The following is a 115,343-nucleotide window of genomic DNA, read 5'->3' on the forward strand; positions in this document are numbered from 1 at the left end:
CGAGATCGCTGCGCTCGACGTCGCCGGCATCGTCATCGCGCAGCAGTATCACCGCGCGCACGCCGTGGTGACCGAGCGCCTCGAGCAGCGCGGGAGTGCGCCCGATCGGCACGCAGGCCACCGCGAGCTCGATCTCGTCGGAGACCGCGGCAAGCTCGGTCAGCATCGTCACGCCGCTCGCGTCCACGCGTCCCGGACGCACATCGAGGGCATAGAGGATGCCCGGGAAGCCGCCCTCGAGGAGGTTGTCGAGCACCACTGAAGCGAGCCCATCATCGTTCGTACTTCCCACCAGTAGCAGCGAGGCGGGAGAAAAGAAGCGGCGCAGGAAGCGTGTACCGAGAGAGGGACGAGACGCACTGATCAAGGGGCGGGACGGACTGGCCAAGAGACACCTCTTCGAACCGGGCGATGGCGCTCGGCCATCTGGAGGACACCGCGCGCGTGGTGACATCCCCTAGTCTATAGCGCAACATGGAGTCACGCACGATCGCATGCGCGACACCCGGCCGCGACGCCCATCCAGACAGGACAAGCGGATGATCACCGCCCTCATCAGCCACCCCGCCTTCCACCATCACAATGACCAGCACCCGGAGAATCCGCTGCGTCTCAAGGCGCTGGAAACCCGGCTCGCCGCCCGTGGACTCAATCGCCAGCTGCATCAGTTCGATGCCCGCCCGGCCACCGACGAGCAGCTTCTCGCGGTGCACGCCGAGCACTACCTCGCCCGTCTCCAGCGCTTGGCGAACCGAGCGGACGCCGAGCATCGCGCGCTGGAAGCCGCCCCCGACACGCCGATCGACGCCGCCCGCCTCACCGCCGCCCGCCTCGCCGCGGGCGGCGTCGCGCGCGCGGTCGACCTGGTGATGCGCGAGCAGTGCGACAACGCCTTCTGCGCGATACGCCCACCGGGTCATCATGCCGAGCGCGACAGCGCGATGGGCTTTTGCCTCTACAACAACGTAGCGGTTGGCATCGCCCAGGCCCGTCTTCGCTACGGCGTCGAGCGCATCGCACTGATCGATTTCGATCTGCACCAGTGCAACGGCAGTATCGACATCTTCGCCGACGATCCGGGTGTGCTGATCTGCTCGAGCTTCCAGCGCGACCTGTTCCCCTGGCGCTACCAACGCGAAGCGCCGGCCAATGTGGTCAATGCGGCCCTCGCCCCCGGTGAGGGCGCGGAGCGCCTGCGCGAACTGATCGATCACGACTGGCTCCCCCGGCTCGAGGCCCACCGTCCCCAGCTGGTTTTCCTCTCCGCCGGCTTCGACGCCCATCGAGAGGATCCGCTCGGCGAGCTGTGTTTCGAGGACGCCGACTTCGTCGAGCTGACCCATTTCGCCCTCGGGGTCGCCGAGCGCCACGCGCAGCGTCGGCTGGTCTCGGTGCTGGAAGGCGGCTACGCGCCCAAGACACTGTCGCGATGCGTAGCACTCCACCTCGACGCGCTCGCGGGCCTCGGCGTGCGCGAAACGCCGAGCGAGCTGCCGGGCTGAGCCGCTGTTCGGCCACGCTGTGCTAGGATGGCCGAATCACAGCTCCCCGACGCGACCGTTCACCGATGACCGACTCCCTCGACCAGGACGCCGCCCTGCGCATCGCCGCCGGACGCAAGCCCTTCATCGAACCGCTGCGCCTTGGCGAACGCCTGAAGGCCTTCCGGCTGGCGCGCCAATGGACCCTCGAAGAGGTCAGCCAGCGCACCGGGCTTGCTCGCTCGACGCTGTCGAAGATCGAGAACGACCAGACCTCGCCGACCTTCGCAGTGGTGCAGAAGCTCGCCAACGGCCTGGGCCTCGACCTGCCACAGCTGCTCAAGCGCCCGGGCGGGGTACAGCGCACCGCCGGGCGCCGCGACCTGACCCGGCGCAACGAAGGCAAGCCCCACCCTACCCCGACCTACGAGCATGAACTGCTCTCCTGGCAGCTCGCGCACAAACGAATGGTGCCGTTCAAGACCATCGTCCATGCGCGTAGCATCGATGACTTCTCCGATTGGGTGCGCCACGGGGGCGAGGAGTTCTTGATGGTGCTGGAAGGGTCGATCCTGCTCTACAGCGAGTTCTACGAGCCGCTGCGCCTCGATGCCGGCGACAGCCTCTACTTCGACAGCGACATGGGGCATGCCAAGGTATCGATCAGCGAGCAGGACGCGGTGGTGCTGTCGGTCTGCACCTATATCGAAGACGCGCTCTGATTCAGTCTACCGGCTCATCGTGGAGATCATCCCCGTCAGCCCTCTCAATCCTTCGCCGAGGAGAACCGAGATGCAAGGCATCGACACCGCCACCCGCACTGAGCTCGAGGCCAGCGCCTTTCGCCGCCTGCTCGCCCATCTGGACGAGCACAAGGAAGTCCAGAACATCGAACTGATGATCCTCGCCGACTTCTGCCGCAACTGCCTGTCGAAATGGCTGGTCGAGGCGGCCCGGCAAAAGGGCCTGGAGCTCGACTACGAAACCGCTCGCGAACATGTCTACGGCATGCCCTACGACGAGTGGAAGAACCAATTCCAGGCACCCGCCACCGCGTCGCAGCTCGCGGCGCTGGCCGCGCGCCAGGCCGCCAAGGAGCAGCAGCAGTGAGCGCGGAGATCGCCTTCACCGCACTGTCGGTCGCGGTACTGACGATTTCCGACAGCCGTGACGAACACACCGACGGCTCGGGTCGGACCCTGGTCGAGCGGCTCGAGTCCGCCGGCCATCGCCTCCACACCAAGCGCATCGTGCCCGACGACAAGTACCTGATTCGCGCCGAGGTCGCGGCCTGGATCGCCGACCCGGCGGTGCAGGTGGTACTGACCACCGGCGGCACTGGCTTCACCGGCAGGGACTCCACCCCCGAAGCCGTCGGCGTGCTGTTCGACAGCCACATCGACGGCTTCGGCGAACTGTTCCGTCAGCTCTCCTACGCCGAGATCGGCAGCTCGACGATCCAGAGCCGGGCGCTGGCCGGCTTCGCCAATGCCACCGTGGTGTTCTGCCTGCCCGGCTCGACCGGCGCCTGCCGCACCGCCTGGGATCGTATCCTGCTCGAGCAGCTCGACTGCCGTCACCGCCCGTGCAACTTCGCCAGTCTCGTTCTGCACGGAAACCACGGCCATGGCTGAGTTGCACACCCTGGCGCAGGCCCTCGAGACCCTGCTCGAGGGTGTCTCGCCGGTCGAGCGTGAAACCGTCGCCCTCGAGTCGGCCTGCGGCCGCGTGCTCGCCGAGCCGATCGTGGCGCTGCGCGATGCCCCGCCTTTCGATGCCAGCGCGATGGATGGCTATGCCCTGCGCGCGGCCGACGCCGGGCGCCGGCTGCCGGTCGCCCAGCGCATCGCCGCGGGTGCCGCCCCAGCGCCCCTCGCCCCCGGCAGCTGCGCGCGGATCTTCACCGGCGCGCCGCTGCCACCCGGTGCCGACTGCGTGGTGATGCAAGAGCAGGTGAAGGTGGCCGATGGATCGGCCGAGATACCGGCGGGCCTGGAGACGGGCGCCAACGTTCGCCGCCGCGGCCGCGAGCTCGCCGCGGGCGAAACCCTGCTCCAGGCGGGTCATTGGCTCGACGCCGCCGCGGTCGGGATGATCGCCTCCCAGGGCCATGCCCGGGTCGCGGTGCGCCGCCGCCCCAGGGTCGCGCTGCTGGCCACCGGAGACGAGTTGACCGCCCCCGGCGAGCCGCTCGCGCAGGGGCGAATCTACGACTCCAATCGCTACATGCTCGGCGCCCTGCTGCCACGCTTCGGCTTCGAGGTGATCCATAGCCAGCGGGTCGCCGACCGGTTCGAGGCCACCGCCGATGCGCTCGGTGCTGCGGCGCAGCACACCGATGTGGTGGTCACCAGTGGCGGGGTCTCGGTCGGTGAGGAGGACCACGTGCGCGCCGCGGTCGAGAGCCGTGGCCGGCTGAGCCTTTGGCGCCTCGACATCCGCCCCGGCAAACCGCTGGCGCTGGGGCGGCTGCCGCGCGAGGCTGGGGGCGAGGCTTGCTTCGTCGGTCTGGCCGGTAACCCGGTGTCGAGCTTCGTCGGCGCCTGGCTGTTCCTGCGCCCGCTCGCCGCCGCCTTGCTCGGCGCCCCCGCCCTCGCCGCCCTGCCCCGGCTGCGTGCGTGCGCGCAGTTCAGCGAACGCACCAGCGGGCGCTGGCACTACATGCGGGTGAAGCTCGACCACCAGCGCCAGGACGGCGTCGCCTGCGCCTTCTCCTACCCCGACCAGGACTCGTCGCTGCTGCGCTCATGCATCGATGCCGATGCCCTGGCGGTGATCCCGCCCAATGCCGAGATCCATCCCGGCGCGATGATCGACTGCCTGCTGCTGCGCTAGGGCGTGGTAGCACGCTTTGGACCGGCGTTCAGGCGCTCGAAAGCCGGCGTTCGAGATCGGGCCATAGCCGCGCGAAGGTGCCCTGGAGCAGCGGGTAGTGCTCTGAAAGCCACGGGTTCAGCGCGGCAAGGCGATTGGGGCCGCTCAGCCGCCGGCCGACGCCTTCGATCGCACCGAGGGTGAAATCGAAATCCGCGTATCGCTCGAGCCAGCGACCGGCGACCAGCGCCTCGAGCAGCGCCGCCTGGCGCACGGGCAGTGCGCGGCTCGAGAGCAGCCGGTAGCAGCGCGCGGCGAGCCCCGGGTCGAGGCGGTCGCGGGCGAGGAAATGATCCCAGACGATATCCAGTGCGACGCCGGCGACCCGACGCTCGGGAATGATCTCGAGCAGCGCACGGACCTCGGGATGATGATCGATCGTGGCGTCGACCCGGCGGTGCATGCGCACTCCACGCTCCACCTCGGCGGGCAGATGCCCGAGGTCGGCCCCTTTGATACCGTCCGCGACCAGGTTGCCGAAGAGGAAATCATCGCTGCCGGAGGCGGCGAGCAAGGCGTGACCGATGAAATTCATCGTCAGTGACAGTTGGTGGGCTTGGGCAGCCCGGCAAGGCGGGCGGCGATGCGCGCGGGGCTCTCCTGCGCGCCACCTTCGGGAAACAGGGCGAGCAGATAGAGCGAACTGCCTTTCTCGTCACCAAGCGATGCGCGTACCGCCTTGATCAGCGGGCGCATCGCCGGTGAGAGTTCGAAGCGCGCATAGAACTCGCGCAGAAGCTCGAGGATCTCCCAGTGCCGGGCATCGAGCTCGCGCCCTTCGCGCGCAGCGAGCGCCACCGCCACCTCAGGCGTCCACTGCGCCAGTTCGACCAGGTAGCCCTCGGGATCGAGCGCGACCGATCGCCCGTCGATCTCAAGCCGTGCGCCCTCTGATCGGATATCGCTCATCTACGCTCCTTTTACTGGTTCGCTGTCGGGACTAATACCAACTGATCGTCTTCGCGTACTTCGCGCTCAACTCGACGAATCCGCCAACGTCGATGACTTCGATACCCGCCGCCACCCGCGATGAGAGCCCTCGCGCGTCGAGATCCTCGCGCAGCGCATAGAGCTTCGCGGGCGTGCCTGACAATCGCGCGGCGCCAGGCGCGAGGGCGCCGTTGACGCCATCCTCGATCAGCAGCAGCGCGTCACCTTCGCCAAGCGTCGCCGCAAGCCTTGCGATGAGTGACTCGGCCTCGAACGGTGAGCGGTTGAGCAGGTGGAGAATCATCCTGGCTCCAATCAGAAAGTGAAGACTCGGTCGTACTCGCGAACCAGCTCGGCCAGCTCGGCGAATTCGACCTCATGGGCCAGCGCCTCGGTATCGAGCCCTCGCTCGCTCAGCGAGGCCTCATCGACGTAGAGCCGCTCGATATCGTAGAGCGCGAGCACGTCGAGCGTCGGCGCGGTGCCCTTCTGGCCCAGGGCGCCCGCCCCCTGCCCCTCGACCAGCGCCATGACACCCTCGTCGCAGAAATGAAGCGCCACCTCGCAGCCGAACGTCGCCCCGACCAGGGCGAGATCGAGCGCTTCGCGCAGCCAGCTGGTGCCGTGAGGCGCATGGCGAACGACGATCAACAAGGAGACGGGCGTATCGGGCATTTAACGATCCAATGAGTCGGCGAAGAAGGTACGGGTCAGGCGAAGGTCAAGGTACGATCGGTGATCGCGGTGGCATGAACCAATTGCCCGAGCCCGGCCAGCTCGAAACCCGGCGCGAGGCTATCCCCCTGCACCCCGTGACGCTCGGCCTCGCGGGCGTCGAGCAGACCGCGCTTCAGCGCCGAGGCGACGCAGACCATCAGCCGCGCGCCGCTCGCATCGGCAAGCGCCTGCCAGCGCGATGCGAGCCTGGGCTCATCCTGTGGCGGCGTCATCATCCGCGCCGCGTTGTAGACCCCGTCATGGTAGAAGAACACCCCTTCGAGCCGATGGTTCGAGGCAAGCAGTGCCTCGCCGAAGCGCAGCGCCGAGTGCGAGGCCTGGCGGCTGTAGGGGGTGCCCATGACCAGCAGGGTGTAGCGCAAGCCGTCGTTCATCGATGAGCCCAGACTGATCAGACAAGGCGCCATTCTAGCATTCATGCCCCGCACGGTGCCGAAACCGGCACGCCGGGCGAACGCCGCTTCGCCAAGAGGGTGCGCTAACGGGGCGGTGAGGTGCTGCCCCGAACCACCAGTTCATAGGGCAGCACCACGCGCGGCGCGGGAGTCGTTCCCCTGCCCTCTAGCAGATCGATCAGCATGGTCACGGCTTGCGTGCCGAAGGCCTCGGCGGGTTGGGCAATGGTAGTCAACGGCGGGTCGCTGTAGGAGGAGAACGCGATGTCGTCGAACCCTGCCACCGAGACGTCTCCCGGCACGCTGAGCCCGAGACGCTTGATCCGCTGCATGGCGCCGATCGCCATCTCGTCGCTTTCGCAGAAGATCGCCGTCGGAGGACGGCCTCGCGCCATCAGGCTGCCCGCCGCCTCGAAACCGGCATCCAGGGTGAAATCCCCAGGGTGGACGAGTCGATCATCGAAGGCGATCCCGGCCGCCTCCAGCGCATCGCGATATCCCGCCACCCGATCACGGGTCAACGGACTTCGGCGCGGCCCCTGGATCATCGCGATACGCCGATGGCCGAGTCCGATCAAATGCTCGGTGAGCGTGCGTGCCGCCGCACGGTTGTCCAGCTTGACGCTCGGGCATGGCGCATCGTCGAGCACCTCGCAGGCGTTGACCATCGGCAGCACTGTGCCTGCGGGAAATACATGGGCCCCGAACGGATTGGAGGCGCGCAGTTGGATCAGCCCATCGGCCTTGCGGGTGGTCACCATGCCGGCATAGCGCTCCTCCGTCTCCTCGTCACCGAGGGTGTTGCACAGCAGCACGCCATAGCCTTGCTGCTGCGCGGCCGCCTGGATGCCACTGATGACCCGGGCGAAGAACACATTGGCGATCGCCGGCACCAGCACGACGAGATTGTGGGTGCGCTGGGAACGAAACTGCACCGCCATGAGATTGGGCCTGTAGCCCGCGGCCGATACTGCCTCCAGCACCTTGGCGCGAGTCGAGGGCGCAACGATCTCTGGAGACTTCAAGGTCCGCGAGACGGTCGCGACAGAAACGCCCGCCAATTCAGCGACCTTGCGTATGTTGGTCATCCCAATCCATCCTTCTGCGTCGATCTGGCCGATTCACCGCGCGGTAGCCGCGACGGGGCAACGGCCAGCCAGCCTAACCGAATCTTCCCACCGCGTCCGCTCAGCATATGCCTGGCCCCGCAGGCCGCGGCACGAGGCCTTGGTGCAATGGACCCTCACTCATTGGGAGGTTAATCTGGATGAAAATGTAACCGGCTTCATTTTCATCATGTGTCCGGCATCCATCTCTTTCACCATGATCGGAGTACACAATGGCAGCTTCCCCAGCGCATCGGGTTCGCATCGGCATGATCGGCGGCGGCGAGGGCGCGTTCATCGGCGAAGTGCATCGCCTGGCCGCCGCTCTGGACGGCGCAGTCGAACTCGTCTGCGGCAGCTTCAGCCGTACCGCCGACAACAACCAGCGTACCGGAGCCCGGCTCGGCCTGGCGGCCGAGCGCATCCACGTCGATTGGCAGACCCTGCTCGAGGACGAGCGCCAGCGCCCGAGCGAGGAGCGTATGGAAGCAGTGGTGATCGTCACGCCCAACCACCTCCACGTTCCCATCGCCATCGCGGCTCTGCGGGCGGGCTTCCACGTGCTGTCGGAAAAGCCGGCGGCGCTTTCGCTGGCGCAGGCCCGGGAACTGGAGCAGGCCATCGAATCCAGCCAGCGGCTCTATGGCCTGGCCCATATCTATCTGTGCTATCCCATGGTCTGGCAGGCGCGCGAAATGGTCCGCGAAGGCCGGCTCGGCGCACTGCGCAAGATCCACGTCACCTACTCCCAGGGCTGGCTGGGTGATGGCGCCGCCACAGAAGGCAACAAGCAGGCGGCCTGGCGCACCGACCCGGCCCTTGCAGGCGTCAGCGGCTGCATGGCCGATATCGGTACCCATGCCTTCGGCCTTGCCGAATTCGTCTCGGGGCACACCGTCAACGCCCTTTGCGCGGCGCTGGGCACCCATGTGGAGGGCCGACGCCTCGACGATGACGGCGATGTCCTGCTGCGCACGGCCGAGGGTGCCACCGGCGTGCTCACCGCCAGCCAGATAAGCACCGGCGAGGAGAATTCGCTCGAGATCCGGATCCACGGCGAGCTGGGCGCTCTGGAGTGGCGCCAGATGGAACCCAACAGCCTGATCCATCGCGAGCTCAACGCGCCGCTGCGGGTACTGCGCGCCGGCATCGACCAACCCGGCCTGTGCGCCGAGGCCAAACGGCGATCGCGCCTGCCAGGCGGACATCCGGAGGGGTACCTGGAGGCGTTGGCCAATCTCTATCGCGACTTCGCCGCAGCCGTCCGTCGAGGCGACAGCGGAGCCGCGGAAGGCGTGCCGGGCATCCTCCAGGGGCTGCGCGGCATGGCCTTCATCGAGGCGGTCATCGCCAGCCAGAAAAGCGAACTCAAGTGGACGCCGCTGGCGGCCGATAGTCAGGCATAAGGAGCGCTTCGATGACTACGAAAAACACCGGCACGATGCGGGGCCCGGCCATCTTCCTTTCCCAGTTCATCGGCGACGAGCCGCCGTTCGACAACCTGGACAACATCGCACGCTGGGCTGCCTCCCTGGGCTACCAAGGCATCCAGCTGCCCACCACCGATCCACGCTTCATCGATCTCGCCACCGCGGCGCAAAGCCAGACCTACTGCGATGAGCTCAAGGGCCGCTGCGCGGCCGCGGGCGTCGAGATCAGCGAGCTTTCCACCCACCTGCAAGGACAGCTGGTGGCGGTGCACCCGGCCTTCGACTCGCTGTTCGACGATTTCGCCCCCACCGAGCGGCGAGGCAATCCCGCCGCCCGCACCGAGTGGGCGGTCGAGCAGCTGAAGCTCGCGGCCAAGGCGAGCCGCCGACTGGGGCTGAGCGCCCACGCGACCTTCTCCGGTGCGCTGATGTGGCCGTTTTTCTATCCGTGGCCGCAGCGCCCGCCCGGCTTGATCGAGGAAGGGTTCGCCGAACTCGCCCGGCGCTGGCGTCCGATACTCGACGCCTTCGACGAAGCCGACGTAGATCTCTGCTTCGAGATCCATCCCGGGGAGGATCTCCACGACGGGGCCTCGTTCGAGCGCTTCCTCGACGCGGTGGACCACCACCCCCGCGCCCACATCCTCTATGACCCCAGCCACCTGCTGCTCCAGCAGCTCGACTACCTAGCGTTCATCGACTGCTATCACGAACGTATCCGCATGTTCCACGCCAAGGACGCCGAGTTCCAGCCCAACGGGCGCAGCGGCGTGTATGGCGGCTACCAGGCATGGATCGACCGCCCGGGCCGGTTCCGCTCACTGGGAGACGGGCAGATCGATTTCCACGCCATCTTCAGCAGGCTGACCCAGTACGGCTACGGCGGTTGGGCGGTGCTCGAATGGGAGTGCTGCCTGAAGGATGCAGGCCAAGGGGCGGCGGAAGGCGCCGGCTTCATCAAGGAGCGGATCATCCAGCGTGCGCAGCATGCTTTCGATGACTTCGCGAGCGTCGCCCCCATCCCCGGGCGCAACCGAGCGATCCTCGGTCTGGACAGCAAACACTAACGCCTTGTGTAAAGGCCTCCCCAGCGAACCAAGAGGTGTTGCATGGTTACGATACGCATGCGCCTGAGCATCATGATGTTCCTGCAGTTCTTCATCTGGGGAGGCTGGTTCGTCACCCTCGGCACCTTCCTGGCACGCGATCTCGAGGCTACCGGCAGCCAGATAGGCATGGCATTCTCCACCCAGTCCTGGGGCGCGATCATCGCACCGTTCATCATCGGGCTGATCGCCGATCGCTACTTCAACGCCGAGCGCATCCTCGGCGTGCTGCACCTGGGCGGCGCCGCGCTGATGTATGCGCTGTACCTGGCGGACGACTTCTCGACCTTCTATCCGCTGGTGCTGGCCTACATGATTCTCTACATGCCGACGCTGGCGCTGGTCAATTCAGTCTCGTTTCGCCAGCTCGACGATCCCTCGAGCGAGTTCGCCAGGATCCGGGTATGGGGCACGATCGGCTGGATCATAGCGGGGCTTACGATCAGCTACGTGTTTTCCTGGGACTCGTCCCAGGCGATCGGTGCGGGCCTTCTGCGCAATACCTTCCTGATGTGCGCGATCGCAGCGCTCATCCTGGGGCTCTACAGCTTCACCCTGCCGCGGACACCGCCGAAGGCGACGAGCGGCGGTAGCAAGAAAGAGGGTGTGAAGGAGGTCTTGGGGATCGACGCACTCAGGCTGCTCAAGGACAGAAACTACGCGATCTTCTTCATCGCCTCCGTACTGATCTGCATTCCGCTCGCCTTCTACTATCAGAATGCGAACCCCTTCCTGGCCGAGATCGGCGTCGCCAATCCTACTGGTACGATGACGCTGGGGCAGATTTCCGAGGTGGTCTTCATGCTGATGCTGCCGGTGTTCATCCACCGCTTCGGCATCAAGGCGACATTGCTTATCGGTATGCTGGCCTGGGCGCTGCGCTATGCGCTGTTCGCCTTCGGCGACAGTGAAGGCTTGATGTTCATGCTGATCATCGGTATCGCGCTGCACGGCGTCTGCTATGACTTCTTCTTCGTTTCCGGTCAGATCTATACCGATGCCAAAGCAGGCGAACGCTTCAAGAATTCCGCCCAGGGGATGATCACTCTGGCGACCTATGGCGTGGGAATGCTGATCGGCTTCTGGGTCGCAGGCCATATCACCGAGTACTTCGCGACCAATGGAACCCATGCCTGGCAGGGCATATGGCTCTTCCCTGCGATGTTCGCGCTGATCGTCCTGGTGCTCTTCTTCCTCGCCTTCCGCGACAAGCACCACATCGAAGCACCGGCTCGAAAGCCACGGGATTGAGCGTGGCCCCGTGGCCCGGACCGACGAAGCCAGCCCAAGTGCCCCACCACCTGTACCTATCCACGTCCAAGATTACGAACGCATCGAGATGAAACTGAAAGGCCTGGGCCCCGTGAACAACGGAGCCCAGGCCTCACAGACCAGCTGAACCAACCGCCCGACCCCACCGATGCCATTCAGGATGGCGGAGTCGAGGTTTCAAGCAGGTCGAGCGTCAATCGTCGCCGCCGCCCCCCATACCCAGCAGGCTGAGCAGACTGAGGAACAGGTTGTAGATCGCGACGTACAGGGAAATGGTCGCGAGGATGTAGTTGTCCTGCCCACCGTGAATGATCTGGCTGGTTTCATACAGGATCATCGCCGAGGAGAGCAGCACGAAGCCCGCGGAGATCGCAAGCATCATGCCCGGCAGCTGGAACAGCCACGCCCCGAGCATCGACAGCAGCAGCACGATCACGCCGACGAAGATGAAATTGGCGAGAAAGCCGAAGTCCTTGCGGGTCACCAGCACCACCGCGGAAAGAGCGACGAAGGTCGCGCCAGTCATGCCCAGCGCGGTCATCACCAGCTGAGGACCACCGCTCATCGACAGATAGGCGCTGAGAATCGGTCCGAGCGAGAAACCCATGAAGCCGGTGAAGGCGAAGGTGGAAAGCAGCCCCGCAGCGGAGTTGGCGGTGCGGTGCACGAGGAACATCAGTCCGTAGGCACCGACCAGGAACAGCAGGATGTTCATCCGCTGCACCCCGAGGCCCACTGCCGCCGCCGCGGTGACCGCCGAGAACAGCAGCGTCATCGCGAGCAGCATATAGGTATTGCGAAGAACTTTATGGGCGATTATCGAGCGCTCGCCGGTGCGCTGACCGATGCCGTAGCTACGGTTTTCCATCTGGCGTCTCCTGGAAGATGGGCGTTGCCACCAATCTAACCAAAAGCAGCCGCGCTGTATCGTCCCGCGACCCGCTTCTCAGTCTGAGTTAAGCGCTTTTTCGCTTGATCAAGAAGCACTTGCGCGGCGCGATCGCCAGGACACCAGCTCAGGCGTACCTCATCTCTCGGGCGGACCACTTAGCAGGCATCGAGGCCGCTCACGCTCGAAGTCCTTGAGCGGTCCGCTCCGGGCACGGCCAGGTCAGACTGGATCCTGGCACTCGTACCATTCGTTCTGCATCGCCCAGACATTCTCGGGGAAGCCATTTTGAGTCATGCTCGGCTGGCCCTTGAGCTGGACCCGATCGAGATCGACCTTCATCAGGTAGTCCTCGCCGATGGCATCGACCTTACCGACCATGATGAACTCACCCCACAGCTTGCTGGGCAGCGACTTGCACACCTGCTGGCCGATCTGTTTGGGGTCGCTCTGCGCCGCCTGCTCGGGAGACGGCCGGGAGGGAATCACCTGCAAGGCCTGCTGCGGGGTTTCAGCCGGCTCATCCGCGCGATTGAATGGCCAGATAGAAGAGCAGCCGGCGAGCATCACAGTGGCAAGGGTCACACCGACGAGCCTGGAAGCGCCGGACCAGCGCTTTCCAACGGAAGGAATAGATAGGACACGCAAGGACATAGTACCTCCATCTGACGGAGCCGCCAGTTTAAGCAGTTTTTCCACCGGCTGCCTATGTCCCAAGTGCTGGAAATCGCCGTCGATCACAACTATTTCGTCAAACGGCGCGGCGGCGCCATCAGCGCCCTCTGCGCACCGTTCATTCGAGGCTGAATATCACCGCCAGGATCACCGGCAGATAGAACAGCGACAGCAGGGTGGAGCTGAACACCAGCCCCGCCACCAGTTCGGGCGAACGCCCCGCGCGCTGGGCGAACATGTAGTTGTAGACCGCCACCGGCATGCACAGCTGGAGTAACAGTTGGGCCGTGTTGGCGGCGCTGAGCCCGAATATCCAGCCGGCGGCGAGGCATACCGGGATCACCAGCAGCGTACGCACCGCCCCGAACACCAGCCCACCGGCCAGGTTGCCTACCCGGATACTGGCCAGCGAGACACCGAGGGTGATCAGCATCAGCGGGATGGTGAACCCGGCCAGCAGGTGGGTGACGTTGAAGAGCCAGGAGGGAAGCCTGAGATCGAACACCATCAGCAACAATGAAATCGCGATCGCGTAGATCGTCGGCGTTCGTGACAGTGCGCGCAGCGGACGGTCGGAGCCGATCGAGACGCTGAACACGAACTGGATCAGCGAGACCACCACCAGGATCGAAACCGCGTAGCCGAAACCGACCTGGCCGAAGGCGTAGAGCGAGATCGGCAGCCCCATGTTGCCGGTATTGGGAAAGATCATCGCCGGCACGAAGACCTTCCAATCGAGCTCTCTCACCCGGCACATCACCAAGCCGAGCATCGCCAAGGTGAAAAGCGCGAGCAGCGTGGCCCCGGCGATGACACTGAAGGTGGCGAAATCCACCCGGGTCTCGGCCAGGGAGGAGACGATCAGGCACGGCGTACCGATGTTGAGCGTGAGTTTGGAGACGAAATCGGTGGGATAGGCCTGCTTGGCGCGTACCCACAGATAGCCCACCCCGGCACCCGCCAGCACCGGTGCCATGACGGCGAACAGCTGCGCGAACATAGGACTCCACGTCGGCTTGTAAAATGATAGGGGGCGGCGACGAGCGTAAGCCGCCACCGCAAAGGATAGGCTAGGCGCAAGCCCGGTCGATGCCAGTTGGCATTCATCTCGCCCCGGAAACGCTCACCTCGGAGAGCCGCCTGCCCGCCTCGCTGAGCACCTCGACCAGCATCGCCAGTCGTTGGTCGTCGATATCGTTGCCTACGGTGAAGCAGATCGTCGCCTTGACCTTGCCCTGCAGATCGCGAATCGGCACCGCGATGCAGCAGGCGAAGCCATCGACCAACCCGCGGGTGACCGCATACCCCTGGGACGCGGCGCGGGAAATGTCGGCGGCAAAATCCGCAAGCCGGATTCGCTCACCGTTCGGCAGGATGAAATCCTGTTCGGGGACGAAAGCATGCAGCTGCGCCGCATCATACCCCTCGAGCAGCACGCGTCCAGAGGCGGTCCAGGGAATAGGCGTCGCCATGCCGACCTCGGAGCTGATCGCAAAGGGCCGGGTCGGCATCTCGGAGAGCGCCACCACGTACTTGTCGCCCTCCAGCATGCACAGCTGACTGGTCTCGGCGTGCTCGGCGGTGAGCTCTACCAGCACCCGGCGGGCGCGGGCGATGAAATCGTCATGGCGCAGGTAGTCGGCGCCGAAGTAATGCATCTTGCGCCCGAAGAACAAAAGGCCATCGGTGCGCTCCTCCAGCCACCCCGCCTCGAGCAGCGTCGCGACCTGCTCATAGACGCTCGAGCGCGGCGCCTGGGTCAGCTCGACCAGTTCGCGCACGCTGACCGGCCGGCCCACCCGGTGCAGGCAGTCGCATAGCCCGATGATCCGATCGATACCCCGAGCCCGCCCCTTCCCTGTGACTGCTTCGCTCATCGCTCCCTCTCCTCACGTCTCGTTTCCCCGGCACCACGCTTGCGCGGTCCGCTGAAGCCAATTATTCTTTTTCTCGTCCGATAAACAAGACTTGTGTCCGAAATACCAGACAATCACAACAAAGACTCGAGGATCATCATGAACACTTCCCACCGCGTACTCGCGCTGGCGAGTACCTGCCTGGCGCTCTCTTCGCTCTCCTCCCAGGCCTACGCCGACAAGCTCGGCGAGGTGCTGGAGCGCGGCGAAATCGTGATCGGAACGGGCACCGCCAACCCGCCCTGGCATTTCACCCAGAACGGCGAGACCGTCGGCTTCGACGCCGACATCGGCCACCTGCTGGCCAAGGGGTTGTTCAACGACCCCTCCAAGGTTCGCTTCGTCAATCAGTCATCCGATGCGCGCATCCCCAACCTGCTGACCGGCAACGTCGACCTCTCCTGCCAAGCGATGACGGTGACCGCGGCGCGTGCCCAGCAGGTCGAGTTCACCATCCCCTACTACCGTGAAGGCGTCGGCCTGCTGCTGCGCGCCGGCGGCGACTACGGCGACTTCGATGCGCTGACGCAGGCGGGGACCGAGGTGACCGTGGCGGTGCTGCAAAACGTCTACGCCGAAGAGATGGTGCACAAGGCACTGCCCGAGGCGAAGGTCGACCAGTACCAGAGCCAGGACATGATCTACCAGGCGCTCAACTCGCGCCGGGCCGACGCAGTGGCGACCGACCTGTCGACGCTACGCTGGTACCTGCAGCAGAACCCCGATCGCTACGTCGACGCAGGCTACGCCTGGATGCCGCAGTCCTATAGCTGCGCGGTGGCCCCGGGAGACCAGCGCTGGCTGAACTTCCTCAACACCACCCTGTTCGAGGCCATGCATGGGGTCGAATTCGACGCCTATGCACAGGCGTACGAGAAGTGGTTCGGCGAAACGCCGCCCGCCCCTCGGCCTGGCTTCCCTTCGCCCTGAAGAATCGCGCCTGTGCGGTCCGTCCCTGACGGGCGGCACAGGCGAGCCGACGCGATAATCACCGTCTCCAGGTCATCTTTGCGCATGAACTACACCTTCAACTTCACCCCCGTATGGCAGAACTGGCCGCTGCTGCTCGAAGGGCTGGCCCTGGGCCTGGGTCTCGCCACGCTTTCGATCGCGATCGGCAGCGTCGCCGGGCTGGTACTCGCCTTCTGTGCCACGGGCAAGCACCCGGCGCTGCGGGCGCTGGCCTTCGGCTACGTCTCGATCGTGCGCAACCTGCCGATCCTGGTGATCGTGCTGTTCATCTTCTTCGGCCTGCCGCAGCTCGGCCTCGCCTTCGACAAGAGCACGAGCTTCATTCTCGCGCTGTCGCTCTACGCCGCGGCCTACATGACCGAGGTATTCCGCGCGGGGCTGCTCGGCGTGCCGCCGGGTATCAGCGAGGCGGGCCAAGCGATCGGCCTGACTCCGCTTTCGATCAAGTACTACGTGGTGCTGCCGGTGATGCTGCGCAACGCCATGCCTGCCTTCGCCAACAATTTCGTCTCGCTGTTCAAGGACACCTCGCTGGCGGCAGCGATCGCAGTGCCCGAATTGACCTTCTATGCCCAGAAGGTCAACTCGGAAAGCTTTCGCGTGCTCGAAGTCTGGAGCGTCACCGCAGCGCTCTACATCGCCACCTGCTACCTGATCAGCCTGCTGCTCAGGGGGCTCGAATCCCGCTTGCGGCTGTGAGGCCAACGCCATGGACCTGGAACTCAGCTACTTCTTGAGCGAGATCGTCGCCAATCGCAGCATGTTGCTCCAAGGCGCCTGGACCACCGTCAGCGTCTCTGCACTGGCGATCGCCTCCGGCACCCTGCTCGGCATCCTGATCGGTCTGGCGCTGGCCTACGGCACCGCGCCGCTGCGCTGGCCCGCCCGGCTCTACGTCGATCTGATCCGTGGCACTCCTGTGCTGGTGCTGGTGCTCGCCACCTACTACATGTCGACTCCGCTCGGCCTGCCCCTCACGCCCTTCCAGGCCGGTGCGGTGGCGCTTTGCCTGTTCTGCGCCTCCCACGTCGCCGAAATCTGGCGCGGCGCGCTGCAGGCGCTGCCGATCGGCCAGCTCGAGGCCGGCCGGGCGATCGGCCTGACCTTTCCGAGGATCTGCCTGTATGTGCTGTTCCCGCAGGCGATGCGCCTGGCAATGCCGACCTGGGTCACCGCGGCGGCGGAGATGGTCAAGGCGTCGACGCTCTTGTCGGTGATCGGTGTGGCCGAGCTGCTGCTCACCAGCCAGCAGATCATCAGCAACAATTTCCTCAACCTGCAGTTCTACTTCCTCGCCGGCGCGATCTACTTCGCGATCAACTTCTGCATCGATATGCTCGGCAAGTACCTCTCCCGGCACCTCGAAGGGGCCGGCAAGCCCAGGAGGCCAGTATGACCGTGCTGATCGACATCCAGGACCTGCACAAAAGCTACGATACCCTCGAGGTGCTCAAGGGAGTGAACTTGAGCGTCAAGGTTGGCGAAGTGGTCTCGATCATAGGCTCGAGCGGCTCGGGCAAGACCACCCTGCTGCGCTGCATCAACCTGCTCGAGGCCTTCCAGGGCGGCCGTATCCTGGTCGATGGCCAGCCGATCGGCTATCGCGAGCGCGACGGCAAACGTGTCCGCGACAGCGAGCGCAGGATCGCCCAGCAGCGCGCGATGACCGGGATGGTGTTCCAGCAATTCAATCTGTTTCCCCATCTCAGCGCGCTCGACAATATCACCCTTGGGCTGACCAAGGTGCGCGGGCTGTCCCGCGCCGAGGCCGTCGAGCAGGCCGAAGGCTGGCTCGAGCGAGTGGGCATGCTGGCCCACCTGCACCATCGCCCCTCGCAGCTCTCCGGCGGCCAGCAGCAGCGCGTGGCGATCGCCCGCGCGGTGGCGATGAAGCCCAAGGTGATGCTGTTCGACGAAGCGACCTCGGCGCTCGATCCCGAGCGCGTCGCCGAGGTACTCGACACCATCCGAGGCCTTGCCCAAGACGGCATGACCATGGTGCTGGTCACCCACGAAATGCGCTTCGCCCGCGAGGTCTCCGATCAGGTGGTGTTCATGAACGCCGGGCGGATCGAGGAACAGGGACCGCCGCAGCGGCTGTTCGGCTTCCCGCAGAGCACCCGGCTTCGCGACTTCCTTGCCCGCTCGGGGATCTGAGACGCGCTCGACGCATGACGTCCGGGCGACAGCCACCCAGTCGATGGCCAACCATGCACTACATCCACGCGCTGGATCCACGCGCTAAATTCACGCAATACATCCACGTACCAGAAGGACGATAGACAATGAGCGACATCCAACGCTACGGCGCCGAAGGCGGTCACGGCACCGGCGGCCAGCGGCTGCCCTTCTCCCGCGCGGTCGAGGCGGACGGCTGGCTCTACGTCTCCGGCCAGACCCCGATGACCGATGGAGAAGTGGTCGAGGGTGGAATCGTCGAGCAGTCACGGCTCGCGATCGATAACTGCCTGGCGATCATGAAGGAAGCCGATTATGGTCTCCAGCATGTGGTCCATGTGACCGTAGTGCTCACCGACGCGCGCTATTTCAGCTCGTTCAACAAGGTGTTCGAGCAGACGTTCGGCGATCATCCACCAGCGCGCATCTGCAGCGTCCAGGACCTGGTCGTCGACTGCAAGGTCGAGGTCGGGCTGGTCTGCTTCGACGCTTCGCGCAAGCGCTGAACCCGGCGCATTCCAAGACGAGGAGATCCGATGCGACTCACCGAACTCGACACGCCCTGCGTGGTCATCGACGAAGACAAGGTCGAGGCCAATCTGGCGGGATTCCAGCGCCACTGCGACACCCTCGGCGTCGCGCTGCGTCCGCACATCAAGACCCACAAGCTGCCCGAGCTGGCGCGCCGCCAGCTCGAGCTCGGCGCCAAGGGGATCACCTGCCAGAAGATCGGCGAAGCGGAAGTGTTCGCCGCCGCGGGCTTCGACGACATCCTGATCACCTTCAACATCGTCGGTCCAGCCAAGCTCGAGCGGCTCGCCGCCCTCGCCGCCCGGGTCGAACGACTTTGCGTGGTCGCCGACTCCGCTACCGTGGTCGAAGGGCTCGCTGGATGCTTCGACCGCCCCGAGCGTCCGCTCGGCGTGATGGTCGAATGCGACACCGGCGCCGGGCGCTGCGGCGTGCAGTCCGCCGAAGCCGCGCTGGAGCTGGCCCGCCGGATCGAAGCCGCGCCAGGCCTTCGCTTCGCCGGCCTCATGACCTATCCGAAAGCGTTCAACGAGGCCCAGGTGCAGGCGTGGTTCAGCCGCGCCCAGGCGCTGTTCGACCAGGCCGGCATCGCGATCCCGACGTTCAGCAGCGGCGGCACGCCGAGCATGTGGAAGCTCGCCGAGGCACCGATCGTCACCGAGTACCGCATCGGCACCTATGCCTACCAGGACCGCTCCCAGGTCGCCGCTGGCGCCTGCCGGCTCGACGACTGCGCGCTGGCGGTGATGACCACGGTGGTCAGCTGCCCGACACCCGACCGGGTAGTGGTCGACGCCGGCTCCAAGGCGCTGACCTCGGACCTGCTCGGCCTCGAGGGCTACGGCTGCGTGCTCGGCCATCCCGAGGCGCGAGTGGTGGGGCTGAGCGAAGAGCATGGCACCCTCGACTTCAGCGCCTGCGCCGAGCGCCCCGCCGTCGGCGACCTGCTCTCGATCGTGCCCAACCACGCCTGCCCGGTGTCGAACCTGTTCGATCAGGTCCATTTCCATCGCGCAGGCCTTCTCACCCGCAGCCTGCCGGTCGCGGCGCGCGGCAAGGTGGGCTGAGCGGGCACCATCAATGATGCGCCGTGCGCTGATGCATAGCGGACGGCGCCGGTTTCATCCCGCCTTCATACCACCGCGATGCTCGCATCGGTACGCGGTTCGGTACCGCCGCAGAGCACTCCGGTAACTGGATCACGCAGGATCACCTGGCCGCGGCCAAAGCTGGTCGAGTCGAAGGCCGACTCGATCTGGTGCCCGCAGGCCTGCAGCTCGCGCAGCAGGTGCCGAGGGTAGCCATGCTCGATCGCCACCCGCTTGCCGCCGAGCCATTGCCAGCGCGGAGCATCGAGCGCGGCCTGGGGGTTGAGCCGGAAGTCGATCAGATTCATCGCCACCTGCATATGGCCCTGGGGCTGCATGAAGCCGCCCATCACGCCGAACGGGCCGAACGCCTGGTCACCGCGGGTGATGAATCCAGGAATGATGGTGTGGAACGGCTTCTTGCCCGGCGCCAGGGCGTTGGGATGGTTGGGGTCGAGCACGAAACCGTGGCCGCGGTTGTGCAGCGCAATTCCGGTACCCGGCACCACCACCCCTGAGCCGAAGCCGTGGTAGTTGCTCTGGATGAACGAGACCATCATGCCCTCGCGATCGGCGGTGGCGAGATAGACGGTGCCTCCTGCGCGCGGCTCCCCCGGCGTCGGGTCGATCGCCTGGTCCTGGATCAGCGCACGCCGTTCCAAGGCGTACTCCTCGGACAGCAGCGCCTCGACCGCGACCCTCATATCGCGCGGATCGGCGATATGGGCGAAGCCGTCGGCATAGGCGAGTTTGAGCGCCTCGATCTGGCGGTGCAGCAGGGTCAGGTCCTCTCGGGCCGGACGCTCGGCAAAGCCGTCGATGATCCGCAGCGCCATCAGCGCGATCATGCCCTGGCCATTGGGCGGGATCTCCCAGATCTTGTGGCCGCGATAGTCGACCCCGACCGGCTCGACCCACTCAGGCGCGAAAGCGGCGAGATCCGAACCGCGCAGATAGCCGTCGGTGGCGCGCGCAAAAGCATCGATCCGTTCGGCCAGCTCGCCACGATAGAAGCTTTCCGCCCCGCTCGCCGCGATCGACTCAAGCGTCTTCGCCTGGGCCTCGTTGCGGTAGATCTCTCCGGCCTTCGGCGCTCGCCCGCCCGGGGTGAAGCAGTCGAACCAGCCGCGGGTGGCCTGGTCATCGAGCAGCGGACGAAACTTGCGCTCGGCGCGAGCCCACATCTCGGCGACCATCGGCGAGAGCGGAAAACCCTCGCGAGCGAGCCTGATCGCCGGCGCCAACGAAGCGCTGAGAGGCAGCCGCCCGAAGCGCCGGGCCAGCTCCGCCCAGGCGCCCGGCGCGCCTGGAACGGTCACCGGTGTCCAGCCATACAGCGGCATCGATTCGTGCCCCGCCGCGCGCACCGCTTCAAGCGAAAGCGCAGCGGGTGCCGCACCGCTGGCGTTGAGCCCGTGCAGGCGCCCGGTACTGCCTTCGGGAACCCAGACCAGCGCGAAGGCGTCACCGCCGATGCCATTGGCGGTCGGCTCGGTGACGGTCAGCGCCGCGGCGGTGGCGATCGCGGCATCGACCGCATTGCCGCCGCGCGCAAGCATTTCGCGCCCGGCCTGGGCCGCCTGCGGCTGGGAGGCGGCGACCATGCCCGTGGTCGAGAAGGTCGCCGAGCGCTGGGAGGGATAAGGCGCATGATGGGAAAAGTCGAACATCTGGTCTCTCTCGCATGGGAACCGGACCCCGCCCGGGGCGCGGTGGTTTCAGATATCGCACGGACCGGGGGCATCGCGCGGCCCACCGCCTTCGCTTGGTCATTACCCTTCGGGCAACCGAGCCTACCGGATCGAATCGGCGCCTGGAGCTTGCCCCACCGGCGCCTCGCCATTTCCATTCACCCTGATGCGAACTTGAGAAGCTGCGGGTTTAGGACTTGACACTCGCTTTCCGGTGACGGCTTACTGAACCAATATCACATTGGTTCGAGATGAATCCACCTAAACAAGCGTCTACCCATGCAAGAGAACTCCAATTTCGCGCTCGAAAGGATTCACGGCCTGCTGAAAGCGGGCCAGGTGGATGCCGACGGCAAACTACCCACCGAGCGCGCCCTGTCGGAAATGTTCGGCGTCAGCCGTCGAGCCGTGCGCCGTGCACTCGAAGTGCTCGAGGCGGAGGGTGAGATCTGGCGCCGGCAGGGGTCGGGCACCTATGTCGGACGCAAGCCCGATGGTTGGACCGAGCAGGTCGAGAACCTCGTCGCCGATACCAATTTCATGGAAGTCATGGAGGTCCGGCTCAGGATCGAGCCGCAGCTGGCACAGCTGGCCGCCCTGCGGGCGAAGAGCGAGGACGTCGCCTCGATGCGCCGGTTTGCCGAGAAGACCTTCGAGGCCGAGGACTCCGATGCCCGCGAACTGTGGGACGGCGCGCTGCACCGGCAGCTCGCACAGAGCGCCGGCAACAGCCTGTTCCTGTCGCTGTTCGAGGTGATCAATCGCGTCCGCCAGGACGAAGCCTGGCGGGCCATCCGCAGGCGCGCCAGGCTCCCCGGGGACACCCGGCCGCGCTCCTACTCCGAGCACCTCGCGATCATCACCGCCATCGAAGCGCGGGACCCCGCCCGCGCGGGCGAGGCGATGCGCCGGCATCTTCTCAGGCTGCAGGAAGACGTCATCCGCCAGACATCGATGGTCCAAGTCGACATGGATGAGATCGAAAGCTCAGCGGCGTCGATCGAGGCGCCTGAACAGAGGCTCTGAGGGAAAGAGAAACGCTCGGGGAATGCTTTGAGGGAATGCTTTTGGCGAATAGAGCCACGCTGAACGAAGAAAACTCAGAAAATCCAGCAGCACGTCATGCAGCCGAACGGCAGGCGCCCAACAACAAATCCGTCATGACAGGTGAACAACATGAGAATCATAAACCGCGCCAGCGGCGCAGTGCTCCTGGCGAGCGCCCTCTTCGCCCTTCCCGTTTCGGCGGCCGAGCTGCGAATCGGGCTGCAGGATGATCCGGACGTCCTCGACCCCCATCAGTCGCGTACCATCGCCGGGCGCATCGTCTATGCCGGCCTCTGCGACAAGCTCGTCGACATTACCCCGGAGCTCGAGATCGTGCCCCAGCTCGCCACCGACTGGACATGGTCGGAAGACGCTTCGCAGCTGGTGATGAACCTGCGCCAGGACGTGGTGTTCCACGACGGCACGCCGTTCAACGCCCAGGCAGTGGTCGCCAATATCGAGCGCGCGATGACCATGCCGGAGTCGCGTCGCAGAAGCGAGCTCGCCTCGGTCGACACCATCGAGGCGACAGGCGACTACCAAGTCACCTTCACCATGACCGGTCCCGACGCTTCTCTGCTGGCCCAGCTCACCGACCGGGCCGGGATGATGCTCTCACCCACGGCCTTCGCCGATACGGGGGCGAACTTCGGCTCCAACCCGGTCTGCTCTGGCCCGTTCCGCTTCGTCGAACGCGTGCAGCAGGACCGGATCGTGCTGGAGAAGTTCGACGACTATTGGAACGCCGAGAACATCTTCATCGACCGCGTGACCTATCTGCCGATTCCCGATGCCACGGTGCGCCTGGCCAACCTGCGCTCCGGCGACATCAACATGTTGGAGCGTCTGGCCGCCTCCGACGCCCAGACGGTCAAGAACGATGCCAATCTCACCTATGCCGAGACCGTCGGCCTCGGCTACCAGGCGCTCTACGTCAACGTCGACAACGGCCCGCGCGCCGACAGTCCGATGGGCAACGACAAGCGTGTGCGCCAGGCCTTCTCACTGGCCATCGACCGCGAGGCGATCAGCCAGATCGTCTTCGAGGGCACCCAGCCGGCCGGCAACCAGCCATTCCCGCCGAGCAGCCCCTGGTACAACGCCGAACTCCCGGTGCCCGAACGCGATGTAGCGGCGGCTCGAGCGCTGCTCGACGAAGCCGGCCTCGACCGGGTCGCGGTCGAGCTGCAGGTCGGCAACATCCCCGTGCAGATGCAGATGGCCCAGGTCATCCAGGCGATGGTCACGGAGGCCGGTTTCGACCTGCGCCTGCGGGCGACCGAATACGCCACGCTCTTGTCAGAGCAGACCGCCGGCAACTTCCAGCTCAGCCGCTCCGACTGGTCCGGGCGCATCGACCCCGACGGCAACCTCCACCAGTTCGTCACCTGCGAGGGCGGCATCAACGACGTCCACTACTGCAACCCCGAGGTCGATGCGCTGCTCAACGAGGCGCGCACCTTCACCGATACCCCAGCGCGCAAGGAGCGCTACGACGCGGCGACGAGGATCCTCCAGGACGACATGCCGATCATCTATCTCGGCCACCAGTCCTACATATGGGCGATGGACGACGACGTGACCGGCTTCTTGCCTTCACCGGACGGGCTGATCCGGCTCACCGGAGTGCGGGTCGCAGACTAACCGCCTCCTCGCCGTGGGACGCGGGACCGTTGGTACCGCGCCCCTTTTCAGCCTCCCGTACCCGGTCGATGCCCTATGTACACTTATGTCGCCAAGCGTCTGCTCATCGCGATCCCGACGCTTTTGATCATCTCGCTGTTCGTTTTCATGCTCCAGAAGCTGCTGCCGGGCGATCCGATCCTGGCGATGGCGGGCGAGGAGCGCGACCCGGTGCTGATCGCCCAGCTCAGGGAGCAGTACCGGCTCAATGACCCGGTGGTCTATCAGTACCTCTATTGGCTCGGCGACGTGCTGCGTGGCGATCTCGGCACTTCGCTGCGGACCAACCAGCCGGTGACGGAGCTGATTCTGCAAAAGCTGCCGGTCACCATCCAGCTCGCGGTGATGGCGATGATCTTCGCGGTGCTGATCGGCATTCCGGCCGGCATCATCGCCGCGGTGCGCAAGAACACCCTGCTCGACTATCTCGCCAACCTGGTCGCGCTCTCGGGCCTGTCGATCCCCAACTTCTGGCTCGGCATCATGCTGATCCTGCTGGTCTCGGTCTATCTGGGCTGGCTTCCCGCCTCGGGCTACTACCCGTTCTTCGCCGACCCGTTGAGGTCGCTCGAGACCATGATCATGCCGGCCTTCGTGCTCTCGACGCCGCTCGCCGCGATGCTGATGCGCCATACGCGCTCCTCGATGCTCGGCGTGCTGCGCGCCGACTACATCCGTACCGCGCGGGCGAAGGGGCTCTCCGAGCGCACGGTGGTGATGGAGCATGGCCTGCGCAATGGGCTGCTGCCGGTGATCACGCTGTCGGCGCTGCTGTTCGGCGACCTGCTCGCCGGCGCGGTCCTGACCGAGCAGGTGTTCACCATTCCGGGCTTCGGCAAGCTGATCGTCGACGCCGTGTTCAACCGCGACTATGCGGTGGTGCAAGGCGTAGTCCTGTGCACCGCGGTCGCCTTCATCCTGATGAACCTGATCGCCGACATCCTCTATGTCCTGCTCAATCCGCGCATGAGGGCCACACTATGACGACACTCGCAAACGCGGCGATCGCACCGGCACGCGAGGAGACTCCTGGCCGGCGTGCCTGGCGCAAGTTCAAGGCCAACAAGGCCGCACTGGCCGGGCTCTGCATCATCGTGTTCTTCGCCCTGCTCGCCCTCGCCGCACCGATCCTGCCGATCGCTGATCCGACCGCGACCAGCTGGTCGGCGATCCGCCAGCCTCCCTCCGCCGCCCACTGGCTGGGTACCGATGAGATCGGCCGCGATCTGCTCTCGCGCCTGATCTGGGGGTCCCAGGCCTCGCTCGCAGCGGGGATCGTATCCGTCGCGATCGCGGTCGTGATCGGCGTACCGATAGGTCTGGTCTCCGGCTACTTCGGCGGCTGGATCGATATGCTGATCTCCCGAGTGACGGAAGCCTTCCTCGCGATGCCGTTTCTGATCACCGCCATCGCGCTGGCGGCGTTCCTCGGGCCGAGCCTCTCCAACGCGATGATCGCCATCGGGCTCTCGGCGATGCCGATCTTCGTGCGGCTGACGCGCGGCCAGGTACTGGCGGTCAAGACCGAGGACTACGTGGAGGGTGCGCGCTCGATCGGACTCGGCAACCTGATGATCCTCAAGCGTTACATCGCGCCGAACGTCTTTCCGCCGATCCTGGTCCAGGCGACGCTGACCGTGGCCACGGCGATCATCGCCGAGGCAAGCCTCTCCTTCCTCGGGCTCGGCCAGCAGCCGCCCGACCCGAGCTGGGGCTCGATGCTCAACGTGGCCAAGAACTTCATGTCGCAGGCACCTTGGATGGCGATATGGCCGGGTGCGGCGATCTTCCTCGTGGTGATTGGATTCAATCTGGTCGGCGACGGGCTGGGCGATGCGCTCGATCCACGCGAGCCCTGAGCAGTCCCTCATGGCGCCATTCGTCCCGACCATTCGACATCCCAAGGCAAACAACATGATCGACCCAGCGATGCCCGAGCAACCCCGACCACACCCCGCCGCGGAGCCGGTGCTGTCGGTGCGCGACCTCGCGGTCTCCTTCCGCACCGCAGATGCATGGCGACCAGTGGTCAACAACGTCTCCTTCGACATCGGCCCGCGTGAGACGGTCGCGATCGTCGGTGAATCGGGCTCGGGCAAGAGCGTGACTTCGCTTGCGATCATGCGCCTGCTGGCGAAGGGATCGGCCCGTATCGAGGGCGAAGTGCTGCTCAATGGACGCAACCTGCTCGCCCTGTCGGAGGAGCGCATGCGCGACGTGCGCGGCAACGACATCGCGATGATCTTCCAGGAGCCGATGACCAGCCTCAACCCGACCTTCACCATCGGCCGGCAGATTGCCGAGACGCTGCTGCGCCATCGGCGGATGTCGGCGACGCAGGCGAAGGCCGAATCGATCGAACTGCTAGAGAAGGTGCGCATCCCCAACGCCCGCGGACGGATAAAGGACTACCCCCACCAGTTCTCCGGCGGTATGCGCCAGCGGGTGATGATCGCCATGGCGCTGGCATCGAAGCCGCAGCTATTGATCGCCGACGAGCCGACCACCGCGCTCGACGTGACGATCCAGGGGCAGATCCTCGACCTGATCAAGACCCTGCAGGAAGAGGAAGACATGTCGGTGCTCTTCATCACCCATGACATGGGCGTGGTAGCGGAGATCGCCGAACGTACCCTGGTGATGTATCGAGGCGATGTGGTGGAAAGCGGGCCAACCGAGGATATCTTCCATCGCGGCAGGCAGCCCTATACCCGGGCGCTGATCGAGGCGGTACCGCGGCTCGGTTCGATGAGCGGCCACGATTGGCCGCTGCGTTTTCCGATCGTCGACATCGAGACGGGACAAGTCAGCGCGCCAACCGAGGTAGCCGGCACCCTCGATGCCGCCGGGACCCCGATTCTCTCGGTGCGCAACCTCGTCACCCGCTTCGACATCCGCTCCGGCTTCTTCCAGCGCAAGACCGAGGCGGTCCATGCGGTCGAGAACGTCTCCTTCGATCTTGCCCAGGGCGAAACCCTGGCGCTGGTCGGCGAATCGGGCTGTGGCAAATCGACCACCGGGCGCTCAATCATGCGGCTGGTGGAACCATGCGGCGGTGAGGTGCAACTCGACGGCTACGACGTGCTGAAGCTCGGCCCGGGGGACCTGCGCCGTATGCGACGCAGCGTGCAGATGATCTTCCAGGATCCGTTCGCCAGCCTCAATCCGCGAATGAGCGTGGGCCAGGCCATCTCCGAGCCCTTTCTCGCCCACCGCCTCGGCACTCGGTCACAGGCACGTGAGCGTACCGCCGACCTGCTCGAGCGTGTCGGCCTGAGTGCCGAGATGATGCGCCGCTACCCGCACGAGTTCTCCGGCGGGCAGCGCCAGCGGATCAGCATCGCGCGTGCGCTCGCCCTCGAGCCCAAGGTGATCGTCGCCGATGAGTCCGTCTCGGCACTCGATGTCTCGATCAAGGCACAGGTCTGCAACCTGCTCCTCGATCTCCAGGAAAGCCTCGGCATCTCCTTTCTGTTCATCTCCCACGACATGGCGGTGGTGGAGCGTGTCAGCCATCGGGTCGCGGTGATGTATCTTGGCGAGATCGTCGAAATCGGCCCTCGCGCGGCGGTGTTCGGTAATCCGCAGCACGCCTATACCAAGAAACTGATTGCCGCGGTACCGGTGCCCGATCCAGCCCGCCGGGGGATCAAGCGCAACCTCGCCGTCGACGAGCTGAAAAACCCGATCCGCCCGCGCGGCTACCAGCCGCCCAAACGCCGCTATCGCGAGGTCGCCCCGGGGCATTTCGTCCAGGAGGGATGAACCCGGAGCGCCCATCCAGCGCCACTCCACGCCACCACCGATTGGCGGCGTGGGGTGCCCGCAAGCTCAGCCACCGCGGTTGTCGAAAGCCTCTTCCTTGCTACCATCATCAGCGCCCGCCTGCATCGTTGCGTCCTCGAGGCGGCGCTTGAGACCTGCGATCGCCTCGGGCGACCAATCGTCGACGCCGGTAACGGCCATCCACGCATCGACATAGTGCTGCGGTGCGTAGACGTGGCCGTAACCCATCGGCGTGGAGCTCGCCATCGCCATGTCGAGCGCCAGCTGGAGCATGCTCACCACCGGATACCAACGCAGCGCCGTCGACACGTCGGGCCCGAGCGGCGACTCCATCCACGCCGGGCGGCGGTAGAAATCGCGGTAGTCGAAGAAGGTCACCGGGTCGCTGGCATATTGCAGGTAGACGATCCGCATCGGTCCCCATGGCGCCTCCATCGGCACGGTCGAACCATCCTGGTTGATGAAGCGGACGAAACTGCCGTCCCTGAACCGAGGCAGCCATGCGGGCGAGTCCTCGTTGCGTCCATCGGTGAGCGAACGCCAAATACGGCTCTTGAACGGAGGGCCGCTCCACAGCGCGCCCTGGATCGGATCGTGGATCATCTCGAACAGCTCGGCCGAGCGCTCGGAATTCATCGCGCCGAGGCTCAGGCCATGCAGATAGAGCCTCGGCCGCCGGTCCGGCGGCAAGGTCGTCCAATAGGCGTAGACCTCGGAGAACAGGGCGCGCGCGGTCTCTGCTCCATATTCAGGCTGGACCAGCAGCGACAGCGGACTCGACAGATAGGAGTACTGCAGCGCGACGCTTGCGATGTCGCCGTGCTGCAGGTACTCGACCGAGTCCATCGCCGAAGGATCGATCCATCCGGTGCCCGTGGCGGTGACGATCACCAGCACCGAGCGGTCGAACGCCCCCACCCGCTGCAACTCCTCCAGCGCCAGCCGCGCGCGGTCAGCGGGGGTATCGGCCCCGCGCAGCCCGGCATAGACCCTGATCGGCTCGAGCGCCGGCCGCCCGGTGAGCGTTTCGATCTGCAAAGCCGAAGGCCCCGATGCGACGAACTCCCGACCCGCGCGCCCGAGCTCGTTCCAGGCGATCAGCGAGGCGGCACTGCCGGTCTTGATCGGGTCTAAAGGTTGCGGGCGCTCAGGCTCGAGCAGGGAGTCGTACTCCCGGTACGAAGAATCGAGCAGGTTGATCACCGCGCGGAAGAACACGTCGTTGGCCAGCGACCAGAACAGCAGGACACCGACGCTGGCGCCGACCACGTTGGCGACCTTTCTCGGCAACAGCCGGCCCGAGCGGCGCGCAACCACACGAACGACGAGGCCGAACAGCCTACCGAGCGCCAGCAGCACAGCGAAGGCGGCCAACGCCGTGGCGCTGACCTTGAACGGATGCGCGCTCTCGACCGGAGCCATCTCCATCAGCAGACGGATCGAGTTCTGCCACTCGGCCGCGTACCAAAGGCAGATCAGCGCGATCGAAAGGCATATGAGCGCGATCAGCGCATTGGTGGCACGGCGCATACGCTCCGGGGGTTCCGGCAGCTCCATGTAGGCCCAGAGCCAGCGCCAAAACAGCCCGAGCCCGTAGCCGGCGGCGAAGCATGCCCCCGCCAGGATCCCCTGGGTGAGATAAGTGCGGGGGACGAGCGTCGGCGTCAATGCGGCGGCGAAGAAGAGCGTACCGAGTGCGAGTCCGATACCTGAAAGCGACTGCGCCTGCCGATGAAAGAGGCCCGCCAAGCCTCGGAGCACCCCGGCCGCGAAGGACCCTTGCCGACTGTTCACAACGTTCTGGTATCTCGCCATGGCAAAGCCGCCCAATGCCCGTCGATCAGGTCGAAAAGCGTATGAAAGACATCACCCAAGCGGGTGGGCTACACGACAGGCCCTAGTGCGAACCGGACTACACCAAACGCTCGAGCTGAGACCAGCGATCATGAGCGCAGTGTTCGCCATCGCGCTCATACTTCCGTGCGCAGCGGCCCGTAGGTCTGCCGGTATCGTTTCGGACCGACGACCGGCATCAGCAGGTTGCGCACTAGCACCGGCAGCTTCGCTGCCTTCGACATCGCATCGGTCATCTTCTGGACATGGTCGACCCGCGCGCGGCGGCGGGCCTCGAAGACGGCCAGCGCAGCGGCATCGTCGCTCGACGAGGAAAGGCAAGCGGCGAGCACGATAGCGTCCTCGAGCGCAAGCGCCACCCCTTGTGCCCAGACCGGTGCCGTCGCGTGCGCTGCGTCGCCGACGAGTACCGCGCGCCCCCGGCTCCAGGCGGGCAGACGTACCTCTTCGAGCGGCGAATGGAGGATCGCGCCCGGCTCCACCGCCGCAGCGGCCACTGCCTGCCGCACGCGTGTCGGGAAGCTTTCGGACAAGGCGACGAGGGCGTCGGTCGAGGCCGTCGCACCGTCACGCGTCGCACTCGCCCAGCCATAGACCTCGCCCCCTTCCAGCGGCATCAGCAGGATCACGCCACGCGCCCCCGCCCATACGGTCCAGCAGTCGATGCCGGGATTGGGGGCGACGAAGCGCCAACTGGACTTCGAGATGATCGAATGCCGCACGCCGGCATCGTCGCCGAACAGGCACTTGCGCACGCCCGAGCCGACGCCGTCCGCTGCGACGACGAGCCGCGCGGTAAGCGTCTCGCCATCGACGAGCGCCACTTTCGCCTGATCGTCATCGACCGAAAGCGATCGTACATCGGCGCCATAGCGAACAACGTCGCCTCCGAGGCAGCCGCGAAGCATATCGACAAGCGTCGCGCGGCGGATACTGCGCGGCCTTGCAGCTTCACCCCAAAAGGCGTCTTCATCGACGGAGAAGAGCAAGCGGTCCGAGTCCGTGCGGTATTCCCGACGGCGAAGCGGATGGCCCCAACGCTCGATGGCATCGCCAAGCCCCAGGGACGCAAGTGCCTTCACCGCGTTGCCCGGCAGGTTCACCGCGAACCCCTCGGACGATGAATCCGAACGCCTCTCCAGCACGCGCACGGCTATATCGTGGTTCAGCATCGCACGTGCGGTGGCGAGTCCAGCAATGCCTCCACCTACGACCACTACTGGCGTTGCGTCTTTCACGTCATGCTCCGTTGCCATCGGCTTGGACTACGACCTTGGATACGGCACCGATCGAGCGCCGCCATCGAAACCAACCCATGCTTTTTGCGGCGCGAAACGCCATCCCGGCCGGAGCCGCTACGCATGACCGCGAGGAAATAGCGAACATCTACCATTCGATCACCGCCGATTACAGCACTGGATCGTCTGGCTTGGCTCGCCGGTTCATCTGGAAAAAACGAGTCTACATGGCCGGTGCGTATTGGCACCACCGGTGAGCGACGTCCACCACTCCAAACCTGCCGATGAGAAGCTGACATTCAGCCCCGGTTTCGGGTACCTTTCGCCACCTCTCGCAGGCGCTTGACCACGCCCTTGAAGCTGACCGCGACATGGCTTTAACAGAACGCATCGTTGGATTTCGCGATCGGCGCTGGCACTAAAGCTGCGATTTGAAATGACGACACCACCGGCTCGAGCTGCCAAGACGGCGACGAGGCCTGTGTGAAATGGTGTGTGAAATGGTCTGTGTGGAATACCGGCGCAATAGGCTTGCGACCCGACTAATGGCTCATGCTATCGATGGGCGTGAAGAACTCATTCGTCGAGAACGCTGGTCGCGGCGCTGAGGGAGGAAATCGGCAGCGGTCAGCGTGCCTAATGACTAGAGGAGTGACCAGCAAGGGTAAAGAAGTGGCGGAAGGCGTAGGATTCGAACCTACGGGGCTGTTACACCCGCTTGTTTTCGAAACAAGTGCATTCGGCCGCTCTGCCAGCCTTCCGCAATGCTATCAACGGCACTGATGGCCGGGAAGCGAGGCATAATCTATCAACGCCCTGATCCCAGGTCAATACTTCACCACTCTTTTCCGCGATCGCGCCTCAACCTCTCAACCGAGGTCAAAACAATGAAACAAGGCTGTAGAAAAGAGGACCAAATCGGTATTCAATGCGCAGAAGGCATTGATGCGCGCCTCACCACCGCGTGAACAGGCATTGCAAGCTACTCAAGCTACTACGGCGCGAATCAGCGGCACATCCAGCCGCAGCGACAAGGGGACTCTTCTCCTCTCCACTACCTCAACCGGGGACCGTTCAAATGGCCCGCCAGCTCATTGACGTCAAAGACATCTATCAAGCCAGCCGTGGTATTCGCCAATGCTCGCTGGATCCCTCGATTCGTTGCCTCGCCGAACTGCGCACCTGCCAGCTCAACGGCTGCGAGGGCTGTAGCCACTCTTCGCTGGCCGAAGCCGAAGCGCTCGGCATCTCCAAGGACAAAGTCGAGCAGTTGGCCCACTGGGCCACGTCGAACAGTTTCAGCGCCCGCGAGCGCGCGGCGCTGGCATGGTGCGACAACTTCATTCGCGAGCATTCCACCAATTCGGATATCCGCCGCCAGGCGATCGAAACCTTCAGCGGTAGCGAACTCGCGGACTTGACCCTGACCATCCAGCTCACCAGCACGCTCAACCGAGTGAGCCGCAAGTACGCCAACTGAAGCCACCACCCCACCGACGCAGGGCTGCACCGGATCGGACCATCCACAAGCCCTGCGCGGCCGTACGACTCACTTTGACCGGATGCTGATCACCGACCATGATCAGAGTTCCTCGTCACCCGTCAGAGCACCGAACACTCGACCAAGGAGCCGTACATGTCCAGAAAGGCCAAGCTGCTGACCACGCTGATCGGCTTCGGAATCAAGTACCTCAGCAAGCCGCAGAACAGGCAGAAGATAAAGTCGACGATCTCGCAACTGCGAAACCGCTCGACCCAGCGCCCACGCTAAGGCAAACACCCGCGCAAGCGCCCCCTACTCCAGGTCATCCCAGCGATAAGCTGCTGATCGATAAACATATCCATTGACCTGAACAGCGACGATGGTAAGATCCCCAACCGTGTCAGGAGGGATGGCAGAGCGGTTGAATGCACCGGTCTTGAAAACCGGCAAGGGTTAACGCCCTTCCAGGGTTCGAATCCCTGTCCCTCCGCCACTTTTTTCAACGTCCTCAAATAGTTACCCTCCTCCGAGGACGTTCCAGCAAAGCATCCAAATCCCTTGCCGGTCTTTCAACGTGACCAGAACGTGACACAAGTCTGGCAACTGCCTCACGTGCGCGATGCGGCGCCAGGTGGGCATACTTCTCCGTCTGCGTGATGGTCGAATGCCCGAGCACCTCCTTTACGTCCACCAGCGGCCACGCCATCTGACACCAGCCAGCTGGCGAACGTATGGCATGAATGCGGTGCCAATCATCAATGGGCAGGTGCAACTCACACCGCCCCGCTCGTCTTCGCACCTGACTTCCAGGGTGATGTCGATCACCCGCACTTTTTCTTTCGCCGCCCTCGAGGCAGCTTTATTTTGCCCAAGGGATACCCATGAGTGACGGAAGCACATTCGGGCAATTGCCTGCGATCGTCGCGGATTTGAAAGGAACAGTTGATACTGGGATGGAGATGCCTTCTTCGGCGGAGCTCAAGGACGTGACGTACCCAAACGGCGCCGCGCGCCCAACCGTTGCAAAGGTGTTGATGCAAGTCCTGGCTACTCTGGGGATCTGTTGTTCGTCAGTCGAAGCCGGGCTGGCCGCTGTCGATGGGAACGGGACGTTATCAATACCCAACGCGGAAGGCACCTATATAGGCGAGTACGTCGCAGACATCGACCGCAGTGCAGCCTGGGCATACCCTAAGATCGGTGTCGGAGGCGCCATCCGACTCTCGGCAGAGAGTGTCGAGGCGAGCGACTGCCAACTGCTGAACGGTGATTGCTTACGGTGGGGCCAGAACAGCGAGGCATACTTCGCCCCGCCGGATGGTTCCGAGCCTGCTGCACAAGTGGGACCGGTCAATCAGGCTATCGTCATTGGTGACAGCCAGACCACACCTGAGAAGATCCGCCCGTTCGCTGATCTTACCGGTATTCCGATCTACAGCTACTCGATGTCAGGTACGAGCAGTCCTGTAACCCTCGCACGCATGGGAGCGGTGCCTATGCGCCTGACGTTCCCCGACAACCAAATCCCAGCGTCGGGGTCTGTCACCGTCAATCACGTGAACGATCCCTACCGGCTCGCCGAAAACGTGCCCGCTACGAATCACACCGTCTACATCAACGGGGTAAGGGGGCAACTCGTCTACGTAAGCCCGCTGGTCTACTCGTTCACACGAGAACAGCCTGGGGAGGTTGTCGAGGTGCCGTCGCCCGTCGATGTAGTCTGGGAGCGGGTGCCGCTTCGGCTCGAGACGTTCGATAGCGAAGGAAATCCGCAGACGATCTCCTCCGGGCTCGCACCGATCCAGGACAACATGGAGTACTTGCAGATCTTCTGGTTTGGTGGCAACTCACGAAACAACCCCATTGAGAACCAAATCGGCTACTACCAGGCGGCGTACAACAATATCAAATCGCAGGAGAAGAGATTCATCTTCGTGAGTTGGTTCGCGCAGAAGCAAGCTACTGGGCTACCGGCGCAGTTGCAGCGCCAGAAAGATGTGGCGGCTGCGCTTGAGGCGCTCTATGGACGCCACTACATCGATCCTCAGCCGATCCTTCTCGCCAACCCGTTGCCGCAGCCGTCTACGCCTCTGAATCCAGATGACCCGGACTCAGTGGCCGAATGGGATGCCTATGAGGCCGATCAAACCGCAGTCGCGGGCGGGATAGTCCCGCCGTCCCTGATGATCGACAACACGCACATCAACCTCAAAGGGCGCCTGCTGATCTGGCGAGTCGTCGCCGAGCGCTGCGCGGAGCTCGGTTACATCGACAAAGTAAGGGACATCAAAGAGTGAAAACTCTCGAGACTATCGAGTGCCCCCCCTTATCAAGACCGGTCTCGGGTAGAAATTCCGACCGGGTTGACGTTGAAAGCATCTGACCGATAGAGGCTTTCAACATATTCGGCTGGGGTTAGCCAACCCAAAGACGAACGAGGCCTGATCTGATTGTGATCCTGCCGCCAGCTCTCGATCTTGTGAAGTGCATCGTCCAGGGACACAAACCAATGCGTGTTCATACACTCCGTTCTGAACTTGCCATTGAAAGACTCGATGGAGGCATTATCCGTCGGCTTATCTGGGCAGCTGAATCCAGCGTCACACCCTGCTCGTAGGCCCAGCGGTCGAACACACGTGAGACGAGCTCCGGGCTGTTATCGACGTGAATCGCCAGACATTCCCGGCTGTATTCGTCGACCAGTGTCAGGGCACGTAACCGCTTGCCATTGAACAGTGCCTCACTGACGAACCCCTTATTCCATACGTGATCCCGTACCGTCGTTGTCACCCGACCTCGACGGGGCGCCGCCATTATGATGCCATTTCACTCGCTGAGTTAGCTTGACATCAGTCCCGCTGCCTTGAGCGCGTTCAAAATTTCGTTGAGCTTTTGGGCTTCTGGAGACAAATCATCGCCCGTCAAGTTGCTGACAGGAGACGCGATCATCGCGGTACCTCCGTTCCAATCTCCCGAATCCAACCTAGTCACATCTTCCACATCCACGACTGAAAGAATAATTGGTACTGCTCTATTATTGACGCCGACGAACTTAATATCCAGAGCAAATAGACTGGAGCCAGAGAGAGTTCCCTGTATCCCAACATCAATATACGGCGCATCGGTCCCTTCTGGCTGCTCAGTCGGGCAAGTGGAACTGATTGGGCCAACGCGAATGCCAAAATTAGAAATCGCCGAGGAGTAGTTCCCACTGACTCTCCAATTTTCGACTTTAAGATCGCTCACATAGGGCCAACGAAAGCCGTTGGAAACGGTGGTAGCAAAAGTGATCTTCTTGACGCCTGTAGAATTACCGTCTCCTCTAGCAACGACGTCCCCCCGCACTTGAGTAGCAGGCAGCTTTGGAGTCCAATCCCGAACGAGAAGGAGATTGGACGTGAAGAAGCGTTTCAGCGAAGAACAGATCATCGGCTTCCTGCGTGAGGCCGAGGCCGGCCTGCCGGTCAAGGAGCTGTGCCGCCGGCATGGCTTCAGCGAGGCGTCGTACTACCTGTGGCGCAGCAAGTTCGGCGGGATGAATGTTTCCGAAGCCAAGCGGCTCAAGGAACTCGAAGTCGAGAATGCGCGTCTGAAGAAGCTGCTGGCCGAGCAAGTCCTCGAGAACGAGGTGATCAAGGACGTACTGCGAAAAAAATGGTGAGCGCACCGGCCCGTCGTGAGCAGGTGCGCTACATGGTCGGAAAAGGACTCAGCGAGCGGCGCGCTTTGCGCGCGGTGGGCATGAGCGCCAGCGCACTGCGTTACACACCTCGTCCGGATCGCAATGTCGAACTGCGGGCGCAGATCCAGGCATTGGCGCATCGGCACAAGCGCTACGGCGTGGGCATGATCTATCTCAAGCTGCGGCAAGGCGGCCATACCGTGAATTACAAACGCGTGGAGCGGCTGTATCAGCACGCGAAGCTGCAGGTGCGGAGACGCAAGCGCAAGAAGGTGCCGGTGAGCGAGCGGCAACCGCTGATCCGTCCGGTTGCGGCCAATGAAGTGTGGTCGATGGACTTCATCTTCGACCGCACGGCCGACGGCCGCGTCATCAAGTGCCTGGTGATCGTGGACGACGCGAGCCACGAAGCTGTGGCGATCGAAGTCGAACGCGCGATTTCCGGGCACGGGGTCAGTCGTGTGCTCGACCGCCTGGCGCTAAGCCGTGGCCTGCCGAAGGTGGTCCGAACGGACAACGGCAAGGAGTTCTGCGGCAAGGCGATGGTGGCCTGGGCGCACGAGCGGGGCGTGATGCTGCGCTTGATCCAGCCGGGCAAGCCGAATCAAAACGCTTACGTCGAGTCCTTCAACGGGCGCCTGCGCGACGAATGCCTCAACGAACACTGGTTCCCGACGCTGCTGCATGCCCGAAGCGAGATCGAGCGCTGGCGGCGGGAATACAACGAGGAACGACCAAAGAAATCACTCGGCGGGCTGACGCCCGCCGCCCACGCAAAACAACTGGCAGAAGCTCAGCTACAGTAACCCCGGGCTCTAAATGGTCCCGCTACTGAAAGCGGGGGGACGTCGGCAATGGTAAGGGTGATCTCATAGAATCCTGCAGATTCGTTCTGTATTCTAACCACACTATTCTCTGAAACAGTGATCGATCCATTATAGACTCGACCATACATCCGACGCCCAGAATAGTTAATGTAGGTAGACGGATTGATTGAGGTGGACGAATTATTGCCAGCTTCTATGATTGTACCGATCTGACGGCCGTTAGCAGCCCAAAAAGTTCCCGGGTTATCAATTTCAACTGGGACCGTAGAAGATCCAGAGTTACCCTCGTTGTATATTTGGGGGTCCACAGCTGGATTCGTCGAACGAAGACCTACCTGAACAGTTTCAAAGTAGTTGTTGCCATATCGGCAAATTCCACGCCCGTTGTAGGTAATGGCGGCACCTGTGCCATGACCCGTATATCCAGCCCTGCTGGATGCCCTCACCTGTTTGAAGTGGCATCCTCTCACCTCCAGAGACCTTGACCAACCACCATCTGAACCCACACTCAAACGAGTCTCATCGCTCGAGTCGCTCCAGTTGACCCCATTCTCTCCATTGGGAAGAAGACCAGCGAATCTTCCATCGTCGGAGAACTCAATCTTACCGTTACCATTAGCGCCCTCAGAGAGCACCATGATGGCGTGGTTTACACCTTCAAACCAATCATTGTAGATCTGCCAGTGAAAATTTCTCCTCCCTAAATAACCGCATAGGAAGTTGTTCGACCCTCCAGTGTGAGAGTTACCCCATGCGAACCTATTCGACTCAGAGCCCGAACCGTGGTCCAGGATGTCCGCGACCCTGGGATCACCCCCAAATGAGTTTTTGGTAAAAGTAAAAGCATCATTGAAGTTGCCTCCCCCCCTCCGGTAATCCCTCGCGCAGAGTGTGTAATTTCTCGATAACTATTCGATAGGTTCAAAAGACCTATACGAGCAAGGGTACCCGCTGCTCCAGAGAACATATTCTCGTTCCAGGACATAGCGATGTTGTTGCAACTGACGAATGCAACTCTCGGATTTCCATTGAACTGGCACCACCTGGTCCTCACGCGGCCGCCATTGGCAAGAAGAATGCAAACCCCATGAGCCGGCCCCTGGATGGCTATGTTCTCCATCACCACATCAGACCAGCCACCCGTTTCGGAGTTCTCATTGAAATTACTGGAGACGAATCCGAACTGAACAGATGCTTCCTCATCCCTGGTATACAAGGATTCCATTTCGCTGGTTGGGGTTCCCGTCGGCATTGTTGAGGGGAACACATCGGTCACATTTCCAGCGTTCTGGAAAACGAAGGTTGATCTCCAAGGCCCAGCACCGATGAAACCCTTGCATGCCCCTGACAATTCTCGATCCCTGATCGGTATTTTGCGATTGAGATAGTACGTCTTGAGATGGCAGCCAATGATCCATGCGGGGGTTCTAGCGAGATAAAATACTTCCCTGGTAGCGGCCCAGTCGATCAGGTCGGTTAGCTCATAGGCATGGGGATACCTGACTCGCGCCTCTTTCAGTGTGCCAAAGAAGACATTGAGCGCCAGAGGCTGGCCAACCGCTCCGAAGTATTCGGGCGATGCACACTTGAATTCTCTCTCCCAATATCCATTGGCGCCCTCTGGCGCAGCGATGGTGCCGTAGTCCGTGATGGCAGAGCCTTTTCTCCAAATGAAATTACCGCCTGACTCCCTGACTGGATAATCCTTCCAATAGGAGACAAGGTAGACGACATCACCATCGTATCGACCCGAGACCGCCAAGAGTTCATCGAAAGAGAAGAGCTGTCGCGAGGCCCGGTAGACGATGCCCGCGCCTCGGGAGAGACTGAGTGCGGTATCCGAGAGGTCCTCCCGCGTAAGGCCCTGGAACACCCCCACGTGGCCGTCTGCCATGTCCTGATCCAGCGACACGCTCGTGTAGTCGTGGGCGACGACGTAGACAACCCCACCGCTAAGGAACAGGTCCCGGGCCTTGTATGCCTTCCCGACCTCATAATCCCCGGTGGGATTGACTACGCCCAGTCCTCCGATCGCTTTCTCTGCGAGCTGCCCCCAGCCCTTGGCCATCTTGGCCAGTGTCGGTAAAGGGCCGGATTCAGTCAGAACATCGGTCTCATCATCCCCATGCACGAAGGCGTGCTGAAGGTCGCTGGCCTCGTTGGAACGACGCGCGGCAAGCGATAGCTGTGCCGCATATTGCTCAAGGGCCTCGAGGGTGGTGCGGTCTGCCATGTCAGGCTTCTCCGTTGTCAGCGGCGGCTGGTCCATGGTAATGGATCGTGTTGCGAGTCTGGTCGACTGAATCACTGACTATGTCGGCGATGCTCTTTCCATCGCCTATAGCGACATCGGTGTAATCGGGTGGTTCAGTCATCGCCCGGCACTCGAGTGCTTAAGCATTGGCCGTGCCACGGCTCTGCACCGATGGCATCGACATACCAGCTAAGGGCCATTTCCTGACCGTTCAACGGATCGGGCGCGCCTCGCCAATCAAAGCCAGCCGACGGTGAGCGTCGCGGTATTGCGAGGATCAGGCATAATGACCTCATTGCGGAGTTGACTCGAGGTTTGCAACTCACTGAGCCAGGCTGCCAGCAAAGCGTGGCTGGACGGAGCGGATATGAGTGCTAAAGGCAGTGACAGCACAGCAAGGTTTAGTCGTCGCCAGTTTTTCGGGCTGGCAACGGCGTCTCTAGCGGCAGCCTACGCATGGCCAACGGCGCAGCCCGAGCAATGGTCTGGGCTGGCCTTTCGGGCGATAGACGTCACCGATCGACTCACCCTTGCCGCTGAACAGCTGCACCGCAGTATTCACGTCGTGGTACCCAGCATTTTTCGGGGCGCTGACTAGCTCAGGTCAGGTCCAGGCGGCCTGAAGCTCGGTCGCGGGATAAAAGGGTTGGATTACGCAGTTGTAGCTGATGGTCCCCGACCGAGACACCTAGGCCAGATGAAGACCGCCCTGGCCCAGTTCCAGCGCCGCACGTCGAATGCGAGCCGCCTGGTACTCCATCCTCCGGCAAGCCTCCAAGAATTGATTTTCCATACGTCAAAGACGTATGGTCAATGGCATATACACAATCATCGAAACCGCCACGTTCAGGCGCTATGCCACCAGCATCTGGCAGGAAGACGAGCGTCTGGCCGTTCTTCTCGTGGTTGGCGGCCAATCCATTGACCGGCGATGTGATTCCCGCAACGGGCGGTCTGCGCAAGATTCGCTGGAGTCGCTCGGGGATGGGAAAACGAGGCGGAGCCCGGGTGATCTACTACAACACCCTGGATGACGGCACCATTTGGCTGCTGATCGTCTACACCAAGGCCAAATTCGACAACCTGCCTGCTGCCCTGCTCAATCAGTTGAAGGAGGAGATCGAACATGGATAAGGAAATGGAACAGTTCGGACGTGACCTGCTGCAGTCCGTACGCGAGATGAAGGCCGGCAAGGCGGCACGCGTTACGCGCGTGGAGGTCTCCGAGGCTGCCCACGCGCGCCAGCGGGTCGGCGCTTCACAGTCAGAGTTCGCCAAGCTGATTGGCGTCAGCGTGCGTACCCTGCAGGAATGGGAGCAGGGGCGGCGCGAGCCCACCGGCGCCGCTCGTACGCTGCTGCGCGTCGCCGAACAGCATCCCGAAGCGCTGCGAGATCTGTCGTAAGTACTTGCCGAAGCATCGGATGATGGCGCCGACATAGGGAGCAGAGCTACTTCACTCCGACGGCCCGAACGGCTCCACCGGACGTGCTTCCGGCCTTGGACGAGCACGCAGTCGACACAAGACGATGCGATGACCAATAGCCTGTCCACCACGCGACATCCAACGGTTGGCGCTACTTCCCCTCCCTCGAAGATCACCGATGCGGCTGCCGAGCCGAGATCGGTTGTTCATCGCTTGACATGGTTATCTACCATAAGTAGCTTGGCCAACATAATCTACCAAAGGTAGGAAAAGGCCAGCTTTCTTCTCAGCCATGGCAGGAGCTTCACCGTGCATGCACTCATCGTCGTCTCTCACCCCGAGCCTGGGTCACTCACCCATAGCATCGCCCAGCGTATCGCCGAGGGAGTGAGCCTCTCGGCGCAAGGCAACTCGTTCGAGATCGCGGATCTCGCCGCGGAGGCTTTCGATCCGCGGTTCAGCGCAGCGGATCTTGCCGCTAGCCGCGGACAGGCGGCGCCCCCCGCGGATGTCATCGCCGAGCAGGCGAGGATCGATCGCGCCGATGCTCTGGTGCTGGTCTACCCCGTCTACTGGTGGTCGATGCCGGGGCTTCTCAAAGGTTGGATCGATCGTGTGTTCGTCAATGGCTGGGCGTTCGACTTCGGTGCGGATGCCCAGTTGGTGAAGAAACTCGGCCACCTCAGGGTTCATCTTGTCGGTATCGGTGGTGCCGATATTCAGACCTACACACGGCACGGCTACGCCGATGCCATGAAGACGCAGATTGATCATGGGATTTTCGATTACTGCGGCGCCCAGGTCCCGACCTCCATGCTGCTGTTGGATTCGGAGACGCGCCCGCCAGATACTCACCTGGAATCCGCCCATGCGATCGGGCGAAATCTCTTCACCCCACCCCAGCAGTGTCCGGCTACGACCGCGCTATGAATACGCGGCTCTAGGCGATTTTTTCCAACTGAAAAGCACAGGGGCGGGTCACCCGGCAGCGGCAACCAAGCGCTGCCCGCGACCGTACCTCCGTGGCGAGGCGCCCATGACCCTCTTGAACGCCGTACTGAAGGCGCTTTCGGATTCGTAACCGAGTGACAACGCTATGGTGGAGATGGAGTCGTTGGAATTCTCCAGCCGGTCGCCAGCGAGCAGCATTCGCCAGCGCGTCAGGTACTCCATCGGAGAGGTCCCGACCGTCTCTTTGAACCTCTGCGCGAAGGCCGATCGCGACATGCAGGCACGTTCCGCCAGCTCGTGCAGCTTCCAACGATGCGCAGGATTGGCATGGATCGCGTTGATCGCGGCGCCCAACTGCTTGTCCGCCACGCCGAGCAGCCATCCCACCCCGCCCATCGTCGACGCTTGCTCCACATGCAGGCGCAGCGCCTGGACCAGCATCATGTGGGCTAGGTGCTCCAGCACCAGGAAGCTGCCGGGCTGCTGCTCGCGCAGCTCCTGCATCATCCGCTCCACCGACCAGCGCAGCGCTGACTGGTCAGACTCCTTGCGGATATGACCGATGGGCGGCAGCAGCCCCATCAGGGTGCTTGCGTGGCTGCCGCTGACAGCGAAACGACTGCCGACGAGAAGGAAATCCCCGCCGCCGTTGATGGTCACGACCCCGCCGGCGCGGGCGGGCGCGAAGAAGTCACTGGCCGCGACGGGCGTCACTGCCATATCGCTCGCGAGACGGAAAGGACGCCCGCTTGGCAGCACGAAGCAGTCCCCCTGCTTCAAGCGCACCGCCTCGGGAATGCCCTCCACAGCGAGCCAGCATTCGCCCGAAACCACCGCATAACACTTGATGAGTTGGTGCTGGGCGGCGAACTGAACCGACCATTCACCACCTGCGTTGAAACCGGAAGACACGTAGCTGCGCGGCTTTAGCAGCGAAAGTACGTCTGAGAGCGGATCCATAAACTTCCCTGGACGATGACAAGAACAGTTCGGACTCTGGGGCATCGATCGTACTATCGGGCTCGGCCGCCTTACCTGTCATGAAACCTCGCCGTTCCTTTCTGCCGACTTACCATGTTCCCCCCCATGGAACGGAACCGCCCCATCATGGCGTCATCCCGCCCATCGCTGGCTGGATACGCAGCAACAATGCCTCGCTCGGTGAACATGCAGGTTTGAATCGAGCGCTAGTCTCCAGCTCGATCGATCAGCGCTCGAACCCCGGCAACCAGGGCCCGCCGCTTGCTGGACGATCACAAAGACAAGCCGGACTACCTCGCATAGACCCTGACTGGCCCAACCACCTATCTTCGGCCCGGTCGCAAGACAAGCTTGCTACTCAGCCAAGCGTATGGCCCGCCTTGAGCACAACCAACGCCGCTTACCCGGCAACCCAGCGCGCAGGCCATCAGCGTTGCAGGGACGCTTTTGATCCTCGCGCGCCGGCATGCAGTGAGTATCCGTTTCATCGCTGAGAGAACGAAGCCGCACAGCGCCATACAGGAACATGGATTCATGCATCCGACCGTCATCAGCCTCTTCCACTTCTCTGTCACCCGCGGTTTCACACGCCACCCCATCGAGCGACTCCGTCCGGGACTCTTGGCCCCCCTCCTCTTGCTGCTCGCCGCCTGCGGCGGACCGTCCGGCGATAGCGAGGAGAACCGACGGGCCGAGGCGGTGCTTGTTTCCGTCGCGCTGGTGGAACCCGCCGCGTTCGGCGAACGTTTCTCCCTTTCCGGCACCCTGACCGCCGAGCGCGAAGCGGGGCTATCTCCTCGCGTCGACGGGCTGGTCGGGCGCGTGCACGTCGATGCCGGTGATCACGTCGAGGCCGGACAGGTGCTGATCGAGCTCGATCCCGCCATCGCCCGCCAGGCCTTGCTGCGCGCCCGGGCCCAAACGGAAGAAGCCGAGGCCGCGCTGCGCGAGGCGCAGCGCCTGTACGACGAGGCGCAGCGTCTCGGCGCGAGTCGGAGCATCGCCGCCACCCAGGTCGAGGCACGTGCCTCCGCACTGCAACTTGCACGCGCGGTAGCGGACTCGGCTCGAGCAAATGCGCGCGAGCAAGCGGAGCAGGTCGAGCGACACACACTGCCGGCGCCGTTCGACGGCGTGGTCGCCGAGAAACTCACCGAGGCCGGCGAATGGGTACAGCGCGGCACCCCGGTGCTGACCCTGGTCGCGACCGAGCGCGTACGCCTCGACTTGCGCGTACCGCAGGAGCGCTACTCTCAGTTGGATGAGAATGTACAAATTCGCGTGTTCGCCGACGCCCTCGGCGATACGCCGCTGCCGGCAACCATTGGCGCGCGGGTGCCGGTCACCGACCCTCGTGCGCGTGCCTTTTTGCTGCGCCTGCTGGTGGACGACCCCCAAGGCCGATTGCTCCCGGGTACCTCTGCTCGCGCCGAGATCGATCTGGACGCCGAAACGCCCGCGCTCGCGATCAGTCGCGACGCCTTGCTCCGCCAGCCCGACGGCGGCCACAGCGTGTTCATTGTGGAGGACGATGGCGATGCAACGGTCGCGCGTCAGCGCAGCGTGCGGATCCTGTACGAGCGGGATGGGCAGGTCGCCGTGGCTTCCGGCCTCAGCCGCGGCCAACGCGTCGTAATACGTGGCAACGAAGCCCTCGATGAAGGCCGCCCCGTTGAAGTGATGGAGCGCTGACCGATGAGCTTCGATCGCGTTCTCCGTCATGGCACCCTGATCGCGGTCGCGGTCCTGATCATCTGCGTGCTGGGTATCAGCGCCGCGCTGCGGGTGCCGGTGCAGATGATCCCCGATCTGGAGGTGCGCACCATCAGCGTCGACACGAGCTGGCCCGGCGCCTCGCCGCAGGACGTAGAGAAGGAAATCCTGATCGAGCAGGAGCAGTACCTGCGCACGCTGCCCGGCCTGCGTCGCATGGTGTCGACCGCCAGTATCGGGGAAGCCAGCATCGTGCTGGAGTTCCCCTTCGGCGTCGACATCAACGAGGCGCTGATCCGCACCAACAACGCGCTCAGCCAGGTATCCGATTATCCGGAGAACGTGGACGCCCCGGCATTGACCACCGTCTCGGTCTCCGAAGAGCCGTTCATGTACTTCCGGGTTGGCCCGCGCGCAGAAGGCGGCGCGGAGCTCGATCTGGCGATGATGGGCGACTTCCTGCAGGACGAGGTGCGGCCCCGCCTCGAGCGTGTCGACGGGGTCTCCCTGGTCGAGATCAATGGCGCGGCCGAACGTCAGGTCCGCATCGAGGTCGACCCGTATCGCCTGGCCGAACGCGGATTGGACATGACCGATGTGCGCGATGCGCTGCGGGCACGCAATGTCGACCGCTCCGCCGGCGACCTGGATGACGGCAAGCGCAGCGTGCTGGTGCGCACGATCGGGCGCTTCCGCACGCCTGCCGAGATCGGCGATCTAATCGTCTCCGAACAGGAGGGCGCGCTGGTGCGCCTGTCCGATCTGGCCGAGATCCGGCTCAGCCACCACGAACTGCGCGAAAGCGCGTACTACAACGGCCTGCCGGCGCTGTACCTGGCGGTGCGCCGCGAGACCGGCTCGAACGTGATCCAGACCAAGTACGCGGTGCTGCCCGAGGTCGAGGCGATCAACCAAGAGATCATGGCGCCGCTGGGCCTCGAGATCACGTTGGTCAGCGAGGACGCACGCTACGTCGAGGACTCGGTGGCCAACGTCTGGACCAACCTGTTCCTCGGCGCGGTGCTCGCGACCCTGGTGATGTTCGCCTTCCTGCGTTCGGCGCGCAGTACCTTCATCGGCGTGATCGCGATTCCGATCTGCACCATTGCCGCTTTCATCGGCCTGCTGCTGGCCGGGCGCACACTGAACGTGATTTCCATGGCCGGCGTGGCCTTTGCCATCGGCATGACCCTGGACAACACCATCGTGGTGCTGGAAAGCATCGACCAAGCGCGGCGCCGCGGACTGGACCGCTTCGCGGCCGCCTTGGCCGGCGTACGCCGGGTCTGGCCGGCGGTGCTGGCCTGTACCCTGACCACCGTGCTGGTGTTCGCACCGACCCTGTTCGTCGAGGAAGAAGCGGGCCAGCTCTACTCGGACATCGCGATCGCGATCTCCGCGGCGATCCTGGCCTCGATGGTGGTGGCGGTCACGGTGCTGCCTGCGCTGGCCACGCGGATGATGCCGCCACCGGGCGCGGAGGACGCAGCCGGCGGCAATGCGTTCGACCGCATCGGCCAACGCCTCGGCGCGCTCCATGCCACCTGGCCGCGTCGCGTCACGGTGCTGGCCAGCACGCTGGTTGCCTCCGTGCTGGCGGTGGCGCTGCTGACGCCGCCGGCCGAGTACCTGCCCGAAGGCGAGGAAGCACGGGTCTTTTCGCGCATGATCGCGCCGCCAGGCTACAACTTGTCCGAGATGGAGGGCATCGCGCAGGAGCTGATCACCGAACTGCGTCCGCGGCTCGACGATGCACCCGAGCGCTATGCCCGTGGCGAGACGGACATACCGGCGCTGCGGGTCTTCGCCATGTTCGTCGACCCGCAGGGCATCAGCATCATGACCGATCCGAAGAACCCGGCCGAGATCGACGCGCTGATAGGCGCCCTGGAGGCGCTCTACACCTCTTGGCCCGGCATGCGCGCCTTCGCCTCGCGCGGCTCGATCATTTCCAACGACGAAGGCGGCACCCGCAGCATCAACCTGGACATCGCCGGTACCGACCTGGCGCAGATCTATCGCGTCGCAGGCCTGGCCTATGCGCGCGCCGCCACCATGTTCGAAGGCGCCCAGATCGGCTCCGAGCCAAACGCGCTGAGCCTCGACCAGCCCATGCTCGAAGTCGTGCCGCGCTGGGAGCGGCTGGTCGACGTCGGCCTCGACGGAGAGCGCTTCGGCTATTCGGTCGCCGCACTCAGCGATGGCGCGTTCGCCGATGAAATGATCCTGGACGACCGCCGCATCGACATCTACCTGTTCAGCAGCGCCGGCAGCGGGCAACGCGTGGACCACCTGCCCGACCTGCCGATCGCCACGCCGTCCGGCGCGGTGCTGCCACTGTCCGCGCTGGGCGAGCTGCGCGAGTCCGTCGATACCGACAGCATCCGCCGGCTGGACGGCCGCCGCACCGTCACGCTGAACATCATACCGCCGCGCTCGGTGGCGCTGGAGACCGGCGTTACGCGCGTACGCAACGAACTGATCGAGTCGATGCGCATCGCCGGTGAGATTCCGCACGGGGTGTCGGTGGACATCACCGGCGCCAGCGACCAGTTGCAGGCCACCCGTGAAGCGGTCTCGAGCAATTTCCTGATCGCCGTGCTGCTGTGCTATCTGGTGCTGGTGGTGGTCTTCGGCCACTGGGGGCGGCCGCTGTTCGTCATGGCCACGATCCCGGTGGGCCTGGCGGGCGGCATCATCGGGTTGGCGATCCTCAACGGCATCGGCGCTGGGTTCGGCATTCACCAACCGTTCGACATGATCACCCTGCTGGGCTTCCTGGTACTGCTGGGCGCGGTGGTCAACAACCCGATCCTGATCGTGCAGGAAGCCTACAAGCGTCTCGAGGAGGGGGCCGAATCGGTTGCAACGGCGGTAGATGACGCGGTGCGCATCCGCTTGCGCGCGATCCTGATGTCGAGCCTGACCACCATCTTCGGCGTAGCGCCGCTGGTGCTGATCCCAGGCGCGGGCACCGAGCTCTATCGCGGTCTGGGCGCCATCGTGATGTTCGGCATCGCCTTCTCCACCCTGGTCACGCTTACCTTCCTGCCAAGCCTGATGGTGGCAACGCTTACGCTGCGCGAGCGAGCCGGCGCGCTGCTGCGCAGGGCTCAATGAGGGGGCCCGCCAGGGAGTGCGGGCCATCCGCCAGGCCGACATAGACCGGCGCCGAGCCGGCCCGAACACGGCAAACCACGCAGCGGGCACGCTCGAGCGGTTCCCGAGCGAGGGAGCGAAAGAGGGGCTGGACAGCGCGGTGCAGCGAAGGTCTGAAAACAGCACGCCCACCAGCTTTCGCCAATGCTGCGAGGAGGTACTCAAGCCCAGGGTGCTCAGCTGAGCCTGGACGACAGGTGAAGATAGATGATCGCCTTTGTCTATCGTTTTCGAGAAGTTCGCGGGCCTTTCGGATTCAGGATTGAAAGCTGAAATATCATCGCAGAGGGCAGTGACGGCAGAGCGCGCTGGAAAGCGAGCGCCACCGAACCTATGCAGAGCTATTCAGCTTCTGGGCGTTTCATGCCGCTCTCCCCGGCAACCTTGGCCGATTGTGGCGAACCTGATGGCGAAAACAGCGCCACCGGGCTCATCCGCCATAGATTCCAAAGCGACACTGCCGCAATCAGAACCGCACCGCCGAGCCCAACGGAGATCGCGTGGGTCAGCGCCTCTCGGGCGGCATCGACGAGCTGCGGATCGATGCCTGCGGGAACCGCTTTGAGCAGCACCTGGGGATCGCTGAACATGGAAAGCGCCGAGGACTGATCGAGCTCAGCGAAGGATCGCTCTAGTTCTCGACGATAGAGGAAAGTCGTCAAAGTCCCCATGCCCGCGGTACCCAGTAGGCCCCCCACCAATCGTAGCGATTGCAGCAAAGCAGTGGCGATTCCCAGGTGCCGGCGTTCGGCCAGCGTCTGGGTGAACAAGGTGAGATTGAGCAAGATGAAGCCGAGTCCCATCCCCGCGAGCAGCATCAATCCCAGCAGCAGACCGAAACTGGCTTCCCTTCCACACAGCGACAAACCCACACAAGCCAGCAGTAGCGCAATGAAACCGGCGCGGGGCAGCCAGTTGGGATTGCGCAGACGGCTGATGACCCGGCTGTTGACGATGGCTCCCAGGGTGATGCTCAACACCATCGGTGTGATCAGTACCCCAGCGTCCTGCGGGCTGTACCCATAGCTGCCTTGAAAAAGCAGCGGCATGTAGAACAGCAGCGCGAACATCACCGAACCGACCATCACCGACAGTCCGAACAGCGTGCGCAGGCCTTTGACCGCAAACAGGGCTGGCGGCATCAACGGCGCGGGCGCACGCCGCTCCCACCACCACAGCAGCGCCGCCGCCCCCAGGCTGGCACCGCCCATGAGCAGGACCGCACCTCCAGCACCGGCGCGAGGCAGCCATTCGACGAAAAGCTGTAACGAACCCAGGGTTATGGCAATCAACAAAGCACCGAACCAATCGAGCGAGATCGGCTTGGACGTTTCCGGCCGATACCAGGGCAAGTAGCGCCAAGCGAAGAAGAGCGCCAGCAGACCCAAAGGCAAATTGAGATAGAACACGAAACGCCAGCCGTAGTAGCCGGTAAGAAAACCGCCGAGCGAAGGGCCAAGCGCATTGACCACGCTGAATGCGGCACTGAGCAGAACCTGCCAGCGCAGTCGTTGACGGGTATCAGGGAATAGATCGGGCACGCAAGCGAACGCAGTACCGATTAGCATCCCGCCCCCCACCCCCTGCAGCGCTCGTGCCGCGACGAGAAAGCGCATATCGCTGGCCAGCGCACAGGCCAACGAGGCCAGGGTGAAGATCAGCGTCGCCGCGATCACGAACGGCTTGCGCCCGTAGTAGTCGCCCATGCGGCCGAAGATTGGAATGGTGACGATCGAAGTGAGCAGATAGCCGGTGCCGATCCAGGCGTAGAAATCGAAGCCATTCAGATCCGCGACGATGTGGGGCAAGGCGTTGCCGATCACGGTCTGATCGAGTGCCGCAAGCATCAATACCAGGGAGATGCCGAGCATTGCCAACAGCGCCTGGGTGAACGGCAGGGCCGGACGATTAGCCGGGATCGTCATGTGATCGCCTCTTCTACCGCACGATGAAAATGAATCAGGCGCCTGCCCCAAGGCGCAGGTCGGGCCCTGATCAGATCAGTGCATCGACGGCGGCGGCGATGCGCGCACAGCCCTCATCGAGCACCTGCTGGGAAGAGGCGATCGACATGCGGAAATACGGCGACAAGCCGTAAGCGGTGCCAGCGACCACGGCCACGCCGGCATTTTCCAACAGGTACATGACCACATCGGTGTCATCGGCGAGGAGCTTTCCGGCCGGGGTACGACGCCCCAGCAGATCAGCGCAGTCGACGTAGAGATAGAAAGCACCGCTCGGAGCAGCGCAGCTCAAGCCACTGATCGCATTGATCGACTCAAGCGTGCGATCACGGCGCTGCCTGTACACCTCGCGGCTTTCGCTAACGAAGCTCTGGTCACCCTCGAGCGCCGCGACCGCCGCAGCCTGGCTCACCGAGCAGGTATTGCCCGAGGATTGCGACTGCAGCGTATTGAAGGCGGCGACGAGATCCGCCGAAGCCGCGGCGTACCCGATCCGCCAGCCGGTCATCGCGTAGGTCTTGGACACCCCATTGATGAGCACCGTCCGGTCTCTAAAGCCCGGCTCGATATTGAGGATGTGCGGATTATCGCTATCGTCGTAGCGGATATGCTCATAGATATCATCCGTCATCAGCATTACCTGCGGATGTTCGAGCAGTAAGTCGGCAAGTGCACGGTACTCATCCGCCGTGTAGCTCGCGCCGGTGGGATTGCTCGGTGAATTGAGCATCAGCCAACGCGTGCATGGCGTAATGGCCGAGCGCAGCCGCTCGACGGTGAGCTTGAAACCATCGCTTTCAGGGCAAGGCACTGTCACCGGCCGTCCGTCGCAGGCAAGCACCATGTCCGGGTAGGAGACCCAGTAAGGCGCGGGAATGATGACCTCGTCGCCAGGCTCCAGCGTGGCCGCGAGAACCGTGTAGATGGCGCTCTTGGCCCCGCTGGTAACGATGATCTCGTCGAGCCCATAGCTCAAACCATTCTCACGGACGAGCTTGGCGGCAATGGCCTGGCGCAGCTCCACCGTCCCGCTGTTGTTGGTGTAGCGTGTTTCACCCCGCTGAATGGCTTCCCAGGCCGCCTGTCGGATGTGCGCCGGAGTATCGAAATCAGGCTCGCCCACCACCAGGTTGACGATGGAGTGTCCTTGCCGGCGCAGCTCGTTGGCGCGGTCGGCGGCGGCACTGCTCGGCGATGGCTTGATGCGTTGCACTCGGGCTGCGATGCGCGACGAATTCACGACGACCTACCTCGATGAAATGACTGGATGAGATGGGTTCATAAGGTAATCGCCCCGCACCAGGGGCGTTAAGACAGCTTCGCTCTGGTCTGATAGGAATACCTTATGGAAAAACACCTCTGCTCGCCTGTCACTGCACCATGACGGCGCAACCGGGCACCACTCCGGCGCATATCCATATCGAACCCTTATGCTTGAAAAACCTTCATCTCCCAGCCCACACGGCTGCACCAATGCAATTTCGACTGGCCCATATATTGCTCAAAGGCGTAAGGCCGGCACATATGGGAGACCTGGAAGATGAACCTGAAGCGCTTGAAATACTTCGTGAAAATCGTCGATATCGGCAGTCTCACCCAGGCTGCGGACGTCCTTCATATCGCCCAGCCCGCACTGAGCCAGCAGCTCGCGACACTTGAAGGCGAACTCAAGCAACAGCTCTTGATCCGCACTAAGCGTGGCGTCACACCGACCGATGCAGGCAAGATCCTCTACGCCCACGCACAGCTGATCCTTCGCCAGTGTGAGCAGGCGCAGAGCGACGTCCAGGCCTCGAGCAAGGCGCTATCGGGAAAGGTATCGGTCGGTCTCGCCCCAGGCACTGCGGCATCCGCGCTGTCTCTGCCGCTGCTGCGAGCGGTGCGAGAACAACATCCCGGTATCGTGCTCTATCTCAACGAGAATTTCGGCACCACGCTGAGCGAGCTGATCATGAACGGGCGAATGGACATGGCCGTGCTCTATGGTGACAAGGTCATCCATGGGCTCAGCTTCCAGCCGCTGTTCAAAGAGGAGCTCTACCTGGTAAGCCCCTCGTCGAGATCGCTGCCGCAAGAAGACATCGTGCTGGCGGAAGTCGCGGAATGGGATTTGATGCTGCCACGCAAGTACAACGTAATCCGCAAGCTGGTGGATGAAGCGTTCCTGCGCATCGGCATGGTGCCGCGGGTGGTCGCGGAAGTGGAGTCCGCCACGACCCTGACCGCTGCCATCGACGACGACCTCGGTGTCACCATCCTGCCCGGCTCCGCTGCCCGCATCCTCGCTGCATCGACGTCGGCACGCCTGTGTCGCATCGTTTCGCCGGTGATCGAGGCCCCGCTGGCGCTGTGCCTTTCCGACCACTTGCCGCTGTCGATTCCCGCCCAAGCGGTGAAGAAAATCCTGCTCGGGCTGGTCAACGACATGATGCCGGACGATCTGCCAAAGCTCAGAACCGAGGCATAAGACCGCCTTATCCCACCAGCACCAAACCCTCTTAGCCTAGCCAGGAGCGGCTCGATACATTGTTCGCAATCAGGAGTCACCGCCCCTGACGAATCGAATGAAATCGAGGGCAGATCAAGCAAATGGACCAGCAACGAATAAAAGCCTTGATGGATCTGTTGGCGCATTCGGATCTCACCGAATTGACCATCAGCGAGGGCGATTGCACATTGAAACTGGTGAGGAGCGCAGGCCCCTTGCTCACCGCCGATTCAGCCCTTCCAGTGCCACGCACGACATCCACTGCCTTTGCTGGTCCCCCTCCCGTCGACGATATCGCCCCCGCTGCGGAAATATGCTCGCCGCTCTACGGTGTGTTCCACTTGACCCCCGCGCCGGGTGAGCCGCCCTTCACGACCCAGGGCGCGAGCGTCGTCGCGGGGCAAACGCTCTGCGTGATCGAAGCGATGAAGATGTTCCACCCGCTCAAGACCGAGCGCGCGGGTATCGTCGGTGCGATTCTCGCCGAACCCGATCAAGAGGTCGAAGCTGGCCAACCGCTCTTCTATATCGACTGAGTCACCGCCCCACCGCCATCATCGAGTGCCCACATGTTCGACAAGGTATTGATCGCCAACCGTGGAGAGATCGCGCTGCGTATCCTGCGCGCCTGCCACAGCCTGGGGTTGCGCACGGTCGTGGTATTTTCCGAGGCGGACCGAGACACCGACTATGTACGGCAGGCGGATCAAGCACTGTGCATCGGCCCGGCGGCGTCAGCCGCAAGCTACATGAACCAATCGGCGCTACTGTTCGCCGCCGAAGTCAGTGGCGCACAAGCCATCCATCCCGGCTACGGCTTTCTTTCGGAAAACGCCGCATTCGCCGAACGCGTCGAACGGGCCGGAATGACCTTCATCGGCCCGAGTGCCGACTGCATCCGCACCATGGGTGACAAGATCGCCGCCAGGCAGGCGATGAAGGCTAGCCGAGTCCCTTGCGTACCGGGTTCGGCAGGCGCGCTTCCGAGCGATCCCGCTGCAGTCGAAGCCATCGCCCAAAGCATCGGCTACCCGGTGATCGTCAAGGCGGCCGGCGGCGGCGGTGGGCGGGGCATGCGAGTCGTGAACGCAAAAAGCGAGCTGCTGGAGGCGATCAGCGTCACCCGAGAAGAGGCACGGCATGCCTTTGGCAATTCAGAGCTCTACCTGGAGAAATTCCTCGGCCAGCCGCGCCATGTCGAAATCCAGATGCTCTGTGACAATCACGGTACGGCACTATGGCTGGGAAGCCGCGACTGCTCGATGCAGCGGCGTCACCAGAAGATGCTGGAGGAGTCCCCCGCGCCGGGTATCGATCCCGCCCTGGTCGAGCGTGTCGGCCTGCGCTGCGCAGAGGCCTGCCGTCGGATCGGCTATCGCGGCGTCGGCACCTTCGAATTCCTCTTCGAGAACGGTGAGTTCTACTTCATAGAGATGAATACCCGCTTGCAGGTCGAGCATCCGGTCACCGAGATGGTCACCGGTATCGACATCGTGCAGCAACAGCTACGCGTCGCCTTGGGCGAGCGCCTGACGCTGACCCAGCAGGAAATCCGCAGCCAGGGACATGCGCTGGAGTGCCGAATCAATGCCGAGAATCCCGACACCTTCACCCCGACGCCCGGGCAAGTGACCCGCTGGGAAGTCGCCGGGGGCTTTGGCGTAAGGGTGGATTCCCATGTCACCACAGGCTATCGCGTCCCTCCCTACTATGACTCGATGATCGCCAAGCTGATCACCCACGGCGCCACCCGCGAAGAAGCCTTCGCCCGTATGCGTCTGGCGCTTGCTGAAATGCGAATCGAGGGCATTGCCACGAACATCCCGCTCCATCGGAAGATCCTCGATGATCCCGGGTTTCGTCACGGCGGTGTCGACATCCATCATCTGGAGCGCTGGCTCGAAGAAAACCGCTCGACACGAGGCGCAGCATGAGTTCGAACCAAGGCGAACGGCCGGTCATCAGCCTGCTGGGCACCACCGCCCTGCTGTTCGAGGCGCCCGGCGATCTGGAGCTGACCACCCAACAGCGCATCTGGGCGTTGGCGATCGAAGCGGGTAAATGGCCCGAAGCCGGGGAAGCGGTTCCCGGCATGAACAACATGATGCTGACCTTTTCCACCCCGCCACGCGATTTGTCGGCGCTGCGCGTACGTCTGCTGGCAGCCTGGGACCACTGTTCGGCGCTACCGCTCGAGGGCAGGATCATCGATCTTCCAGTCATTTACGGCGGCGACGATTTCGGTCCGCACATGGCGGACGTCGTTGCGCATACGGGGCTTTCGATAGATGACATCGTCGAGCTGCACAGCGCCCCGCTCTACCCGGTCTATGCCCTGGGCAGCCACCCTGGTTTCTGCTACCTCGGCGGTATGGACCCACGTATCGCCACGCCCCGGCGCAAGGTACCGATCACCAACCTGCCCGGCGGCGCCGTATCCATCGGCGGGGTGCAGACCGGCGTATCGGCCTCGGCCGGACCCAGCGGCTGGAACACCATCGGGCGCACCACGATGAGCTTCTTCGACCTCGCCCAGGACCCACCGATACTTTGCGCGCCGGGTGATCTCGTCCGCTTTCGTGTTGAGAGGGTCATCCGATGATAGAAATCATCTCGGCCACCGCCTTGAGCACCGTGCAGGACCATGGCCGCAGCGGCAGCCTGCGCTATGGCGTTGGCACCGCTGGAGCGATGGATCGACTGGCGCTGGCGGCCGGCAACCTGATGCTCGGCAACGATGAAGACGCAGCGTGCCTCGAGATCCCCGTGTTTCCTTTTCAGGCGCGCTTTCTCGAGGATTGCGACTTCGCCCTGACCGGCGCCGATTGCACGGCGAACCTGGATGGCCGCGCACTCTCTCCCTGGTGGGCGAGTCGTGCCCGGGCGGGCCAGACGCTCAGCCTCGCACTGCCGAAGTCGGGCAGTCGCGCTTATCTGGCCCTTGGCGGTGGTATCGATGTCCCCATGGTGCTGGGCTCCCGCAGCACTCAGCTGCGTGGCGCCTTCGGCGGCCTCGACGGTCGTGCATTGCGCCAAACGGACCGCCTGCCAGCGGTCCAGGCGATCGCGAATCGAGCGCTCGATTTCGGTATCGAACCGCCCTCGCTGGCATTACCGCGGATGATCGACGGCATGGTCGCCCTACGGGTGATTCCGGCCTCGGAATATGCGGCGTTCAGCGCGCAATCACAGGCCGCGTTCTGGGCCAGCGCCTGGAAAGTCACCCCTCAGAGCGATCGCTACGGCTTCCGCCTGGCCGGCGACCCATTGGTGCCGATGCAACCGATCGAAACACGCTCGCATGGCATCGTCCCAGGCGTGATCCAGGTTCCCCACGGCGGGCAACCCATCATTCAGATGCGTGATGCGCAGCCCAGCGGCGGCTATCCGAAATTCGGCAGCGTCATCGAGGCGGACCTCTGGCGCCTCGGCCAGACCCCTATCGGTAGCCGGGTTCGTTTCATCGAAACCAGCTATGAAGAAGCCCTCGATGCGCTGGCCGACAACCGGCGTTATCTAGATGAAGTGCAGCGCCTGGTTGGGCTGCGGGGTCTTGAACATGCCTGACCTTGGATCGGAGACCATGGATATCCGTAACGTGCAGCAACTGATGATCTGGATGCGGGAAGCCGACCTGCTCCACCTCGAGCTCGAGCGTCCCGGCGGCAGCCTCCTGCTACGCAGATCGCCGCGGACCGCGGCAAGCCCGGCCGCTACCAGGTTCGAGACCGCCACATCCCCCGCGGCAACACCGGCGAACTCAGGTGGTGAGCACCTGGGTGGAGAGATAGTACGCGCCGACACGGTCGGCCAATTCCTCATCCAGCATCCGCTGCGTGAAACCCCATTGGTACGCCAGGGGGACAGGGTCGATGCTGGCGATCTGCTGGGGCTGCTGCGCATCGGTTCGCTGTATCTACCCGTTCGTGCTCACGTCGCAGGGCGGGTCAGTGAACCGTTGACGCCGCCTGGCGGCCTAGTCGGCTACGGAGCGCCACTCTTTGCTCTCGACAATGCTGATTGAACAGGGATTTACATATGCAAATAGATTTGAATGCCGATCTAGGTGAAGGCTTCGGTGCTTATCGCATGGGTGAGGATGAAGCGCTGATCGGGATCATCTCTTCCGCCAACGTCGCCTGCGGCTTCCACGCCGGCGATCCGTTGATCATGAACAATACCGCCCACGCCACCAAGGCGGCCGGTGTCGATCTCGGCGCCCATGTGGGATTTCCCGACCTGCTGGGCTTCGGCCGAAGGCAAATGCAGGTGGATCCGAAGGAGCTGGCAAGCTATGTGGTCTACCAGCTCGGCGCCCTGGCCGGGATGGCGGCGGTCGCAGGGCACAGGCTCACTCACATGAGCTTCCACGGCGCACTGGGCAACATGGCGGCCGCCGACGAGACGCTGGCCGAGCCGCTGGTCGCGGCTGTGGCGGCATTCGATCGGGATATTATCATCAGCTCTTCATCCAGCCAGGCGATCGAAAGCGCCGCCGCCCGACATGGACTACGAGTCGCGACGACGTTCCTCGCCGATCGCGCCTATGACGTCAACGGCTTGCTGGTACCACGCAGGATGCCGAACTCAGTGATCACCGACCATGATCAAGTCATGCTGCGGCTGCGCCAACTGCTCGAAGACGGCAGTGTCACCAGCTATTCGGGCGAGCGCATCCCGATGCGGACCTGCTCGATCCTGCTGCATGGAGATACTCCCGGCGCAGCGGGAATGGCCCGCGACATTCGCAGTGAAATCGAACGTGGCGGCGGCGAGATTGTGCCGATATCTCATTTGCTGAACTGAGCCAGAAGCGCTGTGCATCCATAAGAGACCCTTATCTCCACACAGCCAATCCGTCTTAGCTCTGATAATTCCGAGACGATACATTGCAAGTCGAGATCACCTATGCGACTTGCCTCCATGAATTCGCCACCGCTGTCGGCGAGATTTCTACAAAAATTCCTACAACATCCAGGATGCACGCAATGCCTTTTTCCGACTATAAGACCGCCCTGGTCACCGGCGCTTCCTCCGGCATCGGCGCCGCCATCGTCGAGCGACTTACCCTTGAAGGCATCGAGGTACACGCCGTGGCGCGCAATGCTGTGAAGCTCGCCACGCTGGCCGAAAAGACAGGCTGCATCACGCATACGCTCGATGTCGGTGACCTCGAGGGCATCACCCGCCTGGCGCAGGCACAGCCTTTCGACATCCTGGTCAACAATGCAGGCGTCGATCGCCCTGGCTCGATTCTCAACGCCGACGCGCAGGGCATCGACGCATTGGTCGACACGAATTTGCGCGCGGTTCTGCATCTGTGCCGCCTCGTGGTCCCAGGCATGGTCGAGCGCGATCGCGGGCACGTCATCAACGTAAGCTCCATCGCCGCGGCCTACAACTTCAACGGCAACTCCACCTATCACGCCACCAAGGCCGCCGTGAGCATGCTGTCGCGCCAGCTGCGCATCGATGTGTTCGGCAAGCGCGTCAGGGTGACCGAAATCTGCCCAGGCCGGGTGGCGACGGATATCTTCGCCCACGTCCACGGTGATCCCGAAAACAGCTGGAAGAAATACATCGAAGGCTTCGAACTTCCGCAGGCCTCGGATATCGCCGACGCGATTGCTTTCGCGATCGCAGCGCCGATTTCGATGAACGTCGGCCATATAGAAATCACCCCCACCCTGCAAGTACCAGGCGGGTTGCAGACTACTCGTCCTCAGGACGTTTGAGACACCGGCAGCAGCGATACGACTGGCTGACAACGACGGGCCCTTGTTCGAATGCCCAGCTAAGGCGCCAGCTCTTGCTCCTCCGCCGCCGTTGACCATTCCGCTCCGTTTGGAAGCAACCAATGAACCAATTTTTTCTGGATCTGGGCCAGATTCTGCAAGGTGAATACGCCGACCTGATCATTCAGGGCATAAAGACCACGCTCCAGCTGGCGCTATTTTCCTGGATGATCGCCATGGGCCTGGCACTGGCTCTAGTGACCATCCGACTGACCAGCGTCCGAACGGCCACTCTCCTGGTCGCAGGCTATGTCTCCTACCACCGCAACGTACCCACACTGGTTCAGCTGATGCTCTGGTATTTCGGCATCGCCTCGATATTGCCGGAAAGCATGCAACTTTGGCTGGCCAATTTCAGTACTGAGTTTCTCTTCGCGGTCATCGCTCTCGGCCTTTGCCAGGCGGCGTATTTTTCCGAGGATATCCGCAGTGGCCTGCGCGCCATTCCCAGAGGACAAAGCGAAGCAGCTCGTGCTCTCGGAATGGGCTACATACGTTCCATGCGCTACGTCATTCTTCCCCAGGGGATACGCAACTCCCTCCCCTCGCTGCTCAATCACACCGTACTGCTGTTCAAGAACACCAGCCTGGCAATGACGATCGGTGTAGTGGAACTGACCTATGCAACCCGGGAGGTGGAAAACTACACCTTCCTTACCTTTCAATCCTATTTCATCGCTACAGCGGCCTACCTGGCATTTTCGCTGCTACTCATGGCACTCGGTGCAATGCTGGCCAGGCGATTCGAAAAGGTCAACGCAAGGTAATCCACCATGTTTGATATATTTCATATCCTGCGGGACAACTGGGAACTCTTTCTCCTGGGACAATATCCGTATGGTCCGCTGGGTGGCCTGGTCAACACGTTGATTCTTGCTTCTCTGGCGCTGGTCATCGCATTTCCGCTCAGTCTTCTGCTCACCATGGCTCGGATTTCACCTTTCCGGATACTGCGCTACCCAGCCACGGTCTGGGTGTACGTATTGCGCGGAGTGCCCCTGATCATGGTGATCTTCTGGACCTATTTTCTGGTACCCACGTTGATCGGACGCAACGTCAGCGGCTTCACTACCATGCTGTGCACGCTGGTCGTCTACCAGAGCGCGTATCTGTGCGAAATAGTGCGAGGCGGTATTCAGGCACTGCCCAGTGGCCAGTACGAAGCCTCCAGAGCACTTGGACTTGGATACTTTCGCACCACCGCGTGGGTCATCCTGCCTCAGGCACTGTACAACTCTTTGCCGAGCTTGATCAGCCAATTCATCTCCATCATCAAAGAGACCACCCTGGGCTATGTCATCAACGTGCAGGAAATGACCTTTGCGGCGAACCAGGTCAATAACCAGCTGCTGACCAAACCCTTCCAGGTGTTCTTCATCCTGGCGATCACCTACTACATCCTGTGCTATGGCCTCACCCAGCTGGCCCAGTGGTTCGAGCATAGGATAGATAAAAAACGTCAAGGCTCAGTCGATATTGCCAGCGTCGAGCAACCTTAACTGGCGCGACAGCCACTGAATAATCAAGGTATCCCCGATGAAGACCATGATCATCTTTTCCAATGTCAACAAATGGTACGGATCCTATCAGGCGCTCACCAATATCAATGCCGAGATTAGCCAGGGAGAGGTCATCGTAGTGTGTGGGCCCTCTGGATCTGGCAAGTCCACTCTGATTCGAACGGTCAACAGGCTCGAGGAGATCCAGAGCGGCCAAATCCTCTATGAAGGACACGATGTCCATGGCACCGATGCGAATCTCAACCGTCTTCGTAGCCGGATTGGCTTCGTATTCCAAAGCTTCAATCTGTTCCCCCACTTGTCGGTGCTAGACAATGTGATCCTGTCGCCAACCAAGGTAAAGGGTATGAAGGCATCGGCTGCGAAAAAACTCGCCCTGGCGCTGCTGGAACGCGTCGGTATGGCACACAAGGCCAACGCTTATCCCGCTCAGCTTTCAGGCGGTCAACAGCAACGAGTCGCCATTGCCCGGGCGCTCGCCATGGAGCCCCCGGTGATGCTGTTCGACGAGCCCACCAGCGCCCTCGACCCGGAAATGGTGGGTGAAGTACTCAATGTAATGCGGGGATTGGCCAAGGAAGGAATGACCATGATGTGTGTAACACATGAAATGAACTTCGCACGGGAGGTGGCGGATAAAATCTGGTTCATGGACGCCGGCCAGATTCTCGAAACAGCAGATCCCGTTCAGTTTTTCAATCAGCCCAAGCATCCACGTGCGAACCGCTTCATCAGCGATCTTCGCGCTCATTGACATCAAGGACGTCAAACGAAAGTTCGAATACGGACAACACCAGCAGTGGAAAATCGCCAGCAATTCAAATTATAACAGAGGATACTCTCCCATGAATTTAAAAGTCATCTTGAGCACACTAGTTCTAAGCTCCCTGGCAATCTCCTCGGCAAAAGCCGACCAATGGTCGGATATCCAAGCCAGGCAGTCACTCAGCTGTGGGGTCTATTCCGATGTTCCCCCCTTCTCTTCACCCGACCCACAGACTCGCGAACTGGTCGGCATGGACGTCGATCTCTGTAAAGCATTGGCCGAGCAGTTGGGCGTAGGGCTCGAACTCAAGCCGCTATCGGGAGAGGCGCGCATTCCGGAGCTGCGAATGGGTCGGGTGGACCTGATCATCGCTAACCTCGCCTATACCAAGACCCGGGCGGAGCAGATCCAGTTCAGTGACCCCTACTACGTTGCCAAGGAGATGCTGGTCGTCAAGGCTCCGCTGGCGAACAACTCGTTGGATTTCTTCAAGAACAAGCGCATCAGTGCGACCAAGGGCTCGACTTCCGAACAGTCCATCCGACTTGCTGGCGCCAACCCCGTGACCTTCCAGGATACAGGCTCGGCATATCTGGCGGTGCAGCAGAACAAGGTGCTGGGTGTCGTCACCAATGCGATGACCGCGCAGATGCTGGTAAACCAAGCCAAGGCCAGCGGTGTCGATCTGGGAATCGTCGAGGAGCCGCTGGCGCTCGAGCCGATCGGCGCAGGCCTGCGCAAGGGCGAAGAGACGCTCCTTGCGCGGGTCAATGAGGCACTGATGAACATGGAAGAGGCCGGCGAAATCGATCGGATTTGGGACAAGTGGCTCGGCCCGGATACCGAATACCAAATGGTCCGAGAAGAGAGGGTGCAAAAGCTCAGTGAGCTCGATTTCGAGCCCCTGCCGTAGATCGCGCCGGAGCGATTGGACTGGACTCAATAGAAGACTGCCCTGACGCACATCGCTGTTCGAGCTTCATGGGCAGTCATTCTCCACCATGCTGGCATCATGAAAAATGCATGAAACCTCAGCCTCTCCTGACTGTCTCCAGCAATACATCGAGGCAGGCGACATCCTCCAGCCGGCGCAGGCGCTCGAGCATCGCCACGGCGCGCTCCCTGGGCAGGTTCGATGCTGCGCTGGCGAGAAACTTCGCCTCCAGCTCCTCATCGCTCAGCGGATCCTCCGGGTCGCCCTTGCGGTGCGACTGGAAATGCTCGAGAACGCGTCCGTCCGATAGCTGGATCCTGATCCGTGCACTGCGTTTGGCCGGAAACGAGGCATCGATGGCGGCATCGACCTGCACTTGTACCCGGGGCATCAGCCTGCGTACCGCGGGATCATTGATCCGCTCGGGCTCGAATGCGCTCATCCCGACATCGCCATGGTGGAGTGCGGACGCGAGGACGTAGGCCATGCTGAAGCGTGCAGCCAGCGGGTCGGTCGGCGCGGCGTTCGCGGTCATTGCCAGGGACTGCTGATTGGTGAATACGTCGATGCGTTCGATGCGCTCCAGCGCATCGAGCAATTCGGGGCGAAGCTTCAGCACCGCATCCACCGCCGAGAAGGTTTGCCCGCAGCATGCGTGCCGCTTGAAGGTGATGCTGGCGGTGTTGCACACCTGCCCCAGATCGGCGAGCGCAAGCCGCCAGTCGGGTGATCCCCCCATCGCCGCTCCGAACCCCGCATCGCCCTCGAGAATATCCAGCGCCCCGGTCACACCGCGCCGGGCTGCGAGCGCAGTCCACACGCCAGTGTCGGCGGCGTGACCAGCATGCAGCGGCTTGGTCATCGCAGCGCTGCGGAAGGCTTGCTGCAGACCGCTGGCGAACGTGGTCGCATTCGCCAGCGCGTGGGCGAACTGCTCCTCGTCGCATTTCAGCAGCATCGCGGCCGCCGCGGCCGCACCGATGCAGCCGACGGTGCCGGTGGTATGCCAGAAACGGTAGTGACCCGGGTTGATCACGGTGGCGATGCGCGTGGAGATTTCGTAGCCCACCAGGATCGCCACCAGCAGCTCGTCGATGCTGGCCCCCCGGGACTCGGCGACGGCAAGTGCAGCGGCGATCACCGGGGCCCCGGGGTGGAAGAGTCCTTCTTTATAGATGTCGTCCAGCTCCAACGCGTGGGCGGCTACCGCATTGATCATCGCCGCGGAACGTATGCCAAGCCGCCTGCTGTCGAGTACGAAGCCGTCCGCGGCAGGCCCTTCGACTTCGAGGGAGTCTTTCAGCGCGACGACGACCTCGGCGTCCGCGCCCGCGATGGCACAGCCCAACCAATCCATCAACACCCGCCGCAATGCGCTTCGCTGCGCCTCGCTCAGCGACTGCGCATGCTGGCCCAGGGCGTAATGGGCGAATTGCTGGCAAAGAGTCATGAGGAAGCCGCAGATCAGGGGCGAACGCCTAGCCTACTCAATCGATGTGAGCTCTGCACATGGAGAAACGATGCTCCCTCCTCCCGGCTCGTCAGCTCTCACGATGTTCAAGACGATTGAGCAATTTGACGATCGGCAGCAGGATGATCAGATAGATCAGCGCGGCCGCGATCAAAGGCGTAGGACTGTAGGTATTGCCTTGGGCGATACGGGCCATGCGCAGCAGCTCGGGCAGGGTCACCACGCTGGCGATCGACGTCACCTTGATGGTTTCAAGGATGTTGGTGATCAGATCCGGTGCCATGTTGCGCACCGCCTGCGGGATGACGATGTAGCGCTGGACCTGGATGAAGCCGAGCCCGGTGGAGCGTCCGGCCTCGACCTGGCCCTTGGGCAGGCTGTCGATGCCTGCACGGAACACTTCGGCGAAGTAGCTCGATACGTTCAGCGTCAGCGCCAGGATCACCGAACTGCGGGTGCCGATCTCAACGCCGAAGAACGGCAGTCCGTAGTAGATCAGGATCAGCAGCACCAGCGAGGCGAAGGAGCGGAAGAAGTCGACGTAGATGGTGATCAGCAGGCTCAGCCAGCCAATTCCCAATGCCCGCGCGCAAGCCAGCAAAAGGCCGACGCCGATGCCCAACGGCACGATGATCACCGATAGCAGCAGGGTCTCTTTCAGACCCAGCAACAGCATCGGGTAGATGGCGACGATGATGTCGATATTGAAAAAAGTCTGCTGGAAGCTACCCATCGTCCGCGCTCCTCACTTGGCCCACTGGTTGCGGTGTTCGAGCAACTTACTGGCGAACACCAGTGGATAGATCATGATCAGGTAGCCGATCGCGGCCATCATCAGCGGGGTGGTATTGGCCGCGTTGCTTTGTACGGTAATGGCGGTGCCCAACAGCTCCGGTACGGCGATGGCCGAGGCCAAAGCGGTATTCTTGGTCACCGCGATCAGGCGCCCGGTCAGCGGTGGGATGGAGATGCGCATCGCCTGCGGCAGCACCACGTGCTTCATGGTCTGAGCGAATGTCAGGCCAGTGGAGCGCGCCGCCTCGAACTGCCCCTTGTGAATGGCGCGGATGCTGGCCCAGAAGATCTCTTCGGCGAATGCCATCAGCACCAGTGAAAGGGACAGCCAGGCCACGGTGAATCCGCTCAGCCGCATCCCCATGTAGGGCAAGCCGAAATACAGCACGATCATCAGCACCAGCGGAGGCAGCGCGCGGATGACGTCGACCGTCTGCTTGATGATGAAATTCAGCGGGCGAAAACCGAGACAGCGTGCCAGCGCCAGCAGCAGGCCACTGAGCACACCGGTGACGATGACCAGCAGCGCAAGCCAGAGGGTCTTGGCGAATCCGACGCTCAATTCGGGCGCGTACCTGATCATTACGTCCCAATTGAAAAAGTTGTAGATGAACGCTTCCACGAGTCGGTTCTCTCGAATCAGATGGAAATAGTGAAAACGAACAATCGCTTCGCTCAGCGCTCGTAGCTCTCGCGCTGTGCGGATATCTCACGCAAGACCGCGGCCCATGCGGGTTCGATCCAGGGCGCGTACTCCTCTTCCCGGTACTGCTTGGCGACGTGCGAACAGACGGCGTCGGACGGTACATGCAGCTCGGCACCGCCGGACTGCGCCGCGAGCTGTGCCTGGCAGGCGCGTTCGAGAAAGTAGATCTGGTCGAAAGCTTCCGGGATGGTCCTGCCGCCGACGAGCAGCCCGTGATTGATCAGGACCATGGCCTTGTTGGTCGGTCCCAAATCGGCGGCCAGGCGCTCGCGCTCGGAATGGTCCAGGGCGATCCCCTCATATTGGTGATAAGAGAGACGACCATAGAACTTCAGCGCGTGCTGGCTGATCGGCAGCAGCCCCTGCTTCTGTGCCGATACCGCGATCCCGGCGGCCGTATGGGTATGGACGATGCAGGTCAGGTCGGGGCGCGCCTTGTGCAGGGCCGAATGGATAGTGAAGCCGGCCGGATTGATCCAGCGGTTGCCAAGGCCTTCGGTCTCGATCACCTCGCCCGCCAGATCGACCTTCACCAGGCTGCCGGCGGTGATCTCGCTGAACAGCGAACCATAGGGGTTGATCAGGAAGTGCTCCTCCGGCCCCGGCACCCGAGCGCTGATGTGGGTGTAGATCAGGTCGGTCATGCGGAAATGGGCAACCAGCCGGTACAGCGCCGCCAGTTCCACGCGCACTTGCCACTCGCTCTTGCGCGCGTGCTGGTACTCGATAGGGATGGTCATGGGACTGCCTCCTGGAGAATGGGCTCAGCGATTGATCTGGGAGAGAAACTCGCGCAGGCGCGGATGCCTCGGCCGCTCGAAGATCTCCTCGGCGGTGTCCTGCTCGACGATGCGGCCGTCGGCCATGAAGATCACCCGGTCGGCCGCTTCGCGGGCGAAGCGCATCTCGTGGCTGACCACCACCATGGTCATGCCCGACTCACGCAGCTCGCGCATGGTGTTGAGCACGCCGCCCACCAGTTCGGGGTCAAGCGCACTGGTCGGCTCGTCGAACAGCACCACCTTGGGCTCCAGGGCCAGCGTACGAGCGATCGCCACCCGCTGCTGCTGCCCCCCGGAGAGCTGCCCGGGATAATGCTCGCAGCGCTCCGCCAGCCCGACCCGCGCCAGCATCGCCAGGCCGATCTCACGTGCTTCCGCCTTGCCCTTCCCCGCGACCTTGCGCAGCGCCAGCATCACGTTCTCCAGCGCCGTCATGTGCGGATAGAGGTTGAAGGACTGGAACACCATGCCGATCTTAGTGCGCAGCAGATTGACGTTGACCTTCGGCGAGCCGATGTTGACGCCCTCGAACAGGATGTCGCCCGAGGTCGCCTCCTCCAGCCGGTTGCAACAGCGCAGCAAGGTACTCTTGCCCGAGCCCGAGGGACCGATCAGAAAGACCAGCTCCTGCGGCATCACCCTCAGGTCGATCTCGCTGAGGATCTCGAGCTGACCGAAGGATTTACTCAGCCCGACGGCTTCCAGAATGGGTCTGTCGGTGATGGTCGCGGTAGTCATGGCGGCACTCTTGTGGCCGAAAAAGAGAGCTCAGCGGCAGTCAGGGGTATGTTCGCTGGGGTCGTAGTTTGGATATCCCGGTGCGCCATAGCCGGGATACACCGTCGTCACAGCGCCCCCTTCGAGAGGTTCGAGCCCGGTCCATTTGCGGTAGATGTCCGCAAGCTCTCCGCTTTGCTTGATGCACTCGAGCGCCGCGTCCAACTCATTGCGCAGCTCGACATCGTCGCGACGGACCGAATAGCCGTAGACCTCGCCGTTGTTGATGATGAAATCGGACACCGTCAGCATCGGCGCCTTCTTCGCCGCGTCCCCGGCCGAGGCGCTATACACCAGCGCCGCATCCGCCTGGCCGCTGGCCACTGCCTGGACGGCATCGCTGTTCTTGTCGTAGCGATTGATGCTCCATCCATACTGGTCCTGCCGCTCGGTCAGCCACCTGTCGAACAGGTTGCCGCGATTGACCGCCACCACCTTGTCCCTCAGGTTTTCCGGCGAGGTGATCTTGTCGTCGGATGCGCGCTGCACGAACTGATAGGTCGCATCGCCATAGGGTTCGACGAAGAGCATGCTCTGCGCCCGCTCTTCGGTGATCATCGCGGCGGACAGCACCATGTCGAACTTGCCGGCGTTCAGCCCCGCGTAGGTGGTGGACCAGGCCTGGTCGATGATCCTGATCTCAGTGCCCATCTGCCGACTCAGGGCCTTGGCTATATCGACGTCCATGCCCTCGAACTCGCCTGACGCGCCGACCGAGGCAAAGGGTGGATAGCCCACGTCGGCCGCGGCGGTGATGGTCTCGGCGGCCTGGGCGGAGAAAGCGCAGGCCAGCGCCAGCCCTGCGATGGTGAAGCGCGATCCTTGGATGATCATCGACGAATGCTCCTAGTTATTGTTGGGTAAGCCACGAATTGATAAACCAACTCCATCGGAAAACGACCACCATGGGTCGGGCACGAACGTCCTATCGCTCAGTCCGATGCCGGGATCGAGATGTCGAATCGCTCTCGGGACCCAGCCGCGGCCTTCGCAAGTGCCCCCATCGGTTCACAGCTTCTCCTTCACGCTGGCCGCCTTATGAACCCCGCTACGCTGCAACCAGTGCAGCCAGATCGGTGCAATCAGCATCAGCGAGATCAGTCTCAGCAGATGGTGGAAGGTGACGAACACCGGGTCGATGTTCAGCGTCATCGCCAGGATCGCCATCTCGCCGATACCTCCTGGCGCGAAGGCCAGAATCGCGATGTGTAGCGGAACGCCCAGCAGCAGGTGGATCAGGTAGGCGAAGCTGGCCAGCACCGAAAGCGTCAGCGCCGTCGCCACCAGGGTCTGGAGGGCGTAACGCAGCAGCTGGGTCAGTTTCACCCCGGAAAACCGTGCGCCGATCGCACTGCCGAGCACCCAAAGCATCACCTCGACACCCCAGTACGGCAGATGCAGCCGGGCCACATCGGCGGCGCCCAATCCGGCCGCGATCAGCATCGAGGCAAGCAGCGCTGGGTTGGGCAGGCACAGCGATCTTCCCAGTGCGATGAACGCCGGCAGTGCCGCCAGCAGCCAGAGTCCCTCCACCCCCTCGACCGTGGCCACTACCCCCGCCGGCGCGCTGGCGTACTGGACGAAAAACGGCGGCAGTACCAAAACGATGATCAGCGCGCGCAGCGACTGCGCCACCGCGATCCTCGGCGGGTCTCCGCCGGCCTTGTCGCCCATCATGATCATCGCGGTCATCGCTCCGGGCGCGGAGGAGAACCAGGCACTGACCTTGTCGAAGCCGCAGCGGCGGTACCACCACGCCCCCACCAGGGTCGACACGCCTACCCCCACCAGCAGCGCCGCCGCCGACACCGGCCAATCGAGCATCCGGCTGGTGAGCTGAGGGGTCACCTGGCCGCCCAGCAGCAGGCCAAGCACCCCCAGGAAGTACTCCCGCAGGCGGTCCGGCACGGCGACGTCGCCCCCGCTGATCGCCAGCAGCAGGTTCGCCAGCAGCGGGCCGAGCATCCAGGCCAGGGGCAGGTTCAGCGCAGCGAACAGCACGCCGCCCAGCGCACCGACCGACAGCGCGCGCAGCAGCAATAACGGCCAGCTGCCGCCATGCACGAATCTGTCAGCGAACCGGGGCATCGCTGCTGCTTTTCGCGTGCTCACGAACGGCAGCGGAAAACTTGTCTATTCCCTCATCCAAAACATCCAGCGGCATGGTCAACGGATGGAGGAAGCGAATCACGTTGCCGTAGAAGCCGCAGACCAGCGTCAGCACGCCGTTTCTCAACGCCGCGGCCTGGATAGACTGGGCCATGGCCGGGGCCGGTTCGCCGGCATCGTCAAGGAGTTCGATCGCGACCATGCTGCCCTTGCCGCGCACTTCGGCGATGTTGGGCAATACACCGCGCAGCGCTTCCAGCGCGGTGACGAGCCTGCTACCGATCAGATTGGCGCGCTCGACCAGGCCCTCCTCCTCGATCACCTCGAGCACCGCGTGAGCGGCCGCGATCGCCAACGGATTACCGGCGAAGGTGCCGCCGAGGCCCCCCGGCCCAGGGCCATCCATGATCTCGGCCCTGCCGCAAACCGCGGAAAGCGGCACCCCACCGGCGATGCTCTTGGCCATGGTCATCAGGTCGGGCGCCACACCGTAATGCTCCATCGCGAACAGCTTGCCGGTGCGGCCGAAGCCGGTCTGGATCTCATCGGCGATCAGCACGATGCCGTGCTGGTCGCACAGCGCGCGCAGCCCCTGGACGAAATCCAGCGGCGCCGGGACGAAGCCGCCCTCTCCCTGCACCGGCTCGAAGATGATCGCCGCCACCTGGCTTGCATCCACTTCGGTCTTGAACAAGCGCTGCAGCTCATCCAATGCGTCCTCGGTGCTGATGCCGTGCAGCGCGTTCGGATAGGCGACGTGATGGACCTCGGTCGGAAACGGACCGAAGCCGGTACGATACGGCTGCGCCTTGCCGGTCAGGGCGATACCCATCATAGTGCGGCCGTGAAAGCCCCCGGAGAAGGCGACGATCGCGCGACGACCGGTGCTTGCGCGGGCGATCTTCACCGCGTTCTCCACCGCCTCCGCACCAGAGGAGAAAAAGGTGGTCTTCTTGGGATAATCACCAGGGGTGAGCCTGTTCAACTTCTCGGCCAGCTCGACGTAGGATGCGTAGGGCGTGACCTGGAAACCGCAGTGGATCACCTGGTCAAGCTGCGCCTTGATCGCGGCGACGACCTTCGGATGGCGATGGCCGACGTTGTTCACCGACACACCGCTGACGAAATCGATGTAGCGGTTGCCCTCGATATCCCAGATCTCGGCATTTTCCGCGCGCTCCACGTAGAACTCGCATTTGACCCCGACGCCACGAGGTGTGGCGGCGTTCTTGCGGGCAACCCACTCTGCGTTGCTCATCTGCTGCTCCTGTTCATTCACTGTCGATACGAACGCCGTAACGGCGCAATGCCGCTTCGGGACTGACGAAACCGTCGCTGACGTCACGATGCACCGCCGCCGGGTCGCGCTCGGCCACCGGGCCGTAGCCACCACCACCGGCGAGGCGCAGGCTGAGCACGTCGCCGCGCTTCAAAGTGCAGGTCTGCTTGGAATGCAGCGCGATCGCCTCGCCATCCGGATTGAGAATCGAGGCGGCCAGGGCGCCGGACTCGGCGCCGAACAGGCCGTAGGGGGCGCGAGCGTGGCGATCGCCCAGCAGTGAAAGCTGAACCTCGCCGGTACGGATCTCGATGTCCTTGCGCAGCCCGCAGCCGCCTCGGAACTTGCCCGCGCCGCCGGAATCCTGGATCAGCTCCAAGCGGTTGATCTTGATCGGGTTGTAGGTTTCGTGAACCTCGACAGGGATGTTGGCGCAGTTGATCACCGGGGCGAGTCCTTCGACACCATCGGCGTAGGCTCTCGCGCCGAAGCCCGCGAACACCAGGTCGTAGTAGATGAAGGAGTGGCCGGTACGCTCGTCGATACCGCCGATGATCGGATTGCTCCAGTGCGAGAAGCCGCCCATCGCCTTGTCCTTCAGCAGCGGCGCCAGCGCACCGTTGATGACTTCGAAAATGCGCACCTGAATCGCCGCGCGCCCGCCGCTGGGCGCCGGGAATACCGGGTTGAAGAACGAGCCCTGGCGGCCGGTGACCGCGACGGGGCGAATCGAGCCATCGTTTTGCGGCATGAACGGATCGGTGAAAGCCCGCACCGCGAACATGGCGTGCGCGCGGGTAAAGTTCTGATAGGCGTTGATCGCCGCCGGCACTTGGTCGCTGCTGCGGGAGAAATCCACCACTACCTCGTCGTCGCCGATGGTCACGTCGACCGCCACGCGAATGAGCTCGCCGCCGATCTGGTAGCTGTCCAGGCAGTCCTCGAAGCTGTAGACCCCATTGGGGATCTCGCGGATCAGGGCGCGCATCTTGGCCTCGGAGCGGTCGAAGATCTCCTCGATGCCGGCAGCGACGCCCTCGACGCCGAACTTCTCGAATATCGCCTGCACCCGCAGGGCGCCTACGTGGTTGGCATTGCGCTGCGCGCTCAGATCACCGCGGACATGCTCGGGCATGCGCACGTTGGCACAGATGAGGCGCATGATCTGCTGATCGAACTCGCCCTCGACGATCACTTTGACCGGCAGGATGCGAATGCCCTCCTGATAGGCCTCGGTGACGCCGATGACCTTCTGCGAACCCGGGGCGGCGCCGCCGACGTCGATCTGGTGCGCGATGTTACAGACGAAACCGATCAATTCGCCGTCGAAGAACACCGGGGAGACCAAAAAGAAGTCCGGAAAGTGGCCGGAGCCCATCGCCGAGTCGTTGAGCAGCACACCGTCGCCGGGCTTGAAGGTCTCCACCGGGTAGTAGTCGATCACCGTACGCACCACGTAAGGCATCGCACCGAGGTGGCCAGGGGTGAAGTTGCCCTGCGCGATCAGGCGGCCTTGGCGATCGAATATGCCGGTGGAAAAGTCATCGGCCTCGCGCACCGCCTGCGAGAACGCGGTCTTGCGTAACGTGCTGCCCATTTCGTCGGTGACCGAGACGAAGCTGCCCCAAAGCAGCGACAGCGCGATCGGATCGAGTGCGCTATGCGCCATGGCCCGCCCCTCCCAGGATGTCGATGACCAGATTGCCGGCATCCGACAGCGCAGCCGTGCTACCAGGCGGCAGCACGGTGGTGGATTCGGCCTCTTCGATGATCGCCGGCCCCTCCACGCGCTGACCGGTACGCAGCGCCGAGCGTCTGAACACCGGGGTGTCGATGTAGCCGCCGGACTCGGGAAAGTAGGCCCTGCGGCTGTGCACGGCGCTTTCAGCGCGAAGCTCAGTGCTAAGCTCGGTGCGAAGCTGCGCCGGGGCGCGCGCGGCCGTGCTGCCGTCACGGGTCACCGTCAGGTGCCAGTCGGTGGCCTCGACGAGCGCATCGCCCTCGTCGTAGCCGTAGGTCCGCCGGTAGGTCGCAGCGAAGTTGTGCCGGGTCGCGGCCAGGTCCGGCGCGCCATCGGCCGAGATCGCCACCGCCACCCGCAGTTCGGAGCCCTGGCCGAGGTAGCGGGCATTGACGAAGTAGCGATGCTCCAGGTCGCCGCGCGCCAGCTTGCGGATATCGTCCACCGCCTGCGCGCGCAGGTTCTCGAGCAGCGCCGCGACCGTCTGCTGGACACCGTCGGCCAGCATCAGCGGCTTGCTCATCGAGTAGTCCAGGCGCGGCTCGGCTACCAGCAGGCCGATCGCCGAACCGACGCCCGCGCCGACCGGTACGATCACCCGCGCAATGCCCACCGCCATCGCCAGACGCACCGCATGCAGCGGGCCGGCGCCGCCGAAGGCGACCATGGTGTACTGGCGTGGGTCACGGCCGCGCTCGACGGATACGATGCGGGTCGCCCGTTCCATGTTGGCATTGGCCAGGGTATGGATGCCCCAGGCCGCCTGCTCGACGCCCACGCCCAATGGCTCGGCGATGTGCCGGCGAATGCCCTCGGCCGCCCCCTGGTCCTGCAGCGCCATGGCGCCACCGTTGAAAAAGCCCGGGTCGAGATAACCCAGGGTCAGGTTGGCGTCGGTCACCGTCGGCAGCTCGCCGCCGTTGCCATAGCAGATCGGCCCAGGGTTGGAGCCCGCGCTTTCAGGCCCGATCTTGAGCATGCCCATGTCGAGATTGGCGATGCTGCCACCGCCGGCTCCTATCTCCAGCAGCTCGATGGCGGAGATGTTCAGCGCCAGCCCGCTGCCGGGCTTGTAGCGCAGCTGATCCACCTCGAAGGTGGAGAGGATCGCCGGTTCGCCGCGCTCGATCGCACCGAGCTTGGCGGTGGTGCCGCCCATGTCGAACGACAGCACATGGTCGGCGTTCTCCTGCTTACCGATCGCCGCGCACATCAGCACACCCGCCGCCGGCCCGGACTCGACGATGTTGATCGGCTTGTCGATCGCCAGCTGCGGGGTGATCAGTCCCCCATTCGACTGGATGATCGTCAGTGGTGCAGCGATCCCGGCATCGCGCAGCTTGGCGCCAAGCTCGTCCACGTAGCGCCGCACGATCGGCTTGATGTAGGCATCCGCCACGGTGGTACTGGTACGTTCGTACTCACGGATACGTGGTGAGATGACCGAGGAGAGCGTTACCGACATCTTCATTCCACGCTCGGCGATCCGGCTCGCGATCGCTTGCTCGTGAACGGGATTGACGTAGGCATGCAGCAGACAGACGGCGACGGAGAGATAACCCGCCGCCTGCAGCGCTTCGAGCGATGCATCGAGCTCGGCGATGTCGAGCGGTTGCTCGACGCTACCGTCGAACAGCACCCGCTCGCTCACTTCATGGATGTCGCGGCGCGCGATCAAAGGCTTCGGCTTGTCGAGGTGCAGGTCGAAGGTCTCGTAGCGCTTCTGCCGGCCGAGCAGCAGCACGTCGCGAAACCCCCGCGTGGTCAGCAGCGCGGTGCGGCTGCCCTTGCGCTCGATGATCGCATTGGTGGCGACGGTGGTCGCATGCAGCACGGCCTCGACCTGGCCCGCCTCGATACCGGCGTCGTCCAGCAGGGTCTTGATCCCCCGCAGCACCGCCTTGGAGGGCTGATGGTGGGTGGACAGCACTTTGGCGAAGCGCCGTTCCCCGGTGTCGGCGTGCTCCAGGACGAAGTCCGTGAAGGTTCCACCGATATCGAAAGTGACTCTGTACATGCCCGGGATACCTGTTCAGCGGCGCACGAAAGGATTGGCGACTTGCAGGTCGCTCGAGATCCATACGCACTTTGTTTCCACGAACTCATGGATGGCCTGGATGCCCGACTCGCGCCCGACGCCGGAGCCTTTGTAGCCGCCGAAAGGCGAGGTGAAACTCGTGGCGCGATAGTTGTTGACCCACACGGTGCCGGCCTTCAGCCGCTCGACCATGTACAGCGTGCGATGCAGGTCTCGGGTCCAGACCCCGGCCGCAAGGCCGTAGGCGGTGTCATTGGCGATACGCAGGGCGTCGTCGGCGTCCTCGAAAGGCATCACCACCAGCACCGGACCGAAGACCTCCTCCTGGGCGATACGCATGTCGTTGCGCACGTGGGTGAAGATGGTCGGTTCGACGAAGCGCCCGGCGCCCAGCTCCGGGCGGGACTTGCCGCCCAGCGCGCAGACCGCGCCCTCCGCCTTGGCGATCTCGATGTAGTCGAGGATCTTGCGAAACTGGCCAGGTGTCGCGATCGGGCCAATCTGGGTGCCCTCGTGGGTCGGATCGCCCAGCACCGCATCGGCGACGAATGCCACCAGGCGCTCGACCAGCTGGTCATGGATCGAGCGCTGCACCAGCAGGCGCGAACCGGCCAGGCAGGTCTGTCCGGAGGCCGCGAAGATGCCCGACACCACCCCCTTGACCGCCTGATCGAGGTCGGCGTCGTCGAAGACGATGTTCGGCGACTTGCCACCCAGCTCGAGGGTGACGGTCTTCAGCTGTTTCGCCGCCAGCTCGTAGATCCGCCGCCCCGCGGCGTCACCGCCGGTGAAGCCGATGTGCGAGACCAGCGGATGGGTCACCAGCGGCTCACCGACCTCTTCACCGAAGCCACAGACGACGTTGACGACCCCTCTGGGAAACCCCGCCAGTTCGAACAGCTTGGCGAACTCGATCATCGACGCCGAGGTGAACTCGGAAGGCTTGATCACCACCGTACAGCCAGCGGCCAGCGCAGGGGCCAGTTTCCAGGTGGTGAGCGACAGCGGCGAGTTCCATGGCGTGATGATTGCAACCACTCCCTTGGACTCGTATCGGGTGTAGGCGAACACCCCTTTCTTGTCGGTGGGAATGACCGAGCTCTCCACCTTGTCCGCCAGGCCGCCGTAGTAGCGGTAGTACTCGGCGGTATAGCGGACTTGGCCGGTCACCTCGGTGGCCAGCTTGCCGTTGTCGCGCATCTCGATCTCGGCGATTCGCGCCGCGTGCTCGACGATCAGGTCAGCCAGATGCATCAGGCACCGTCCCCGCTCGGTGGCGCTCATCGCAGGCCATGCGCCCTCGCTATGGGCACGATGGGCGGCCTGCACGGCGAGCTCGACATCCGCCGCGCCGCCGCGCGCGATTCTTGCCCAGGGCTTGCCATCGAAGGGGTTGTCCGAGCTGAACCAAGCGTCATCCAGTGACGGGCGTTCCTCACCGTCGATGAACAAGCCATAGCGTGGAAGGAGATCGGCAGAGGTCGAGTCACTGGGCATGACGGGGGATTTCCTCATCATCGGCGCCCGCTTCGAGTCATTCGAACCGGGCCACCGTGTTCCAAATATCGAAATGTGTTTTCAAATTAAGAGATGGCGCAGCGAAGCGTCAAGCACTTCCAAGCTACTTTTTCCTCGATTCACGCGGCGCCCGATTACTGTGCAAAAAATGCTGAGTTAGCACATTTTTGGCGCATCGCGTTTTTCCGACGCCTCTTGCTTTGGACTTCATCGCTGGATAACGTGGAACACGATTTCAAATAGAAAGGGGCGGATACATGTCATCCATAAGCTACATGGCGTTTCACTGGGGTCTGTATGAAGTGGAAAACGCCATGACCGACGGGGTGACGGTACGCCCTTTCCACCGCGACCCGGCCCCCTCTCCCATCGGTCTTTACGCAGCGGACCCAGCCTTGTCCCGCGCACGTATCCGCAGGCCGGCGGTCCGCCGGGGCTGGCTCGAGGCCAAGCGAGGCGGCCGCGACGATGGTTTTCGCGGCCAGGACGCTTTCGTCGAAGTGGAATGGGACGAAGCGCTCGATCTGGCCGCCTCCGAGCTCGACCGGGTGCGCGGGAGCTTCGGTAACGAGGCGATCTTCGGTGGCTCCTACGGCTGGTCCAGCGCCGGGCGCTTCCACCACGCGCAGAGCCAGGTCCATCGCTTCCTCAATACGATTGGCGGCTATGTGCGCCACATGGACTCCTACAGCCTCGGCGCGGCGAGGGCGCTGATGCCCTATCTGGTGGCGCCGATGGACCGGCTGATGTCCGAGCACACTGACTGGGCGACCATGGCGGCCCACACCAGGCTGTTTCTGACCTTCGGCGGGGTGCCGGCGAAGAATGCCCAGATCAGCGCCGGTGGAACCTCCGCTCACCGAGTCCCGGGCGGGCTGCGCAGGATGGCGGAGGCCGGCGTGCGGTTCGTCAACGTAAGCCCGGTGCGCAGCGACCTCGACACCGGTGCTGATTTCGAGTGGTGGCCGATAAGGCCGAACACCGACACCGCGCTGATTCTCGGCATGTGCCATACGCTACTGGCCGAGAACCTCTACGATCGCGATTTCCTCAAGCGCTACTGCGTCGGCTTCGAGGTGTTCCGTGACTATCTCGACGGTACCCGGGACGGTGAAGCCAAGACCGCCGACTGGGCCGCGACGATCACTGGACTGCCGGCCGAGGAGATCCGCCAGCTGGCTCGGGATCTCTACGCCACCCGCAGCATGATCAACATGGCTTGGTCGCTGCAGCGCGCGCACCACGGCGAGCAGCCGTTCTGGGCGCTGATCGCACTGGCCTCGATGGTCGGCCAGATCGGCCTGCCCGGGGGCGGCTTCGGCGTCTGCTACGGCGCTGAGAACCTGATGGGCAGCCCGCACCGCAGGATCAAGGGGCCGACGCTCGCCCAGGGCGACAACCCAGTCGGCGGCTTCATTCCGGTGGCGCGTATCGCCGACATGCTGCTGCACCCTGGCGAGACCTTCTCCTACCGGGGTGAAGACCACAGCTATCCAGACATCCGGCTGATCTACTGGGCCGGCGGCAATCCTTTTCACCATCACCAGGATCTCAACCGCCTGATGCGTGCCTGGCAGAAGCCGGAGACCATCATCGTCAACGAGATCTACTGGACTCCGCTGGCCAAGGCCGCCGACATCGTTTTCCCGGCCACCTCGCCGATGGAGCGGGACGACATCTTCCATGCCACCCGCGAACCCTGTGTCGCCGCGATGAAACGGGCCCAGCCGGTATACGGCGAGGCGCGCGACGACTACGCGATCTTCAGCGCCCTGGCCAAGCGCCTGGGAGTCGCGGACGCTTTTTGCGAGGGCCGAAGCGCCAGTCAATGGCTCAGGCACCTTTATGAAAACTGGCGCCAGCAGCTCATCGATGACGACATCGAGCTGCCCGACTTCGATACCTTCTGGGAAACCGGGATCATCGAGTTCCCCCAGACCGGGGAGCCTGTGGTCATGCTCGCCGGGTTCCGTGACGACCCGCAGGCCAACGCGCTCGAGACCCCCTCCGGCAGGATCGAGATATTCAGCCAGCGCATCGCCGGATATGGCTATGCCGACTGCCCCGGCCATCCCTGCTGGCTGCCGCCCCAGGAGTATCTCGGTAGCCCGGTGGCCGAACGCTACCCGCTGCATCTGATCACCGACCAGCCGGCGACCCGCCTGCACAGCCAGCTCGACCACAGTCCCAACAGCCTCGACAGCAAGATCAGCGGGCGCGAACCGATCTGGATCCATCCGGACGACGCCGCCGAACGCGGTATCGTCGACGCCAGCGTGGTGCGCGTGTTCAACGATCGCGGCAGCTGCCTCGCAGGCGCAGTGGTGACGGATGCAATCCGCCGCGGCGTGGCCAAGCTTTCCACCGGCGCCTGGTTCGACCCGACCAAGTGGTCGGCCGACGGGTCATTGGAGAAGCACGGCAATCCCAACGTCCTCACCATCGACCTGCCGGCGTCCGCCTTCTCCCAAGGCTGCAGCGCGCAAAGCTGCCTGGTGCAGATCGAGGCTTTCCTTGCGCCGAAGCCCGGGCTCAGCGCGCACCTTCCTCCCCGAGGGATTGAAAACTTCACCGAACCCCAATAGCCTGCGCGCCTCAATAGCCTGGACGAACACTCGATGCCCATGCTCAAGACAACTGGGATGCAAGGTTCATGGACAAGGTTTTCCTGAAAGGTCTGGCCCTGCTCGAGGCGCTGGCCAATCATGACGAGCCGCGCGGTATCACCGAGCTCGCCAACGAGCTGGGGCTGACCAAGAGCAACGTACACCGTCTACTACAGGCGCTGATTCACTGCGGCTTCGCCTACCAGGACGCAGACAGCCTCCGCTATGCCTGTACCTTCAAGATGTGGCAGCTGGGCACCCAGGTATGGAACCGTACCGACATCAAGCCCATCGCCCGCCCACACTTGGTGGAGCTGAACAGGCTGACCCAGGAGACCGTGCATCTGTCCGTACGCGAAGGCACCGACGTGATCTACGTCGACAAGGTCAACTGCGCGCATCCGATCGGCACCTTCACCCAGATCGGCGGACGCGCGCCGGCATACTGCACCGCTACCGGCAAGGCGCTGCTTTCGACCCTGTCGGATGCGGAGGTCGAGTCCCTCGGCATCCAGTTCCAGCCCCATACCGACAAGACCCTGCTGACCATGGAACAGCTCGAGGCCGAGCTGGCGCGCACCCGCCAGCAGGGCTTTAGCACCAACCGGGGCGAATGGAACCAGGGCGTCGGCGGCGTCGCCGCCCCGGTGTTCAACGCTGCGCAGACCGCCTGCGCGGCGATCGGCATATCGGGCCCACTGGAGCGGCTGACGCCGAAGGTCCGCAAAGCCTATACCCAGTTGGTGCTCGACGCAGCGAGCGCGATCTCCGAGAGCCTGGGCAGAGGGCCACTGAACGGCCCAGCCAGAACGCCTTGATTCGTCCTTCCATCCCGACATCTGAAACATGGATGAGCGAAGCGTATCGAGGGGCACGAACGGGCCAACAAGCCCGTTCGTCCCGAGCGGCGCCCATACGCGCCAAGGCCGAGTATCGGCTTGACAATGAAGGGCGCCTGTCGAGGGATCGAGCGGCATGGCGTTGGTTGGATCCTGATCGTCTCAGCCGTCGAGCAGGTCATAGAACGGGGAGCGCAGCGCCTTGCTCACGTCCCTTGCGCTCTGCACCACCAACGGCTTCATCTGCTCGATTCGCGCCTCGGTGAAGCGGGTACGCGGCCCCGACAGCGCCAGGGCGCCGATCAGCCCCTGGTCCAATGCGAACACCGGCGCGGAAATACCCGCGATCCCTGGCCCCCGCTCGCCCAGGGAAACGATCGGCAGCGCCATCAGGCGGTCGGTGTCGGCGGGCCGGTCGCCGTCCTCTTTCTCGAACTCCTCGAAGACGTGGCCCGCCGCGCCCTTGCTGACCTCCACCGCGTCGCCTTCGGCCACGTGCTCGCGCAAGAGCTGGTCGGTGTCCTCGCGGAACAGGCAGATACGCCGATGCCCCTCGCGCCTGAAGAAGGAGCCGCTTTCTCCCGTCGCCGATACCAGCCGCCTCAACGCCGGGCGGATCAGCTCCTCGAGACCGAGGTTCTGACGATAAGCACAGCTGATGCGAAACGCCTCGGCACCTACGGTGTAGCGCTTGTCGGGCATCATCGCGACGAACCCGGCATCGCGCAGCGATACCAGAAGACGCAGCGCCGAACTCTTCACCAGCCCGCTGCGACTGCTGATCTCGTGCAGGGAAAGAATCGACGTCCGGCTATCGAAAAGCGACAGGATCCGCAGTGCCTTGTCCACCGCCTCGACCCCCTTGGTCTTCAATCTAGGGGTTTCTCCAACCATCTCGTTCACTCCTCAGCGAGGACGGGAAAAAAGCGGCATTTTACCCGCGCTCGTCGCTTGACGTTTCGTATTTGGTCGTAGATCATTCTACTCAATGATATTGCATTTCACACAATGGAACAAACCGGACCAGCTGAACCTGGTCGATACCACCCAGTGAGGATTGAAGCCGCATCGTGAAGACGTCGCGCATCGCCAAGCGACGACTTCGGAGGGCAAAGACAAAAAAGACAAAAGACCAAGACGCATGGCACGAGGTACGCAGCACCACTTAACAAGGAGAATAATCGTGGCCTGTACTGACGAACTCGAATTGCAATGTGACATCCACACGCAGGATGGAAACCCTGGCGAGGCAACCCCTCTCGTCGCCTCCTCGTCGGCGGGATTCACCCGTCGCAACCTGCTCAAGACGGCCGCCGCCGGCACGCTTCTGGCGAGCGCGCCTTTCTATGTGAGAAACGCCTTTTCCTCCTCGGGCGAGCTCAACATCATGTGCTGGTCGGGGGAACTACCCGACGATGTGATGGCGGATTTCACCAAGGCGACCGGCATCCGGGTCAACAGAACACCGTTCTCGTCCAATGAAGAGCTGATCAACAAATTGCAGGCGACCTTCGGCGAAGGTTTCGACCTGGTCATGCCCTCGTTCAATCGCGCACCGGAGTTTAAGTTTCTCGAGCTGCTGGCGCCTTTCGATACCAATCGCCTGAACATGGAGGCTTTCCTGCCCTCCATGCTGGAAGCCTCGACTGAGCTCTGGACCTGGGAAGGAGAGCTTTATCACCTCCCCCATCTGTGGGGTTCCGAAGGCCTGTCCTGGCGCAGCGACAAACTAGAGCTCAGCTATGAAGAGGCAAGCTACGGGTTGCTCTGGGATCCGCGCTTCGACCGACAGGTCCAGATGCGCCCGGTCTCCGGTTTGCTGGGGCTTGGGCTATGGCTCGATGCGACCGGGAAACTGCCGACCAATCGAATGCTCGACAGCTACAAAGACGAAGCGACGATGCGCAAGATCTACGACGAGCTGCTGGCCTACGCCGTAGCGCACAAATCGCAGATCAAGCAGTTCTGGGATTCGAGCGACAACGCTAAATCCGGCTATATCGAAAACGGCTGCGTGATTGGTCAGACCTGGGACGGTCCGGCACTGGACCTGGCCAAGTCCAACCAACCAGTCAAATTCATTGCCCCTCAGGAAGGCGCACTGGCGTGGATCGATGGCTTCTCATTGACCAGCGCTGCGAGAAACATCGAAGAGATCTACGCCTTCTTCGACTACATCACCCAATCCGAAGTCGCCGGAAAAATCGCCACGGGCTCCAGCTACAACTCAAGCATCAAGGGTGCAGAGGCCTACGTCCCCGAAACCGACAGGGCGCTATTCTCCCTATCCTATCCCGCGAATGCATTGGAAAAACTCTGGCGCTATCCATCAAGCCCCGCTTGGTTCATTTCGGCTAGAAATGAATACGCAGAGAAATTCAAGGTAGCTTGACGGCACAGGATTGCCCCGCGATTGATTCGTGCGGGGCGCTTTCCGACGCGCCTGATCATTCTCGAGTTATCGATATGCCTTTTGCATAAAGGGATACGCTATGACTATTGCAGTCGAGTTGGAAAAAGTCAGCATCCAGTTCGGAAGCTTCACCGCCGTCGATGAAACCGATCTCGAGATTCAGGAGGGAGAGTTCTTCAGCTTCCTCGGCCCTTCCGGCTGTGGCAAGACCACCCTGCTACGTACGATTTCCGGTTTCACTCATCCGACTAGGGGGAAGGTTCGCATCGGCGGGATCGATATGGCCGGCATCGGCCCCAACAAGCGCCCCACCGCACTCATTTTTCAGAATCTGGCGCTGTTTCCGATGATGTCGGTGGCGGAAAACGTCGGCTACGGCCTACGCGTGCGCGGCGTGGCGCGCGGCGTGCGTGATGAAAAGGTCGCCAGGCTGCTCGACCAGGTGGCGCTGACGCCACACGCCGACAAGAAGATCAACGAGCTGTCGGGTGGTCAGAAGCAGCGTGTAGCGATCGCCCGGGCGCTGGCGGTGGAGCCCAAGGTCCTGCTGCTCGACGAGCCGCTCTCGGCGCTGGATCTCAAGTTGCGCCAGCACATGAGACGGGAGCTTCGGGAGATCCAGCAGCGCGTGGGTATCACCTTCATCTATATCACCCACGACCAGGGCGAAGCCTTGACCATGTCCGACCGTGTCGCGGTGATGAACGCAGGACGCATCGAGCAGGTCGGCGATGGACGCAGCATCTATGCCCAGCCCAAAACCTCCTTCGTCGCCTCCTTCGTCGGTGAGAACAACGCCATCCCCGGCACCATCCTTGCGACCGAGGGCGAACTCGCGACACTCGACACCCCGCTCGGCATCTTGACCGGGCGCAATCCCACCCGGCTCGGCGCGGGCGGGGAAGCGACGCTGTTCATTCGCCCGGAGCTGCTGCGCCTTAGCGATGGCACGCCGAGCGGGTGCACGATTCCCACTCGGGTCGGCAACGCAGCCTACGAGGGCTCGATGACCCATCTGCAGCTCGATGCGGCCGCAGGCACCCGGATCATGGCCTCGGTCATCGCCGCGCATGCATCCGCTCATCCGCAGGTCGGCCAGCCCTTGAACGCGGGTTTCGACCCCTACCACGCCGTCGTGCTGGCCGGTTGAGGAGACGATGCGATGAAAGGGCTCTCGATCACCTTCGCCGCCACGCTGATCGTGGTCGCGATATTCCTGCTGCTGATGATGTTCGAGCGAAAGAAAGGCGAGCGCGGGATGTCTTTCTTCGAGCGCAATGGCGTTTTGATCGGTACCTATCTGATCCTCGCCGTCGGCTTCTGGACCATCGTCACCATCATCATGCCGATGGTGTTCATGGTCGATCTCTCGTTCCGGCCGAAGCTGGCCCCTTCGCAAGTGGGTGGACCACTGGACGAGTACACGCTCAAGAACTACCGGTACTTTCTCTTCGGCAGCTCGACCAGCGCTGAATCGTGGAACACCATCCATATCCGCGCATTCTTCGTCACCATCGTAGCCAGCATCATCCTGACCCTGGTGAACTTCGCGATCTGCTATCCGATCGCCTACTACATGGCCCAGGCGGCCACGCTGAAGAAGCTGCGCATCGTCCTGCTGCTGCTGATCATTCCCTACTGGGTCAACGACATCCTGCGTGCCTTCGCCTTCCGTATCCTGCTTTCGGAAAACGGCTTCGTGAACAGCGTGCTCGACTTGATGGGCCTGGCGGGCGCTCCGTTCGACTTCCTCGGTGCGAACGTAGGGCTCTACATGGCCCTGTGCTACTCGCATCTGCTGATCATGATCTTCCCGCTCTACAACGCCATCGAAAGCCAGGATCACAACCAGATCGAGGCAGCCCGAGATCTCGGCGCGCCCTGGTGGCACATCCATCTCTTCGTGGTCATGCCCCATGCCAAGCCCGGCATCGCATCGGGCATGACCCTGTGCTTCATGCTCACCGCCGGTGCGGTGGCAACGCCGATGGTGCTCGGTGGACCTCGCTCACTATGGTTCACCCCGATCGTCTACGACCGTTTCTACCAGCTCTTCGACTGGCCCCAGGGCGCCGCCTACGCCTTCATCCTGCTGCTGGCCTGCATCGTGTTCGTGCTTACCGTGCTCAAGATCTCGGGCCTCAAACTGGGGGAAATCACGCGATGAAATCAGCCATGCTCAATCGCTTCATCGTCGCCGTCTACATGGTCTCCTTCTTCACCTTCCTGTTGGGTCCTTTGGCGGTGATGGTGGTGTCCGCGTTCAACACCCCCGCCTATCCGCAGGTGTGGCCGATCGAGGGCTTGACCCTGGAGTGGTTCCAAAGGCTTGCCAGCGATGCCGAGATACTGGAAGGCCTGAGAACCAGCGTGATCATCGGCATCTTCGTGGTGCTGGTGTCAGTGCCGGTGGGCCTCGCAGGCGCCATCTGCATGACCCAGATCTTCCGCTCGGCTCGCTCGTTTTACTACTTCGTGGTGGTAGCGCCGGTGCTCACCCCAGGGATCGTGATCGGGATCAGCACCGTTGTGTTCTGGCGTGACTTCAGCGGCCTGGCCGGCCTGCGGGGGCTGATGTACGACGGCATCGTACTGACCGTACTGGGCCAGTCGAGCTTCATTTCCTCCTACTGCATGCTGATCATCATGGCGCGTCTGCAACGTTTCGAATCGGCCCAGGAAGAAGCCGCGCTCGATCTCGGCGCGAGCTTTCCGCAGGCTTTCCGGCACATCCTGCTGCCCTTCCTGCGCCCGGCGATCCTTTCGGCGGCGGTGCTGGCCTTCCTTACCTCGTTCGAGAACTACAACACCACCACTTTCTCGATCCTGGCGGACAAGACACTGACCACGGTCCTCGCCGGACGGGTACGGCTGGGCTCTTCGCCGGTGATCAGCGCACTCGCCACGATCATCGTGGTGCTCACCCTCGTCGCCGCGCTCGTCTACGAACTCTTCAAGCGACGGGAGGATCGCCGCAACGCAAGGCGCAAGAAGACCGCCATGGCCGCAGAGGATGCGGAGCTCACCCCCGGCTCCCCACGCCTTGTGCCCGAGTCCACTAACACCACCTCTCTTCGCTCGTCACCATCGCCAAGGAATGCCATCCATGTCTCCTCGCGTTGAAGCCCTCCATTCCAACGACGCCCTGCCCGCTCGAGCCGATGTCGTCATCGTCGGCGGTGGGATCGTCGGCGTCTGCGCGGCACTTGCGCTGCGAAAGCGCGGCCTGTCGGTCGCGGTGCTGGAGAAAGGCGTGATCGCGGGAGAGCAATCCAGCCGTAACTGGGGTTGGTGCCGTGAACAGCTGCGTTCACTGCCGGAAGTGCCGCTGGCGATGAAGAGCATGGCGCTATGGCGCAACATGAGCGATGCGATCGGCGAGGACAGCGGCTTTCGCCAAACCGGCATGATGGTAGTGACCAAGGATCCCAGCGAAGTGGCGCGCTGGGAGGGTTGGCTGCAGAGCACCAAGGCATATGGCATGGAGGGCGGCCTGCTCTCAGCGGCCGAGACCCGAGCCGCGCTGCCCGCCACCAGCGAGCGCTGGATCAGCGCGATCCACTCACCGGTCGACGGTTGGGCGGAGCCTGCGATCGCGGCCCCCGCGATCGCGCGCAGCGCTCAACGACAGGGGGCGACGATCCACCAGCAATGCGCGGTGCGCGGGTGGGAAACCTCCGCGGGGCGGCTATCCCACGTGGTCACCGAGCGGGGAGAAATCCGCACCCAGGCCGTGCTGTGCGCGGCAGGCGCCTGGTCGACGATGCTGCTGCGCCGCCATGGCATCGACTTTCCGCAGTCGGGGGTGTATGCCACCGCCTTTCGCACCACAGCCGCGGCGCAAATCCACCCGGGCGGCGTCGGCAGCCCGAAGTTCTCCTATCGTCGCCGCATCGATGGCGGATACACCATTGGCCTGCGCGGGCGCGGACGCATAGAGCTGACCCCGATGGGCCTGCGCCAAGCGCGCCACTTCGCTTCCCTGTTCATTCGTCGCAGGGGCGAGCTCACCATCCGCATCGGCAAATCGTTCCTGAGCGGCCCCGGCGCCTGGAGCAGCTGGCAGCTCGATCGCCCATCACCGTTCGAGCAGCACCGCATCTACGATCCGAGTCCCGATCCGAGGCTTATCGAGGCTGGCCTCGCGGCCTTCCATGCCGCCTACCCGAGCATGGCCCACACCCGCGTGGCCGAGAGCTGGGGAGGCTTGATCGATGCGACGCCGGACATGGTGCCGGTCATCTCGCCCGCAGGTGGAGTGCCCGGCTGCTACCTCGCCAGCGGCTTCAGCGGCCACGGGTTCGCCATCGGTCCGGGAGCGGGATTTCTCGCCGCCGAAATGATCGCGGGCGAGGTGCCGTCGGTCGACCCGACGCCCTTCCGGCTCGAACGCTTCTTCGATGGAACCCAGCATCGGATTCATCAGTGGGTGTGAGCTAGCGGTCCGCGCCGGGGAAATCGCGCTCGGCGAGCCTCGAGGCGAATTTCGCCCGGGATGCCTGGTCCTGCGCTTCCTTCGCCAGCAGTTCGGGCAAAAGCGCCTCGGCAAGGCTTGGGCTGAGGATGAACACGCCGTCATCGTCGCCGATGGCGAGATCTCCTGGCGCCACATCCACGCCGGCTATTTCTACGGCGCCGTTGACCTCACCGCTCAGCCCGATCCTGCGCGTGGTCACCGCGCTTACGCCCTGGCAGAACACCGGCAATCGCAGCCGGCGCAGGGCGCGCGCGTCGGTGACCGACCCCGCCACCACCACCCCCGCAAGGCCTTTGATCAGGCCAGCCATGGTACGCAGCTCCCCCCAGCATGCGTAGTCGTCGCCGACGCACTCGATCACCAGCACATCGCCCGGCCGGCTCGATAGCAGCGCCTCGCGCAGTACGCTGCCGTCGGGGGGAAAGACCTTGGCCGTCACCACGTTGCCGACCATGTGCAGGTCGTCGAACAGCGCCTTGATACCCCGCAGGTATCCCTGGCTGGTGAGGTGGCCGATGGTGGACGAGCCGATCCCCTGATAGGAGCGGATCAAGGCTTCACTCACCCCTTGGCGATGTGGCGCGATGCGATAAGTCATCGTTTTTTCCTAGGCCGCAGCAGCGGGCAGGTCGAACAGTATTGCGCAGGCTCGGTCGCCTGGTAATAAAAGCAGCAGGTCCGGCGGAATCGAATGCTTCGCCGGCCGTCGTCGAGCGGCGTAGGTGGCCTATGGAAATGGCCCAGCGGGTTGTAGTCGAGGCCGAACATAGCCGGAGGCGCTTGTCTCAGCAGCCAGTCGAAGTCCGCGGCGCAGCGCGCTCGGATCGCCTCGTCGTCAAGATTTGCCATGCGCTTTTCGTAAAGCGAGTAGACCCGCACCGCGGTGTTTTCCCAGAGGATCCGCCGCGGCAGGCCGGTGACGCCATGGAACGTCTGCCAAAGCGGCTGCAGCAGCCCGGCGAACAGCGTGCCGACGATCTCCTCGCGCCAAGCGTCCCGCTGGCCCGCGGGGTAACGGGAGGCCCGCAGCCGCTCGAGCGGCATGGACGAGGTCCAGCGGCCCGCATCATGGCCGTATTCGATGACCGCATTGTCCAGCGACAGGGCGAGTCCCTTGTCGAAGACCGACATTGCATAGAGGCAGGCGCCGGTGGCAAGGAAGGATATCCGTTTGGCCAGCAGCGAAGCGGTGACCCGACGCGAGGGCGAACCGATGATCGGCGCCAAGCGGTCCAGCACTTGCGCGCAGGTCTCTTCGCGCAAAAGCGAACGCGCCCCCAGCGAGCGAGCATGATCCCGCTCGCTGGGGGCCTTCAGGCGCAGCGTGCCGCTCAGTACCGCCCACTCCTCGGCGGTGAACGCCATATTCACGGCGGTGACTCCCGCCCGAACGGGATACACAAGGGGGTGCCGAAGAACGGGTCGGGGATCACTCGGCAATCGAGATCGAACACGGTCTTGACCAGCGCCTCGGTGAGGATTTCACCGGGGCGCCCCTGGGCGAAGACTGATCGCTGGTGGACGGCGACCATGTGGTCCGCGTAGCGACAGGCCAGGTTGAGATCGTGCAGCACCATGATGATGGTCTTGCCCTCGCCCCGGTTGAGCTCGCGCAGCAGGTCCAGCACTTCGATCTGGTAGGCAAGGTCAAGGAAGGTGGTCGGCTCGTCGAGCAGCACGATCCCGGTGTCCTGCGCCAGGGTCATGGCGATCCAGGCACGCTGGCGCTGGCCGCCGGAAAGCGAGTCCACCGGGCGCTCGGCCAGCGCCTCAAGTCCGGTGCGCGCCAGCGCCCGAGCGACCATGGCTTCGTCCTCGGCGGACCACTGCTGCATCCAGTTCTGGTAAGGGTAACGCCCCAGGCTCACCAGTTGCCGAACGCTGATGCCCTCCGGCGCGACCGGCATCTGCGGCAGGATCGCAAGCTCCCGCGCCACTACCGCGGTGGGCTTTTGCTGGATGTCCGCGCCGTTCAGCAGCACCGCACCGTGCACCGGCTTGAGCAGGCGGGCGAAGGACTTGAGCAAGGTGCTCTTGCCGCAGCCGTTACTGCCGATCAGCACCGAGACCTCACCATCTGGCAGCTCGATGTCCAGCCCCTCGATGATGGTCTGGCGCTGATAGCCCAGTGTCAGGCCACGACTCGCGATAGCGCTCATGTCTTGGCTCCTCAATGACGCTGCCTGATCAGCAGGTACAGGAAAAACGGTGTGCCCAACACCGCGACGAAGATACCGGCGGGCAGGTCCAACGGCAAAAACAGCGTGCGCCCGGCCAGGTCGGCCAGGATCAAAAGGGTCGCGCCGCTCAACGCCGACATCGCCGCCTGCCCGGCGAAGCCCGCGGCGACCAGCCGCTTGGCGATATGGGGAGCGATCAGCCCGACGAAAGCCATCGCGCCGCCCCAGGCGATGGCCGCACCGGCCAGCGCCACGCTCACCAGCAGCAAGGCGGCCCGCAGCCACTCCACCCGCACCCCGATTCCTCGCGCCAGCCCGTCGTCCAATTGCTGCACCATCACCTGGCGAGACAGCAAGACCAACAGCGGCAGCAGGACCAGCAGCCAGCAGGCCAGGGCGCGAACCTCGAACCAGTTGGCGCCGTAGACGCTGCCGGTGAGCCAGACATAGGCCGAAAGCGTGGTGCTCAATGGGCTGAACACCAGCATGAAGGTGGTCGCAGCGGCCAGCAGCGCCGATATACCAACGCCGATCAGTACCAGCCGCAGCGGTGAGGCGCCCTGCTTCCAGGCCAGCAGGTAGACCGTGAGCACCGCAAGCCCGGCCCCCAGCATGGCCGCCAGCGGCAGGAACCGCTGCCCCAGCACCGCGGCGAACGAAGACAGGTAGAACACCGCCGCCGCGCTGGCGCCGCTGGTGATCCCCAAAAGGTCCGGCGAGGCCAGCGGATTGCGAATGATCGCCTGGAGGATCAACCCAGAGACCGACAGCGCCGCGCCGACCAGCGCCGCCAGCAGCAGGCGCGGCAGGCGCAGCTGCTCGACGATGAAGACCAGGCTCTGATCACCCTCGCCGAACAGCGCGCGCAGCACCGCCAGCGGCGAGAGCACGACCTTGCCCAGGCACAGCGAGGCGAGTGCCACAAGCGCAGTGACCGCTGCCGCCACGATCAGACGAACGAGCGTCGAGAGCTCGATCCGGCGGGAGATCCCGCCATAGCGCAGGACCAGGATCCTCGATCTAGCCATAGCGGCCACCCCGTCGTACCAGCGCGATGAAAAACGGTGCGCCGAACACAGCGGTCATCACCCCGACGGGGACCTCCTGCGGCAGGATCACCACCCTCGCCAGCATGTCGGCCAACAGCAGCAGCGTCGCGCCGACCAAAGCACAGCCCGGCAGCAACCAGCGATGGTCGGCCGAAAGCAGCTTGCGCACCATGTGCGGCACCACCAGGCCGATGAAGCCGATGCTGCCGGCCAACGCCACGGCGCTACCGGCCAGGGCGACGATCAGCACGCTCATCAGCAGCCGGATCCAGCCAGTACGCTGGCCCAGGCCGACCGCGATCTGCACGCCGGCGTTCAAGACGTTGACCTGTCCCGCCAGCAGCCAGGCCCCACCAAGGGCGATCGCCGAGCAGATCAAAAGGGGCGCCGCGGTCGACAAGCTGCGCTCGGTCAGCGACCCCGCCAGCCAGAAAAGCACCGTATCCAGTCCGTCCTGGTTGACCACCAGCAGCGCCTGGCTGAAAGCGGAGAACATCGCGGTCATCGCCGCACCGGCGAGCACGATGCGCAGCGGCGAGAGACTGCCCTGCCCCGCGTTGCCGATCAGCCAGACCAAACCGCCCGCGACGGCAGCACCGAGGAATGCGCACCAGAGCCACTGCTCCGGTGAGGAGAGCGAGAACACCGAGGTGAACAGGATCAGACAGAAGGCAGCGCCGGCGTTGATGCCGAACAGCCCCGGCGAGGCCAGCGGGTTGCGGGTCAGCGCCTGCATCAGCGCACCCGCGACCGCAAGGCAGGCCCCTACCACGATGGCGAGCAGCGTGCGGGGCAGTCGCGTGCTGTTCACCAGGATTTGATCGAGATTCATCTCATCGGGCTTGAGCAGCGCCATCATGACCTGGGAGGGTGGAATCCAGCTCGCGCCAAAGGAGAGGCTCAGTACGCCGCAGCACAGCAGTAGCACCGCCGCAATGCTCAAGGTCCGGGCGTTGCTCATGATGCGACAGCCGTGGAGGCGACCCGTTCGATATCGTCGAGCATCAGATTGGCGCCGAGAATGCCGCCGGAGAGGCTCCAGGCCACGCCATCGACCTGCCATACACGCCCCCGCTGCGGCGCGCGCAGGCGCTGCCATAGCGGATGACCGAGCAGCGCCTGGTAGCTGCGCTGCATCGATGGGGTATCCGCGCGCAGGAAGACGAAGAAGATATCGGCGTCCACCACCGGCAGGCTCTCGCGACTGGTGAGCTTGATCGACACCCCGCCGACGGACCGGCTGGCCACGCTCCAGGCGAAGCCAAGCTGGTCGAGCACGGAGCCGGAGAAGCTACCCGGCAGGTAGCTGCGCACGTGGTCTTCGCGGATATCCAGCACCGACACCGTCAACGGCCAGTCATCGGCGAAGCGGCGCTCGAGTCGTTCACGCAGCTGCACCAGGCGTTGCCGCCAACGGGCCTGGATATCCATCGCAAGCTGGCGCCGATGCAGTGCCGCGCCCATCCGCAGCAGGGTCTGTTCGAACTCGAACACCTCATCGAGCATCAGCACCGGGCAGAGCTGCTCGAGCAGAACCGCGATGCGCTCGTGCCTAAAGCGCGAGGCGACGATCAGGTCCGGCTCGAGCAGCGCGATGTCCTCAAGGCTCGGCTGGGTCTCGAGTCCGACATGGGGCACCTCTGCCAGTGCCGCGCGCAGGTAGCGATACATGGGCTTTTCACTCCATGAATCGACTACCCCACAAGGCGTCACCCCCAGCGCGACGGCCGTGTCGGTCGCGCCCTGGAACAGCGTGACCACGCGCATGGGTGGCGCGGCCTGCGCCGTCGGCGCCAGCAGCCGCCAAGCCAGCAGGCCCATGGCCAGGCGAAAGGTTTCACGCCTGGAGTACGAATGCGCTCGATCAGCTGACACGGCCTATCCTGTGAAACGGGTTGATCACCTGCCCTTTGCCGAACGGCATGCTGCCCGGCCCTCCGGCGCGTTCGACCATCGGTCGCAGCAGCAGCTTGAGCGGCCAGTGCGGCGAGGCGAAGAGCCGATGATGCAGCATCTCGCGCGCCTCGTCATCGAAGCCAATGGCCGCGATCCGCTCTTCCATCACCTCGCGCAGCGCAGCCCACGAGCTCGCTGCCGGCAATCCATAGAGCTGCTCGAGGGTGTCGATGATCGCGCGCAGGTTGACCTGCATGCCGAGCGTCTGCAACCAGAAGAGCAGGTCCTCGGGGCGCTCATGGTAAAGCGTCTGAGCGTGCCCCTGCTTGATCCGGTAGCCCGGGTCGCTCATCCCGTTACGCTTAAGCCAGGGCACGTAGAGACGCAGCGAGTCATGGTCGCGCAGCAGCAGTCCCTGCACCTGTCCGGCCCGCCACACCAGCACGGCGTTCTGGCCATGGACCTCGCCGAGCATGCCGAGGCGGAACATGCGCAGGTTGACGTCGAGGAAGCGGTGGCACAGCTCGCGAAACAGCACCAGCACCGATGAAGCGTTGACCGGCAGTTCGCGACATTGCAGCCAGTCATCGAAAAAATGCCGGTCGCTGCCGGGCAACGGCGTACCCAGCGCCGCCATCGGCAGCAGTCGGCAAGCTGGATCGTCGAGCAGCCCGGACGGGTAGCTGCGCACCATCGCCGACAGGTGCCGTGGCGCCTCGTCGAACAGCGTGGCCCCGGGCGGCATGAAGGCCCACCATTTGCTTTCGTCACATACGTGCAGCGTCTGGCTCAACACCTCGTCCTGCTCGCGCGCCTGGCGCAGCAGGGCCTCGCTCAGCGAGCCGTTGATCATCTTCACCGCCGGCAGGTAGCGCGAAGCCCCCAGCGAGTGGATCGCCATCGGCAGCTTGAGCTGATCGGCGCTGTGCCCGGGGCGCGCCATCGAGCGTAGCGACGAGGTGGCATAGAAGGACGCGGCGTTGAACTCCAGCCGCTGGCAGTCTCCACGCTCGAATGCCTCGCCCAGCTGGGCCTCGAGCACCTGCTCGAATTGCCAAGGGTGCACCGGCAGCGCGATATGGCTCTCGGCTATGCCACGCCTGCGCATTTCGGCCTGCAGCTCGGTCTGCTGCGATGGGCTGAGCAGGTAGTCGGCGGGACTCTCTCCCTGCGGTGCAGCGCCATCGCCATACTGCAGCACAGCGCGCTCGACCGCGACCCAGTGGAGCGCCACTGGTCTTGCGAACTCCGCCTGGTAGTGGCGGTACTGTTCGTCGGTCAGACCCTGCTTGGCCTTGGCCAGCGGATGATAGGGCCGGTCGCGCAGTGAGGCCCACTGCTCCATCGCCAGGAAGAATGCGGCGTTGTCCCGCTCCAGCAGCGCGCCGGTATCGATCCGGTGGTCCAGCGACAGCTCGGTTTGCCGAACGCTGGTACGCAGCACCTCCATGAACAGTGCCAGTCCCTTCTCGTTGTCCGGGTAGCGCGGCGCAAGGGCCTTCAGCACCAAGGACATGAAGCGCTCGGGGCTCAGCTCATGCCAGAGTTCGCCATGGCGAAGGTACACCGGCGAGCCCGGAACCTTCTCCCACGACTGGGTGATACCGGGTCGCAGCGCGGCGACGATGAAGCGCTGCTCCGGCTCGTCGCAGCACCACTCCCAGATCCGCTGCTGCGGGTCGAGGGCTGCGAAGGCAGGCGGTCGTCCGGGCCCTCCCTCCCACTGCGCGGCGTCGGCGAGCCGCAGCGGCGCGCTGGCGAAGAACTCCTCCGCCAGCAGGCAGTCGATCAGATCCTGCATCACTTGCCGGGCGGCCATGTCGGTGGCATTCATCGGTTCATTCTCCTCCTGTCGAAGTGGCAGCCAGCTTGGCCTGCAGTGCGCGGAAAGCGATTCCGCGTTCGTCTCCCAGTACGAAGCTCTTCACCCCGCGCTCGACCCAACGGGCGTGATCGTCCGGCTGGCGCGCGATCGCACAATAAGGCACGCCCGCACGCTTCGCCGCCTGCCAGGTCTCAGCCAGTGCGCGCTGGACCTCGGGCTGGTCGATGCGCCACGGCATGCCGAGCGACTGCGACAGATCGGCCGCACCTTCGAGGATCATGTCCAACCCCGGCACCGACGCGATCTCAGCGGCCCGCTGCGCGCCGGCGGCGCTCTCGATCATCGCCACGACCATGACCTGCTCGTTCGCGCGGGCGACGTACTCCGCCAGGCTGTGCTTGCCGAACGCACCAGGACGCCCGGCATTCAGGCTGCGTTGGCCGAGCGGATGGTACTTGCAGGCACGAATGGCGTCGGCCAGCTGCGCGGGTTGCTCGATCATCGGCAGCACGATGCCCTGGGCGCCTCCGTCGAGCAGGCGCAGCATCGCCTTGCCATCGAGATTCGCCACCCTCACCAGCGGCGTAAGGGCGTAGCTCTCCGCCGTGCGGATCATGTTCTCCACCGTTTCCGGATTGATCAGCACGTGCTCGGTATCGATGATCACGAAGTCGAATCCGGCCTCGGCGATCAGCTCGATGGCGGCCGGGGAAGGAATCGAGCTGATCAGCCCATAGACGGGTTCTGCGGCCGCGAGCTTCGCCTTCAGTCGATTGCGCCTCAGCATGCATTGCCTCCATGTGCGCGCAGTGGATTGGGCACCGCCTTGAAGCGGCGCTCGCCGTCTCCCAGCAGACGACGCTTGGTCAGCTCCTCCACCTCGTAGCAAGGCGCGAAGACATCGAAGGTCGCGAAGCGCTCGCGATGCTGCGGATGAGCGCTCTGGTAATCGGTGATCACCTCCGCGGTCATGCGCCAGAACTGCGCCTCATCGAGGCGATAATGCTGGCGCAGGAAGACCGCAAGCTCCGCCAGGCAGATGAAGAAGAAGGCGTCGCAGGAGAAATCGCGCACCGCATCGACATCGTCGGTCAGGATGAAGGAGTTGCGGTTGATCTTGGCGTGGCTGGCGGGCAGCGGCACCAGCGTTGGACACAGCTCGGGGCGAGCCAGGTGGCGCGGTGAAAAGCGCACGCCGTCGTGGAAATCCTTCAGCGCGATGCGCCGGGGCCAGCCATCCTCGACGATCAGCACGATGTTCTGACCATGGGACTCCATGCCGATGCCTTCGGCGTAGAGCATGTGAATGATCGGCGAGACGGTGACCCGCAGCAGCTGCCGGGTCCAGGCGAGCAGGCCATAGCGGCGGATCCAGGCGTCGATGAACGGCGTCTTCTCACCCGGTGCGTAGCGGTTCTCGAGGTGGCTCAGGCCATTGAAGGGCACTGCTTGTTCACCGTCGCGCAGGTAGCCATGGATGCTCTCGCGCCAGATCGCACCCAGCGTGCCGTACGCCTGTGCCATACGGGTGGCCGGCAGGTGGGCGTAGTCGAAGCTGGCACCTGCGATTTCACCGAGAATGACGAAATCCAGCGCCTGCGCCGTCGGGTCGGTGGCGATCAGCCGCTGCAGCCAGTCGGTGATGATCGGTCCGTTCATCACCGTATGCTGGGCAAGAATGCGCGTGCTCGAGGTGTTGGTGATGCTCATCGCCAGCTTGACGTACGGGCGCCGTCTATCCGTGGTGTTGGCCAGGGTGCGGATCGACTGCTGCGCTTGGTAGCGGTGATCGGATGCGCCGAGGTAGACGATCTCCCCACTCAGCAGTTCGGCATGGAACACCGGCACGATGACCTCTTCCCACTGCCAGGGATGCACCGGTATCAGCAGGTAGTCGTCGATCGCGCGTCCCTCGCCCGCCAGTGTCGCCGCCATTTCCCGCCAGCGCTGCGCACCGGCCTCTTGCTGGATGAAGGCGCTGAAATCCAACCGCTGCGAATGCTTGAACGAAGCGCAGGACCTGGCCACCGCCAGCCAGACGATCGCGATCGGCGTGGCGAACTCCGGGCCATAGCGCTGATTGTCGGCCAGCGAGAAGCCGATCCTCGACTTGTAGCAGGGGTGATAGCTGTGGGCGTCCATGAAGTGGCGCTCGAGCTCATCCACATCCAGCTCGTGCGCGGCGCCGGCTGGCCGATAGCCCTGGCTGCGCGCCTGCAGATCGTTCAGCAGCGTCTGCTCCAGCTCCTGGACGAAACGCGGCAGATGCGCACTGTCGCGCAGTTCACCGAGCAGCTCCGACAATGCCTGGTGAAGCGAGGGCCGGCTGCGCTCGCCGCGGGCGTCGACCCGCTCCAGGCTGGTCGGGTCCAGGCGAATCAGCTCGAAACTGTCGCTGCGCAGGCCGTTGCAGTGGTACTCGACGATCTCCCGCCGCTCGTCGGTGGCTGGCAGGATGAAGCGATGAAGGTGCTCATCCACCGGTTCGTGGCGGTACGCCAGCACCGCTTCATAGCAAAGCGTCTGCAGCAGTTGGCCGACCACTCGCTGCTCGACCTGCCGGTAGACCTCGGGGTCGACATTGGCCAAGGCGAGGCTGGGCATGTCGGCCGATGCTCGAGGCATCGCCCGTGAGGTGGTGGTGGTCATATCGGTGTCTCCAGTCAACGTGGTTCGACGCCTTTCGGCGCCGCTTCGCGAGTTGCATCGGGGGTCGCCACGGGAAAACGCCAGGCACAGGGCAAGGCGAGCAGAATCAGCATGCCGGTGGCGATGAACACTTCACTGATCGCGGTGGCGGTCGCCGCGTGCTGCGCGCCCCACCCCGCATCGCCGTCGAGGCGCAGCTCGAGCCACAGCGAGGCGAGCACGATCGCAAGCGACGACGACAAGCGCCGCGAGATGTTGTTCATCGCCGACCCTTGCGTCACCAGCGCCTCGGGCAGCACCTCGAGCCCGGCGGTGGTGGCCGGTATGTAGGAGAGCCCGAGGCCGGCGCCGCGTATCGCCATCAGTACCAGCACCAGCGCAAGCCCCGCTTCGCTGCCCGCCATACCCAGCGCAAGCGTAGCGGCACCGGTCAGCATCAGGCCGACGGTCAAGATGCCGCGCGGCCCGTATCGATCCAGCAGGTGGCCGCCGAGATGACCGAAGAGGCTGGCGAACACCGCGGTACATAGCAGTGCCAGGCCGGTCCAGATGGCGCTGTGGCCCAGCACCATCTGCACCAGCAGCGGCACCAGGACCAGGCATTCGAACATACCCACCGACTGCACCACGGCGATGATCACGCTGAGCCGGTAGCCCCTGAGCGTGAAGACCCGCAGCTCGAGCAGCGGTGCCGGCCGGCGCAGCTCCCAGTGCACGAACGCCCAGAGGCAGAGCGCCGCGGCCAGCAGCATGGCCAGGTTGAGCGGGTCCGCCAGCGCCTCGGCGCGATGCAGCCTGCCGATGGCGATCATCAAAAGACCGATACCGCCGGCGATCAGCAGGTAGCCCAGCCCGTCGAAGGGTTTTCGCTCCCCCGCCTCGGCGGCCGGCAGCACCGCGAACCCGATCAGCAGCGCCAGCAGCCCGATGGGGACATTGAGCAGAAACAGCCAGCGCCAGCCCGACCATTCCAGCACCAGGCTGCCGCAGAGCGGACCCAGCGCCGGCGCGAGCATTACCGCAGCACCCCATAGCCCGGTGACACGGCCACGCTCGCCCCTGGGGTAGACGGCGAAGATGATCGCCAGCGACAGGGGAATCATCAGCCCGCTGGCGATGCCCTGGACCACCCGCGCAACGATCACCAGCGCAATGGAGGTCGCCACCGCTCCCGCCAGCGAACCCAGCACGAACAGCGCCAGCCCCGACAGATACAGGCGCTTGCGTCCGATCCGCTGGCTCAGGAAGCTGGTGAGCGGCATGGTCATGCCCATGCTGACCATGAAGGCCGCGACGATCCAGGTCGCCATCAGCGGACCCAGCTCGAAAGCGTGGATGAACGCGGGCAGCGCCGGGTTCAGCGCGCTGTTGTTGAGGCTGACGGTGACCGTGCCCAAGAGCACGTTGACCACCACCAGCCAGCGCGGTGCCACGACCATCAATGGCTCCGCACGCTTGGGCCTTGCGACGTTCCTGCCGGAAGGAACAGCTGGGTCGGCCGTGGATGGCAGAGAAAGTCCGCGTGGGAAATGTTGTAGCCGTAAGCACCGGCCAAAGGCAGCGCCAGCACGTCGCCGACGGCGATGCCGGCGAGCGGGCGATCGCGGCTCAACACGTCCTTGGGCGTACAGAGCTGGCCGACGACGGTCCATCGCCGCCTCGGCGCGTCCGCGGCGACCGGGCGCTGAGGCAGGTGGATCACCGGATGGTCGTGCCCTTGCGCCACCGGCAGGCGGAACTGATGGGTACCGCCTCGGCAGACCAGGAAATGGGTACCGTGGCTTGCCTTCATATCCAGCACTTCGATGGCGTAGTAGCCGCAGAAGGCGGTGATGAAACGACCCGGCTCGAAGCGCACCAGCGGCGCATCGTCGATCTCGGCCAGGCGCCGGCCAAGATGGCGGCACAGCCGCTGCCAGTCGAACTGGTCATCGCTTAGGTAATCGACGCCAATGCCGCCACCGACATTGAGGTGGGTGATCGATTGAGGCTGGGCGGACAGCGCCTTCCACTGCGGCCAGCGTTGCAGATAGGCATCCAGCAAGCGCTCATGACGCTCCACCTGCTGCTGGTGCGACATTGCGTGGACATGGAACCCCTGCAAGCGCAGGTGACTGGCGGCATCGACCTGGCGCACCGCCTGCGCCAGGTCAGACTCGTCGATGCCGAACGGCGTTGGCGTACCCGCCATCGCCAACCTGGTCGAAAGCGAAGGCGGCAGCTGCGGATTGATCCGGATGAACACCGCCTGCATCCTCCCGGCCTCACGGGCCAGGCGCTGCAGGCGCTCGATCTCGTTCAGGCTCTCGACATGGATCGCTTCGACATCGTGGCGCATCGCCGCGCGCAGATCGGAATCCAGCTTGCCGGGACCAGAGAAGACGAAGCGCTTGGGCGTCGGGCAGTCGTGTACCCGCTCTATCTCGCCGCCCGATGAGATCTCGAAACCATCCACCCATGGCGCCAGCGTGGCCAGGATCGGGGCTTCGCTATTGGCCTTGATCGCGTAGTACAGCTCGACGCCGGCGGGCAGCGCCGCCATCACCCGCTCGATATGTTGGCGCAGCGCGTCCAGGTCATAGATGAACATCGCCAGCGGATCCCCGCCGCTCATCCTCTGTGCCTCGATGGCATCGCGCACGGCAGCCGGCAGCCTATCCATGGGACACCTCCCCAGCCCAGGGCGAGGACAGCTCGACATAGCCGGCATGGCGATCGGCCCGCGCCGCCAGGCGAACCTTGAGATTGGTCTTGCACGCAATCGCTTGACCGGCGATCAGCGCATCCAGCTCCGGCGCGGCGCGGGTGAGTTCGTTGCGGACATCGACCAGCCGTTTCGCCACCCGCTGCCACATCCGAGATGCCAGGTGCGGTCGCTCCCAGCTCAAGGCCAGCACCGCTTCGGACAGGTTGTTGACGAACAGGCAGTAGCTGATGCGCTGCCAACCCTGCTTGCGCGAGTAGCTCAGCGATCGCCGGACGCGAGGGTGAAGATCTTCGTCGAGCTGGTGGACTCCCCACTCCTCAGTCAGCTTGACCCCTTCGAAATCGCGCAGCAGCAGTTGAACGGGACGCCCGTTGTCGTGGACCAGTACGCAGTTCTGCAAATGCGGCTCCATCACCACACCGTGGTTGAAGAACAGCGCAAGCACCGGGCGCAGCAGCAGCGTCTGGTAGCGATCGAACCACTCGAGCAGCTGGCCATCACTGGGCGCACCGCGCTTGAAGCGACCCAGGAAGTCGTGCACCAGCGGCTTCAGCTGCTCGTCGCGAGCGAACAGCGTGCCGGCCATCAGGCTGCAATCGGCGCCGGTGCGCAGGCAGAAGTTCTCACGCAGGATCGCGCCGGTCTGCTCGCGAAACCAATGGTCGTCATCCGCCCCGGACGTCGCCGGCGCCCAGCTCAGCGACGCGGGCTCGGCGACCACCGTGAGCCCGCCCAGGGTCGCGGTGTGCAGCCGCTGCAGGCGCCGGAACAAGCGGTCGATGACCAGCGCGCTTTCCAGCTCGTACCAGGCGTTCTTGCGTACGCAGTTGGTGATGCGCACGTTCAGCGAGCCCTTGATGAAGTAGTCGTGCCCGTCGACGTACCAAGTCCGCATCGACGCCGTCGGGCAGGCCCACGCACCGCGCTGGCCGTGGTCGATGATCCCGCCCGACGCCACCAAGGGGCGCACGCGTGGATCATCCAGGAACAGCTGCGCCTGTACCGGGTGCAGGCAGAGAATCGCGTGTCCGGGCCGCGCCAGCTGCTGGTCGGCGAAGCCGGACAGTACCTGCGCATCGCTCAGCTCATTGGCCGAGATACGCAGCCCATCCAGCGGCACCTCGATCAGATGCAGCTGCGTGCTGACGCGAAACTCCGGTGCATAGGCCTGCTGGGAGAGCTCGGCCGGCCACAGGCGGGCCTTGGGCGCGGGATGATTCGGATGACCGAACCACAGCCCTTGCTCGCTTGCGATGTAGTCGCTGAGGGGATCATCGAGCCGCGGCTGGAGGTTGTGACCGACGATCGCCGCGGTTAGGTGCTGGCTTTGCAGGATCTGCTCCAGCAGTTCGTGGTTCTCGGCATCCGCCATGTGCTGGCAGGCGCACAGCAGCTGCTCGACGAATTCGGAAAACGACGGGCAGCTCCAGGGACCACCGTTGCTGCGTGAATAGACGTCCGAGAGGTAGCGCTGGCTCCCGAGCGTATCGTGCCGGTCGACCATGACGAAGAACTGGCGCTCGCGGGGCAGTTCGATCACCAGCGGAAGACCTTTCCAATCGACACCCGCCAGGTAGCTGCCCGGCGCGATGCCGTTCATCTCCGACGGCCAGGCATAGCTCAGGCGGTTTTCCGGCAGTGCGAACTCCTTGATCAGGCAGTTGAGTAGGGCGTGCGAGGCGGCCAGCTCGCTCACCACACGAGATACAGCGGTGCGATCAGGGTCGTTCATGGTTGCTCCGTAGTAGCCATTAGAGAGATGGCGGTTGCTTCATTCATCGATGACATCGAATGTCCAAGCGGGCTGACGAACGGACGCTCGCTCGGGACGAACGGGCTGGGGCAATGGCGCTTCCCCGTTCGTGGTGAGCCGGCGAGGGACGAGCCGAGTCGAACCACGGCACCAGCGCCGGACCCGGCCCTTCGATAGGCGTCCCCCAAGTAATGCCGGCTCGAAGACTTGGCGAGTGGGACGCCGCTCGGAACGAACGGGCTGGGGCAATGGCGCTTCCCCGTTCGTGGTGAGCCGGCGAGGGACGAGCCGAGTCGAACCACGGCACCAGCGCCGGACCCGGCCCTTCGATAGGCGTCCCCCCATGTAATGCCGGCTCGAAGACTTGGCGAGTGGGACGCTGCTCGGGACGAACGGGCTGGGGCAATGGCATCGTGCGTGCCTAAGCAACATCAGATCGCCTGATCGATACCGCCGCTATTCGTGCCTGCATTTCCAATGAAATCCGCTCCTTCTACGACGAGTCGGCGCGTGAGCAATGAGCTGGCGCAAAAATCTCTCGACCATGCGCCAGAATGACCATAAATAAAGGACGAACTTCAGAAGTCTACGGAATATCCCACCGTCAGCGTCCTTCCACGACCAGCGAAGTACCGCCGGGGTTCGACCAACGCACTTTGGGAGTAATAGGTGATGTATTGCTTGTCGAACAAGTTGGCCAACGCAACATTGATTCGCCCCGTTGGCAATTTATAACCCACCGCGGCATCCACCAATAAATAACCATCGAACTCCCTGTCCGCATCATCGAAACTACGATCGAACGCATAGTTCGCCTGAACGAAGGAGGACCATTGCGGTGACCAATTCGCTGCCCAGCTACCAATCAACCTATTAGGCGAAACATTCAACCCATCGAGCTTGGCATCGAGACTTCCATCGTTGTCGCTGTCGTAGCGGCCACGCATGTAGGAATAGGCCAAGGAAAATCGATGCGCTTCTGACAGGCGATAACCGAGCGATGCCTCGACACCCTCTATCTCGGTTTTCTGTCGACGCGTGACATAAGCATCGCCGACACGATCGACCCGGCTGCCCAAATCCGAGGAGGAGTTGTAGTAACTGACTTCAGCGTCCCAAGGTCCACGCTCGAAACGCACGCCCGCTTCGATATTGTCGGTGACGATGGGGCGGAGGTCATCGAAATCCGCGAAGGACATGCCGTCGGTATTGATCAGTCGCAGCGCGCGGCCTACGTCAGGGATTGCGAAGCCTTCCGAATAGCTTGCAAAGAAGCTCAGCGGCTCGATAGGCGTCCACACCGCACCGTAGTTATAGAGCGTCTCATTGAAACTGCGCTTTCCGCCGGCGACATCGACATTGTTGGCAGCCCAGGTGGTGCGATAGTCATCGGCTCTCAGTCGGGCATATTCATAGCGAGCGCCGGCTGAAAGTTTAAGGGTGTCGATCGGTGAAAATTCAACCTGGAGGAAGGGGGAAAGATCCGTATAGGAAACCTCGGGTACATAGGTGCGGCCGGTGCCCCAAAGGTCCTGCTTGGAATCATCGAATAACGTGTCGAAGCCAACCGTGAGTTTGACTCGATCCTGCCAAAGACTGTCGTTGGTCAGTGCCACCTTGGTGCCATACTTCGATGTCACCGCGCGGGACTGATCATACAAGGTACCCACTGGGGCGATGTTGGGATCCTGGAACGATCCGGAATTGTCGGCACCGAACAGCGCTTCATAGTCCTGGTAGTAGACCATGGCCGTGAGCGACATGCCGAAGAAATCATAGTTATCGTAGGTCAGGCCCGTCGTCCAGACGCTGTTGAACGGCGCTTCGCCCGGGGGCGTTCCACGAACAGAGCCCGTCGGGATACCGGCCTCCCTGTCCCCTATCACACTCAGGTAATTATTATCACCATCGATGCGATAGCGGTTGATACTCAGCTGCAGTCGCTGATTCTCATCGAACCAGTAACCCAATTTACCGAGGACATCGTAGCTGCGCGAGTCCATCAAATCACCCTGGGTATTATCCACACCCACGGGATTCCCCCGGCCGTCGAGAAAAAGCCCCTGATCCTCGTAACTGAGCGAGAACAGATAGTCCAGATTGCCTGAATTGCCATCGACACCGTAGGTCGTCTTGTAACTCATGGTCTCCGATTTGACCTGGGAGGTCGGCGTCGTGGCTTCGATACTGAAATGCTGATTGAAGGATCCTGGGGCCGGGCGCCGAGTGACCAGGTTGATCACGCCCCCGGTCGCACCCACACCGTTACTGGCATTGGCGCCATGGATCACCTCGATGCGCTCGAGCATCGAGAAATCCACCGTGTGCATCTCCCGCCCGGTGGGGCGCAGCGGATTCGATTGCGGGATACCGTCGATCATGACCAAAGGTGTACGTCCGCGGAACGTCTCGCCACTCCCGCTCATCTTCTGCCTGCTGGGTGAAAAGGCAGGCAGCAGGTTGCTCAACACCTGTGAAGAGTCCGAGGTGATGTTGAGCTGCTGCTGGATCTGCTCCCGATCGATGATCGTCACGACCTGCGGGGAGTTTCGCGCCTCGGTATCGGTACGCGTCGCGCTGACCACCAGCTCGTCGAGGCGCTGGGGCGCATCCCCCTCCTGAGCCTGGGCTGCAGGCAGATAGGCCAAGGATACGATTGGCCACAGAATTCTAATTTTCATGAAAAACTTCCTATCCCTGTCACGTCCCTGAAACCCTGCGCAAAGAGGGCTGAGATACGTTCGGATACCCAGCCCTCCACCGAGGGCGCCACATGGCAAGGCGGAAACTAAAATATATTCTAAATGATAACCATTGTATTTTTGTTAACGCTCAGGGAGTCCGCAGCAGATGGCCATAGACCTTGGTCCAAGGCATGGACGCACGTGGGAACCCGGGCACTTCTGCCCGGGTTCGGAAGCCGGGGTGAGCGTCGACTACGCGACTCGCTCGATCATTTCTCGCCATTGTCGTGGGGACATGCCGCTGCTCGCTTTGAAGGCCCGAGACAGTGCGGCCTCGCTGGCATATCCGACCTCATGGATGATCAGCTTCAGCGGACGCCCCTGGCGCAGTAGCTGCTGGGTGATGCCGATCCGCCAACGCTGCAGGTAAAGGCCAGGCGTACAGCCAATGATCTCGCGGAAACTGTTGGCGAACGCACTGCGCGACATGCCCGCACGGGCCGCCAGGGTATCGAGTGACCACGGCTGCGCCGGCTGCTCGTGGACGGCGACCAATGCGTGTCGCAAACGTGGATGCGCAAGCCCCGCCAGCATGCCCACTTGAGTCTCTCCTCTCTCCATCAAGTGGCGAAGTATCTGGATCAGGATCACCTCGAACAGCCGATCGAGCACCGCTTGGCGGCCACAGTTGTGCTTGAACGCCTCATCGAACAGTAGCTCCAGTACGCCTGCGACACCGTCCAACTCATCCAACGGCAGACAGATGAACGCCGGCAGCGCCGCGGCGATCGGATTCGCAGGCGCTGCGTCGAAGCTCAATCGGGCGCAGACGAAGTCGGCTCCTCGCTCTGGGTCAGTGATGAACCTATGCGCCATCGGCCGGGGGTAGAGCAGCAGGCTGGGCCGGGTGATGCGCAACGCGACCCGACCGCCCTCGTGGCTGACATCGACCTTCCCATCGCGGATCAGGTGCAGCTGGCCGGTGTCGCCTTCAGGACGCAGGTCGTTGACGCCGCACAGGGCGCCTGCGTGGAAGGTCTTCGCTCTGACGGAGAAGTGCGCGAGCAGCGCCTCGAGTCGATCGGGCATGAAAACACTCCTGATCAATTTTTTAGCATTTTAAGCCACCAAACGTACATAAAACAGCGGCAAAGTGAGCACTGCCATCCCGGCATCACTTGGCGATCACTTAGCAATAGCGCCTCCATGAGGAAAATCCCATGAATGCACTGCAACGCTCTTTGCTGCTGTCGGCGCTCACGTTGGCCTCTTTGATACCAGCCGGTGGTGCTCAGGCAGGCGATTCACAAACCGCCACCGCGACTCTCACATCACCCGAGGACATCGAAATGAACGTCAACTACATCACTACCCAAGACGGCGTGCAGCTTTACTACAAGGACTGGGGACCCAAGAACGGCCCGGTCGTCACCTTCAGCCACGGCTGGCCACTGAGCTCGGACAGCTGGGAATCCCAGATGCTGTTCCTGGCCTCCCAAGGTTATCGGGTCGTGGCCCACGACCGCCGTGGCCATGGGCGTTCAAGCCAGCCTTGGGATGGCAACGACATGGATCATTACGCCGATGATCTCGCCAGTGTGATCGAACACCTGGATCTCAATGACGTGACCCTGGTCGGCTTCTCGACCGGCGGCGGCGAAGTGGCGCGCTACATCGGCCGTCACAGCACCGGGCGGGTCAAGAAAGCCGTGCTGGTCAGCGCGGTGCCACCGCTGATGCTGAAAACCGAAGACAATCCGCAGGGCCTTCCAATCGAAGTATTCGATGGCCTGCGCCAGGCGTCGCTGGAGAACCGCTCGCAACTGTATCTGGATCTGGCATCCGGTCCCTTCTTCGGCTTCAACCGCGCCGATGCGCAGCCCTCCCAAGGCCTGATAAATTCATTCTGGGTCCAGGGCATGCAAGGGGGACACAAGAATACCTACGACTCGATCGCCGCATTCTCCGCCACCGACTTCCGCGAAGACCTGCAAAAGTTCGATATTCCCACCCTGGTGATCCATGGGGACGATGACCAGGTCGTCCCGATCGATACTTCTGGGCGTGCCTCGGCCGCCTTGATCAGCGACTCGGAGCTGATCGTTTACCCCGGCGCCCCCCATGGCCTGACCGACACCCACAAAGAAAGGCTCAACCAGGACCTGCTCACCTTTCTCAAGCGTTGATCGGCCGCTTTACGCGGCTGCTCGCACCATCAGCAGAGCCTGGCGCAAAAGCGGGGCCATCCGTCGCTCAGCGCAGATCGACCAGCACCCGGACCGACGGGGGCGTTGCGAATCCCGCAGCGCCCCCGGCTGCTCTGCGGCAGACGACCGCGGCGGGAGCGCCGGAATCCAGCGCCAGGAAAAAGTCAGCCCGCTGGGCTATGGTAGATCCAAGCCATCGGCTATCAGCCTGTCGATGGCAGGTTTTCGATCCATGGAAAGGCTCGACAGCGATTTGAAACATCGCCACTCGCGACGATCGATCCCCACTTGCTGCCATCGCATTCTTCGTACGGGAGCCCACCATGCCGATGCTGTTCGACGCAATGATTCCGGCCTTTATCGTTATATTCACGATAGTGATCATGGAATGCATCGCTACAGCGGTTCATAAATACATCATGCATGGTTGGGGATGGGGCTGGCATAAGTCGCACCATGAACAGCATGATCACGTATTCGAAAAAAACGATCTTTTTGCCTTGGCCTTTTCCGCACTCGCCATCGTCCTGTTCATCATCGGGATGTACAACTGGGTCATCTGGTGGATAGCGATCGGCGTCACCGCCTACGGGGCCATTTACTTTCTCATGCATGATGTGCTGGTGCATCGCAGATGGGGACCCGTCTATTTACCTCGCAAAGGTTACTTGAAACGCATTTATCAGGCCCATCGGCTACATCATGTCAAGAACACCCGAACGGGCTGCGTCTCTTTCGGTTTCATTTATGCCAAGCCGATCGACAAGCTGCTGAAGAACCTGCGTATCGAGCGTAAGGGGCATCGTTCCACCCGACGAAGATAAATGAACGAGCGCTTACCACGCCCTATTGTTCCTACTCCACTACTACAAGCTGATTTAAGCTGAGAAAGCGTGCTTTCCAGAGCCGCTGCTATGCTGTATCCACGCTCGGGTGCAAGGAGCACCGATGAAGACCCATCAAGGAGAGGCCGTGATGACAGCGCGAGCAACCGCCCGCCCTTTGCCGCTTCAGAAATTCGAAGACGATCTCGTCGCCACCATGTGGCTAGGTCTCGATGAGGGCGCCGAAGCCATCGACAGTGGGCACCTGATCGCTGCGTTGACTCATCATATCAACGGTGGGGGAAGCAGGATTCGCGCTCGCCTCGCCCACCACTGCGCGCTGCAACTGATGATCGAAGAGCCTGATGCGCTGCGGTTGGCCGCGCTTTGCGAGCTTTTGCACAGCGCCTCTTTGATCCATGACGACCTTTCCGATCATGCCCAGATACGTCGCGAAGTACCCAGCGTGAACCATGCCTTCGGGGAGGATACGGCGCTTTGCCTGGGCGATCTTTTCATCAGCGCGGCATATGCGATGGCCGCACGGCTCGAGCGCGCCGACTTGCCGCTGGCCGCGCTGCTGCAACTGATCCATCGCGCCATCACCTTGACCATCCATGGCCAGCTATCGGCATCACTGTCGAGCTCTAAACCCAAGCTCGAGCATTCGATTGCCGCGGCCTGCGCCAAGACCGCGCCGCTTTTTTCCCTGGCGCTGGAGCTGCCCCTCTTGGTGGCCGGTGAACGCAAGGCACAACCGCTCGCGCGCCGTGCCTGCGAACACTTCGCCCTCGCCTATCAATTGCTCGATGATCTTGACGATTACGATGACGACATGGCACTGGACCCGGAGCGGGGCAATGGAAACCTGGTGCGTAGTTTCGAACGTGAACTGCCGGGCAGTGCCAAGGAGCACGCGACGACGCTGCTGCATCAATGCCTGGGCCAAGCGAGCGCCGAGGCGGACCTGCTGCCGCACGGCATCGGCGGCGGACTGAAAAGCGCTGTACAACAGCTGGCGGCTACGGCTTTGCATCGCACCCACCAGAGCGCATACGCATGAGCCGAGCGCTGGTGATCGGCGCAGGCTTCGGGGGTATGGCGGCGGCTCTCAGGGCTCGTGCCAAAGGCTACGAGGTGACCTTGATCGAGCGCTGTGAACGGCTCGGCGGCCGCGCCCAGGTATTCGAGCAGGACGGCTATCGTTTCGATGCCGGACCGACGGTGATCACCGCGCCCTTCCTGATCGAAGAGTTGTTCTCCCTATTCGGGGAACGATTGGAAGATTCGCTCGAGATGATCGCCCTGGATACCTGGTATGCGTTTCGGTTTCCCGACGGCGATCGCTTCGCCTACGGTGCCGACATGAGCCGCACCGAGGCACAGATCGCGAGGATCTCTCCGCCAGACGTCGAGGGCTATCACCGCCTGATGGAAACATCGCGCGAGATATTCGAACTTGGGTTCGAGCAGCTGGCCGCACGCCCTTTCGACCGTTTTACCACCATGACCGCGCAAGTGCCGGCACTGTTGAAGCTACGCAGCTACAAAAGCGTATGGGGCTTGGTCGCCGACCATATCAAGCACCAGAAACTGCGCGAGGCGTTCACCATCTCCCCACTGCTGGTCGGCGGCCATCCGTTTCGTACCACCAGCATCTATGCGTTGATCCTCTATCTCGAACGCAAATGGGGAGTGCATTTCCCGCGCGGCGGCACCGGGGCGCTGGTCGATGCGCTCGCATCACTGATCACCCGACAGGGCATTACGGTACGAACCGGCACCACCGTCCGGCGCATCCTGGTACGACATGGCCGCGCCATTGGCGTCGAGCTCGAGGACGGCGAGCGTCTAGAGGCGGACGAGGTGATCAGCGATGTCGACCCAACCTACCTCTACACCCAAATGCTCGATGTGGTGGCGCCGTCGGCAAGGCTGAAACTTCGCGTCGCCGACTACTCGATGGGCCTGTTCGTGCTCTATTTCGGCACCAACCGCCAATGGCCCGAGATCGACCACCACACGATCTCGCTGGGCCCGCGCTACCGCGGCCTGCTCGACGACATTTTCATTCACCGTAGGCTCGCACCGGATTTTTCGCTCTACCTGCATCGTCCCACCGCCACCGACGCCAGTTTCGCTCCCGCAGGCCACGACGCTTTCTACGTGCTCGTTCCGGTGCCCAACCTGCTGGGCAACGTCGATTGGCACGCCGAGAAGGAGCGCTTCGCCGAGCGGATCATCGCGGCGCTCGACGCCACCCTGCTGCCGGGCCTGCGGGAGAGCCTGACCGTGCAGTTCTCGATGACCCCCTTGGACTTCGAGCAGCGCTACCTGAGTCGGCACGGCAGCGGCTTTTCGATCGCGCCGCGCTTCAGGCAGTCGGCATGGTTCCGCTTTCACAATCGCGCCGAGGGTCTCGAGCATCTATACCTCGTAGGTGCGGGAACCCACCCTGGCGCTGGAGTGCCGGGGGTCCTGTCGAGCGCCAAGCTGGTCGGTGAACTGCTGCCGGAGGCATCATGAACGACCAAGAGAGAGTGGATGCCGATGACGCCCTGGCCACGCTCGGACGACACGGCAAGTCGTTTCGCTTCGCGAGCCTTCTGATGCCAAAGCGCGATGCCGAGGATGCCGCCCGGCTCTACACGGTCTGCCGCCACATCGACGATCTCGCCGACGAGTCCGAGCCCACCGCCCGGCCGGCCGCACTGGCGCGACTTGCACGAATACGCCAGGAGTTGACCGCCGGCGCAGCGGTCACCGACCCGCTGGCAGTGGTCCTTCACCAGCTCGCCGAGCGTCGCGGCATCGACCTCGACGCGGCGGACCATCTGATCTCGGCGATGATCTCGGACGCCGAGCGACCGGCGCTGATCGAGGATAGCGCCGCATTGATACGCTATTGCTATGGAGCCGCGGGCAGTGTCGGCGTGATGATGGCACCGCTGGTCGACGCGCCTCGCCATGCGCAGCCGTTCGCCGTCGATCTGGGACTTGCCATGCAGATGACCAACATCGCGCGCGACATCGCAGAAGACGCAGCGATGGGGCGCCGCTACCTGCCAGCGAGCTGGGTCGATGGGCTGTCGCCCGAGCGCATACTCACCGGCCGTGAAGAGCCGACGATTCGCGCCATCGTCTCCAGTGCCATGGCAAGGCTGCTCGACCTGGCGGAGTGCTACTACGCCAGCGCCGCCGAGGGAATCCAAGCCATCCCAGGCCGCAACCGGGTAGCGATCAGGGTCGCGGCGGTGGTCTATCGCCAGATCGGCCTCGAACTCGCCGCCACCCAGCACAACTGGTGGCAGGGACGCATGCGGATCGGCATCGCCGGCAAGCTGCGCTGCACGCTGAGCGATACGCTCGGGCGCCGCGGTATACGTCCGCGCGGCGTACCCCATGATCCCCTGTTGCACCGTGTGATCGCGGGCAGGCCGGGATGCGCAGCAGCGCCCGAATGAACCTCGATGCCGAAGTGCTGATCCTCGGCGGCGGCTGCGCCGGGCTTTCCCTCGCTTACCGCCTGGCGAACCAGCCCGGTTCGCCGACGGTGATACTCATCGAAGCACGACGTCGCTACGTCAACGACCGCACCTGGTGCGGCTGGCGCATCGAACCGCATCCGTTCGCCCACTGCCTGGTCACCCAATGGCATACGCTGCGACTGCGCGATACCGGGCGCGAGATCGAGTTCAACTGCGCCGACTATCCCTATGAAATGATCGACGCCGGATGCTTCTATACGAGCTGCCTGTCGCGAATCGATGCGGCGGGGCACATCGAGCGGCGCGTCGGCCGGGTGGCGGGAGTGGATGCCCACCGCAGCCACCTGGAGGTGAGCTTGGAGAATGGGTCGCGGCTGCGAGGACGCTGGGTAGTGGATACCCTGCCCCGCCCGGCGCGTCTGGTGGCCCCCTGGCGCTGGCAGGATTTCGCCGGACTGGAAGTGTCGTCGCCTCGCCTCGAGGACACAGAGCCGACACTGATGGACTTCTCGATCAAAAGCGAGATCGCCGAACCCGACCAGCTCGATTTCCTCTATCGCTTGCCCATCGCGCCCGGCCGGACACTGTTCGAATGGACTCGCTTCGCCCGTCCGGCAAGCGACCCCCATCTGCTCGAACAAGCCCTGCACCGCTACCTCGACCAGCTGCTCGACGGCGACTACCGCGTCCTGCGCCACGAACACGGCAGCCTGCCGATGGCGCCGCCGAGCGGCAGGCCCAGCCGCGCCGGCGGCCGTCACATCCTCGCTGGCGCCTACGCCGGCGCCATGCGCGCATCGACCGGATACGCTTTCCACGCCATCCAGCGCTGGAGCGACCACTGCGCCAGCGCCCTGTCACGCGGAGAAGCGCCCCGGCCGGCCCCGTCACGACGCGCCATCGCGGCGCTCGACCGCATCTTCATGACCGCGCTGGAGCGTCATCCCCCCGACGCCGCCGCACTCTTCTGCCAACTCTTCGAACGCTGCCCCAGCGATGCGCTGGTACGCTTTCTCGCCGGCCATCCGTCACTCTCGGACGTCGGACGGGTGATCAATTCGCTGCCCAAACTCCCCCTACTCACCGCGGCGCTCGCAAGCGTAGTGCCGAATTCGAAATCACCACGCTAGCCACCGGCTCGTTGCTCGCCGGCTCACCATGAACGGAAGCGGAACTCGGCACCCACCCACCCCGTTCGTCCCGCGCGGCGTCGCTGTGCGCTGCGGTCATGCAAGCTCGTCGGTCCAGGGCGCTATGCTGGTGGTCTGCTCCCAGCTGAGCTCACCGAGTGCGCCCATCGCGAACAGCGCGGCGCGGCAGTGCGTTCGATGCTCGCCCAGCGGTACGGGCGTGCCGTGATGGCGATAACCGGTGAGGAACGGCGCTCGACAATCGGCGGGAACCACCATCTCCAGCAGTGCCCAATCGAATTCTACCGGCGCCCATACCAGCGCCTCCCAATCGATCCAGAAAGCGCCGCTCTCGCCGACCACGAACTGGTCCGCACGCAGGTCGAGCAGGCAGGGTACCGCGCTGGTGACGCGGGCAGGTTCGCATGCGATCAAGCGTGCGAGGCCGTCGGGGAGGCGTCGGTGCGAAAGGCGCTCACCAAGATAGCGCTGCAGCCGAGATGGCCACTGCGCGAGCGAGTGCTGCGGCTGCAAAGGGCAGCCGAAGTGATTGGCGCGGCGACGGTGCAGCCGACCGCACTGTTGACCCAGTCGTGCGGCGAAACCCGGCGTCCACTCGGGGGGCGCACCTGCACACCATGGTTGGGCCCAGAGCGGTGCCCCATCGAGCCGACCGAGCCAACGCATCGGTAGCGGGGGCATCGGCAGGTCCATCGGCAAGCCGTCGAGGCTTCGCGCGAGTCCAGGCCCGACCCGCCAACGGTCGAGCCCGAACAGCGCCTTCGCTCCCTGCCAGAAAGCATCGTCGCGATCGCTGGTACGGGCGAGCTTGAATACCTCCCCACCGGCTCGCCACAGCCAGTTGGCGCTGTCGGCGTAGCGCAGGGCCAGGGGAGAAGCATGCGCGCCCCAGCGGGCGCGGATCCTCATCCCATGCATAGAGGGAGGGGTGGGCGCCCGCATACTCCCGGTGTGGTTGGCAATGTCGGTGGAATCGACCCCATTCGGTTGCCTAGATGTTCCATACAACGGCGATTCCCTCCCTTTGGAGTCGATAAGCGGCTATCTTGAATGGGCGCGATGCGTATCTGGCCGGATGGCACGGTACGACAAGGATGGCCATCGAGGCCAACAACACGCAGGGAAACACAAGGAGCTGCACGCAATGAAGAAACTCATGGGCATCGGCCTTATCACGCTGACCACCGCACTCTCGACCCAGGCGCTCGCCGCCGGCGGCTGTGATGCACTGATCGATCGGCTCTCCGCCCAGATCCAGGGCAACGGCGTACCGGCTGCCGAGTTCACACTGGAGGCAGTGCCTGTCACTCAAGCTTCGCAAACACCGGGAGAGGTGATCGGTAACTGCGAGAACGAAACGCGCTTGATAGTCTACGCACGCCAGGGCCGTGACTACTCGCCCGGCAGCTCGAGCAGCTCGATGTATTCGGCGCCAACGGCGACGAACGCACAATCGAGCGGCGGGCAGACGGGCTCCTTCGAAGGGAACGTGACCAGCGATACGACCCCGCAGGGCACTTCTGACACCCCGACACCTGGTCAGGCACCCAGCGACTCGCTCGAGGCGGCCCCAGCGGCCGAGTGAGCACCATCAACGACGAGAGGCCGCGCTCGCGCGCGGCCTCTCGTTTTTTTTGACTTCACATCCGCGTTCAGGCGGGTTCGGGCGCCGCGTAGGAGCCGTCGGGGAGATGGCGCTCATTGCCGGTCAGCGGGGGATTGAACACGCAGAGCACGGTCATGCCCTTCTCCTTGCCGCGCAGCAGATGTTCGTCATGCTGGTCGAGCAGGTACATGTCGCCCTGCTTGATGGGCCATGTCTTGCCATCGGCGATGGTAAATACCTCGCCCTCGCCTTCGTAGCAGAACACCGCCTCGATATGATTCTTGTAGTGGATGTGCGTTTCGGTACCCGGATGGATCACGGTGACATTGTAGGAGAAACCGACCTTGTCGTCGGCACGCACCAGCCGGGTGCTCTCCCAATTGCCGTTTTCGGCGACCACATGACGATCGGTCTTACGGCACTCATCGAGGTTGCGAACGATCATACGCGCGCTCCTTGGCTTTTCGAGGATGGGGGAATCGAGGAAATAAAGAAGACACGGGCGCCGCTCGGGCGCCCGGCGAGGGAATCAACGCACCACTTGGTCGACGCTGTCCTTGAGGATGTCGAGGGCACGGGCGATCTGCTGGTCTTCGATCACCAGCGGGCACAGGCACTTGACCACCTGTCCCGCGTGACCGGAGGTCTCGATCACCAGGCCCTTCTCGAACGCGGCGCCTGTGATCTTGTCGGCCAGCTCGCCGCTGCCGACGTCGACGCCACGCATCAGGCCAAGCCCACGCTCGCGGGCGTCGATGCCTTTATCGCGCAGCCGCGCGGCGAGCTCCTGGAAGCCCTGTTTGACCAGTTCGCCCTTGCGCTGCACTTCGAGCTCGAACGAATCGTCGCTCCAGAAGTGCTCGAGCGCCTTGGCACCAGTAATCATCGCAGGGCTGTGGCCGCGAAACGTACCGTTGTACTGGCCCGGGCCCCATTGATCGAGCTCGCGACGCATCAGTACCTGGGCGAACGGCAGCCCGTAGCCGGAAAGCGACTTCGAGTTGGTGACGATGTCGGGCTTGATCCCGGCGTGCTCGAAGCTGAAGAACTTGCCGGTCCGACCGCAGCCCGCTTGGATGTCGTCGATGATCAACAGCATATCGTTGGCCTGGCAGATCTCGGCCAGGCGGCGCAGCCAGGGTGCAGAGGCGACGTTGGTGCCGCCCTCGCCCTGGACCACTTCGACGATCGCGGCGGCCGGATGATCGAGGCCGCTGGAGCTGTCGCCGAGCACCTTCTCGAGATAGTCCAGGGTATCGATACCCTCACCCAAGTAGCCGTCGTAGGGCATGAAGGTGCCACCGACCAAGGGCACGCCCGCGTTATCGCGGAACTTGGCATTGCCGGTGGTGGCGAGCGCGCCCAGGGTCACACCGTGAAAGCCATTGGTGAAGGCGACGATGTTGTGCCGCCCCTTGATCTTGCGCGCCAGCCGGATCGCCGCTTCGACCGCATTGGTACCGGTCGGGCCGGGCAGCTGGATCTTGTAGTCGAGGCCGCGCGGCTTGAGCAGCTTCTCTTCCACCGCCTTGTAGTAGTCGAACTTGGCCTCGGTCCACATATCGAGGGCATGGACGATATTGTCCTCGCTCAGGTAGCGAATCAGCGCTTCCTTGAGTACCGGATGATTGTGCCCGTAGTTGAGCGTGCCGGCGCCGGCGAGAAAATCGATGTAGCGCTTGCCGTCGCTGGTCTCGAGTTCGGCACCGCGCGCCTTGGTGAAGAGCGTGGGGAATGAACGTGAATAGGTGCGAACGTTGGACTCGATCTGCTCGAAATACTCAGTCTGCATGGTCAACGTAATGTCCCTCTTTGCCGTGATTCAGTCACTGTCGCAAGCGCCTTGCGCTTGCTCGGATGAACTTGATTGCCGTGTGGCGCAACCGTCCGCGTCGTCTTCCCTGACCGCTGGACGCGAGGCCCGAATGGGCAAGCTCAGATGCGGGCCGGGTCGAACGGACCGATCCGCACCAGGTGCTCGGGATTGTGTTCGCCACCGAGCTGCTCTTCGGAGAAATACTCCCGGCTGTTGAGCGGCGCCTGCCAGCGTGACGCGAGGCGCTTGAAAAGCCCCCAGGAGGCTTCGTTGTCAGGCGTGATGGTGGTCTCGAGATGGCGGATCTCGGCCTGCTGCGGGCGTTTCAGCACCGCTTCGACCAAACGCCGTGCAAGCCCGGTACCGCGAGCTTTCTCGCCTACCGCGACCTGCCAGAGGAAGAAGGTGTCGGACGCGTTGACTTTCACATAGCCGGAAACGAAGCCAACGATCTCACCCTCCTCGTCAGTCGCGACCGCGCAGCGATCACGAAACTGCGTCGCCAGCAGCAGGTAGGCGTACGGAGAATTGACGTCGAGGGGCGGACAAGCCCGCACCAGCTCGTAGATCCCCCAACCATCGTCGGTGGTCGGTGGGCGAATGAAAATCGGTTTTTCACTATTGATCACGTGCTCCGCCTGACCTGATTGCGCCAGCTGGGCTGAGGAGGTGAAGGACGAGTTCATGGCATCCATGTCGATGACACCTATCGGAATAAGTGGGCCCATAGTGTAACGGGATTGCCGGGCCCATTCAAATGAAGCGTTATCGACAAAGGATACTTCGATAAACCCAGGTTATTCACCCGCTGCGATGTATGTCTGCGATGCCACCTCGACGTTCTTCACTATAGACGCTCGAATGATGGACGCCCGGATGGAAATCGCTCGTATGTCCCGGCGTTTCGACCGCCCCAGGCCCAGGAATGGGAGCGGCACCGGCGCCGCAGGGTGCCAGCCGCCGGCGCCATTGCGTTGGCCGCTCACTGACCTAGCGCCGGGTGGCCTCGCGCAGGGTGACGAACTCCTCCGCACTGGTCGGGTGGATCCCGATGGTGCTGTCGAAGTCCGCCTTGGTGAGCCCCGCGGTCACCGCGATCGCAATCCCTTGGATCAGCTCGCCCGCATCGTGACCGACCATATGAGCCCCCACTACTTTGTCGCTGCCGTCGTCGACCACCAGCTTCATCAGGCAGCGCCCCGGATCGTCGGCCAGGGTGTGCAGCATCGGTCGAAACTTGGTGACGTAGATCCGCACCGCCTCGCAACGCTCGCGCGCCTGCTCCTCGGTGAGCCCGACGGTGGCCACGTTGGGCTCGCAGAACACCGCGGTCGCCACGTTCTGATAGTCGATCGGCGCAGGGGCAGTGTGCTCGAAGTGGATCGCTACCAGGCGCATCGCCTCGGCGATCGCCACCGGCGTGAGCTCGGGTGTGCCGATCACATCCCCAAGCGCGAGCACCGAGGGCGTGGCGGTGCGATAGCCGTCGTCGACTTCGAGCACGCCCCCTTCACCCAGGACGACTTCCAGGTTCTCGAGCCCGAGACCGTCGAAGTTCGGGCGCCGTCCAGTGGCGCCGAGCACCAGGTCGACCTCGAGCTCGGCACCGTCATCGAGCACCACCCGATCACCCTGCTCGCTCGCCTCGATCCGCGCGACGCTGTGACCGAAGCGGAAATCGACGCCCTTGCGCATCATCTCGTCGCGAACGAACTCACGCACTTCGTGATCGAAGCCGCGCAGGAACAGCTCGCCGCGATAGACCAGGGTGACCTCGACGCCAAGGCCGCTGAAGATGCTCGCGAACTCGACCGCGATATAGCCGCCGCCATAGATCGCCAGCCGCCTTGGCAGGCGCTCGAGGGAGAAGATGCGATTGGAGTCGAGCATTCGCTCGGCGCCGGGAAAATCCGGCCGCCAGGGCTTTCCACCCGTGGCGATCAGGATGCGCTCGGCGCTGACCCGATGCTCACCGATGCGAACGAGGTGCGGCCCTTCGATAAAGGCGTGCGCCTCGAACAGCTCGACGCCGGCATTCACCAGCAGATTGCGATAGATACCGTTGAGCCGCTCGATCTCTCGGGCGGTATTGTCGCGCAATCGAGACCATTCGAAGCTCGGCGACGGCGACAGAGACCAGCCGAAGCCCTCGCTCTGGCGAAAGCTGGTGGCGAAATGGGATGCATAAGCGTAGAGCTTCTTCGGTACGCACCCAACGTTGACGCAGGTGCCCCCCAGCCTGCTCTGCTCGGCCAGTGCCACTCGCGCGCCTTGCTTCGCCGCCATCCGCGCCGCGCGCACCCCACCGGAACCTCCGCCGATCACCACCAGGTCGTAATCATGCTTCGCCACCCTCGTTCTCCTCGAATAGTCGCCTGGTTGCCACTACCGCCCGACCGAGCCTTGGCCAAGGCCATGCCGGCGCGCAGTAGTGCCCGATGCACCGGGGCATCAGGGGGAAACCGACAGCGTACTACGCTGCTCGAACGCCGGGCCAGCGACGGCGATGATCGCGCAGCGCCAAGACAGTGGCATGACAAGCCCATCGCCGTGCCTGGCCCCCGGACCTCACCCCATCCCTGGACGAATCGCCGGCCTGACGAAGGTGTCGATCAACGCCGGGCGTGCTAGTGCCAGGTTGACGCATCGACGAGCCGAAGGGTAAAACGACCGCTCACCCCCGCCCGATCATTTGAAGAGTCACGCCCACCATGTGCGATGGACATCCTCACAAGTCGCTCAATATCGACGACCTGCTACGCCAGAACCGCGACTGGTCGAGCAAGATGCAGGCCGACGACCCCGATTTTTTCACTCGTCTCTCCAACCAGCAGCATCCAGAATTCCTCTGGATCGGCTGCTCGGACAGCCGGGTGCCCGCCAACCAGATCATCAACGTTCCCCCGGGCGAAGTGTTCGTTCACCGCAACGTCGCCAACGTGATCTACCACAGCGACATGAATGCGATGTCGGCGGTGCAGTACGCGGTCGAGGTGCTCAAGGTGCGCCATATCCTGGTCGTCGGCCACTACGGCTGCGGCGGCGTGCAGGCATCGATGACCTCACCGGGCAACAGCGGTATCGTCGATGACTGGCTGCATCCGATCCGCGACGAGTACATCCGCCATCGCGAC

At 63.4% G+C, this 115,343-nt stretch carries 105 protein-coding genes, 2 tRNA genes and 1 pseudogene (2 of these 108 running past the window's edge); 56 read left to right on the forward strand and 52 right to left on the reverse strand.

The features are described 5' to 3' along the window. Positions 1-388, reverse strand: the beginning of a protein-coding gene (locus tag A5892_RS12170; RefSeq protein WP_223302651.1) for a bifunctional acetate--CoA ligase family protein/GNAT family N-acetyltransferase. Its footprint begins 2,474 nt before the window's first position; 388 of the gene's 2,862 nt are visible here — the first part of the coding sequence; it begins with the start codon at positions 386-388; its stop codon lies beyond the left edge, outside the window. Between the two features lie 151 nt (positions 389-539). Here A5892_RS12170 and A5892_RS12175 point away from each other — a divergent pair, with 151 nt between their 5' ends. The 5 genes from A5892_RS12175 to A5892_RS12195 all read left to right on the forward strand — a co-directional run bounded on the left by A5892_RS12175 (position 540) and on the right by A5892_RS12195 (position 4,316). Continuing rightward, entirely contained in the window at positions 540-1,502 is a 963-nt protein-coding gene (locus A5892_RS12175) for a histone deacetylase family protein (RefSeq protein ID WP_064123030.1), read from the forward strand. A 65-nt stretch (positions 1,503-1,567) separates the two neighbouring features. After that, positions 1,568-2,203 (forward strand): helix-turn-helix domain-containing protein, encoded by a 636-nt coding sequence (locus A5892_RS12180; RefSeq protein ID WP_027349152.1) that lies wholly within the window; start codon positions 1,568-1,570, stop codon positions 2,201-2,203. Positions 2,204-2,273: 70 nt separating this feature from the next. Beyond that, complete coding sequence (locus A5892_RS12185; protein ID WP_064123031.1) at positions 2,274-2,591, forward strand: DUF1244 domain-containing protein; 318 nt, start codon at positions 2,274-2,276, stop codon at positions 2,589-2,591. Beyond that, entirely contained in the window at positions 2,588-3,115 is a 528-nt protein-coding gene (gene moaB / locus A5892_RS12190; protein ID WP_082890436.1) for a molybdenum cofactor biosynthesis protein B, read from the forward strand. The genes A5892_RS12185 and moaB overlap by 4 nt, the downstream gene beginning before the upstream one ends. Beyond that, positions 3,108-4,316, forward strand: a complete 1,209-nt coding sequence (locus A5892_RS12195) for a molybdopterin molybdotransferase MoeA (RefSeq protein ID WP_064123032.1) — start codon at positions 3,108-3,110, stop codon at positions 4,314-4,316. The genes moaB and A5892_RS12195 overlap by 8 nt, the downstream gene beginning before the upstream one ends. Before the next feature lie 28 nt (positions 4,317-4,344). Here the strand turns inward: A5892_RS12195 and A5892_RS12200 are convergent, their stop codons facing one another. From A5892_RS12200 to A5892_RS12225, 6 genes are all read right to left on the reverse strand, one after another. Further along, positions 4,345-4,890, reverse strand: coding sequence for an acyl carrier protein phosphodiesterase (locus A5892_RS12200; protein ID WP_064123033.1), 546 nt, complete (start codon positions 4,888-4,890; stop codon positions 4,345-4,347). Between the two features lie 2 nt (positions 4,891-4,892). Then, entirely contained in the window at positions 4,893-5,264 is a 372-nt protein-coding gene (locus A5892_RS12205) for a TusE/DsrC/DsvC family sulfur relay protein (protein WP_064123034.1), read from the reverse strand. Between the two features lie 31 nt (positions 5,265-5,295). Next, positions 5,296-5,589, reverse strand: coding sequence for a sulfurtransferase complex subunit TusB (gene tusB / locus A5892_RS12210; protein WP_064123035.1), 294 nt, complete (start codon positions 5,587-5,589; stop codon positions 5,296-5,298). A gap of 11 nt (positions 5,590-5,600) precedes the next feature. Continuing rightward, positions 5,601-5,960 carry a sulfurtransferase complex subunit TusC gene (gene tusC, locus A5892_RS12215; protein WP_064123036.1) on the reverse strand — a complete coding sequence of 120 codons (360 nt, stop codon included), beginning with the start codon at positions 5,958-5,960 and terminating at the stop codon, positions 5,601-5,603. A gap of 35 nt (positions 5,961-5,995) precedes the next feature. Continuing rightward, positions 5,996-6,430, reverse strand: coding sequence for a sulfurtransferase complex subunit TusD (tusD, locus tag A5892_RS12220; RefSeq protein WP_411431751.1), 435 nt, complete (start codon positions 6,428-6,430; stop codon positions 5,996-5,998). 71 nt (positions 6,431-6,501) lie between these two features. Beyond that, positions 6,502-7,506: a LacI family DNA-binding transcriptional regulator gene (locus tag A5892_RS12225; RefSeq protein WP_064123037.1), complete on the reverse strand. Its 1,005-nt coding sequence runs from the start codon at positions 7,504-7,506 to the stop codon at positions 6,502-6,504. Between the two features lie 251 nt (positions 7,507-7,757). Here A5892_RS12225 and A5892_RS12230 point away from each other — a divergent pair, with 251 nt between their 5' ends. Genes A5892_RS12230 through A5892_RS12240 form a run of 3 tightly spaced genes read left to right on the forward strand, consistent with a single transcriptional unit; the run spans position 7,758 to position 11,311 of the window. After that, positions 7,758-8,930: a Gfo/Idh/MocA family protein gene (locus tag A5892_RS12230; RefSeq protein ID WP_064123038.1), complete on the forward strand. Its 1,173-nt coding sequence runs from the start codon at positions 7,758-7,760 to the stop codon at positions 8,928-8,930. 11 nt (positions 8,931-8,941) lie between these two features. Further along, complete coding sequence (locus A5892_RS12235; RefSeq protein ID WP_223302652.1) at positions 8,942-10,021, forward strand: sugar phosphate isomerase/epimerase family protein; 1,080 nt, start codon at positions 8,942-8,944, stop codon at positions 10,019-10,021. A gap of 42 nt (positions 10,022-10,063) precedes the next feature. After that, a complete protein-coding gene (locus A5892_RS12240; RefSeq protein WP_064123039.1) occupies positions 10,064-11,311 on the forward strand; it encodes a nucleoside permease in 1,248 nt (415 codons plus the stop codon). A gap of 214 nt (positions 11,312-11,525) precedes the next feature. Here A5892_RS12240 and A5892_RS12245 read toward each other — a convergent pair whose 3' ends face one another. The 4 genes from A5892_RS12245 to A5892_RS12260 all read right to left on the reverse strand — a co-directional run bounded on the left by A5892_RS12245 (position 11,526) and on the right by A5892_RS12260 (position 14,773). Further along, positions 11,526-12,200: a Bax inhibitor-1/YccA family protein gene (locus tag A5892_RS12245; RefSeq protein WP_064123040.1), complete on the reverse strand. Its 675-nt coding sequence runs from the start codon at positions 12,198-12,200 to the stop codon at positions 11,526-11,528. A 243-nt stretch (positions 12,201-12,443) separates the two neighbouring features. Then, a complete protein-coding gene (locus A5892_RS12250) occupies positions 12,444-12,806 on the reverse strand; it encodes a hypothetical protein (protein WP_064123041.1) in 363 nt (120 codons plus the stop codon). A gap of 208 nt (positions 12,807-13,014) precedes the next feature. Beyond that, positions 13,015-13,896: an AEC family transporter gene (locus A5892_RS12255; RefSeq protein WP_064123042.1), complete on the reverse strand. Its 882-nt coding sequence runs from the start codon at positions 13,894-13,896 to the stop codon at positions 13,015-13,017. A 103-nt stretch (positions 13,897-13,999) separates the two neighbouring features. Further along, entirely contained in the window at positions 14,000-14,773 is a 774-nt protein-coding gene (locus A5892_RS12260; RefSeq protein WP_064123043.1) for an IclR family transcriptional regulator, read from the reverse strand. Between the two features lie 138 nt (positions 14,774-14,911). Between A5892_RS12260 and A5892_RS12265 the strand changes: the two genes are divergently transcribed. From A5892_RS12265 to A5892_RS12290, 6 genes are all read left to right on the forward strand, one after another. After that, positions 14,912-15,742: a transporter substrate-binding domain-containing protein gene (locus A5892_RS12265; RefSeq protein WP_064123044.1), complete on the forward strand. Its 831-nt coding sequence runs from the start codon at positions 14,912-14,914 to the stop codon at positions 15,740-15,742. 84 nt (positions 15,743-15,826) lie between these two features. Then, positions 15,827-16,483 carry an amino acid ABC transporter permease gene (locus A5892_RS12270; protein ID WP_064123045.1) on the forward strand — a complete coding sequence of 219 codons (657 nt, stop codon included), beginning with the start codon at positions 15,827-15,829 and terminating at the stop codon, positions 16,481-16,483. Positions 16,484-16,493: 10 nt separating this feature from the next. Then, a complete protein-coding gene (locus tag A5892_RS12275; protein ID WP_064123046.1) occupies positions 16,494-17,180 on the forward strand; it encodes an amino acid ABC transporter permease in 687 nt (228 codons plus the stop codon). Continuing rightward, entirely contained in the window at positions 17,177-17,941 is a 765-nt protein-coding gene (locus A5892_RS12280) for an amino acid ABC transporter ATP-binding protein (RefSeq protein WP_064123047.1), read from the forward strand. Before A5892_RS12275 ends, A5892_RS12280 begins: the two co-directional genes overlap by 4 nt. 128 nt (positions 17,942-18,069) lie before the next feature. Beyond that, positions 18,070-18,468: a RidA family protein gene (locus A5892_RS12285; RefSeq protein ID WP_027349802.1), complete on the forward strand. Its 399-nt coding sequence runs from the start codon at positions 18,070-18,072 to the stop codon at positions 18,466-18,468. A gap of 30 nt (positions 18,469-18,498) precedes the next feature. After that, positions 18,499-19,560 (forward strand): D-TA family PLP-dependent enzyme, encoded by a 1,062-nt coding sequence (locus A5892_RS12290; RefSeq protein ID WP_064123048.1) that lies wholly within the window; start codon positions 18,499-18,501, stop codon positions 19,558-19,560. 65 nt (positions 19,561-19,625) lie between these two features. Here A5892_RS12290 and A5892_RS12295 read toward each other — a convergent pair whose 3' ends face one another. Continuing rightward, positions 19,626-21,251 carry a gamma-glutamyltransferase family protein gene (locus tag A5892_RS12295; protein WP_064123049.1) on the reverse strand — a complete coding sequence of 542 codons (1,626 nt, stop codon included), beginning with the start codon at positions 21,249-21,251 and terminating at the stop codon, positions 19,626-19,628. Positions 21,252-21,551: 300 nt separating this feature from the next. Between A5892_RS12295 and A5892_RS12300 the strand changes: the two genes are divergently transcribed. The 5 genes from A5892_RS12300 (at position 21,552) to A5892_RS12320 (ending at position 27,767) form a co-directional block, all read left to right on the forward strand. Further along, positions 21,552-22,298: a FadR/GntR family transcriptional regulator gene (locus tag A5892_RS12300; protein ID WP_064123050.1), complete on the forward strand. Its 747-nt coding sequence runs from the start codon at positions 21,552-21,554 to the stop codon at positions 22,296-22,298. A 150-nt stretch (positions 22,299-22,448) separates the two neighbouring features. Next, on the forward strand, positions 22,449-23,963 hold the full coding sequence (locus A5892_RS12305) for an ABC transporter substrate-binding protein (RefSeq protein ID WP_064123051.1): 1,515 nt from the start codon (positions 22,449-22,451) through the stop codon (positions 23,961-23,963). A gap of 75 nt (positions 23,964-24,038) precedes the next feature. Beyond that, a complete protein-coding gene (locus A5892_RS12310; protein WP_064123052.1) occupies positions 24,039-24,986 on the forward strand; it encodes an ABC transporter permease in 948 nt (315 codons plus the stop codon). Next, positions 24,983-25,861: an ABC transporter permease gene (locus tag A5892_RS12315; protein ID WP_064123053.1), complete on the forward strand. Its 879-nt coding sequence runs from the start codon at positions 24,983-24,985 to the stop codon at positions 25,859-25,861. Before A5892_RS12310 ends, A5892_RS12315 begins: the two co-directional genes overlap by 4 nt. Before the next feature lie 70 nt (positions 25,862-25,931). Further along, on the forward strand, positions 25,932-27,767 hold the full coding sequence (locus A5892_RS12320; RefSeq protein ID WP_064124483.1) for an ABC transporter ATP-binding protein: 1,836 nt from the start codon (positions 25,932-25,934) through the stop codon (positions 27,765-27,767). A gap of 66 nt (positions 27,768-27,833) precedes the next feature. On the opposite strand, the gene A5892_RS12325 is transcribed toward A5892_RS12320, so the two are convergent. The 3 genes from A5892_RS12325 to A5892_RS12340 form a co-directional block, all read right to left on the reverse strand. Then, the gene (locus A5892_RS12325; protein WP_064123054.1) at positions 27,834-29,537 is read right to left on the reverse strand and encodes an alpha/beta hydrolase; all 1,704 of its coding nucleotides are present in this window, start codon (positions 29,535-29,537) and stop codon (positions 27,834-27,836) included. Between the two features lie 221 nt (positions 29,538-29,758). After that, positions 29,759-30,880, reverse strand: a complete 1,122-nt coding sequence (locus A5892_RS12330; protein ID WP_223302653.1) for an FAD-dependent monooxygenase — start codon at positions 30,878-30,880, stop codon at positions 29,759-29,761. 673 nt (positions 30,881-31,553) lie between these two features. Then, positions 31,554-31,641, reverse strand: a tRNA-Ser gene (locus A5892_RS12340). A 317-nt stretch (positions 31,642-31,958) separates the two neighbouring features. Between A5892_RS12340 and A5892_RS12345 the strand changes: the two genes are divergently transcribed. The 4 genes from A5892_RS12345 (at position 31,959) to A5892_RS12355 (ending at position 34,660) form a co-directional block, all read left to right on the forward strand. Next, entirely contained in the window at positions 31,959-32,360 is a 402-nt protein-coding gene (locus tag A5892_RS12345) for a carboxymuconolactone decarboxylase family protein (protein WP_064123057.1), read from the forward strand. A 156-nt stretch (positions 32,361-32,516) separates the two neighbouring features. After that, the gene (locus tag A5892_RS20915) at positions 32,517-32,651 is read left to right on the forward strand and encodes a hypothetical protein (protein WP_263281379.1); all 135 of its coding nucleotides are present in this window, start codon (positions 32,517-32,519) and stop codon (positions 32,649-32,651) included. A 115-nt stretch (positions 32,652-32,766) separates the two neighbouring features. Continuing rightward, positions 32,767-32,856: transfer RNA gene (locus tag A5892_RS12350), tRNA-Ser, on the forward strand. A gap of 388 nt (positions 32,857-33,244) precedes the next feature. Continuing rightward, positions 33,245-34,660, forward strand: a complete 1,416-nt coding sequence (locus A5892_RS12355) for a hypothetical protein (RefSeq protein WP_150123536.1) — start codon at positions 33,245-33,247, stop codon at positions 34,658-34,660. A gap of 32 nt (positions 34,661-34,692) precedes the next feature. Here A5892_RS12355 and A5892_RS19880 read toward each other — a convergent pair whose 3' ends face one another. Together A5892_RS19880 and A5892_RS20275 are read right to left on the reverse strand one after the other, a co-directional pair. Continuing rightward, positions 34,693-34,986, reverse strand: a complete 294-nt coding sequence (locus A5892_RS19880) for an integrase core domain-containing protein (RefSeq protein ID WP_082890437.1) — start codon at positions 34,984-34,986, stop codon at positions 34,693-34,695. Positions 34,987-35,201: 215 nt separating this feature from the next. Further along, positions 35,202-35,792, reverse strand: a complete 591-nt coding sequence (locus A5892_RS20275) for a hypothetical protein (RefSeq protein ID WP_150123537.1) — start codon at positions 35,790-35,792, stop codon at positions 35,202-35,204. On the opposite strand from A5892_RS20275, the pseudogene A5892_RS12365 reads away from it, so the two are divergent. Continuing rightward, positions 35,761-36,864: pseudogene (locus tag A5892_RS12365) on the forward strand (IS3 family transposase). The gene A5892_RS20275 and the pseudogene A5892_RS12365 sit on opposite strands and share 32 nt — an antisense overlap. Before the next feature lie 708 nt (positions 36,865-37,572). Here the strand turns inward: A5892_RS12365 and A5892_RS12370 are convergent. After that, positions 37,573-39,141: a hypothetical protein gene (locus tag A5892_RS12370; protein WP_064123059.1), complete on the reverse strand. Its 1,569-nt coding sequence runs from the start codon at positions 39,139-39,141 to the stop codon at positions 37,573-37,575. 969 nt (positions 39,142-40,110) lie between these two features. Between A5892_RS12370 and A5892_RS20780 the strand changes: the two genes are divergently transcribed. The 3 genes from A5892_RS20780 to A5892_RS12385 all read left to right on the forward strand — a co-directional run bounded on the left by A5892_RS20780 (position 40,111) and on the right by A5892_RS12385 (position 41,482). Further along, positions 40,111-40,260, forward strand: a complete 150-nt coding sequence (locus A5892_RS20780) for a hypothetical protein (protein WP_223302654.1) — start codon at positions 40,111-40,113, stop codon at positions 40,258-40,260. Further along, positions 40,253-40,531, forward strand: a complete 279-nt coding sequence (locus A5892_RS12380; RefSeq protein ID WP_064123060.1) for a helix-turn-helix domain-containing protein — start codon at positions 40,253-40,255, stop codon at positions 40,529-40,531. The genes A5892_RS20780 and A5892_RS12380 overlap by 8 nt, the downstream gene beginning before the upstream one ends. A 330-nt stretch (positions 40,532-40,861) precedes the next feature. Beyond that, positions 40,862-41,482 (forward strand): NAD(P)H-dependent oxidoreductase, encoded by a 621-nt coding sequence (locus A5892_RS12385; RefSeq protein ID WP_064123061.1) that lies wholly within the window; start codon positions 40,862-40,864, stop codon positions 41,480-41,482. Positions 41,483-41,530: 48 nt separating this feature from the next. Here the strand turns inward: A5892_RS12385 and A5892_RS12390 are convergent, their stop codons facing one another. Next, positions 41,531-42,463 (reverse strand): AraC family transcriptional regulator, encoded by a 933-nt coding sequence (locus A5892_RS12390; RefSeq protein WP_064123062.1) that lies wholly within the window; start codon positions 42,461-42,463, stop codon positions 41,531-41,533. A 555-nt stretch (positions 42,464-43,018) separates the two neighbouring features. Between A5892_RS12390 and A5892_RS12395 the strand changes: the two genes are divergently transcribed. Both A5892_RS12395 and A5892_RS12400 read left to right on the forward strand, forming a co-directional pair. Continuing rightward, positions 43,019-44,176 (forward strand): efflux RND transporter periplasmic adaptor subunit, encoded by a 1,158-nt coding sequence (locus A5892_RS12395; protein ID WP_082890438.1) that lies wholly within the window; start codon positions 43,019-43,021, stop codon positions 44,174-44,176. A gap of 3 nt (positions 44,177-44,179) precedes the next feature. Then, a complete protein-coding gene (locus A5892_RS12400) occupies positions 44,180-47,317 on the forward strand; it encodes an efflux RND transporter permease subunit (RefSeq protein WP_064123063.1) in 3,138 nt (1,045 codons plus the stop codon). 380 nt (positions 47,318-47,697) lie between these two features. On the opposite strand, the gene A5892_RS12405 is transcribed toward A5892_RS12400, so the two are convergent. Next, positions 47,698-49,281, reverse strand: a complete 1,584-nt coding sequence (locus A5892_RS12405; protein ID WP_064123064.1) for an MFS transporter — start codon at positions 49,279-49,281, stop codon at positions 47,698-47,700. Positions 49,282-49,351: 70 nt separating this feature from the next. Next, a complete protein-coding gene (locus tag A5892_RS12410) occupies positions 49,352-50,560 on the reverse strand; it encodes an aspartate transaminase (RefSeq protein WP_064123065.1) in 1,209 nt (402 codons plus the stop codon). A 300-nt stretch (positions 50,561-50,860) separates the two neighbouring features. Here A5892_RS12410 and nac point away from each other — a divergent pair, with 300 nt between their 5' ends. From nac to A5892_RS12470, 12 genes are all read left to right on the forward strand, one after another. Further along, complete coding sequence (gene nac / locus A5892_RS12415; protein WP_064123066.1) at positions 50,861-51,787, forward strand: nitrogen assimilation transcriptional regulator NAC; 927 nt, start codon at positions 50,861-50,863, stop codon at positions 51,785-51,787. 149 nt (positions 51,788-51,936) lie between these two features. Continuing rightward, complete coding sequence (locus A5892_RS12420) at positions 51,937-52,344, forward strand: acetyl-CoA carboxylase biotin carboxyl carrier protein (RefSeq protein ID WP_223302883.1); 408 nt, start codon at positions 51,937-51,939, stop codon at positions 52,342-52,344. Between the two features lie 33 nt (positions 52,345-52,377). After that, positions 52,378-53,742: an acetyl-CoA carboxylase biotin carboxylase subunit gene (gene accC / locus A5892_RS12425; RefSeq protein ID WP_064123068.1), complete on the forward strand. Its 1,365-nt coding sequence runs from the start codon at positions 52,378-52,380 to the stop codon at positions 53,740-53,742. Next, positions 53,739-54,410, forward strand: a complete 672-nt coding sequence (gene pxpB, locus A5892_RS12430) for a 5-oxoprolinase subunit PxpB (protein ID WP_064123069.1) — start codon at positions 53,739-53,741, stop codon at positions 54,408-54,410. The genes accC and pxpB overlap by 4 nt, the downstream gene beginning before the upstream one ends. Continuing rightward, on the forward strand, positions 54,407-55,375 hold the full coding sequence (locus A5892_RS12435; RefSeq protein ID WP_064123070.1) for a biotin-dependent carboxyltransferase family protein: 969 nt from the start codon (positions 54,407-54,409) through the stop codon (positions 55,373-55,375). The genes pxpB and A5892_RS12435 overlap by 4 nt, the downstream gene beginning before the upstream one ends. A gap of 16 nt (positions 55,376-55,391) precedes the next feature. Next, positions 55,392-55,832, forward strand: a complete 441-nt coding sequence (locus A5892_RS12440; RefSeq protein WP_064123071.1) for an acetyl-CoA carboxylase biotin carboxyl carrier protein — start codon at positions 55,392-55,394, stop codon at positions 55,830-55,832. A 14-nt stretch (positions 55,833-55,846) separates the two neighbouring features. Next, positions 55,847-56,614 (forward strand): LamB/YcsF family protein, encoded by a 768-nt coding sequence (locus A5892_RS12445; protein ID WP_064123072.1) that lies wholly within the window; start codon positions 55,847-55,849, stop codon positions 56,612-56,614. A gap of 182 nt (positions 56,615-56,796) precedes the next feature. Beyond that, positions 56,797-57,543, forward strand: coding sequence for an SDR family oxidoreductase (locus tag A5892_RS12450; RefSeq protein ID WP_064123073.1), 747 nt, complete (start codon positions 56,797-56,799; stop codon positions 57,541-57,543). Positions 57,544-57,665: 122 nt separating this feature from the next. Beyond that, complete coding sequence (locus tag A5892_RS12455; RefSeq protein WP_064123074.1) at positions 57,666-58,370, forward strand: amino acid ABC transporter permease; 705 nt, start codon at positions 57,666-57,668, stop codon at positions 58,368-58,370. A 6-nt stretch (positions 58,371-58,376) separates the two neighbouring features. Beyond that, positions 58,377-59,102 carry an amino acid ABC transporter permease gene (locus A5892_RS12460; RefSeq protein WP_064123075.1) on the forward strand — a complete coding sequence of 242 codons (726 nt, stop codon included), beginning with the start codon at positions 58,377-58,379 and terminating at the stop codon, positions 59,100-59,102. Between the two features lie 37 nt (positions 59,103-59,139). After that, positions 59,140-59,877 (forward strand): amino acid ABC transporter ATP-binding protein, encoded by a 738-nt coding sequence (locus tag A5892_RS12465; RefSeq protein WP_064123076.1) that lies wholly within the window; start codon positions 59,140-59,142, stop codon positions 59,875-59,877. After that, positions 59,840-60,802: an ABC transporter substrate-binding protein gene (locus tag A5892_RS12470; RefSeq protein WP_223302655.1), complete on the forward strand. Its 963-nt coding sequence runs from the start codon at positions 59,840-59,842 to the stop codon at positions 60,800-60,802. The genes A5892_RS12465 and A5892_RS12470 overlap by 38 nt, the downstream gene beginning before the upstream one ends. Before the next feature lie 118 nt (positions 60,803-60,920). On the opposite strand, the gene A5892_RS12475 is transcribed toward A5892_RS12470, so the two are convergent. From A5892_RS12475 to A5892_RS12525, 11 genes are all read right to left on the reverse strand, one after another. Then, positions 60,921-62,273, reverse strand: coding sequence for an MmgE/PrpD family protein (locus A5892_RS12475; RefSeq protein WP_064123078.1), 1,353 nt, complete (start codon positions 62,271-62,273; stop codon positions 60,921-60,923). A gap of 91 nt (positions 62,274-62,364) precedes the next feature. Then, the gene (locus A5892_RS12480) at positions 62,365-63,027 is read right to left on the reverse strand and encodes an amino acid ABC transporter permease (RefSeq protein WP_064123079.1); all 663 of its coding nucleotides are present in this window, start codon (positions 63,025-63,027) and stop codon (positions 62,365-62,367) included. A gap of 12 nt (positions 63,028-63,039) precedes the next feature. After that, the gene (locus A5892_RS12485; protein ID WP_263281380.1) at positions 63,040-63,651 is read right to left on the reverse strand and encodes an amino acid ABC transporter permease; all 612 of its coding nucleotides are present in this window, start codon (positions 63,649-63,651) and stop codon (positions 63,040-63,042) included. A gap of 113 nt (positions 63,652-63,764) precedes the next feature. Beyond that, positions 63,765-64,535, reverse strand: coding sequence for a class II aldolase/adducin family protein (locus tag A5892_RS12490; RefSeq protein ID WP_064123081.1), 771 nt, complete (start codon positions 64,533-64,535; stop codon positions 63,765-63,767). 24 nt (positions 64,536-64,559) lie between these two features. Next, on the reverse strand, positions 64,560-65,315 hold the full coding sequence (locus tag A5892_RS12495) for an amino acid ABC transporter ATP-binding protein (protein WP_317627694.1): 756 nt from the start codon (positions 65,313-65,315) through the stop codon (positions 64,560-64,562). 30 nt (positions 65,316-65,345) lie between these two features. Continuing rightward, complete coding sequence (locus A5892_RS12500; RefSeq protein WP_064123082.1) at positions 65,346-66,188, reverse strand: substrate-binding periplasmic protein; 843 nt, start codon at positions 66,186-66,188, stop codon at positions 65,346-65,348. 174 nt (positions 66,189-66,362) lie between these two features. Next, positions 66,363-67,442: an AbrB family transcriptional regulator gene (locus tag A5892_RS12505; RefSeq protein WP_064123083.1), complete on the reverse strand. Its 1,080-nt coding sequence runs from the start codon at positions 67,440-67,442 to the stop codon at positions 66,363-66,365. After that, the gene (gene gabT, locus A5892_RS12510) at positions 67,426-68,721 is read right to left on the reverse strand and encodes a 4-aminobutyrate--2-oxoglutarate transaminase (RefSeq protein ID WP_064123084.1); all 1,296 of its coding nucleotides are present in this window, start codon (positions 68,719-68,721) and stop codon (positions 67,426-67,428) included. The genes A5892_RS12505 and gabT overlap by 17 nt, the downstream gene beginning before the upstream one ends. Before the next feature lie 13 nt (positions 68,722-68,734). Further along, a complete protein-coding gene (locus A5892_RS12515; RefSeq protein ID WP_064123085.1) occupies positions 68,735-70,411 on the reverse strand; it encodes a hydantoinase B/oxoprolinase family protein in 1,677 nt (558 codons plus the stop codon). Beyond that, on the reverse strand, positions 70,401-72,500 hold the full coding sequence (locus tag A5892_RS12520; protein WP_082890440.1) for a hydantoinase/oxoprolinase family protein: 2,100 nt from the start codon (positions 72,498-72,500) through the stop codon (positions 70,401-70,403). Before A5892_RS12520 ends, A5892_RS12515 begins: the two co-directional genes overlap by 11 nt. Before the next feature lie 15 nt (positions 72,501-72,515). Continuing rightward, a complete protein-coding gene (locus A5892_RS12525) occupies positions 72,516-74,018 on the reverse strand; it encodes an aldehyde dehydrogenase (RefSeq protein ID WP_064123087.1) in 1,503 nt (500 codons plus the stop codon). A gap of 278 nt (positions 74,019-74,296) precedes the next feature. Between A5892_RS12525 and A5892_RS12530 the strand changes: the two genes are divergently transcribed. Both A5892_RS12530 and A5892_RS12535 read left to right on the forward strand, forming a co-directional pair. Further along, positions 74,297-76,624: a molybdopterin-dependent oxidoreductase gene (locus A5892_RS12530; RefSeq protein WP_190295603.1), complete on the forward strand. Its 2,328-nt coding sequence runs from the start codon at positions 74,297-74,299 to the stop codon at positions 76,622-76,624. Positions 76,625-76,692: 68 nt separating this feature from the next. Next, a complete protein-coding gene (locus A5892_RS12535) occupies positions 76,693-77,463 on the forward strand; it encodes an IclR family transcriptional regulator (RefSeq protein WP_064123088.1) in 771 nt (256 codons plus the stop codon). A 183-nt stretch (positions 77,464-77,646) separates the two neighbouring features. Here A5892_RS12535 and A5892_RS12540 read toward each other — a convergent pair whose 3' ends face one another. After that, positions 77,647-78,378 (reverse strand): IclR family transcriptional regulator, encoded by a 732-nt coding sequence (locus A5892_RS12540; protein WP_064123089.1) that lies wholly within the window; start codon positions 78,376-78,378, stop codon positions 77,647-77,649. 289 nt (positions 78,379-78,667) lie between these two features. Between A5892_RS12540 and A5892_RS12545 the strand changes: the two genes are divergently transcribed. The 5 genes from A5892_RS12545 (at position 78,668) to A5892_RS12565 (ending at position 84,332) form a co-directional block, all read left to right on the forward strand. After that, positions 78,668-79,876 (forward strand): extracellular solute-binding protein, encoded by a 1,209-nt coding sequence (locus tag A5892_RS12545; protein ID WP_190295604.1) that lies wholly within the window; start codon positions 78,668-78,670, stop codon positions 79,874-79,876. A 100-nt stretch (positions 79,877-79,976) separates the two neighbouring features. Continuing rightward, positions 79,977-81,047, forward strand: a complete 1,071-nt coding sequence (locus A5892_RS12550) for an ABC transporter ATP-binding protein (RefSeq protein WP_064123090.1) — start codon at positions 79,977-79,979, stop codon at positions 81,045-81,047. Positions 81,048-81,059: 12 nt separating this feature from the next. After that, a complete protein-coding gene (locus tag A5892_RS12555; RefSeq protein ID WP_082890442.1) occupies positions 81,060-82,064 on the forward strand; it encodes an ABC transporter permease in 1,005 nt (334 codons plus the stop codon). Further along, positions 82,061-83,020: an ABC transporter permease gene (locus tag A5892_RS12560; protein WP_082890443.1), complete on the forward strand. Its 960-nt coding sequence runs from the start codon at positions 82,061-82,063 to the stop codon at positions 83,018-83,020. Before A5892_RS12555 ends, A5892_RS12560 begins: the two co-directional genes overlap by 4 nt. Next, positions 83,004-84,332: an NAD(P)/FAD-dependent oxidoreductase gene (locus A5892_RS12565; protein ID WP_064123092.1), complete on the forward strand. Its 1,329-nt coding sequence runs from the start codon at positions 83,004-83,006 to the stop codon at positions 84,330-84,332. Before A5892_RS12560 ends, A5892_RS12565 begins: the two co-directional genes overlap by 17 nt. A gap of 1 nt (position 84,333) precedes the next feature. Here the strand turns inward: A5892_RS12565 and A5892_RS12570 are convergent, their stop codons facing one another. The 14 genes from A5892_RS12570 to A5892_RS12635 all read right to left on the reverse strand — a co-directional run bounded on the left by A5892_RS12570 (position 84,334) and on the right by A5892_RS12635 (position 102,206). Next, positions 84,334-84,972: an RraA family protein gene (locus A5892_RS12570; protein ID WP_064123093.1), complete on the reverse strand. Its 639-nt coding sequence runs from the start codon at positions 84,970-84,972 to the stop codon at positions 84,334-84,336. Then, the gene (locus A5892_RS12575) at positions 84,969-85,739 is read right to left on the reverse strand and encodes an IucA/IucC family C-terminal-domain containing protein (protein WP_064123094.1); all 771 of its coding nucleotides are present in this window, start codon (positions 85,737-85,739) and stop codon (positions 84,969-84,971) included. Before A5892_RS12575 ends, A5892_RS12570 begins: the two co-directional genes overlap by 4 nt. 2 nt (positions 85,740-85,741) lie before the next feature. After that, positions 85,742-86,533: an ABC transporter ATP-binding protein gene (locus A5892_RS12580; protein WP_064123095.1), complete on the reverse strand. Its 792-nt coding sequence runs from the start codon at positions 86,531-86,533 to the stop codon at positions 85,742-85,744. 11 nt (positions 86,534-86,544) lie between these two features. After that, entirely contained in the window at positions 86,545-87,582 is a 1,038-nt protein-coding gene (locus A5892_RS12585; RefSeq protein ID WP_064123096.1) for a FecCD family ABC transporter permease, read from the reverse strand. Then, positions 87,575-88,564 (reverse strand): FecCD family ABC transporter permease, encoded by a 990-nt coding sequence (locus A5892_RS12590; RefSeq protein ID WP_064123097.1) that lies wholly within the window; start codon positions 88,562-88,564, stop codon positions 87,575-87,577. Before A5892_RS12590 ends, A5892_RS12585 begins: the two co-directional genes overlap by 8 nt. Then, on the reverse strand, positions 88,561-89,478 hold the full coding sequence (locus A5892_RS12595; RefSeq protein ID WP_082890444.1) for an ABC transporter substrate-binding protein: 918 nt from the start codon (positions 89,476-89,478) through the stop codon (positions 88,561-88,563). The genes A5892_RS12590 and A5892_RS12595 overlap by 4 nt, the downstream gene beginning before the upstream one ends. After that, entirely contained in the window at positions 89,468-91,333 is a 1,866-nt protein-coding gene (locus A5892_RS12600) for an IucA/IucC family protein (protein WP_064123099.1), read from the reverse strand. Before A5892_RS12600 ends, A5892_RS12595 begins: the two co-directional genes overlap by 11 nt. A 4-nt stretch (positions 91,334-91,337) precedes the next feature. Continuing rightward, on the reverse strand, positions 91,338-92,111 hold the full coding sequence (locus A5892_RS12605) for an HpcH/HpaI aldolase family protein (protein WP_064123100.1): 774 nt from the start codon (positions 92,109-92,111) through the stop codon (positions 91,338-91,340). Then, complete coding sequence (locus A5892_RS12610; protein WP_064123101.1) at positions 92,105-93,973, reverse strand: IucA/IucC family protein; 1,869 nt, start codon at positions 93,971-93,973, stop codon at positions 92,105-92,107. The genes A5892_RS12605 and A5892_RS12610 overlap by 7 nt, the downstream gene beginning before the upstream one ends. A 14-nt stretch (positions 93,974-93,987) precedes the next feature. After that, entirely contained in the window at positions 93,988-95,412 is a 1,425-nt protein-coding gene (locus tag A5892_RS12615; protein ID WP_064123102.1) for a DHA2 family efflux MFS transporter permease subunit, read from the reverse strand. Beyond that, positions 95,412-96,635 carry a type III PLP-dependent enzyme gene (locus A5892_RS12620; RefSeq protein WP_064123103.1) on the reverse strand — a complete coding sequence of 408 codons (1,224 nt, stop codon included), beginning with the start codon at positions 96,633-96,635 and terminating at the stop codon, positions 95,412-95,414. Before A5892_RS12620 ends, A5892_RS12615 begins: the two co-directional genes overlap by 1 nt. Then, positions 96,628-98,412, reverse strand: a complete 1,785-nt coding sequence (locus tag A5892_RS12625) for an IucA/IucC family protein (RefSeq protein ID WP_064123104.1) — start codon at positions 98,410-98,412, stop codon at positions 96,628-96,630. Before A5892_RS12625 ends, A5892_RS12620 begins: the two co-directional genes overlap by 8 nt. Before the next feature lie 599 nt (positions 98,413-99,011). Further along, positions 99,012-101,114 carry a TonB-dependent receptor gene (locus A5892_RS12630; protein ID WP_064123105.1) on the reverse strand — a complete coding sequence of 701 codons (2,103 nt, stop codon included), beginning with the start codon at positions 101,112-101,114 and terminating at the stop codon, positions 99,012-99,014. A 255-nt stretch (positions 101,115-101,369) separates the two neighbouring features. Then, positions 101,370-102,206, reverse strand: coding sequence for an AraC family transcriptional regulator (locus A5892_RS12635; protein WP_064123106.1), 837 nt, complete (start codon positions 102,204-102,206; stop codon positions 101,370-101,372). 260 nt (positions 102,207-102,466) lie between these two features. Here A5892_RS12635 and A5892_RS12640 point away from each other — a divergent pair, with 260 nt between their 5' ends. The 6 genes from A5892_RS12640 (at position 102,467) to A5892_RS12665 (ending at position 108,766) form a co-directional block, all read left to right on the forward strand. Then, positions 102,467-103,303, forward strand: coding sequence for an alpha/beta fold hydrolase (locus tag A5892_RS12640; RefSeq protein ID WP_223302656.1), 837 nt, complete (start codon positions 102,467-102,469; stop codon positions 103,301-103,303). Positions 103,304-103,647: 344 nt separating this feature from the next. Next, on the forward strand, positions 103,648-104,148 hold the full coding sequence (locus A5892_RS12645) for a sterol desaturase family protein (protein WP_223302657.1): 501 nt from the start codon (positions 103,648-103,650) through the stop codon (positions 104,146-104,148). Between the two features lie 151 nt (positions 104,149-104,299). Next, the gene (locus A5892_RS12650) at positions 104,300-105,211 is read left to right on the forward strand and encodes a polyprenyl synthetase family protein (RefSeq protein WP_190295605.1); all 912 of its coding nucleotides are present in this window, start codon (positions 104,300-104,302) and stop codon (positions 105,209-105,211) included. Continuing rightward, a complete protein-coding gene (gene crtI, locus A5892_RS12655; RefSeq protein WP_064123109.1) occupies positions 105,208-106,674 on the forward strand; it encodes a phytoene desaturase family protein in 1,467 nt (488 codons plus the stop codon). The genes A5892_RS12650 and crtI overlap by 4 nt, the downstream gene beginning before the upstream one ends. Next, on the forward strand, positions 106,671-107,612 hold the full coding sequence (locus A5892_RS12660; RefSeq protein ID WP_064123110.1) for a phytoene/squalene synthase family protein: 942 nt from the start codon (positions 106,671-106,673) through the stop codon (positions 107,610-107,612). Before crtI ends, A5892_RS12660 begins: the two co-directional genes overlap by 4 nt. After that, the gene (locus tag A5892_RS12665) at positions 107,609-108,766 is read left to right on the forward strand and encodes a lycopene cyclase family protein (RefSeq protein WP_064123111.1); all 1,158 of its coding nucleotides are present in this window, start codon (positions 107,609-107,611) and stop codon (positions 108,764-108,766) included. Before A5892_RS12660 ends, A5892_RS12665 begins: the two co-directional genes overlap by 4 nt. A 96-nt stretch (positions 108,767-108,862) precedes the next feature. Here A5892_RS12665 and A5892_RS12670 read toward each other — a convergent pair whose 3' ends face one another. After that, the gene (locus A5892_RS12670) at positions 108,863-109,696 is read right to left on the reverse strand and encodes a phosphotransferase (RefSeq protein WP_190295606.1); all 834 of its coding nucleotides are present in this window, start codon (positions 109,694-109,696) and stop codon (positions 108,863-108,865) included. 235 nt (positions 109,697-109,931) lie between these two features. Here A5892_RS12670 and A5892_RS12675 point away from each other — a divergent pair, with 235 nt between their 5' ends. Beyond that, positions 109,932-110,372, forward strand: a complete 441-nt coding sequence (locus A5892_RS12675; protein WP_064123113.1) for a DUF1161 domain-containing protein — start codon at positions 109,932-109,934, stop codon at positions 110,370-110,372. Between the two features lie 67 nt (positions 110,373-110,439). Here A5892_RS12675 and A5892_RS12680 read toward each other — a convergent pair whose 3' ends face one another. The 4 genes from A5892_RS12680 to gorA form a co-directional block, all read right to left on the reverse strand. Further along, complete coding sequence (locus tag A5892_RS12680; protein ID WP_064123114.1) at positions 110,440-110,838, reverse strand: ectoine synthase; 399 nt, start codon at positions 110,836-110,838, stop codon at positions 110,440-110,442. Between the two features lie 84 nt (positions 110,839-110,922). Beyond that, positions 110,923-112,185, reverse strand: a complete 1,263-nt coding sequence (gene ectB, locus A5892_RS12685; RefSeq protein ID WP_064123115.1) for a diaminobutyrate--2-oxoglutarate transaminase — start codon at positions 112,183-112,185, stop codon at positions 110,923-110,925. Positions 112,186-112,328: 143 nt separating this feature from the next. Further along, positions 112,329-112,895, reverse strand: a complete 567-nt coding sequence (ectA, locus tag A5892_RS12690) for a diaminobutyrate acetyltransferase (RefSeq protein WP_411431752.1) — start codon at positions 112,893-112,895, stop codon at positions 112,329-112,331. A 304-nt stretch (positions 112,896-113,199) separates the two neighbouring features. After that, on the reverse strand, positions 113,200-114,561 hold the full coding sequence (gene gorA / locus A5892_RS12695; protein ID WP_064123117.1) for a glutathione-disulfide reductase: 1,362 nt from the start codon (positions 114,559-114,561) through the stop codon (positions 113,200-113,202). A gap of 359 nt (positions 114,562-114,920) precedes the next feature. Here gorA and A5892_RS12700 point away from each other — a divergent pair, with 359 nt between their 5' ends. Continuing rightward, on the forward strand, positions 114,921-115,343 hold the 5' portion of the coding sequence (locus A5892_RS12700; protein WP_064123118.1) for a carbonic anhydrase. 231 nt of this gene lie beyond the right edge of the window; the window shows 423 of its 654 coding nt (coding positions 1-423); the start codon lies at positions 114,921-114,923; the stop codon falls past the right edge of the window.

It is taken from the genome of Halotalea alkalilenta (genome assembly GCF_001648175.1).
GTDB classification, from domain to species: domain Bacteria; phylum Pseudomonadota; class Gammaproteobacteria; order Pseudomonadales; family Halomonadaceae; genus Halotalea; species Halotalea alkalilenta_A.

Bases quoted from the DNA above. Each gene is read 5' to 3' on its own strand.
- A5892_RS12575 (WP_064123094.1), bottom strand. From the start codon at position 85,739: ATGGCGTTCACCGCCGAGGAGTGGGCGGTACTGAGCGGCACGCTGCGC.
- A5892_RS12450 (WP_064123073.1), top strand. From the start codon at position 56,797: ATGCCTTTTTCCGACTATAAGACCGCCCTGGTCACCGGCGCTTCCTCC.
- A5892_RS12640 (WP_223302656.1), top strand. From the start codon at position 102,467: ATGAACGTCAACTACATCACTACCCAAGACGGCGTGCAGCTTTACTAC.
- A5892_RS12435 (WP_064123070.1), top strand. From the start codon at position 54,407: ATGATAGAAATCATCTCGGCCACCGCCTTGAGCACCGTGCAGGACCAT.
- A5892_RS12305 (WP_064123051.1), top strand. From the start codon at position 22,449: ATGAGAATCATAAACCGCGCCAGCGGCGCAGTGCTCCTGGCGAGCGCC.
- A5892_RS12620 (WP_064123103.1), bottom strand. From the start codon at position 96,635: ATGGATAGGCTGCCGGCTGCCGTGCGCGATGCCATCGAGGCACAGAGG.
- A5892_RS12555 (WP_082890442.1), top strand. From the start codon at position 81,060: ATGAAAGGGCTCTCGATCACCTTCGCCGCCACGCTGATCGTGGTCGCG.
- A5892_RS12580 (WP_064123095.1), bottom strand. From the start codon at position 86,533: ATGAGCGCTATCGCGAGTCGTGGCCTGACACTGGGCTATCAGCGCCAG.
- A5892_RS12355 (WP_150123536.1), top strand. From the start codon at position 33,245: ATGAGTGACGGAAGCACATTCGGGCAATTGCCTGCGATCGTCGCGGAT.
- A5892_RS12400 (WP_064123063.1), top strand. From the start codon at position 44,180: ATGAGCTTCGATCGCGTTCTCCGTCATGGCACCCTGATCGCGGTCGCG.
- A5892_RS12275 (WP_064123046.1), top strand. From the start codon at position 16,494: ATGGACCTGGAACTCAGCTACTTCTTGAGCGAGATCGTCGCCAATCGC.
- A5892_RS20780 (WP_223302654.1), top strand. From the start codon at position 40,111: ATGGGAAAACGAGGCGGAGCCCGGGTGATCTACTACAACACCCTGGAT.
- A5892_RS12255 (WP_064123042.1), bottom strand. From the start codon at position 13,896: ATGTTCGCGCAGCTGTTCGCCGTCATGGCACCGGTGCTGGCGGGTGCC.
- A5892_RS12475 (WP_064123078.1), bottom strand. From the start codon at position 62,273: ATGACTCTTTGCCAGCAATTCGCCCATTACGCCCTGGGCCAGCATGCG.
- A5892_RS12525 (WP_064123087.1), bottom strand. From the start codon at position 74,018: ATGCCCAGTGACTCGACCTCTGCCGATCTCCTTCCACGCTATGGCTTG.
- A5892_RS12390 (WP_064123062.1), bottom strand. From the start codon at position 42,463: ATGGATCCGCTCTCAGACGTACTTTCGCTGCTAAAGCCGCGCAGCTAC.
- A5892_RS12175 (WP_064123030.1), top strand. From the start codon at position 540: ATGATCACCGCCCTCATCAGCCACCCCGCCTTCCACCATCACAATGAC.
- A5892_RS12285 (WP_027349802.1), top strand. From the start codon at position 18,070: ATGAGCGACATCCAACGCTACGGCGCCGAAGGCGGTCACGGCACCGGC.
- A5892_RS12295 (WP_064123049.1), bottom strand. From the start codon at position 21,251: ATGTTCGACTTTTCCCATCATGCGCCTTATCCCTCCCAGCGCTCGGCG.
- A5892_RS12560 (WP_082890443.1), top strand. From the start codon at position 82,061: ATGAAATCAGCCATGCTCAATCGCTTCATCGTCGCCGTCTACATGGTC.
- A5892_RS12465 (WP_064123076.1), top strand. From the start codon at position 59,140: ATGAAGACCATGATCATCTTTTCCAATGTCAACAAATGGTACGGATCC.
- A5892_RS12200 (WP_064123033.1), bottom strand. From the start codon at position 4,890: ATGAATTTCATCGGTCACGCCTTGCTCGCCGCCTCCGGCAGCGATGAT.
- A5892_RS12420 (WP_223302883.1), top strand. From the start codon at position 51,937: ATGGATCTGTTGGCGCATTCGGATCTCACCGAATTGACCATCAGCGAG.
- A5892_RS12505 (WP_064123083.1), bottom strand. From the start codon at position 67,442: ATGCCCCGGTTCGCTGACAGATTCGTGCATGGCGGCAGCTGGCCGTTA.
- A5892_RS12230 (WP_064123038.1), top strand. From the start codon at position 7,758: ATGGCAGCTTCCCCAGCGCATCGGGTTCGCATCGGCATGATCGGCGGC.
- A5892_RS12565 (WP_064123092.1), top strand. From the start codon at position 83,004: ATGTCTCCTCGCGTTGAAGCCCTCCATTCCAACGACGCCCTGCCCGCT.
- A5892_RS12265 (WP_064123044.1), top strand. From the start codon at position 14,912: ATGAACACTTCCCACCGCGTACTCGCGCTGGCGAGTACCTGCCTGGCG.
- A5892_RS12605 (WP_064123100.1), bottom strand. From the start codon at position 92,111: ATGCTGAGGCGCAATCGACTGAAGGCGAAGCTCGCGGCCGCAGAACCC.
- A5892_RS12455 (WP_064123074.1), top strand. From the start codon at position 57,666: ATGAACCAATTTTTTCTGGATCTGGGCCAGATTCTGCAAGGTGAATAC.
- A5892_RS12570 (WP_064123093.1), bottom strand. From the start codon at position 84,972: ATGACTTATCGCATCGCGCCACATCGCCAAGGGGTGAGTGAAGCCTTG.
- A5892_RS12195 (WP_064123032.1), top strand. From the start codon at position 3,108: ATGGCTGAGTTGCACACCCTGGCGCAGGCCCTCGAGACCCTGCTCGAG.
- A5892_RS12615 (WP_064123102.1), bottom strand. From the start codon at position 95,412: ATGGTCGTGGCACCGCGCTGGCTGGTGGTGGTCAACGTGCTCTTGGGC.
- A5892_RS12300 (WP_064123050.1), top strand. From the start codon at position 21,552: ATGCAAGAGAACTCCAATTTCGCGCTCGAAAGGATTCACGGCCTGCTG.
- A5892_RS12535 (WP_064123088.1), top strand. From the start codon at position 76,693: ATGGACAAGGTTTTCCTGAAAGGTCTGGCCCTGCTCGAGGCGCTGGCC.
- gabT (WP_064123084.1), bottom strand. From the start codon at position 68,721: ATGAGCAACGCAGAGTGGGTTGCCCGCAAGAACGCCGCCACACCTCGT.
- A5892_RS12395 (WP_082890438.1), top strand. From the start codon at position 43,019: ATGCATCCGACCGTCATCAGCCTCTTCCACTTCTCTGTCACCCGCGGT.
- A5892_RS12480 (WP_064123079.1), bottom strand. From the start codon at position 63,027: ATGGGTAGCTTCCAGCAGACTTTTTTCAATATCGACATCATCGTCGCC.
- A5892_RS12205 (WP_064123034.1), bottom strand. From the start codon at position 5,264: ATGAGCGATATCCGATCAGAGGGCGCACGGCTTGAGATCGACGGGCGA.
- A5892_RS12490 (WP_064123081.1), bottom strand. From the start codon at position 64,535: ATGACCATCCCTATCGAGTACCAGCACGCGCGCAAGAGCGAGTGGCAA.
- pxpB (WP_064123069.1), top strand. From the start codon at position 53,739: ATGAGTTCGAACCAAGGCGAACGGCCGGTCATCAGCCTGCTGGGCACC.
- A5892_RS12280 (WP_064123047.1), top strand. From the start codon at position 17,177: ATGACCGTGCTGATCGACATCCAGGACCTGCACAAAAGCTACGATACC.
- ectA (WP_411431752.1), bottom strand. From the start codon at position 112,895: ATGAACTCGTCCTTCACCTCCTCAGCCCAGCTGGCGCAATCAGGTCAG.
- A5892_RS12495 (WP_317627694.1), bottom strand. From the start codon at position 65,315: ATGACTACCGCGACCATCACCGACAGACCCATTCTGGAAGCCGTCGGG.
- A5892_RS12670 (WP_190295606.1), bottom strand. From the start codon at position 109,696: ATGAGGATCCGCGCCCGCTGGGGCGCGCATGCTTCTCCCCTGGCCCTG.
- A5892_RS12630 (WP_064123105.1), bottom strand. From the start codon at position 101,114: ATGAAAATTAGAATTCTGTGGCCAATCGTATCCTTGGCCTATCTGCCT.
- ectB (WP_064123115.1), bottom strand. From the start codon at position 112,185: ATGCAGACTGAGTATTTCGAGCAGATCGAGTCCAACGTTCGCACCTAT.
- A5892_RS12310 (WP_064123052.1), top strand. From the start codon at position 24,039: ATGTACACTTATGTCGCCAAGCGTCTGCTCATCGCGATCCCGACGCTT.
- A5892_RS12645 (WP_223302657.1), top strand. From the start codon at position 103,648: ATGCCGATGCTGTTCGACGCAATGATTCCGGCCTTTATCGTTATATTC.
- A5892_RS12345 (WP_064123057.1), top strand. From the start codon at position 31,959: ATGGCCCGCCAGCTCATTGACGTCAAAGACATCTATCAAGCCAGCCGT.
- A5892_RS12380 (WP_064123060.1), top strand. From the start codon at position 40,253: ATGGATAAGGAAATGGAACAGTTCGGACGTGACCTGCTGCAGTCCGTA.
- accC (WP_064123068.1), top strand. From the start codon at position 52,378: ATGTTCGACAAGGTATTGATCGCCAACCGTGGAGAGATCGCGCTGCGT.
- A5892_RS12185 (WP_064123031.1), top strand. From the start codon at position 2,274: ATGCAAGGCATCGACACCGCCACCCGCACTGAGCTCGAGGCCAGCGCC.
- A5892_RS12515 (WP_064123085.1), bottom strand. From the start codon at position 70,411: ATGGCGCATAGCGCACTCGATCCGATCGCGCTGTCGCTGCTTTGGGGC.
- A5892_RS12660 (WP_064123110.1), top strand. From the start codon at position 106,671: ATGAACGACCAAGAGAGAGTGGATGCCGATGACGCCCTGGCCACGCTC.
- A5892_RS12405 (WP_064123064.1), bottom strand. From the start codon at position 49,281: ATGACGATCCCGGCTAATCGTCCGGCCCTGCCGTTCACCCAGGCGCTG.
- A5892_RS12500 (WP_064123082.1), bottom strand. From the start codon at position 66,188: ATGATCATCCAAGGATCGCGCTTCACCATCGCAGGGCTGGCGCTGGCC.
- A5892_RS12675 (WP_064123113.1), top strand. From the start codon at position 109,932: ATGAAGAAACTCATGGGCATCGGCCTTATCACGCTGACCACCGCACTC.
- A5892_RS12260 (WP_064123043.1), bottom strand. From the start codon at position 14,773: ATGAGCGAAGCAGTCACAGGGAAGGGGCGGGCTCGGGGTATCGATCGG.
- A5892_RS12245 (WP_064123040.1), bottom strand. From the start codon at position 12,200: ATGGAAAACCGTAGCTACGGCATCGGTCAGCGCACCGGCGAGCGCTCG.
- A5892_RS20275 (WP_150123537.1), bottom strand. From the start codon at position 35,792: ATGATCTGTTCTTCGCTGAAACGCTTCTTCACGTCCAATCTCCTTCTC.
- A5892_RS12680 (WP_064123114.1), bottom strand. From the start codon at position 110,838: ATGATCGTTCGCAACCTCGATGAGTGCCGTAAGACCGATCGTCATGTG.
- A5892_RS12235 (WP_223302652.1), top strand. From the start codon at position 8,942: ATGACTACGAAAAACACCGGCACGATGCGGGGCCCGGCCATCTTCCTT.
- A5892_RS12530 (WP_190295603.1), top strand. From the start codon at position 74,297: ATGTCATCCATAAGCTACATGGCGTTTCACTGGGGTCTGTATGAAGTG.
- A5892_RS12225 (WP_064123037.1), bottom strand. From the start codon at position 7,506: ATGACCAACATACGCAAGGTCGCTGAATTGGCGGGCGTTTCTGTCGCG.
- A5892_RS12315 (WP_064123053.1), top strand. From the start codon at position 24,983: ATGACGACACTCGCAAACGCGGCGATCGCACCGGCACGCGAGGAGACT.
- A5892_RS12600 (WP_064123099.1), bottom strand. From the start codon at position 91,333: ATGAATGCCACCGACATGGCCGCCCGGCAAGTGATGCAGGATCTGATC.
- A5892_RS12585 (WP_064123096.1), bottom strand. From the start codon at position 87,582: ATGGCTAGATCGAGGATCCTGGTCCTGCGCTATGGCGGGATCTCCCGC.
- A5892_RS12180 (WP_027349152.1), top strand. From the start codon at position 1,568: ATGACCGACTCCCTCGACCAGGACGCCGCCCTGCGCATCGCCGCCGGA.
- A5892_RS12540 (WP_064123089.1), bottom strand. From the start codon at position 78,378: ATGGTTGGAGAAACCCCTAGATTGAAGACCAAGGGGGTCGAGGCGGTG.
- A5892_RS12440 (WP_064123071.1), top strand. From the start codon at position 55,392: ATGGATATCCGTAACGTGCAGCAACTGATGATCTGGATGCGGGAAGCC.
- A5892_RS12650 (WP_190295605.1), top strand. From the start codon at position 104,300: ATGACAGCGCGAGCAACCGCCCGCCCTTTGCCGCTTCAGAAATTCGAA.
- A5892_RS12270 (WP_064123045.1), top strand. From the start codon at position 15,827: ATGAACTACACCTTCAACTTCACCCCCGTATGGCAGAACTGGCCGCTG.
- A5892_RS12635 (WP_064123106.1), bottom strand. From the start codon at position 102,206: ATGCCCGATCGACTCGAGGCGCTGCTCGCGCACTTCTCCGTCAGAGCG.
- A5892_RS12240 (WP_064123039.1), top strand. From the start codon at position 10,064: ATGGTTACGATACGCATGCGCCTGAGCATCATGATGTTCCTGCAGTTC.
- A5892_RS12290 (WP_064123048.1), top strand. From the start codon at position 18,499: ATGCGACTCACCGAACTCGACACGCCCTGCGTGGTCATCGACGAAGAC.
- A5892_RS12520 (WP_082890440.1), bottom strand. From the start codon at position 72,500: ATGTACAGAGTCACTTTCGATATCGGTGGAACCTTCACGGACTTCGTC.
- A5892_RS12665 (WP_064123111.1), top strand. From the start codon at position 107,609: ATGAACCTCGATGCCGAAGTGCTGATCCTCGGCGGCGGCTGCGCCGGG.
- nac (WP_064123066.1), top strand. From the start codon at position 50,861: ATGAACCTGAAGCGCTTGAAATACTTCGTGAAAATCGTCGATATCGGC.
- crtI (WP_064123109.1), top strand. From the start codon at position 105,208: ATGAGCCGAGCGCTGGTGATCGGCGCAGGCTTCGGGGGTATGGCGGCG.
- A5892_RS12460 (WP_064123075.1), top strand. From the start codon at position 58,377: ATGTTTGATATATTTCATATCCTGCGGGACAACTGGGAACTCTTTCTC.
- A5892_RS12370 (WP_064123059.1), bottom strand. From the start codon at position 39,141: ATGGACCAGCCGCCGCTGACAACGGAGAAGCCTGACATGGCAGACCGC.
- A5892_RS12445 (WP_064123072.1), top strand. From the start codon at position 55,847: ATGCAAATAGATTTGAATGCCGATCTAGGTGAAGGCTTCGGTGCTTAT.
- A5892_RS12610 (WP_064123101.1), bottom strand. From the start codon at position 93,973: ATGACCACCACCACCTCACGGGCGATGCCTCGAGCATCGGCCGACATG.
- tusB (WP_064123035.1), bottom strand. From the start codon at position 5,589: ATGATTCTCCACCTGCTCAACCGCTCACCGTTCGAGGCCGAGTCACTC.
- A5892_RS12550 (WP_064123090.1), top strand. From the start codon at position 79,977: ATGACTATTGCAGTCGAGTTGGAAAAAGTCAGCATCCAGTTCGGAAGC.
- tusD (WP_411431751.1), bottom strand. From the start codon at position 6,430: ATGGCGCCTTGTCTGATCAGTCTGGGCTCATCGATGAACGACGGCTTG.
- A5892_RS20915 (WP_263281379.1), top strand. From the start codon at position 32,517: ATGTCCAGAAAGGCCAAGCTGCTGACCACGCTGATCGGCTTCGGAATC.
- A5892_RS12320 (WP_064124483.1), top strand. From the start codon at position 25,932: ATGCCCGAGCAACCCCGACCACACCCCGCCGCGGAGCCGGTGCTGTCG.
- A5892_RS12590 (WP_064123097.1), bottom strand. From the start codon at position 88,564: ATGAGCAACGCCCGGACCTTGAGCATTGCGGCGGTGCTACTGCTGTGC.
- tusC (WP_064123036.1), bottom strand. From the start codon at position 5,960: ATGCCCGATACGCCCGTCTCCTTGTTGATCGTCGTTCGCCATGCGCCT.
- A5892_RS12625 (WP_064123104.1), bottom strand. From the start codon at position 98,412: ATGAACGACCCTGATCGCACCGCTGTATCTCGTGTGGTGAGCGAGCTG.